This is a genomic window from Streptomyces lanatus (assembly GCF_014655715.1).
Lineage (GTDB): Bacteria > Actinomycetota > Actinomycetes > Streptomycetales > Streptomycetaceae > Streptomyces > Streptomyces lanatus.
Map to the genome: position 1 here is coordinate 1 of NZ_BNBM01000028.1, position 89,852 is coordinate 89,852.

Sequence of the window (89,852 nt, forward strand, 5' to 3'; positions counted from 1 at the left end):
AAAAGCAACGAGCAACCGGGCCGACAGTCACATGATCAACAGCTTCTGTTAGGACCTCTTACAGAAAGGGGAACACAAGTGGTACCGGCAAAGGAGCATGCCGTGTTGGCGGGCGGATGCTTCTGGGGCATGCAGGAGCTGTACCGCAGATTTCCGGGTGTCGTGGGCACCCGTGTCGGCTACACCGGCGGCGAGGTGGTGGCACCCACCTACCGAAACCACGGGAACCACGCGGAGGCGGTCGAGGTCACCTACGCCCCGTCCAGGACGGACTACCGCAGCATCCTGGAGTTCTTCTTTCAGATCCACGACCCCACCACATTGAACCGGCAGGGCAACGACGTCGGCGTAACCTTCAGGTCCGCCATCTTCTACCTGGACGAGGAGCAGCGACGCATCGCTGAGGCGGTGATGACGGACTCCGACGCGTCCGGACTATGGCCAGGAAAGCTGGTCACCGAGGTTGTTCCGTCCGGCACATTCTGGGAAGCCGAACCCGAGCACCAGAACTACCTCCAGCGTCATCCTGACGCACACATGAGTCAGTACGTCCGGAAAGACTGGAAGCTACCCCGAACACCGGCCTGACCGCCCATGCCTGCCGCGGCGTGTCATGACGAGCGCGGCGGCAGGTGGGTGCGCCTATCCAGACCTGGTTACCTCAGGAACTCCCGCAGGTCCTGCTCCAGGGCCGACTTCGGCTTGGCCCCGATGACCGTCTTGACGACCTTGCCGTTCCGGTAGACGTTGAGGGTCGGGATGGACCTCACGTCGTACGCTTCAGCGGTGCGGGGGCTCTCGTCGACGTTCAGCTGGACGATCGTGATCTTGTCACTGTGCTCGGCAGCCAGCGCTTCGAGGACTGGTGCGACCAAACGGCAGGGCCCGCACCATTCGGCCCAGAAGTCCACGAGCACAGGCTTGCGGCTCTGGAGCACCTCGTCCGCGAAGGTCTCGTCGGTCACGCTTCTCAGATTGCCTGCCATACCGGCTCCTTCGGGTGCGGGCGGCTTGGATCGACGCCTCTGGGCTGCCCCGCCCGGAGCAGGTGTCAGGTGGCAGCCCCGGGCGGGGTGTGAGAGGTACGTCTAGTTGCGGCCCGCCATGACTCCGCCGTCGACGTTGAGGATGGCCCCCGTGGTCCAGCTCGAGGCCGACGACAGGAGGAAGACGATCGCGGAGGCCACGTCCTGCGGAGTGCCGACCCGGCCAAGCGGGTGCAGGCCGCCCAGCTGCTCCATCGCGCCGTCCAACTGGTCAGCGGGGAACACCTTCTCGAACAGGGGCGTCCTGGTGACGGCGGGAGCCACGGCGTTCACACGGATGCCCTCGCCGGCGAGTTCCATGGCGAGGTTGTGCGTGAGAGCGTGCAGGCCCGCCTTGGCCATCGAGTAGGCCGACGACGGTGTCACGGCGAGGGCTTGGTGGGCCCACATGCTGCCCACGTTCACGATGGCGCCGCCCTGACCGCCGGCGACCATGCCCCGGACGACGGTCTGGGTCAGGAAGAAGGTCGCCCTGTTCAGGTCGTGATAGGAGTCATAGTCCGCAACCTCGTAATCGAGGAAGAGCTTGGGCAGGAAGAATCCGGCCGAGTTGACGAGAAGGGTGGCGTCGGGGTGGTCCTCCGCCAACTGCTTCTGCGCCTCGACGACTTGGTCCCGGTCCGCCAGGTCGGCTTCGATCGACCATACGCTGCCGGAGCGCGACAGGCTCGCTACGGCATCGTCTAGTTTCTGACCCGAGCGGCCGACGATGACCGCACTGCCGCCCTCCGCGATCACGTCCTCGGCGGCTTTGAAGCCCATACCGCTGGCGCCGCCGATCACGACGAGTTTCTTGCCTTCGAAGTCCGTGGCCATGCGAATCACTCCTCATTGAGCAGCGGACACTTCTTGTCTGTTACACACTCGACACTGCCACGGCAGCCTCTACGACAGCTCTACAAGGCCTCTACGGCGCCAATGGCATGGCCCAGCCCACCAAAGCGGAGCGGCAGGACACCGTGGTGTCCTGCCGCTCCTGCGGAACCCTGGGGGCAGCCCCTCAGGCGTCCCGGTCGACTGCGCCCGCCTGCTGGTCGGAAGAGAGCAGCTCCCGTTCCCGGACTTCGGGGTGGTGCAGGTCGAAGACCGGGGCATCCGAGCGGATCCTGGGCAGCACTACGAAGTTGTGGCGCGGAGGAGGGCAGGCCGTGGCCCACTCCAGGGACCGGCCGTAGCCCCATGGGTCGTCCTCGGTCACCCTCGGCGCGTAGTGAGCCGTCTTCCACACGTTGTACAGAAACGGAAGCATCGAGAGGCCCAGTACGAAGGCGCCGATCGTCGACACGGTGTTGAGCGCTGTGAATCCGTCCGTCGCCAGGTAATCCGCGTAACGCCGGGGCATGCCCTCGGCGCCCAGCCAGTGCTGCACCAGGAACGTGCACTGGAATCCGACGAACAGCGTCCAGAAGTGCATCTTCCCCAGCCTTTCGTCGAGCATCTTTCCCGTGAGCTTCGGCCACCAGAAGTAGAAGCCCGCGAACATGGCGAAGACGATCGTGCCGAACAGGGTGTAGTGGAAGTGCGCCACGACGAAGTAGCTGTCGGACACGTGGAAGTCGAGGGGCGGCGAAGCCAACAGCACCCCGGTGAGGCCCCCGAGGAGGAACGTGACGAGGAAGCCCACCGAGAACAGCATGGGCGTCTCGAACGAGAGCGACCCGTTCCACATCGTGCCGATCCAGTTGAAGAACTTCACCCCGGTCGGCACCGCGATCAGGAACGACATGAAGGAGAAGAAGGGAAGCAGGACCCCGCCGGTGACGAACATGTGGTGTGCCCACACGGTCACGGAGAGGCCGGCGATGGCGATCGTGGCCGCGACGAGACCCATGTACCCGAAGATCGGCTTCCGGCTGAACACCGGCAGGATCTCGGAGACGATGCCGAAGAACGGCAACGCGATGATGTACACCTCAGGATGGCCGAAGAACCAGAACAGGTGCTGCCACAGGAGCGCGCCCCCGTTGGCCGGGTCGAATATGTGCGAGCCCAGCTTCCGGTCCGCCTCCAGCGCGAGGAGGGCGGCAGCCAGCGTCGGGAAGGCGAGAAGCACCAGCACGGCGGTGAGCAGCACGTTCCAGGTGAAGATCGGCATGCGGAACATGGTCATGCCCGGTGCCCGCATGCAGACGATCGTGGTGATGAAGTTGACCGACCCGAGGATGGTCCCGAATCCTGACAGCGCGAGCCCCGTGATCCACAGATCGCCGCCGATGCCAGGTGACCGCAGGGGGCCGGACAAGGGCGTATAGCCGGTCCAGCCCCATGCCGCCGAACCGCCGGGCGTGAGGAAGCCGGAGAGCACGATCAGCGAGCCGAACAGGTAGAACCAGTAGGCGAGCATGTTCAGCCGCGGGAAGGCGACGTCCGGCGCCCCGATCTGTAGCGGCATGATCCAGTTCGCGAACCCCGCGAACAGCGGTGTCGCGAAGAGCAGCAGCATGATGGTGCCGTGCGCGGTGAACGCCTGGTTGTACTGCTCGTTCGAGATGAACTGGAGGCCCGGCCGGGCCAGTTCCGCCCGCATGACGAGCGCGAAGGCACCCCCCACAAGGAAGAAGGCGAAGGACGTACCCAGGTAGAGGGAGCCGATCTTCTTGTGGTCGGTCGTCGTCAGCCAAGCAACTACGGCAGCGGTTCTGGCCGTTGATCGCGGACGCCCGCTGAGCGGCTCGATCTCTTGGATTGCTGTCACGTCTACCTCTATGCGCCGTGTGCCATCGCCGGCAACCCGTCGCATGCCTCGCGCAATTGACGGGTGTTCGGACTGCTTCGTGCCTCTCGAGTTTTCTGGTGCGGGTCTGCTTCCAGTCGACCAGCGCTCGATCTACAGGCCGTCTACGTCCCATGCAGAAGCGACGCTGATCCCTGACTCCCCTACCGACAGGCCGGTTTTCCCTGGTCGAGGAGCCCCTGCCCTGCCTGCTCCGCCGCGTATGCGGCTACGAGTCGGTTCCAGCTGTACCGGCCCGGGCCGACCTCCGAGATGAGATGCGCCCGGATGAGGCGTGACAGGATCTGGCGGACCCGGCTCTCGGGCCGTCCGGCCAAGTCGGCGACCTGCGATGCCGCGAACATGGGGTCCGGGCATGCGCTCAGGTCGCGGAAAAGCGCGGCCGTCTCCGTGTCGAGCAGGCGGTAGGAGCGGGTGATGGACGCGCGTACATCGAGCGCCTGGTCCTCGTCGCTCGCGAAGGCGTCCAAGGTGCCGCGCTCCGGCGCCTCGTACTCGTCGGCCAGGCTCGTCAGGCGCAGCTGCGGTCGATAGGCCGCGCGTGCGGCGACGTTGGCCAGGGCCAAGGGGAGCTGTCCGGCCAGCCGGATGATGCGGTCGACGGCCTCGGGTTCAGCCGCGGTCCTTGCCGCACCGAGCCGACGCGCGAGGAGACTGCGTGCGTCCGTCTGGCTCAGAGGCATGAGCGTCAGGGGAAGCGCCTGGAACTCGGCGACGAGCGCGTGCAGTTGCATGCGACTCGTGACAAGGGCCATGGAGCCGGTGCCTCCGGGGAGGAGATGCTTCAGCTGGTCCGTACTCCATGCGTTGTCGAGCACGACGAGCACCCGGCGGTTGGCCAGCAGGCCGCGGAACATGAGCCCTCGTGCTCGCGTGGTCTCAGGTATGTCCTTGGGGTGAACCCCAAAGGATTGCAGGAAGCCTTCGAGCACATCCGCGGGATCTCGCGGCGCAGCCTCTGGTCCGGCTCCCTGGAGGTCCGCAAAGAGCTGGCCGTCCGGGAAGCGGTCTGCCAGACGGTGGGCCACGGTGGTGGCGAAAGCCGTCTTGCCGACGCCAGCCAGTCCGCCGACGGTGCAGATGGCCACGGATGACGACGCCTCCGCATCGGCGACCAGGCGCTCCACCTGTTCCTGCTCTCTCTCGCGGCCGACAAGACTCGGCAGAGCGGCTGGGAGCTGGGCCGGGGCGTTGGGCGGCGGGGGTGTTTGCGGCGCGATCTTCGGGCGGTCGGCGCTTCGCGGAAGCTGGAATCGCCCGGAGAGAATGCGCTCGTGGACTTGCTGAAGCTCCGGCGACGGGTTGACGCCGAGGCGCTGGCGCAGCAGGTGACTGGTCGTGTGGTAGATCGTCAGGGCCTCGGACTGGCGACCGGCACCGTAGAGCGCGGTCATGAGGAGACCGCACACGCGCTCTCGAAGCGGGTGCTCGACGAGTAGTGCCGACAGTTCCGCGGCGGCCTCGGCGTAGCGCCCTCTCTCCACCTCGCAGGCGAGTTGCTCCTCGGCGCAGGCCAGGCGCAGCTCGCCCAGGACGCTGCGCTGCTGGCCGGCGAACGGCCCCGGGACCCCAGCGAGGGCCACCCCTTTCCACATCTCGAGGCCCTCGGACAGCAGACCCGCCGCGGCCGCCAGGTCACCGGTGCTGCGCGCCTCCCGCGCCTTTGCCGCCGTTTCCTTGAACCTGTTCAGGTCCAGAGCGTCCGGTTGGATGTGCAGCAGATAGCCCCCGTCGACCAGACGTACGGAGCTGTCACACTGACTCCCGAGCGCCTGTCTGAGCCTGTACACGTAGGTGCGCACGGAGCCCACGGCCGACGGTGGGGCCTCATCGCCCCACACGTCCTCCACCAGCTTCGAGAGGCTCACCGGCCTGCCTGCCCTGAGCAACAGAGAGGCAAGCACAGCGCACTGCCTCGGCTGACCAGCTCCAGCCTCGACCCCCTGTCGATGTAGCCGGACTGGGCCGAGCACTGAGAACTGGATGCCCGCATACATGGTGCCTACCGCCTTTGGGGATCCCTGTGAGGCTTGGCTGCCTCGCTGTCCGCAAGGGACCGCTTATCCCAAACGTACCTCAGATCGGCCCAATTTTCTGGACCAAATAGTCCCCTCTTTGTTGGCCAGGCTCGCTGAACCTCGCACCGCAGGGCTGCCGGAGCGCTTCGCCGCCCCCTGTCAGCATCGATGCGTGTCCACACGGGCACGGATGGTGACGATGGGCCAACCACTCCGCATCCCTCGGGTGTGGATCAGGGCACCCAGCGGCGATCAGGCGCAGTTCCTGGGCCCATCCGGCCCAAGAGGTCGACGGAGAGCGACCTTCATTTTGCGGAGGCCGCCTACCGAGAGGACGGTGAAGGCCAGCCGACAGCGGGACCCTGAGGCAACCGCCTACGGCGCCGCAGCTGACTTCTCGGCGCGGCCTCGCCCCGGACGGCCTTAGCGCCCGCTCGCGCCCTCTTCAGCTGGATTGCCGTCCTCCGAGGGCACGGCATAGGCCTTCACGTGGCCGATCGCCATGTCGAGGGCGATCCTCATGGGTTTGACGTCCCGGGCCGTCTGCGCAAGGAGGTAGCCGCCTTGAAGGGCGGCCATGAGACCGGTGGCGAGCTCTGCCGCGTCCGCGTCGGCACGGAGGACTCCCGAGTCCCTCATCCGCGAGAGCCCGGCCTCGAGCAGCCCTTCCCAGGTGCCGAAGTGCCGGGCGATGGTCTGGCGCGCCTCTTCGTCCTGATCAGCCAGCTCGCTCGCAAGCGAGCCGAGCGGGCAGCCATACGCTCCGTTTCGGAGAGCATTGTTCTCGATCACCGCGTTCCGCCAGCGCTCCAGCCCGCGGAGGGAGCTGAGCCGCCGCAGTAGCTGGTACTGGCGTTCGAGCAGCTCCGCAGCCTGCAACGCGACAACGTCCCGCACCAGCGCATCCTTGTCGGGGTAGTGGCGGTAGAGCTGCGATTTGCTTGTGCCGCTGACCGCCCTGACCTCGTCGAGAGTCGTGAGAGACACGCCCTTGACGTACATCATGTCGGCCGCAGCTCTCAAAATGCGCTCTTGAGTCGCCCGCCCCCGCTCAGTCAACCGGGAGCCGTTCTTGTCGCGCGCCTGTTCCGCCACAGTGACCAGATTACAGGCGCGAACGCTAGCAGGATTTAGAGTGGACCTCAAGGTCCTTTTCTGACCCATCCGGGCTCTCTCCACATCCGACGCGGAGCCATCGCCTGGGCCTCGCCGCCTTGTGCTTCTGAGAGAACGCTGCGGTGGTCAGACACAACGATTCAGCTCCCTCGTCAGTCCACTCACCACGGCACGAACACGTCTCGCCCACGCCTCGGAGAGGCGCACGACCGTCAGGGTGCTTGACCTTCATTCCCGTATTGAGAGAGCAGGCTGCGCAGTTGCTTCCGGCCCCGGTGGATGCGGGACATGACGGTGCCCAAGGGAGTCCCCATGAAGTCTGCGATCTCCTTGTAGCTGAATCCCTCGACGTCTGCCAGGTACACAGCCGTACGGCGGACCGAGGGGACGACGCGGAGGGCCGCCTTGAGGTCTGGGCTGGACAAGTGGAGCAGAGCGGTGGATTCAGCGGACTCGAACGCCAAGTCAGCGTATGCGCCCAGTCGTGGTGGTTGATGTTCTTCGGCGTCTGCCACGAGGTATTGGCGGGGCCGTCGCTGCTCTTTTCGATAGGTGTTGATGTATTGGTTCACGAGTATTCTTCGCATCCAGGCACCGAAATTCGTCCCAGGACGGTACTGATCGAACGACGCGTACGCGCTGGCGTACGCGTCCTGCAAGAGGTCCTCTGCGTCGGCCGGGTTACGCGCCATTCTCCGAGCGGCGGCGAGCAGGGATCGCCGATGCGCCTGCGCTTCCTGCTCAAACCGAGCACGACGTTCGGCACAGCTCTCGTTCGACCCCGCCGCTACGGCACGTCGAGGCGGAGGCGTCGCCACCGGTCCCCTCCTCTCTGCCGCGGTCTGACACGCGGGACCGCCGTCGCAGATTGGTCACCGATGGCGGTTGTTTCTACTGGGTTGGCGACCCCGTGCAGTCCGGTTCTTACTCGCCAGGCCAGCTAGTACTGCAGCAGGATTTCGCTCCAGGGCGGCCCGCTAGAGCTGCTGCTTGCCGCCGAAGGTCGCGTTGCGGATGAGTCGGCTGTTGCGGGTCCAGTAGCAGAGTTGTGCAGCGGTGGGCACTGGCCCGACGAAGTATCAACAGGCCAGACGAGGTCGCCTACTACCTTGCCTACGCACCCCTGGAAACCACGGTCCGAGAGCTTCCCGCTCGCGGTGTCGCTGACCGGCAGCAATCGCAATGACGTCACCCAACTCCTGCCCCTGCTCGACAAGATCCCCCTGCCTGACGGCTCCTGCCACACCCGCATCGGCAGCCTCTCTCTGCGAGTGATCGAGGCCAAGGTCCCTGGCGGTTCTCTGTCCGGCCGGCGGTCCCGGAGTATTGCCGCTGGACGCCAGTCGTCGGAAGCCGTGCAGCCAGGCGTTCGTTCTCTCGACGACGTACCGGAAGATGCCCAGGCCGGAGCCGTGGGGCTGGCCGCGAGCGGCGATGACCGGGCGGTGCGCGGTCGACCGGGCTGGGACCGCTTTGGGCACCTGCGAGCCGCCCGGACATGGGAGGAGTCGATCACCGCCCCCACGGCCAGACCAACGACCATCCAAGCGTAAAGTCACATGATCAACAGCTTCTGTTAGGACGCCCGGAGGTGGAAGATCATGATGCGCGCTGTGTGGCACGCGGACGGCTGGTGGCCCGCCCCGCATCAAGTGAACCGTTCCGACGTCTTTGCCGCTCCGTTGTGGGCCAGCAGAGAGGATGGGACACGTTCCCAAGAAGATTGACGCAGCCCTTCGTAGCCAGGCCGCGCGGTAGGTGACAGAGCACCGTTCGGAGTATTCCTCCGAGCGTGCGCTGCATGTCCAGGTTGCCGAGTCGCTCGGTGTCTCCCGGGAGTCCGTGCGGCGCTGGGTGATGCAGCACGAGATCGACGCTGGCCAGGTTGCTGGTGTGAGCACGTCTCCAAGGAAGTCGGCGGCGCCGTGGCGCAGGTACAGACAAGGCCCAACAACTGGTCAGCGGTCAACTTCATAGGCAGTTCCGGGACGACGGTGCCCCGACCGGCATCGAGGTCTCCACCGTCCGCCCGCGACAGGTGCTCGTGATCGGAAGCCTCAACGAGTTCACCGACGGCGGCGCGGCGAACCCCGAGAAGATGACTTCCTTCGAGCAGCACAGGCGATCCATCCAGGACGTCGAAGTCATCACGTTCGACGAGCTCTACGAACGAGCCTGCTTCATCGTGCAGGACAGATGAAGCACGCCCGAACCGAGCCGGAGACTCCCGAGCTGAGAGCAGCCAGTCCGAACATCCCGGCTGGCTGCTCTCCCCTCGCCAGCCGTCAGCGAGCGTCTCGGGCAATCCGCCGACCGACCGCGGCCCACGTCGGCTCAGTGCTTCTCTCGGGCACGGCTCCCGTCAGGCCATCGAGATGATCAACGGCCTCCCCAGTGATATAGCGAGCGGGATGACCTGCACGATCACCCGCAACCCGGACTTTGGAAACGACCCTGCCTCATGCCTCCCGCGTCGGGCGCGAGAAGACACCGCGGGAGAAGAACCACCTGCTCGTCCTGCCCGGCACGGAAGGCATGAGTGAGTACCGGGACCGGCGCTTCCATCTCATCGCCGCGCTCAAGGGCAGCCCTCTGATCATCTTCGTCGGCCTCGCCACGGGATGCCTCGCCGCCCTCCTCGCCTAAAGCGTGTTGCACACGGCCGTGAGCTGGGCATCTCCCTTGTATGGCTGCGGTTTAACGTGCCGAGCGGGTGTGGGTGGAGACTTCACGGGGCTGCGGGTGACGCAGTTTTCGGGACTGTTGAGGGTAGTGCGGGAGCGCGGCGGCAACGGCACCTTGCGGGGCCGGCCGTGGTCGCTGCCGCTGGCCGAGCGGGTGCTGATGGTGGCCGTGTACTAACGCACGAACCTGACCATGCGGCAGCTGGGCCCGTTGTTCGGCGTTTCTTCCTCCACCGTGTGCCGGGTCATCCAGCGGCTGGGACCGCTGCTTGCGCTCGAGCCCATAGCCCGTCCAGCTGATGCAGCCGACCGGTTGTGGATCGTGGACGGCACGCTGGTCCCGGTCCGCGACAGGCAGGTGGCTGCCTCCAGCCGCAACTACCGCTTCTCCGCGAACGTGCAGGTCATCGTGGACGCCTACACGCGTCTGGTGATCGCGGCAGCACGACCGGTGCCGGGCACCACCGCGGATGCGCATGCCTGGCGGACGTCCGGGCTGAGCGAACACTGCCAGGGCGTGACCATGCTCGGCGACGGCGCCTACCTCAACTGCGGCATGGCGGTCCCGCACCGCAAACGCCCGGGCCGGGCCCTGCTCCCGGGCGAGGAGGAGGACAATGCCGAGCATCGCAAGGTCCGTGCCCGCGTGGAGCATGTGATCGGCCGGATGAAGAACTACAAGATCCTTCGCGACTGCCGCCAGCACGGCGACGGCCTCCATCACGCGGTCCAGGCCGTCGCCCACATGCACAACCTCGCCCTCGCATCATGACCACAAGACCGCCATCACCGGCCCTGACCTGCTCGAATACGGCCTTGTGCAACGCGCTTTAGGCACTGTCCCGCGCGTCATGGGCGGAGCCATAGCCCGGCGGCCCTTGCTGCCGCGCACCTTACGGTGGGCCCCGGAAGCACGCCGGTCCTGGAAGCGGAGGTGGTGATCCACTACGCGACGGTGCAACGTACATTTGCGCCTCGGGCAGCACCGTGAAGTCTCATTTGACGAGGAATCAAGTCATCCCGTGAGCGCTGCGAAGTCACCCACGGGACGTGCTCACCTGGTGAACCGAGAGGCGGGATGCCGTGGCGTGGTTCGGGTGCCGGTCATGGTGTTGTGATCAGGCGCCATAGGGACGTGGTCTCGGCGCTTCGTGCCGTGTGGAGTGGGTCGGTGGCATCCTTGGAGCGTGGGTGCCGAGGCTTGGTGTCGATCTTGTCCACGACACGGAGCCGCGCTGCCTGGATGGCGTCGAGTAGCTGCTGACGTGTCCGGAGGCCGAGGCGCTCTGCCAAATCGGACAGGATGAGCCAGCCTTGCCCGCCCGGCCGGAGGTGGGCGGACAGTCCGGCGAGGAAGCTGTGGAGCATGGTGCTGTCCGGGTCGTAGACGCCTTGTTCGATGGGGCTGGTCGGGCGGGCGGGGAGCCAGGGCGGGTTGCATACGATCAGGTCGGCGCGGCCTTCGGGGAACAGGCCGGGGCCCGACACCTCGATACGGTCGGTCAGCGCGAGCCGGTGGGTGTTCTCCTTGGCGCAGGCCAGGGCGCGTGGGTTGATGTCGGTGGCCACGACGCGCTCGATACCGCGGTGGGCCAGGACCGCGGCGAGGACGCCGGTTCCCGTGCCGAGGTCGAATGCCGTACTGGTGGCGGGGCTGTGCCGCATCGCCGATGGCAGTGACGTGTGGGCGACCAGGTCGACGTACTCGCCTCTGACGGGTGCGAACACGCCGTAGTGGGGGTGGATTCGAGTGCCGAGCGCCGGCACGTCGATCCCTTTCAGACGCCACTGATGAGCGCCGACCACTCCCAGCAGCTCCCGCAGAGCGACGGCCATGGGCCCCTTGGAGGGGCCATAGGCTTCCCGGCACGCCTGGCGGACGTCGGGAGCCCGGCGCAACGTCAAGGTGTGGTCATCGTCCAGCAGCACCAGGAGCTTTCCGAGGACACTGGCGCGGTGACTGCTGCTACGCCGGTGCAGGTGGAAGTTCTCGCTCGGGGACGTGCTGGACCTGGGAGGCCTGCGGTCGATGCGGCGGCTCATCGCCTGCAGGAGTTGCCGGGCGTTGTGGAAGTCGCCTTGCCAGAGCAGAGCCGTTCCTTCGCAGGCCTGTCGGTAGGCGTCGTCGGCCTTCATCCGGTCGTCGGCGACGACGGTGCGCCGGGGAACGGGGGCGGCGTTCACGGAATGCCAACGGGCCGACTGGTGGGTGTGGTTCTCGGTCCAGTGGATGGTGGACACCACGTACTCCTCGTGGTCGAACGTGCGGGGACACGAAGAGCACTTCGACGAGGAGCAGGCTGAATCCACGCCTGTCCATGTGACAGGCGTGTGCGTTGAGGCAGGTGGCCGTTACCGCTCTCGCGTCGAAGCGCAGGAGCGGACGTCCCAGACAACCATGCCGAGCATCAGGGTGAGCCCTTTCGGAGGAGTAGCAGCAGGCTCGCACAGGTGCTGCCTGGCTGCCAAAGACACCCGTCAGGTCGTGATGAGGGCTCAGTGCGGGTGGGCTTCCGGGTACTCAGGCCGACGTTTTCCTTAACCGTTGGTGGAAGGAACGGCACGGCACCGCGTCCCTCGGCGCTCAGACGACTCCCTGAGCCGTCATCGCCTCGGCGACGCGGAGGAAGCCGGTGGCGTTGGCGCCGAAAACGTAGTCGTCGGCATCTCCCCCGTAGGTCTCGGCGGTGGCACGGCAATCGGCATGGACCTGACGCATGATGGCCGCGAGCCGGTCCTCCGTCCGCTCGAAGGTCCAGCTGTCGCGGGACGCGTTCTGCTGCATCTCCAGCGCGGAAGTGGCGACGCCGCCCGCGTTGGCCGCCTTGCCCGGGCCGAAGAGGGTCCTGGCGTCACGGAACACTTCGACCGCGTCCGGGGTGCAAGGCATGTTCGCGCCCTCGGCCACGGCGAGCACGCCGTTCTTCACCAGCGCCACGGCGTCCTGCCGGCTCAGTTCGTTCTGGGTCGCGCAGGGCAGCGCGACCTCGCAGGGCACGTCGAAGACCGAGCCCCGGGCGGAGAACCGCGCGGTCGGCCGGGTCTCCGCGTAGGCGGAGATCCGGGCGCGGCGGACCTCCTTGATCTCCTTGAGCAGCTCCAGATCGAGACCGTCCTCGTCGACCACGTAGCCGGAGGAGTCCGAACAGGCCACCACGAGGCCGCCCAGCGCGTGCACCTTCTCCGCGGCGTACACAGCCACGTTGCCCGAGCCTGAGATCACCACTCGGCGCCCGTCCAGCTGCTGCCCTCGGGTGGCGAGCATCTCCTGGGCGAAGTACACGGCGCCGTAGCCGGTGGCCTCCTTGCGGGCGTGCGAGCCGCCCCACCCGACCGGCTTGCCGGTCAGGACGCCGGCGTCGTACCGGTTGGTGATCCTCTTGTACTGGCCGAAGAGGTAGCCGATCTCGCGGGCACCGACTCCGATGTCCCCGGCCGGCACGTCGGTGTGCTCGCCCAGGTGCCGGTACAGCTCCGTCATGAACGCCTGGCAGAAGCGCATGACCTCGCCGTCCGAGCGGCCCTTGGGGTCGAAGTCCGCGCCGCCCTTGCCGCCGCCGATCGCCATGCCGGTGAGCGCGTTCTTGAAGATCTGCTCGAAGCCGAGGAACTTGACGATGCCGAGGTTGACGCTGGGATGAAAGCGCAGACCGCCCTTGTACGGCCCGAGGGCGCTGTTGAACTCCACCCGGAAACCGCGGTTGACCCGCACCGTGCCCTGGTCGTCCACCCACGGGACCCGGAACATCAGCTGCCGTTCGGGCTCGCACAGTCGCTCCACCAGGCGGGCCTGTACGTACTCGGGGTGCGCCTGGAGCACCGGGCCCATCGTGTGCAGGACTTCCTGTGCCGCCTGGTGGAACTCCGTCTCGCCGGGGTCCCGTCGGCAAAGGTTGTCGTAGACGGCCTCGATGTGGGCGCTGACGTCCATGTGCGTGGTCTCTCTTCACTCAGGTGCGGGCCGGACGTATGCCGTCCGGATGCTCGGTTGATCGCGATGGCGGCGGACACCCACCACCACGCGTGAGCGCACCGAATTACTCACCGAGGCAGCGCTCCACAGCGCGGCCCGGACGCGAGGCGCGTGACGGTCTCGTCCACCGTGCGTCCGTTCTGGGTGATGTCGACGGTGGTGACGCTCACCATCAGCGCCAGGCCGTGATCGTCGATCCACCAGTTCGCCGTCGGATTGCGGATGCTCAGCAGGTTCAATATGCGCATGGACAACGTGTTGTGGAACAGATTGTCGGCCGAGGCTCAGCTGGAGATTGACAGCCTTGTTTCCGCTGGTCGCAATGTGCAGGCCATCGCGGCGATGCGGGAACACGTCGGTGTGCCGCAGCCTGAACTGCGTGAGTGCGTTGATCTTCTGTCGCAGCGGTCCGCCGCGCTGCGGGAGTAGATGATGAGGCCGTACGCCGTGCGGTTGATCATCTATTGCACCAGTTTGGGTTGAGTCGCGGGGCGGCACCGGCTCATGAGGTCGATTGAGTTGGCCGAAGAGCCCGTCCTTCCACCAGGCGGTCACCGCTCCCGTCGCGGCGGCCCAGAGTCACTAGCCGACTCCGCTCGTCAACCTGTCGAATCTCCAGCAGGGCATGTCCGGTCACCACGCGAGCCCGGATTCGGTTCAGCAGGGCACCCTCGTCAATGACAGCGCGGGTGCGGTTCTCGTCGATGCCGAGAACGTACGGCAGGGCATCCCCCTGGTGCTCCTCAGCCCGCATAACGTCAACCGTGACCACTTCATCAACCGTGGCTAGGCGCATACCGGCTGGGCACGGACGGGCGCCGTGTGGCGTCGACCGCGCCGCTGGCGAACGCCCAATGCGTGGGGCAGGGCGCTGCGGTCGTGTTGTTCGAACACGACGCGCAGTACGCCGACCGCAGGTCACCGGATCGAAGGCTTGGCGACTGGAGGTGGCATCGCCGCATCCGCAGCAGCGCAGCAGGGACTGATGCCTCAGCCGGTGGTCGCGGACAGCAGTAGGCGGGCAATCCGACCAGGATCGTCGGACATGGGTGAGTGCCCGCAGCCGTTCAGCCGGACATGGCGGGCTCCGGGCAGGAGCGAAGCCGCGCGGCGGGCCTGGTACCGGGGTGTCAGGAAGTCCCGGGTGCCCCAGGCGACCGTGACGGGGACGCCGGGGGTGAAGCCGGTCAGCCGGTAGGCGCGGGCTGCCCGGCGTGTGGCTTCGAAGCCGGGTGAGCGGGTCAGGGTGCGCAGGGCGCCGTCGGCTGCCTGCGACGTCATCTGCCAGGGACGCGCGACGAGTTGCCAGAAGGCGAGTGTGCGGCCCAGCGGGCTGCCGGTCACCCGCGCCGTGCGGTGGCCGAGGGTCTGCGCGATCGTGCGCGCCATCCGGAGCGATCCGAGAGCGTAGGCGGCCTCGGGGCCGGTCCACAGGCCGATCGGCGACAGGGCAACGGCGCTGCCGACCGCCCCGGCCCGGGCGAGTTCGAGTGCGACGGCCCCGCCGAGTGAGTTGCCAACGGTGGACGGGCGCGTCAGGCCGGCCGTGGAGAACCACTCGGCGATCTCGGCGGCCAGTGCCTGGACGGTGGGCGTGGTGCCGCCCGGTAGCGGTGGGCTGTCGCCGAATCCCGGCAGGTCGACGGCCACCACCTCGCGTTCATGGGTCAGCAGGTCGATGACGGGCGCCCAGCCCTCCCGGTCCAGCTGCCGGATCACCACTAGGGTCGGCCCCGTGCCGCGGCGGCTGCTGGCGAGCTGGATATCCGGCATATGCGAACTATATGGTCATATCCAGTGGTCGCACGAGACTGATCGGGTCCTCCGCGCGGCGGCGAGACGCGGGCCCGCGGGTGCGGAGGTGCGCCGGGCGCCTTTTTGTGTCAACGCGGGATCTCCACCCGAGCGCAGCCATGTTTCAGCAGGTCAGCGAATTCCGTCGGTTCCTCGTACCGACGGAGCGGTGCTCCTGGATCTGAGCAGGTCGTTCCGGGAGCTACGGCCACCGCGCTCGGCTCGGGCCAGAAGTTCACTCAGGTCTTCCGGTAGTCGTGGCCATGTCCTGGCGGAACGGATCGCCGGAGAGTGCCCGCCGGGATCAGGACGGTACCGAGATCCGTCTCGGTACCGTCTCCGCGACGACGCTCACCCTTTGACCCGCCCCACGGGCACGGAAGACAGCGGACGGCTGGCCGAGAAGGCCATCCAGCCGTGCGATCCGCCAGGCGGTAGGTTGCCCGTCATGACCGAACTCGGGCCCACCGCCTGGCCACCTGCCCCGATAAGGACCGACCGGCTCGTGCTCCGCGAGTCCGAGGCCCGCGACCGCGCGGCGTTCATCGAACTCTTCGCCTCGCCGGAAGTGGGCACCTACGTCGGTGGCCCTCGACCCCGCGATGAGCTTGAGCGCTCGGTGCCCGAGCTGCCTGGGCGGCGCCCCGGCCTCTTCGTGATCGATCTTGCCGGAGCGATGATCGGCATGATCACGTTCGATCAGCGCGACGCAGAGCGGCCGGGTCGTGTCCGTCCGGATGCCGGGGAGGCCGAGCTCGGCTACCTGTTCCTGCCGGAGGCGTGGGGATTCGGGTACGCCGCCGAGGCGTGCACGGCAGCACTCGGCTGGTTCGCCGACGCACGTCCCGGCGAGCCGGTGGTGCTCTGCACCCAGACCGCCAACGACCGCGCGATGCGCCTCGCCGCGAAACTGGGCTTCACCGAGGTGGAGCGATTCGAGGAGTACGGCGCCGAGCAGTGGTTCGGCGTGTGGTCCTCGGCCACGCCGACGGTGTAGCTGTTGATGATCAGGCCGGTGCAGTTGGCGCCGTTGTATCCGAAGCACAGCCGGGCCTTCGCGCCCGAGTGCTGGTTGTTGAAGACCCACTTCTTGCCGTACTGGTTGTTCAGGTTGTGGGCGCCGTACTCGTAACAGCGGTGGCTGGGCTTGCCGGCGTTCCAGTCGGCCTCGTTCTGGTACATACAGACGTAGCCGAGCTTGCAGCCCGCGTAGTCCCCCTGCGGCGCTGCCTGTACACCGGCCTGCGCGGTCGCGGCGGTGGCGGCGAGAGTCCCGGTGGCCAGCGCCAGGGCCACGGCGGTCCGCTTGATCTTCTTGAGCATCGTTTCCCCCTTTCGGTCCCGTGTGGCGTGAACCTCGCAGGTGCGAGGTTGACTCGTCGGCTCCCTGACGGCTCAGTGACGAGGGCGCACACCGTTGTTGAACCCTTGCAACTCCCCACCTAGCCGGGCTGTTGGGCCGCGAGGCGTCGGCTGTGCCGGTGGAAGAGGACAGCCTTGGTGATCGCCTGGAGGAAATTGGCGCAGATCAAGGCGGACCACAGGCCGGTGAGCCCAGCCGCGTCGGCCACCGGGACAGCGCTCAGGCAGAGCAGGCCGAAGAAGACGGCGGTCGAGACCAGGCTGGGGAAGGTCCGCTTCAGTCCGAGCATGCCGAAGCCGGCGATCGCTTGAAGGGCGTCCGTGAGCACGACGGCGAACACCAGCGGGAGCTGTTCCTCCAACTGCGGCCTGAGTGATGGGTCGTTACTGAAGAGGGGGACGATCCAGTGGCCGAAGACCACGAGGACCAGGCCAAGGGTGCCGACGCCGCACAGAGCGACGCCACCGCCGGCGAGGACGCTGCGGCGCGCCTCGGCACCATCGGCGTCGCGTGCCGCGCCCGCCACGACGGGGACGGTCGCCTGTCCGATCGCCACTGCGAGGGTGTAGATCAGGTTGACCAGGGTCTCGGACACGCCGTGCACGGCGGCCTGTTCCGTGCCCAGTCGGGCTGCGGCGAACGTCAGCACGCCGAGGACCACGAACTTGATCAACACGGTTCCGGCGAGCGGGATACCGACCCGGGCCAGCCGGAACACCTGCGGGAGGTCGGGACGGCCAGGGCGCAGGGACCGGCCGGCCAGCACGGGCAGCCGGTGCAGGGCCAGTTGGGCCCGGCAGGTGGTGACGAGGCTGGACACCAGCAATGGCGATGCCCGCGCCGTTCAGGCCCATGGCCGGTAGCGGGCCGGTGCCCGCGATGAGCCCGACGGACAGCAGCACTGCGACCGCGGTGCCGACGAGTCCGGCCCGCATGACGAGCTTGCCCTGGCCCAGGGCGACCAAGACGGAGACCGCGGAGGCACCCACCGACGTCGACAGCACGGCAATGGCCAACAGGTAGGGGAACAGCCTGAGTTGATCGAGCGTGGACTCGGAGACGCCGGTTGCCCGTCCGATCACCGGGACCCCGGCCACAGCGAGGGCGCCGAGCACACCGACGATGAAGCCCAACCACATGCCGTTGCGGACCAGGGGTGCCATGCCGTCGGGGTCGCCCTCGTATCGGCTGACGTACGGCATGACGCCGCGCAGAGCGCCGGTGACCGCGGCAGTGGCCGGGCTGTAGACCGCGATGGTCACGGCGAACGCGGCGAGCGAGGACGTCGCGTGTCTGCCGAGCAGAGCGGTGTCCACCAGGGCTCCGGCGGACGAGGCGACCATGGTGAGGTAGAGGGGCAGTGCGTTTGTGCCGATGCGGATGAAGGGGGTCTTTCGCCGCTCGGTCGTGGTGGTTTCGGTCGTGGGACTTCCTGTGGGCTCGGCCCCAGGGGCTGGCGTCTGCTGCGCATGCTGCGGTGCAGCGCCACCCGTATCACCACGCTTGCTCAGGCCGTCCTCGCCTCTGTTGACGGTCAACTCGTCCCCCGCCCCTCCGTGTTCAGCTAATCCCCCAGTGTGGCGTTCCTTCTGTCGCACCTGACTTCACCCCTGAGGCGACAGCGTCGAAGGTGAAGCCGCCATCGACGTCAGCCGCATGGCATGGGCGCCAATCGCAGGGACCAGACCGTGCATTCGACTCATCATCCTGTCGAGGAGGTCATCGAGGTCGGGGCGCGTCAGGTCCTGTGGGCCGTCGCGCCGGGGGACGGCATTCACCTATGCCGAGGACCCCGTGTCGCACAACGCCTATGCCGTGCTGGTGAGCGAGAACCGGGATAGGTTCGAGCAGGTACTGGAGATCGTCCTCGACGAAATCATGCCGTGGCAGCGCAGTGCACTTTTGTCGTCGATCGAGTAAGCCGGTGACGAACTTGCTCGTGCCAGGGAGGCCACCCTGCATGGCGACCCGGAGGAGAAGTTGCGCAGCGACGCGGTCGCGGTTCTGGCCGGCTTTGACTCGAAGGGTGTGCAAGGCCCGTAATACAAGGCCCATGACAGCAGCAGCACGCCCGGGAGCACAGCCTAGTCGCTGCCATTGTGCCTACGTCCTCTGAAAATCATTGAGCAGGTCGCGGGCGGATTGCCGTACGCGTTCGTCGGGGTCCTGGGAGGCCAACTCCCGCAGGAGGTCGAGCGATTGCGGCCACTCCAGGTAGGTGGTCGACCAGGCGGTGGCATTCCTGACGAAGGGATCGGGATCTTGCGCCGTCTCGGTCAGGATGCGGAAGAGCCCGGCGTCGAATTCGGGCCCGGCCGCGAGTGCGACACGTAGGATCGCGGGAATTCTCCCCTGGGGGTCCTCGGCCATGTCGGGGCCGGCCAGCACCTCTTCTCTCGACATGACCGGTACGAAGACGGACATCCGGTGCGCGAGGTCCGCGACCTGTTCGCCGTCGGCGCCGAACGCGATCAGGACGCACGCCTTTGTGGTCATGTCCTCCACCAGACTCAGCCAGAGGGCCGACGCCGGCGACCAGGTTCTGAACACCATGTAGGCGGCGGACTCCTCGCCCTCGTTGGTCTCGACGAGGCGCCATTCACCGGCGCTCGTCACCATTTCCACGGATTCCCGCCCCGCGGGAGGGCGTACCACCATCCGGACGTCGTGCTGGTCAGCCATGCCTCAACCTCACCTTGAGAGCCGCTCGTCGGCGGTGTGCTTGCGGCCATTCTGAACCCGCCAGGCGGCCACCCTGAGGCGGTCGGGTCGGGCAACTGCTTCAGGATCGGCGGCGGTTGAGAACGCCGATGAGAGTGGCCAGGTCGGCCGCGCCCACGGGGTCGTCCGCATAGCGGGTGGTCTGGAGGGGGCCGACCTCCGGAAGGACGATGTCCTCGCGGGCCAGGACGTGGACCAGGGTCAGCAGGGCCGCGCGGGCGTTGCCGTCGGCGAAGGGGTGGAAGAACGCCACGTCGAGGTACACACGGGCCGCACGGGCTGCCAGCGGGACCTCTGGGCCGGTCGCCTCACCCAGGCAGGCGGTGAAGTCGGCCCGGGTGCGGGGAGTCAGGCCGTAGCGCTCACGGCCGCCCTTCGCGTAGGCGTCGTTCGCGCGGAAAGGCACCTCGGCCTCGCCGAGAATCTCTCGCTGCCAAGCGGCCAGCCGGGCGAAGTCCAGCGGGGCTCTGCGTGCGGCATCGGCGCGGGACAGGGTGTGGGCGGCAAGCAGACGCTTCGCTCGGACGGGGTCGCGTCGGTGCACCGGCCCTTCGCACCAGGCCCGGAAGCCGTCGCTCGCAGGTGGAACGCGCTGCAGGACTGGTGCTCGGTGCCAGTCGATGTCTCGGCGCACGCGCAGCCATATCGAAAGGCTGTCAGCAGCGGTCATGGAAATCCTCCAGGGCCTCACGCTCACGGTGGCCCCGATAAGGGGGATGACCGGTGAGGCCGACGGCAAGGTCGTCACCCACGGATTCGATCACTGTCCGTTCTGGGGTGACCCAGCTCTCGAACCGGCCCCCGATCGCGTTCTCCACCGCCTCCTCGGCGTCCTCCAGGCCCATGCCGGTGCTGGTGAGGAACCAGCGCAGGACCTGCGTGGCCAGTCCGTGCCAGCCACCCTCGGCTCCGGAGTCCAGGACAACGGTCACGAGCCGGACGCAGGCCCGCTCCAGATGCCAGCTGCGATCTTCGGGAGATGCTTCGGGTGGCGGCGCCAACTCGGCGAATCGCCAGGCCATTTCCTCCAGCCACTGGCGCCATTCCAGCAGCGCGGCCACGGCGCGGGCCGCAGTCTCATCAGGGGTGGTCACGGAGCTTGGCCCGGTGACCCAGCTGCCGATGGGCCCGCCGTACCGGTAGCACCAGTTCCATCCTTGGGCCCAGTTCCCATAGCGATCCCGGATGATCGCGTCCACCTGGTGCTCACACCAGCGTTCGCCCTCCCACCAGCCCTCCATGCCTGAGAGCACGGGTGGCACCCACTCGCGAACCAGCGAGCCGAGATGGGCTTCCTCGTCCGCGTCCCAGGGGAACGGGTGGCGGGCCGGGTCGAGATCGTCCCAACTCCGAAGTTGCCTGGCAGGCGGCACGAGGTTCTCGGGGAAGGGCAGGGAGTCTCGGTTGTATGTCAGCGCTGGCCTGCTCTTTCTGTCCGCTGCGATCTGCGGTCCCAGTTTCGGTCCGCGGGCCCCTGGGGGCGAATGGTTTTCACGCCGGAAACATGTGCACCCGCCGAGGTGGTTGATGTGGTGGAACCACAGCGGGGACAGTCGGCGACGGGATCCGCCGTAAAGTACGGCCCTATACGATCTTGGCCGGACGTGAAAGACCGCGCCGGGCACACATCATCGAGGAACTCATGACTGACTATCTGGCTGCCGCGATGGCGATGCTCGGCCCGGCTCAGAACCGCTATGCGGATCCGACTGCTTGGGACCGTCTCCAGGCAGAGCTCGGCATACAACTGCCTTCCGACTACAGATTTCTCGTGGACGCGTTCGCCCCCATTCAGATCAACGGGCATCTTTACCTCTCCCACCCCGCGACCGAGTGGTGGAACCTGGGCCGAGACATCCGTAGCGGGATCAAGGCGTGGTCCGAGGTGCCATGGGACGACCTCGACCTCGACGCGGATGAGGACCCCCGCCAGCTCTTCGGACTCGCCGAGCTGAGCTTCGGTACCCGAAACGGGTTGTGGCCGATCGCCAGTACCGACCGTGGAGAGACCGTCTTCCTGCTCGCTGCGACCGATGCCGAAGCCGATACCCCGAGATTCCTGGTGAACTTTGACGAAACCTGGGTAGAGCACCGCATCAGCTTCGCGGAATGGCTCTACCGCTACCTCATCGGCGAAGACATGACCGGGCCCAACAGCGCGGCCTTTTATCCTGGCCCTGTGCAGTTGCAGCATCTTCCGATGTCCGCTGATGAACGCCCCGAGCCTTGGTACGGCCCAGACCGCGGCATGTGAGACGCCACACCTCTGCCGCATCGCCCCACGCGGCCACCGACTGTGCTGCTCAACCCGTTGGGTGATGCTTCACCGGCGCCCGAGCACACGGAACTTGTTGCCGTCAGGATCTGCCAGCAGCACTGCGCCGTCCCCACCGTCGGCGGAGTCAAGGCGCTTCGCCCCGAGGGAGAGCAGGCGCTCGACCTCCGCTTGCTGATCGTCGTCCGGCACGAGGTCGAGGTGCATGTCCCTGCCGGGATCCGGCATGAGCGGCGGACCACCCCACGTGATCTTCGTACCACCGTTCGGTGACTGGATGGCGGTCTCCTCGTCCTGGTCCCAGACCAGCGGCCAGCCCAGCGCCTCGCTCCAGAAGTAGCCCACGGTCTGCGAACCATCGCAGGCGAGCGCTCCGATGAAGCCGCAGCCCGCGAGGAAGGCGTTGCCCGGCTCAAGGACGCAGAACTCGTTGTCCTCGGGGTCGGCGAGCACCACATGGGACGCGTCCGGTCCCTGGCCGACGTCAGCGTGCCGCGCACCGAGGTCGAGTGCCCTGGCCACGGTCTCCTGCTGGTCCTCCAGGGAGGAGCTGGTCAGGTCGAAGTGCCGCCGGTTCGGGGCGACCCTCTGCACCTGGGAGGTGCGGAAGCCGAGATGGTAACCGGCGTCGTTCCCGGACAGCAGGGCTACGCCGTCGTAAGAATCGTCGGTTCTCTCCAAACCCAGGACGCCGGACCAGAAATGCGCCAGGTGCTCAGGCTGGTGCGCGTCAAAGGAGATTGCGAAGAGTCGGCTGCTCATTGCGCCACGCATCCTCGGTCCGCTGAATGCCAGCTGTCGGCAGGGCGCCCTGCCGGCGCCTCGAACGAGGATCCTATGGGCAAGTCGGCCTTATCGTCAGCCGAGTATTCGCGGCCCCAGAGCCGGAGCCGCGCCCTTCGGGGTTCGGGCTGCGTCGAGTTGATGACGTTGACGGCAGTGGCGGGGCTGCGTATTGGAGGCGGACCCTTGGGCAGGCCGCGGTAACGGGCCCAGCGCAGGCCGGTTCGGTGCGGGCCAGCTGGACGACGATGACATCGCGGCCGTGCTGTCGGACGCGGATCCAGCGGACTCTGTGTGTGGGCGGGCCCATTGGCAGCGGAGGCAGGTCCATCCCAATGGGCGCCGGCAGGGCCGGGACAGGACCAGTCACGACACAGTGGACTGACTGACTGGCCGGACCGAAGAGAGACGCGATGGGAAGCCAGGTGATTTCCGTTCAGTCGCCCATCGAATTTGGGCCGTCAGTGGCTTCTGTAGCCTGCTGACAGCTGTGTGTCGGGGGGAGCTGACGTGGAGAATATCGAGCGCATCAAGGGCCCCGACTTCCCGACGGGCGCCCTTGTGGTGGGCCGCTACCTGTTGTGCGGCGACGACACCGTCGATCTCGCCGCCGCTCTCGCGCGTCGGTCTGGAGTTCCCGGCCCAGCGAGGGCAGGGACGATCTCAGGGCCGAGCACAGGGAAACGGAGGATCTGCTGCGCCGCTTCACCCATAAGCTGCGGCAGGAGATCGCCAGGACGTAGTCCCAGTTCCGGGCCTGTATCGAGCGGCGGCGCACGGGACCATCAGCCCGCCCGGACCAGGAAACGCTGATCCGCCGCGCCGGTGCAGCGTTCCTCGATCGCCTCGGCGCCCGCGGTGGTGTCGTTGTCGACGATGCCGATGCATCCGCTGCTGGTGGTCGGACGCAGACGGAACGCCCGGGCAATGGGTTCCAGACGGAAGGCGGTGCCCTGCGCACAGTTCCGGCGGGGTTCGAGCATGCCCTTGATCTGGTCCTCCCCCATCACCGTCAGGCATCCCTTTCCCATCCGGGGATGGTGCCACTGGATGCGGTAGAGCCCCGCACCCATCGGTTCGAGATAGGTGCGCGGCACGGGGGCCTGCGCACAGGGGAGTTGGACGGCTACGGCGCTGTCGTAGGCACCTTCGCGATCGCGTCCGTCGGTCAGGCAGAGGTCGGGCGTACGGGCGGGGCGGATGGTGACCCAGCCGTCGGCGGGAGCGTGTGAGGAGAGGTCAGGAGATGTCGGTGTCTCTGGTTCGTCGGAGTCGCCGGGGAGCAGTCCCCAAGCGGCCAGGGCCAGCAGTGGGAGCGTGAGCGCGGTCGCGGCGGCTGTGCGGGTTCTGGTCCGGTGGGGCCGCGCGATCGTAGCCGCCCCGGTCTGTGGCTGCGCAACGGTTTCGAAGTCGCGCGGCGAGACGGGCGCGGCAGTCGTGTGTACGGCGGCGAGGCGGTCCCTGGCGTCCAGCCAGGCGTCGACCCGGTCACCGTCGCCGCAGGCGCGTACGAACGCGGCCAAGACCTCGGGACGCGGCAGGCCCGTCCGGCGCAGTACGTCGGCGAGCGTGCTGCGCGCCAGGACGTCACCGTTGCGGGCGGCTCGCTCCTCCAACTCGCGATACGTCAGTCCGGAACGTTCCTTGAGCCGTTGCATCGACGCGATGAAACCGGCGGCGTCCCGGATTTCGTGCGGCGACACGTCTTCATACGATGGTGGTAACTCCCCCAGGTCCCCCATGAGCTGACATCCTGCCCCGGCCGTACCGGGCAGACAACGGCGTATTCCGCCAAGGCAGACGGCAGACCGGGGTGCCGCTTCGCTCGCTCCTCCTGCCCGAGGGCGGCACCCCTGCTACCAGGGAGTGCCGCCCTCGGTCGTACGCGGAATGGTGGGCTGTCAGGCGGACGGCGGGCGGGGACCGCCGATGGCCCGGGGCCGGAACACGTCAGAGAACGCTGCAGGACTTGCTCTGCCAGCGGTTGCCGTAGCGGTCGCCCCAGCTTCGGATGCACCTCTCGACCGAGAACGTGTGCTTCACGCTCGCGGCCTCCACCGTGCCGGCCAGGTTGAACTTTTCGACGCCGATGGCGTATTTGTTGTTCCACACCGTCCGGCCGACCGTGGAGTGGGACTTCTTACTGAAGATCACCGTGCCGGGGCCGACGTTCTGCACATAGGCGTTCATGACGGCCATGCGCCACAACGTGCCATTGTTGTCGCACCACTTCCCGGTGTAGCCGAAAGCGGCGAACTCGAATTCGCCGGGGAACGGCCAGTTGGTGACCGAAAGCGAGTCATTGAACTGCGCGCTCCAGCACTTGGGCGCGGCGGCACCCGCTGCCGGCTTGGTGGAGGGGGAGCCGCCCGAATTCACGTACTCATCGACCGAGATCGGCCGCGGAGTGGTGTGGCTGCTGCCGGTCAACTTGACCACCGGCTTCGGTGCGGGCTGTGCTGCCGACGCGGTTGCCGTGGGCAGTCCCGTGGCGACGGTCGCCGCCAGGAGGGACACGATCGCTGCCGTGGAGCGGGTCATTTTCATGAGAACCCCAGTCGTTGTCTGCGGAGCTTTCGAACGGTTGCCGTCCGACGCAAATGCTGGGGTGATCCGGAGATCCCGGAAAAGGGAAAACGCCTGTCCCGGACGTGTCCGGACGTGTCCGGGACAGCCGGGACAGACAGGACGAGGCTCGCGAGGAAAGTCGGCGGCGGCGACGGCGCATTCGCGGCGATCTCCGTGGGTGAGCCGTACTCCACTGGTATCAGGACTACTGTTCAGCGCTCTTCGTCGGGGAATCGTCCCTCGTCGAGGTCCGCCATGAACGTTCCGAGACGCCTTGCCGCGTCGACTGCATCGTGCTTGGCCGCGGCGGTGATGACCAGCAGTTTCCGGGTCAGCGCCATCCGTACGGACTCCGGGACCTGGAGTGCGCGCACCCTGGCGTGCGCTTCCTTGAGTAGCACCGCGACCAACGCGAAGTGCTGGTGCTGACTGTCCCGTTCGACCTCAGGAGACGGGGAGCCGAGCAGGTCGACGATTCGTGTGATCGAGTCCAGAACCGATTGTCCCGCAGCCCCGACTCGCGATGCGACCGCGGCCACCGCGAGCAGGGCTGGGCGTATGTCCTGGGATGCGGTGGCGGCTGTGAGGGCCGGCAGGTGTTCGTCGAGGACTAGAGCGGTGTCCGGTGGGACCAGGTCACGCAGTTCCGAGATCAAGTGGTGTAGTTCCTGGAGTGTCACGATCAGGTCGGCGGACGCCGGTGCCGAGCCGACAGCGCCGGCTTGGTGCTTGACGATGCCCGTGTTCGCGTGACCGCTGCGCATGGCTACACGGTCGCCGTAGAAGTAGTTGCCCGCGCCCGCGCGTTCACTGCCACTCACGTGGAGGGGCAAGGTCGAACGGCGCCGGTAGTCCGCCTGGACTTGACTCTGCCACCGGGTCATGGACTCTTCGAACGCGCGACGTGCTGCCTTCGCCTGAGGGTGACGGGCTCCAAGAAGGGTGGCGGAACGTTGTGCTGCCACGGCAAGGACGTCGGTGAGCCGTCCGGCCGTCTCCTCATCACCACGCGCACGCGCCTGTTCATGCCGCGCCTCGGTCATGATCACCAGGGCTTCCAGTGCTCGGGGGTGATCGCCGCCCCAGCGGTCGATCTGCCGGCCGCACACTTCCTCGAGCTCCCTCACCAGGCCTTCGATACGACTCCGAGCTGCCGACCCGTGCCTGAGTTCGGAGTGGAACAGCAGGTGAGCCGCACGCATCCGTATCTCCAGCCATACGGCCGAACCGTCGGCCTCTGTTGCGAGACGCGCGGCATCCTGGGCGCATCCCCGGGCCGACTCCCCATACCCCAACATACCGGTCACCATGCCGAGTTGGACGAGCGTGTACGCCCGCTCCGCGAGGGTTGACGGGTCGGCGGTGTTCAGGGCCAGAAAGGCCTCGGCGGGCTTACCGCTCTCGGCCAGGACGCTGGCGATCCGATTGTGCACCGCACATCGGTACGCTTCGGGGACCCTGCGACTCCCCATCCACCGCTGGACGACCTTCACGGTTCCGGCGAATTCAATCTCGGCGGATCCCTCCAGCTCACGGAGCAGGGCAAGGAAGTAGGACATGTCGCTCGCGTCCTGCCAGGTGCCCAGCAGGCCCCTGTCCTGATCCATCGTGAGGACCACGTCCGGCAGTGACGCGAGGGCCTCGTCCGAGCCCCTCACGGCCTGCTCGGCGACCTCGATCCGTTGCTGCCACAGCGGTGTGCTCTCAGGGCTCATCCGGATCGTCTCCCAGAGCGCTGATGCCGAACTGCCTTAGGGTCCGCGTGCGTTGCTCCTGTGCGTCCCGCGCCGTGATGAGACCCGCTTCCTCCCACTGCCGCAGCGACGCCAGCACGTCCTCGGTCCTGCCCCGCACGCTCCGCCCGGCCGCCCGCCTCGGCGGAACGGCCCCGTCGCTTCGGAGATGGTCGACGGCGAAGTGCGGGAACAGCTCCATGGCGTGCCGGACCGAGGCGGCGATGAGGACATTGCTCCCCCGGGCCGGGTCTTCCCGGCTGGTCAGCTGTTCCATGAGGATTCCCACCACAGGGCGCTCGTCGCTGTGCTTGACCGGGTCGGTGTCCACGGGACTGCCCGAGTACCCGGAGAAATCGTCGACATCCTGTTCGGCGGTCAGCTGGATTCCGGTGAATTCGCCCTGCTCGGCACTGCGGTAGGTGATCGGGGCGTGGGTGACGATGCCGCTGAGCTGCAGGTGCTCGCCCGGTGGACAGTACGATCCGCGCCATCGCACCCGTGGTCGCGGCCAGTCGGTCGGCGGTGCGAGCGGCAGTTGCTGGGAGCGGGCGCCCTCAATGGATATGAGGGCGAGGTCCACCTCCTCGACCGAGTCGCACAACCGGCCCTTGAGGGTCCGCCTGTCGGGCAGTTCGAGTTCCAGGGAAGCGTCTTCCGAGGACATCTGCTTGAGACAGTGCAGGGCCGTCAAGACGTAGACCCGCGTCAACAGGAAGCCGGCGCCCAGCGGCGTACCGCCCTCCTTGATCCGCACCCAGTAGTGACCACCGGTCATGGTGAGTCGGCGACCCGTTCCACCGTGAGCGTCACCTCGAACGATGCCTCCGCCGACGCCTTCGAGAGGATCACGCCAGCCTCGGCGGCCAGGGTGATGCCGAAGGTCACCTCCATGGTCTTGACGGACCAGCCGTTGCGCTGCGGCACCTGGGCGAGCGAATCCTGCGCGATTGCCGACGCCTGGACGATGGCCGCCTGCAGTTCCTCGGAGCGGTCGGACAGGTTCGCCGCTTGTCTGACCCGGCTGCTGATCTGTCGACCACCGTGCCCGTTCAGCTCCACGGTCTCCACCCGCACCACCGCGGCCCCGGTCTCAGACTCATCTGCCACGGAGAGCTCCTTCAACGGTTTGGGACGCCGGCTTCTGCGGGCCCGTCGCTCCCGGTCGGCACGAATCGGCTGGACCTGTTGTCAACTGCCCTACCTCCAGGGGGTGTTCCATCTGACGACGCGGCATCTATTGTCGCCTACCCGGGCGTTCCAGATGAAGCCGGAGTCGTCGACCGCGCCCTGCGGCTGGTGGACGAAGCGATCGCCTAGGCGGCCCCGCAGAAGACGGCCCCGCACACCCAGGGCGGCTGCCCTCCGAAGCTGTCGTACATCAGGACGACACCCTCGCGCCGGTTCTTGCCGACTACGGTCCCGGCGGCCACGTCGGCCCGTCACTGCCGCCGGACCCATCGACTCAGCAGCAGCGTGGGCAGGGTGCGCCAAGCCGGCCGACCGGACAGTTCGGCCGTCAGGGCCTGCACGCGCACTGAGTGCTGGGTGACCGCGAGGGCGTCGGTGGTCTCGGTGGGCAGGTCGCCGGCGAGGACGTCCTGGTAGTGCTCAGGGAGGATGCGCAACTCCGGCTCGACCTCGTGTTCTGTGGCGATGGTGGTGTCCGGGCCCATCCTGGCGCCGGGGAAGCAGGAGGCGTTCTCCAGGCAGCTCTCACCCTCGTCGGGCTGGAAGGCGGCCCCGTAGACCAGGGCCCCGACATTCGACGCCTCGCGGGCGGGGCGGGTGACGACCGCGCCGGCGTAGGAGTGGCCGACCAGGATCGCCGGGCCGTCCACGGGCTTGGCGACGGTGGCCGCGTACTGAGCGTCGGACTCCAGGCCGCGCAGGGGGTTCGACACCGCGAGGGTGGTGTGGCCCTGCCCCGGAGCTTGGCGATGAGGCCCCTCCACATGCCCAAGTCTCCGAAGGCGTCGTGGACGAGAACGATGGTGGGAGTGGTGCTCATGGATTCCATACCTCTCAGGGAGAACGATCGGAGGGCATCCAGGCCGTGGGCATCGACTGTCTGGTCACCGAGGCCAAGGTCACCCGCGCCACCTTCTACCGGCCCCACCCCAGCAAGGATGACCTCGTCTCCGCCTACCTCACGGCCACCGCCGAGCAGATCCGGCACGCGGTCGGACGGGCTCGGCGGGGAAGGCAGCCACGCGAGGCACTCCGTGCGGTCATGGCCGTACTCGGCGACGCGACCCTCGAAGACGGCTTCCGCGGCTGCCAGTTCCTCAACGCCGCCGCCGAATACTCCAACCGTGCCCATCCGGTGCGCACGGTCATCGACGACCAGCACACCTGGCTGTTCGGCGTGCTGCGCGACCTCTCGGCCGACATGGGACACCCCGACCCCGACCACGCCGCACGTGTCCTCGTCCTGCAAGCGCCGAGCCGTCGACGGTGTGCTTCCCGCCCAGGAGCACTGACGACGGTCTGCCCGTCACTCCGACGTCCCCGCGCGGCGGGAGGCCGGGGGGAAGCCAGTGGACAGAGACGAAGACGTAGCCAGCCCCCCGGCCTCACCGACCGAGCAACGCCTCCGAGATACCGAGCGCCGAAGGGGCCAGGGCGTGCTCGCCGTCCTCCACGTCCCACAGCGCGTTCTGCAGGAGCCGCCCGAGGGTCCAGCCGGTCGCGCGGGCTCGGTCCAGGGCGAGGGTCGAGGTGAGGATGTCGAAGCGGCGGCGCACCACGCGCAGTGCGTCGCCGTTCGCGGCCAGGTCGTCCCACCCGCTGTTGAGGGCGGGCCACAGGTCGAAGCCGGGGTCCCCGGCGAGGGGTTCGGGGTCGATGACGAGCCAGGGCTCACGGTGGGCGGCGAGCACGTTGTCGTAGTGGAGGTCCCAGTGCAGCATGCGGTCTCCGGGCTCGTGGACGAGTTCGGCCACCGTCGCCGCCCAGCGCAGCAGGAGCGTGCGTTGCGCGGGGTCGGGCAGGGCGGTGACCGCCTCGGGGACCTGCGTCAGCATCTCGGTGGCGATGTCGCCGAGGCCGCGCAGCCCCTGTGGTGCGGGTACGACGCCCAGGCGGGTCTGCAGGTCCGCGAGGATGCCCATCGCCACGTCGTCGTCCTCGACGGAGGCCAGGGTGCGGACGGCGTCCAGCCGCTCCAGGAGCATGCTGCCGGTGTCGGGATCATGGTCGAGCAGCCGCACCGTCGCATCGCCGTTCCAGGTGCGCAGCCCGATGAGGGCGGCGGTGACCTCTTCCCTGGGCAGCTGGAGTTTGAGGGCCGCGGGTGTGCCGTTGCGGCGCAGCACCGGAAGCACCAGGGAGGCTTCGCCGTACCGGGCCGTGCCGTCCCGCCTCAGTTCCCAGCGGTCCAGGATCTGCGCGGCGAGAGCGGGCAGTCCGGCGATCCAGGCCCGTCCTTCGTCGCCGAAGGCTCTGGCGTAGGAGATCGCCAGTGGGTGCGGGACCTCGATGGATGGCAAAGGGCGCATTGCGGGGTTCCTTCGACGGGGATCTCGTATTTCATCGCGACCGGGCGGACCGGCGCGGAGGGCTGTGCGGGCGTCGGCCAGCCCAGGTCCCTGGCGCAGGAGTCGGTCGATTCCATCCTGGAGCGGATCACCGGCTCGGCCGTCGAGCTGGTCGAGGGGTGCGACGCGGCGGGCATCCTGGTTCCGCAGCACCGCAAGCAGGTCCAGACGCTGGCACCCGCGGACGAACTGGTCGTCGAGAGCGACCGGCTCCAGGAGCGGCTGGGTGAGGTCCGTGCTTCGATGCCGCCCGCACGAAACAGGGCGAGCGGGTGTTCCGCATCCCGGATTTCGACCGGGAACAGCCGCGCTGGCCCTCCTTTCGCGCCCCTCGCCCGTCGGCTCGGTGTGATGCCGTCGTCGCCTTCTCCGGCGCCCGCGCCCATGCTCAGATGGAACACGCCGTCGCCACCCTCCCCGTGATCGGCGGGGCCATGGGCAGCCCTGACCTCACCGAGGAGCAGGCATTCGAGGTGCTGCGCCGCTACTCGCAGGAGCACAACGTCACGCTTCGCGAGGTCGCCCGCCTGGTCTGTGAGCAGGGCAGCCACTCGTAGGGGTGGGGGCGGCTCCCCCGGCACGTGGTCTGAACCAGAGGAGCCTGGCCGGGCCAGCCCCCTGGGGAACGCCGCCGAACCCGGCCTTGTAGGCCAAGTCCCCCGCACCATCCGTTTCACTCGGGCCGACGGCCACGGCGTCCTCCGGTCCACCTGAAGGGCACTCGTCTGCTCGCCCACCTGCTCGAACAGATGCCGGTGGGCGCGGCTCCACGACAGCCTGTCGGCGAGTTCCCGCAGAGGCCCACCGGCTGCCGTCCCCGCCGGATCACCTTCCACGGACCGAAGTCACCGTGACAGATGACGTGATCGTCGACTGAAATCGGCGACACCGTCCGCCGGCCGGTCCACCGGCAACACGCTCTCGCTCGTCACCGCACGAGGCTATCCACCGCGCCGATGGGGCGGCACGCGGATTTCGCGGCCCCAGCGGGAGGTGGGGGCGAGGTGCGATAAACGAGTAGAGACGAGACGGACCGTTTTGCTAACGTAGAGACGTGGCTTTCTACTACTTCCCCTGAGTCCGGGCACGGCGCCTGCCGCCGTCTCCGCCGCCCGTAGACCCTTCGCATCCCCAAGGGGAAGTCACATGCGCGAACGCGCCCATACCGTCATGCCCGCTGCCATGGCGCAGCTCTCCGTCAAGGACGTCACCAAGTCCTACGGCACCCGGACCGTCCTCGACCAGGTCTCCTTCACCGTCCGCCCGGGCGAGAAGGCCGCCGTCATCGGCGAGAACGGGTCCGGCAAGTCCACCCTGCTGCGGCTCCTCGCGGCCGTGGAGGCGCCGGACGCCGGGGAGCTCACCGTCGCCTTCCCCGGCGGCATCGGCCATCTCGCCCAGACCCTGGACCTCGACCCGGACCGCACGGTACGGGACGCGGTCGACCTCGCCCTCGCCGAACTGCGGGACATGGAGCGGCGTTTGCGTGCCGCGGAGGAGCGGCTCGGTGAGGCGTCGCCGGACGAGCTTGCGGCGTACGGCGAGCTACTGATCGCGTACGAGGAGCGCGGCGGGTACGAGGCCGACGTCCGCGTCGATGCCGCGCTGCACGGGCTCGGGCTCGCCCATATCACCCGCGACCGCGCGCTCGGCTCGCTCTCCGGCGGCGAGCAGTCGAGGCTGGCGCTGGCCTGCGTACTGGCCGCCGCCCCCGAGCTGCTGCTGCTCGACGAGCCGACGAACCACCTCGACGCGGCGGCGGTGCACTGGTTGACCGAGCATTTGTGCGCGCATCGCGGGACCGTCGTGGCGGTAACCCATGACCGGGGATTTCTGGAGCGGATCGCCACCACGATCCTGGAGGTGGACCGGGACACGCGGGCCGTGCACCGCCATGGCGACGGCTGGGCCGGCTATCGCGCCGCGAAGGCCGCCGCCCGGCGCCGCGCGGAGCAGGAGCACGTCGAGTGGCTGCAGGAGGTGGCCCGGACCGAGGAACTGGTCGCGGCCGCCGGGAAGCGGCTGGCCGGCACCGGCAAGGACCCGCGGCAGGGCTTCGGCAAGCACCGCCGTTCGCACGAGGCGAAGCTCGGCGGGCAGGTCCGCGCGGCCCGCGAGCGCCTCGCTCAGCTGCTCCGCGCTCCGGTTCCGGCGCCGCCGCGGCCGCTGCGGTTCACGGCGGCACTCTCGACCTCCGGCGACGGGCATCACGGCGACGCCGGCCCGCTCGCCGCGCTCGACGGGGTGTCGGTCGGCGAGCGGCTGCGGCTGGAGGGGCGGCTCACCCTCGCGCCCGGTCAGCGGCTGCTGGTCACGGGTGAGAACGGGGCGGGCAAGACGACACTGCTGCGCGTCCTGGCCGGCGACCTGGAGCCGGACGCCGGCACGGTGCGCCGCCCCGCCCGGATCGGGTACCTCGCGCAGGAGCTCCCCGCGCGCTCGACGCGGCTCCCGCTGCTCGCCGCGTTCGCGGCCGGGCGGCCGGGGCTGCCGTACGAGTACGCCGAACAGCTGCTGGCGTTGGGCCTGTTCCGCGAGGACGACCTGCATGTCCCGGTCGCGGCGCTGTCCGCGGGGCAGCAGCGTCGGCTCCAGATCGCCGGTCTGGTGACCCGGCCCGCCGACCTCCTCGTCCTCGACGAGCCGACGAACCATCTGGCGCTCGACCTTGTCGAGGACCTGGAGGCAGCGCTCGCCGTCTATCCGGGAGCGGTGGTGGCGGTCTCGCACGACCGCGCCTTCCGCGAGCAGTTCCCGGGAGAGCGGCTGGAGTTGCGGGCCGGTCGCCGATGCGCGGTGACGCCGCGGGGCTGATGTGATCGGGGCGGGGCCGGGCGTCGTTCACGTCCGGATGTGGGGGTTTTGCACCGCCGTTGGGTGAGTGCTGCAGGGAATCCGTGGGGTGGTGTGGGCGGGGTTGGGCGGCCGGGGACAGTGTGAGGGTGCGGATCCGGTCGGGTTGAGGCCTGCGGGCGGTGTGCGGGGTCGGTGATCCGAGTGCGGGAACCGGCAGTTGGAGCCCGCGCGCCCTGGGCTCCGTGAGGTGCCGGACAACGGAAGGTACGGGGTGAATCGGCCCTTCCGGTCATGTCGTTGGTGGCGTGGGCATGTCATGCGTGACACGGTCGACGCATCGGCCGGCGCGCTTCTGCGTCGGCCACTCCGCATTCAGGGGGAACGACATGTTCGCACGTCACGGACACACGACAGGCGGCACCCGGCGCGGCCGCGCCACGCTGCGCGCCCTCGCCGTCGTCTGCGTCTTAGCCGCGACCGGGGCACTGTCCACGGCCGCGCACGCGGCAGGCTCGGTCGACGGGGACGAGCTGCGCTACGAGGACAACACCAAGTACGACGGGGAGCTCCAGCACGCCGCCGACGCGTGGAACGAGGTCGGGGACATCAACGTCGCGCCCGACGACTTCTGGAACAACCAGGACGTCGACGTCTACGACGTGGACCGGGACGTCTCGTGGGACGGCCGCTGGATCGACGACTGGTTCGGGGACGACGACATCGAGCTCAACTCGCGCTACCTCGACGGCTACGACTCCTTCGACCGCAACGGCGTCGTCACCCACGAGTTCGGTCACGCCCTGGGCCTCGATCACATCGACGGACAGGGCGCGGTGATGGAGTCCGTCACCACGAGCCGTCTCACCGACGTCCCGGCCCAGGCGGACATCGACGCCTACAACGCCATCTACAGCAGGAGCGGCGGCAGCTCCGCCGAGCGGTCCACCCCGTCGAGCGACGGGCCACGGATGCACGCCGGCATGGTGACGGACTTCGCCGACGACGCCAAGCTGGCCGGCTTCGCCGACGATGTCTTCGTCGGCACCGTCGTCGCCGAGCAGGGCCGGCGGACGATCTCCGGGCTGCCGGAGACCCAGTACAGCGTCCGGGTCGACAAGAGCTTCAAGGGTGACACCGCCGGCACCACGACCGTCAACCAGCAGGGCGGCCGTCTCGACGGCGCCGCCGAGCCGCTGCTCTTCGAGGGCGACCAGCTGCTCCGGCCGGGCCGGACCTATCTGTTCGCGACCACCGACGAGGCGGCCTTCGGGTGGCAGACGCTGGTCCCGGTGTACGGCGACCGGCAGCTGAACGCCGATGGGTCGGCCGTACCGGACGCCGTCGGCGAGCGCTGGAGCGACGCCGTGCGCGACCAGGTCCGCTTCTCCGGGCGCTGACCGCGGCCCGCGCCACACCTTGCCGGATCACCCTGACCCCTCGCAGCGGGGCAGGGTGTCCGGCTCGGCCGCGTACGGCCGCAGCTGCGACAGCAGCCTTGTCCCCTGCTCGCCCGGGTAGACGGAGGCATCCGCACGGTCCGGGTAGACCACCACCGCCGCCTCGATGCCCGCGCGCAGTTCGGCACGGCCCTGCGTTGTCACCTCCAGCCGCCCGCCGGGATCCTTGCGCGGCTTGAGGTACTCCCCCACCGTCATCCGCAGTTCGACCCGGCCACCGCTCACCGCCTCGACCTCGTCGACCTGCCCCTGCGCGACGACCTCGGCACAGGCCAGCAGTCCGCGGCCGCTCAGACTGGCGGTTCCCTGCTCACTCCCCCCGTCGTCCCCCGACCAGGGCTGAAGGCCTACGGCGGCCGCGCCGAGGCCCACCACCACGGCCGCCGCCACGACCAGCGCCGCCCGACGCCACCGCCGCGCGGCTCCCGCCGCCGGCGCACCGGCATCGCCGTGCACGGTCTCCGTGTCCATGTCCGTCTTCTGGGTCTCCTGCATCCGTGCCTCCTCCGCGAGCAGTCCGAGCCCCTGTCGCAGGCGGGACTCCACCTGCCGTGCCTCGTCCCACTGCGCCCGTATCTCCGGGTCGCCGCGCAGCCGGCGCGCCGACGGCGCCTGTCCGGTCACCACGGCGTCCCAGGCGTCGCCCTCGTCGTGAGCACGCCTCGCCCTCACTCACACCACCTCCGTCTCCCGCAGCCGCTCCCGCAGCGACCGCATCGCCGCATGGAGCCGGCTCTTGACCGTGCCCTCCGGGACACCGAGCTGCTCGGCGATCTGCCGTACCGACAGGTCCGCGTAGAACCGCAGCACCACGAGGCGTCGTACGTCCTGGTCCAGGCTCTGGAGCGCCTGTTCCACCACCAGGGCAAGTTCGCGTTCCTCGGCGGTACGGCCGCGGTCGCTGACCTGGGGTGGGTCACGGTGCCGTATCCGCTCGGCGAGCCCTCTCTCGTGCCGGCGCGCCCGGTGCGTGTCGAGGGCGACGCGGCCGGCGACGGTGGCCAGCCAGGCCCCGCGGTGGCGTGGCCTCCCCCGCGTGCGCAGCTGCTCCAGCAGCTTGACCCGCACCTGCTGCACCCCGTCCTCCAGCGCATCCGTGCGCATGCCTCCGAGGTACAGCACCGCCCGCACCCGATCGTGCTCGTCCGGCGACAGCGGATCGCCCGTGGCTGCCACCCACCTCACCCCCTGCCTGTTGGCCGACTGTCTCCACCGACCGTCCACCGCGGCGGTCCCGCCCGGCAGACGCGACACCCCTGTGACGGAGAAGCCGCCCGCGGCGTTCGCCCGTTCACGATTCCTCCGGCACCCGGGCACCCGTCCTTCGCAGCCCGCGCCACGGTCGCCGACGGCACCGGCCGTCCGTTGCACACGTACGGCGCTCAGCCACGCGCGCCCCTGGTCAGCGGCTCGTAGCCTTGGTTCATGGCGGGAGCCACATCCGACAGCGGGCCGGACGACAGCCACAAAAGGGGTGACGGCGCCGGAGCCATCGAGCTCCCCGCATGGGCCAAAGCCCTCGGCTGGTGCGGTGTCGCCGGCCTGATCTACCTGTTGATCTGTGCCGTGAGCATCATCAGTCGCGGCTTCGCGGGGCTGGGCAGCGACGCGGCGCACACCATGTTCGCCTTCGCCTCGCACCCGTGGGTCGGGCTGAGCGTCGGCGTTCTCGGTACGGTCCTGATCCAGTCGTCGACCACGACGACGGCCATCGCCGTCACCGCCGTGGGGTCGGGCGCGTTGCCCATCGAGGGCGCGATCCCCATCATTCTGGGCGCGAACGTCGGCACCACCGTGACGACGAGCCTGGTGGCGCTGACCTTCATCGGCAACCGCACGGAGTTCCGCAGGGCGCTGGGCGCCTCGACCGTCCATGATTTCTACAACTGGCTCGCGCTGCTGATCTTCTTCCCGATCGAGCTGATCTGGCATCCGCTGGAACACATCAGCGGGTCGTTGACCGATGCGCTGTACGGCACGGACTGGCTGCCGAACCCGGCCCACTTCAACTTCATCCGGGCGGCCACCAGGCCGGTGGAACACGGCGTGATCCACGCGACGTCGCACGTCAGCAGCACGCTCGGTCCGCTGTTCACCATCGTGATCGGTGCCGCGCTGATCCTGGTCGCCGTCCGCTACCTGGGAAAGCTGCTCAAACTGCTCATGGTCGGCAGGGCCCGCGACATTCTGATCAAGGCCGTCGGCCGCAATCCCTATCTCGCCATGGCGTCAGGCATGGGGGTAACCGTCGTCACCCAGTCCTCCACCATCACCACGTCCGTGCTGGTCCCCTTCGCCGGAACGGGCATCCTGAAACCGGCGCAGGTGTATCCCGTCGTCGTCGGCTCCAACCTCGGCACGACGTTCACGGTGGTCTTCGCGGCGTTCGCGGGCGTCGGACCGGACGCGAAGATCGGCCTTCAGGCAGCCTTCGTCCATCTGATCTACAACCTCTTCGCGATCATCGTGATCTACGTGATCCCGCTCCTGCGCCCCGTGCCCCTGTACTGCGCCGAGAACCTCGCCCGCATCGCCTCCGAGCACCGCTGGGTCCTCGCCGTCTACCTCGGCACCGTCTTCATCGCCGTGCCTGCCCTGGTCATCGTGCTGGTGGGGGTGCTCTGAGTGGTAGTCGTCCCCGTCGTGGCACCGCAGCGACTCACGGAGATCCGCAGGCAGCGAGAACCCCAAGCCTTCGGCGCGTAGTGGGACAACCAGGCGTCGATACGGCGCCAGGACGTCACGACCAGGGGCACAACAGGCGCTATGCCTCGTCGAGGAAGTTTGCACCATACGGAGAATCATCCACATCCGCCGCCGGCCAGCAGAAGGCCTAGTCCCGATACCCGGCACCCTCCACCACATCCCTCGCGAACAGCTGCGACTTGGCCAGTGCCTCGTCCACCGACTGTCGGCCGGCGATCGCTGCGGAGATCTCGGCGGAGACGCGGTTTCCCAGGGCCGCGTATTCGGGGATGCCCACGTACGAGACGCCGGTCCACGGCTGGGGGTGGGTGCCGGGGCGTCTGGGGTTCACCGCCGCGAGTGCGTCCAGTGTCGGGGCGACGAAGGCGTGGCCGGCTTTGCGGTACTCGGGCAGTTCGTAGGTGGACAGGCGGCTGCCTGGCGGCACGCGGACCCAGCCGAGCCGTTCGCCGTAGAGCCGGAGGTAGTCCTTGGAGGTCGCCCAGGAGACGAACTCCCATGCGGCGTCGCGGTCCTTGGCGGTGACGGGGATGGCGAGCGACCACGCCCATAGCCACCCGGCGCTGTCTGTTCGCCGCACCGGCGCGGGGGCGTAGCCGATCCTGCCGGCGACCCTGCTGTGCTGTGTGTCCTCGAGTCGGCCGGCCAGGGCTGTGCTGTCGTACCACATGGCCGCCCTGCCCTGGCTCATCGTGCGCAGGCAGTCGGCGGGAACGGCTTCGGAGGCCCGGGGCTGGCCGTAGCGGCGGACCAGGTCGACGTAGAACCGCACCGCCCGTCTGGTCTCGGGCGAGGTGAGGCGGGGGTTCCAGTTCTCGTCGTACCAGCGGCCGCCGAAGGTCAGGATCACCATGTTGAGCGGCATCAGGAGGTTTCCCCAGCCCGCTCCGCCGCGCAGGCAGATCCCGGCGACGTCGTGGCCGGGGTCGTGGAGCCGGGCCGCCAGCCGGGCGATCTGCTGCCAGGTCGGGTGCTCGGGCATGGTGAGGCCGGCCTGCGCGAACAGGTCCTCGCGGTACATCAGGAAGGACGACTCGGCGTAGTACGGCATCGCGTACTGGCCGCCGTTGTACGACAGCGACTCGCGCACCGTCGGGATGAAGTCCTGTCGGTCGTAGTCGCCCCGGGCCGCGTAGGGGTCGAGGCGGGTCAGCCAGCCCCGTGATGCCCAGATCGGTGCCTCGTAGGGGCCGATGGCGACGATGTCGTAGTGGCTGGCCTCGGAGGCGATGTCCTTGGGCACGCGGGCCCTGAGTGAGTTCTCGGGCAGGAACACCAGATTGACCTTGATGTGCGGGTGGTCCTTCTCGAAGTCGTCGACGAGGGCCTCGATGCCGTGCATGAAGTCGACGGCCGCGACAGTGACCGTCACGGGGTCGGCCGAGTTGTCGGCGCAGGCCGCCGGGCCCAGGGCGAGTGAGGCGAGCAGGGCTGCCGCCAGGACAAGACGGGTCAGCCGCCCGCGGCGCGTGTGCGGGGGTTCGCTCACTCCGGGAGTTTCTCCGAGCTCGCGAACGACACGTAGTCGGAGACGTTCAGCAGACAGCCCGGGACCCGGTCCGCCGTCGACTCCCCGAAATAGGTGGACACCTGCTCCTGACCCTCGCCGGGAACCCCCATGCCCTTGGTGAGTGCCACCTGCCACGGCTTCGGAGGAATCGAGTTGCTGTCCTGGAGGGGATAGTCCAGCGCGACTATGAGCGACAGGAACACGCCGATGAAGAGCGACAGGAAGCCGGTGATGGCCATGTGGTCGACGAGTCTGACGCCGACCAGTCCCCATGTCGCGGCGATGGTGACGGCCGCGCCGAGAAAGAGGACCGTGTAGAGAACCGGCAGCAGTCCGATCTCCACCTCGCCCTGCCGTTCGCGGCGAAGGTTGTTGTAGTCGTTGAAGGCTTCGAGGGTCACGGCCTGGGCATTCGATTCCTGTGCGTTCTGCGGTTTGTAGAACATCAGCGACTCGAAGACGGCGTCGAGCCTGCCCCGGTCCTCCTCGATATCGCCCTGCTTCTGCTTCGGCCACACGTCGTCGATCACGTTCTCCGCGTAATTGCGTACCTGCGACTGGATTCGGCATCGACGGCTGTTGGGAAACGACTGGGCGGCGCGATAGACGGTGGTGAGCTGCGAGGCCTCCTGATTGACGAGCCGTTTCACCTCCACGTAGTGGTCGTACGCGCCGACGGCGACCAGGCCCACCAACAGGGCGTAGAACACGCCCACGACCTCGACGAGAAAGGTGACCCGGTCGTCGTGCTCGGTGTCTCCCTCGAAGCGCCGGCGCACAACGGGGCGCATGAGCATTCCGCAGAGTCCGAAAGCTATGAATCCCCCGGCCAATACCACGGCCTGCAGCCAGGCCGGCACATGCAAGAATCCACCGGACATTCGCCGAAGCCGTCCCTCGCGTGTCGTGGTGCGATGAGGCAGAGATGCCCAAGCGCTGCTACGGCTACTCCGCGAACTGATTTACGGGACGCGAACCGCGTGTGCGACACCGACCTGAAGTCCGGTCATGGCGGAGGACAGATGCTCTCCCCCTGCTTCTGATACGTGCGGTAGAGCAGCGACTTGCTGGGCGACTTCTGCGGGAAGGTCACCACGGGGACCGGTTTGCACACCGGCCACTGCCCGGTCACCGCCTCGCCCCTGGTGCCGCCTTCCGCCATCTGCTGCTCGTCCGCGAAGGTGAACACGCCGCTCGCGCCCTGTACGCATCCCGCGGAACAGCCCGCGTCGAGGTTGAAGCGGCGCAGCGCGTTGTAGACATCGTCGTGGCTCACCGAGACGGTCTTCTGGTGGCTCCGGGCCGCGATCACGGCGGTGCTCACAGCGGTCAGGGCGTCGTGGTACATCGTGGCGTAGCCGTCGTTGAGGCCGGTCCGCTCCTCGTCGAAGTCCCGGTCGTAGGACTCGGCGAAGCGCCCGAAGTACCGGGGCACCTGCTGATCGCTGCCGCGGTCGGCACGCCAGCGGGGTGCGTCCACGGCGGCCGCGGTCACGATCTCGATGTGTCTGCTGCCGGCGATACGGCCCATCGTGCCGCTCTCGGTCTCCGGGTCACGGCCCGTACTGACGCGCAGGATGCGCAACGGCTGGTCGGCGGTGCCCTGGTCACAGGACGCGGTGTGGTCGATGCTGTCCAGGAAGGGCGGCAGGTCGGCGTCGCGGCCCGCCAGGAAGACCGTCTTGGCCTTGACCCCGCACATCGCGCTCACTGCCGCGTCGAAGTCCAGCGGCTGCCCCCGGTTCGGTCCCTTGCTGCCTTGGTACTTCCCGATCCGCGGGTGCACGATGTCCGGGCTGATGCCGTACTCCTCGCCGAACTCCCGGCCGAAGACCTGGCTCAGGTTCTCCACGTAGTTGTCGTGCCGTTCGTCGGCGATCAGGAACGTGTCCTCGCGGTTCAGCTCGTTCGCGGACACGTACTGCTTGAGGGCGCCGACGAGTTGGTCGGTGGAGGGCGAGACCTTGAAGAGGTAGTCGTCCTCCATCTCACGTGAGCTGAGCACTGCGCTGACGGCCGGGATCCGTAGCTTCGCCAGCTCCTTCACCGATGCGAGGGTCCTGGTGTCGCTGTTGGGAAAGCCGATGGCCGCGACGACGGGGGCCTCGCTGTTGACGCGGTCCTTCAGTTGGTCGGCCACGGTCTGCCAGTGGTCCAGATTCCTGCCGACGTTGGCGAAGAGGAGCTGGATGGTGGTGTCGTGGCGGGCGAGGCCCTGGTTGTGGCGGTGCTGGGCGATGTAGGCGCCTTGGAGGGAGTGCCGGATCAGCGCTTCCGACATGGCCGCGCCCGTACCGGAGGTGTACGGCATGACGGCGGCGACGCTCACCATCTGCTTGCCCGAGTCGCGTGCCTCCTTGCGCGCCCACTCGTTCTCACGCGCGATCCTGCCGAGCACGTCCGTGAGGTTCGGCGCGAAGTCATACGGCGCGGCCGTGACCCCCACGCACTCGTCGTCGATACGCCGCAGCTGCAGATCCGCGGTGCAGTAGTCGCGGTGCTTCCAGTAGGTGTCCAGCCCCCACCAGGTACCGGTCCCCAGCAGCGCGGCGACCACGAACCACAGGGCCACCACATCGACCAGGCCGAGCACCCTGAAGCGCAGTCGGCTCGGCAGCCAGACCCAGTTCCGGCGGTCCATCCGGTTCATCGCCTCCCTCCCGTTCCCGGCTGGTCCCCCTGCCAGCTGCGTTCCAGGGGCCAGTCCTCGCCGTCCCGCACGGCGCGTGGCCAGCGGATGGAGGCCTGGGCCAGGACCGCCCGGCCGGTCAGATGCTGGGCGGAGAGGAACGACAGGTCCTGGCCGATCCGGTCGGCGAGGGTCCGGTCCGCCTCGGCCAGTTCGTCCGCCGCGTACCACAAGGCGTGCAGGAGCCGGTTGACGGCCTGCTTCTCCAGGCCCACTCCCGGGTCCGCCTGGAGCTGCTGCCGGTCCCGTCGGCCCTTGCCGACCTCCTGGCAGTGCTCGAACCAGGCATCGCCAGGCGGGCGTGGCGCATGGGCCACGGTGCGCAGGATGTGCAGCCAGTCGACCGCGTCGCCGTCGTCCCTGAGGAACTCCGTGTGCAGCCAGTCGACGACTTCCTGTGCCTCTCCCGCGGCGAGCCGGTGCCACAGGAAGCGGGACCGCTCGGCTCGCCCGGCCTGGCCCGAGCGGCCCTCGGCCCGCTGCCGGTGGTGCTCGGCGAGCAGGGCGTGCGCGCTGGACCAGTCCACCCCGCTGCCGCCGCGCCCGCTGCGCATCTGATGCACGAGCAGGGCGCGCAGAAAGCGATCCGTGATGAACGGCCGGCTGCCGGGGCCCCGCGACCAGCGCTCCCGTTCCAGCTGGGCGGCGGCGCCGTCGGCCGCGGCCAGGCCGTCGATCCGGCGCGGCACCCACCGCTCGGCGAGTTGCTCGGCCGCCTCCCGGTCCCAGGCCAGCGAGAACAGGCACAGCTCGTCGTGGTTCTCGCTGCCGACCAGGGTGTTGAGCAGGCGCCAGATGACGGATTCGCCGGCGCCGCCGGGGTGGGTCAGATCGAGGAGTTCCTCGGCCGCCACCCATTCCTCGGTGCGCGCCTTGTGCACCACGGCATCGCACAGCCGACGGGCTCCCATGGGGTGACCGCGGGTGAGATCGTGTACAGCGGTGGCGATGTACGGGTCGAAGGAGGCCCGGTCGTCCCGCTTCAGCATCCTCTCCAGGTGCTCCGTGTCCAGCGGCGGGAGCGGCAGGACCAGCACGCCCGCCGAGGGTGCGGTGCTCCCGCGGGTCCAGCCCGAGTGGGTGCCGACGTCGTGCAGCGACCGGTAGGTGGCCTCCGGGTAGGGGTCGCTCTCCTCGTCGGCGACGTCGTCCCGGGTGAGCGTGCTGCTGTCGCCGCGCAGTTCGGTGGCGATCACGACGAGCAGGTCACGGTCGCCGCGGCCCTGCCGCGCCCGTTGTTCCAGGAGCAGTTCGAGGAAGTCGCCGCCGGGGTCGGTGTGCACGTTGTCGAGGAGGACGAGTGGACGCGGGGCTCGGTTCGCCCGTCTGAGGAGGCCGTAGCGCACATCGGCGAGGAAGGCGGCCATCAGCATGCGTTCGACGCCACGCCGGAAGCCGCGGCCCTGGTGGAACTCCCGGCAGAGCCGGGCCACGGCCTGCGCGCGCTCCGCCGCCGGTACGGGCCGCGGGTGGGCGGCCGCGCCCGGCGGCATGCCGCGCAGCCGGTTGTCGACCTCGCTGCGGTAGCTCTCGTACCAGCCGATCAGATGGCGGGAGGCGAGTCGGCGCGAGCGCCATCGGCGCTGTCTGCCCAGATAGGTACGCACGGCCGCCTCGGGGAGCGCCGCGGGGTCGGCTGTGGCACCGTCCCCGGGAGCGGGCAGCGCCGGGCGGAAGAGCGTGTCCCAGGTGGGCGCCGGGTCCTCGCCCGGCGGGGATCCCATCAGGGCGGCCGCGTGCCGGTCGGCCACCCGCAGTTCGTCGTCGTTGCCGGGCCGCCGGGCGGACACCACGGCGAGCAGCCCGGCGGTGGTCCGGGGAAAGCGAAGCCTCCCGAACCCCGCGACGGGTCGGGAGAGCTGGGCGACGAGTTCGGCCAGGACCTCCACCGTGTAGGAGTTGTTGGAGATCTCCGGCCCCACCCTGGCCCGCTCCTGGACGGCCGCGCAGTTGATCCGCGCGAACGGCACGCGCGGCCCCGGCCAGGAGCCCCCGTCGGGCGCGTAGGCCTGCTGGAGGTCGCCCAGCAGGGCGCTCTTGCCGGTGCCATGCCGCCCGCTGAGCAGCACCACCGGCAGATCCTCGGCGAACTCGTGGTGCCGCCGTCGGCGGTGCCGGTCGCGTTCGAGGCCGACCAGGCGGGGCACCAGCTGCCGCAGCAGGGGCTGGCGCGCGTACGCCTCCGGTATCTGGTCCTCCGGCCGGGGCGCGGAGTTCACGGCCGCGCTCACCCCAGTCCCAGCATCGAGCTGATGATGTCCGTGACGACGCCGGTCCCCATGTCCCGGCTCGCCCTGGACCCGGCCTGCGCCAGCTCGCCGCTGCGCTGCAGGAACTGCCGCAGCGCGCTCTCGTCCGGCCCGGCACCGTTGCGTGAGGCATCGGTCAGCGCCGCGGCGAGATCACGCACCCGCCGCACCTCGTCGTCCCCCTCCGGCAGGTCGGGGCGGGACGCCTGCACAAGCCGCGCCACCTGCTCGAAGGACAGCACCAGTCCGGCTCCGTCCTGGGCGACGCTGATGTGCAACGGGGTGGGCAGGTTCAGGTGGTCCTTGGCGTACTCGAGGTCCTCCAAGGCAAGCTGTCGACCGCAGTAGAAAGCCTCGCGCGCCCAGAGGAAGTCCTCGGCGTTCGGCTCGCCGCTCTGCTGCTGCTCCGTCCGGTCGGCCCAGACGAACAGGGCCGCCTTGGCATACCGGCGGCGGGCTTCCCGATCGTCGTACGCCTCGTCCCAGGCCCGCACCTCCGCGAGCCCGGGGTCGGTCGGGCTGACCAGCGGCGGGATGGCACCGGAGTCGTTGTGCACGGCGATCCAGCCGAGTGCGGCCAGGCGTTCCACGACACCCTCGACCAACTCCAGGCTGCACCGCTCATGGGGTGCGTATGCGGCGCTGGGCACGCGGCTCCCGGCGATACCGCCGGTCTCGTCGGCCAGCCACCGCAGGAAACGCGCGGACGCGGCACCTGTCTCGTCGTACACGGGAGAGAGACCTGTGGTGGGCACTGCCCAGGATCTGATCATCGTCCGCCCCCAACTGCCGTGACCACCATGCGCGTTCGCCTTCCCCGAGGAGCGATCTCAAACATGTGGCACCCGAGGTTCCTTCAGAGCTCCGCGCATCGTGTTCGCCCTAAGGGACTGTTAGGACTTCGTTCGCGATGTTGAACGGCCCCGGCGTGCCGTCGACTCTGTGTGCCTCCGGGCCGCTGACAAGGGAGTTCTCGATGGCCACACAGACCACGACGCCGGACGCGCGGGACGCGCGTCGCGGTGAGCGCAGAGTCGTCAGCAACATCGTGCGCGGCTCGATCGGCAATCTGATCGAGTGGTACGACTGGTACGCGTACACCGCGTTCAGCGTGTACTTCGCCGCCGCGTTCTTTCCGTCCGGCGACCAGACCGCCCAACTACTGAACACCGCCGCCGTGTTCGCGGTCGGGTTCCTGATGCGTCCGATCGGCGGCTGGCTGCTGGGGCGGTACGCCGACCGCCGGGGCCGGCGCGCGGCGCTGACGCTGTCGGTGACGCTGATGGCGGCCGGTTCGCTGATCGTGGCGCTGACGCCGTCGTACGGGGCGATCGGTGTCGTCGCGCCGGTGCTGCTGGTGACCGCGCGGCTGCTGCAAGGGCTGTCGGTGGGCGGGGAGTACTCGACATCGGCCACCTACATGTCCGAGGTGGCCTCGCCCGGCCGGCGCGGCTACTACTCCAGCTTCCAGTACGTCACCCTCATCGCCGGTCAGCTGACGGCGCTCGGACTGCAGATCATTCTGCAGCAGGTGCTCAGCGGCACGCAGATGGAGGCGTGGGGCTGGCGGATCGCGTTCGTCGTCGGTGCGGCCGGGGCGATCGTGGTGCTGTGGCTGCGCCGCGGCATGGACGAGTCGGAGAGCTTCGAGCGGGCGGCCGCCGAGGGCGAGAAGGGCTCCGGTCCTGCTCGCGGCAGCCTGCGTATGCTCCTGTCGTACCCCCGGCAGTGCCTGATCGTCGTCGGCCTGACCATGGGCGGCACGCTGTTCTTCTACACGTACACGACCTACCTGCAGAAGTTCATGGTCAACACCAGCGGCATCGCCAAGCCGACGGCGGCCTGGATCAACTTCTTCGCGCTGCTGGTGTTCGTGCTGCTCCAGCCGGTCATGGGGCTGCTGTCCGACCGGGTGGGCCGGCGTCCGATGCTGATCGGGTTCGGGGTGCTGGGTGCCGTGGTCGTGGTGCCGTCCCTGACGCTGCTGTCCCGCACGAGTGATCCCGTGTACGCGTTCCTGCTCATGGTGGGTCCGCTGGCGGTCAGTTCGCTGTACACCTCGATCAGCGCGGTGGTGAAGGCCGAGCTGTTCCCGACGTCGATCCGGGCGCTGGGCGTCGGCCTGCCGTACGCGCTGACGGTGGCCGTGTTCGGCGGGACCGCGGAATACGTCGCCCTGTGGTTCAAGAACGCCGGGCACGAGAGCTGGTACTTCTACTACGTCACCGCCTGTGTCCTGGTCTCGCTGCTCGTCTACATTCGGATGCGCGAGACGTCGGACGGATCGCCGCTGGAGAGCGAGGCGAAGTAGAGGAGGGGGGCGGGCGTGCGCGTGCTGCTGGCCGAGGACGATGACGGGGTGGCGGGTGCGCTGACCGAGGTTCTGTACGAGCACGGTCATCTGCCGACCCGGGTACGGCGGGGCGGGGATGTCCTCGCCCGGCACCGCCAGGCAGACCTGCTCCTCCTCGACCTCGGCCTGCCCGACCTCGACGGGCTGGAGGTGCTGCGCAAGCTGCGTGCGGTGAGTGGTCTTCCGGTGGTGGTGCTCACCGCGCGGGGCGACGAGCGGTCGGTGGTGCGCGGGCTGCGGCTCGGCGCCGACGACTATCTCGTCAAGCCGGTACGGCTGGCCGAGCTGCTGGCCCGTATCGAGGCCGTCACGCGCCGCGCCACGACACCGGCCGCTCCGGCGTCGCGTACGGTCGTCGCCGGGGATGTCGAGGTCGATCTCGACGCCCGCCGGGTGGCCGTGGGCGGCGTCGAGGTGCGGCTGACCACCAAGGAGTTCGCGGTGCTGGCCGCGCTGGCGGCCCGGGCGGGCACGGCGGTGAGCCGGCAGCAGCTGATGGACGAGGTGTGGGGCGACGCGTATCTGGCGGTGTCCCGCTCGCTCGACGTACATCTGACCCAGCTGCGGGCCAAGCTCGGCCGGCCCGGGGCGCTGACCACGATCCGCGGCTTCGGCTACCGGTTCGGCGACTGAACCCGGCCCATGCGTACGCGGGTACTGACCGTCGTCCTGGCCTTCGCCGTGCTCGCGGTGGCCGGGTTCGCCGTGCCGCTGCTCGGTGTCACCGCCACACAGCGCACCGAGCAGCTGGTGGCGGCCCGCACCGGTGACCTCGACCGCTTCGCGGCACTGGCCGAGCAGGCCGCCCAGAGCGGCGACGCCGGGGCGCTGACCGACGAGGTGACCCGGTACGCCGAGCTGTACGGGGAGGCGGTGGTGGTGGTCGACGCCCGCCGTGCCCCGGTGGCGCAGACCGGCGGCCTGCGCGCCGCGGATCCGGTGGTGGCCCGCCTGGTCGACGCGGCACTGCGCAATCAGCGGCTCTCGCCCGGCGGGACGCTGCGCCCCTGGTCCCGGGGCGACAGGCTGTTCGCCCGCCCGGTGGGCACCGGCACCCGGGTGTCCGGTGCCGTGGTGCTGCGGGCCTCGGTACGGAGCGCCGCCGACGACATCGCACTGCGCTGGGCGCTGGTCCTAGCCGGGGCGGGGCTGTTCGCGGTGGCCTGTGTGTTGCTGGCCCGCGCCGCCACACGGTGGGTCGTACGTCCGCTGCACCATCTGGACCGGGCGGTCGGGGCGCTCGCGGCCGGGCTGCCCGCGGAGCACGCACGGGCCGGCGGTCCGCCCGAGCTGCGGCAACTGGCCACCGGCTTCAACCGTATGGCCGACACGGTGACGGTCGCGCTGGAGCAGCAGCGTCGGCTGGTGGCCGACACCTCGCACCAACTGCGCAACCCCCTCGCCGCGCTACGGCTGCGCATCGACTCCCTCCAGCTCCGCCTCCCCGACTCCGCGACACGCACCTACACAGGCGTCACCGCCGAACTGGAACGCATGGAGCACCTCCTCGACGACCTCCTCGCCCTCGCCAACGCCGAGCATCGCGCCGGTGAGCTGGCCGTGACGGACACGCCGGCGGCCTGCTGCGACGCGTCGGCCGTCGCCGCCGCCCAGGTGCAGCTGTGGCATCCGGTGGCCGAGGAGTCCCGTGTCCGGCTGCACTGCCTGCCCGGCCCGACCGTCCTGATGGGCTGCACGGAGGGCGAACTGGCCCAGGTCGCCGACATCCTGCTCGACAACGCGATCAAGTACGCCGGGAACGGTGCCCGCGTGGAGACGCGCTGCTTCTCGGAGGGTCCGGACGCGGTACTGGAGGTCCGCGACGACGGCCCGGGCCTGGCCGCCGGCGAGCTCGACCAGGCGGGCACCCGCTTCTGGCGCTCGGAACGTCACCGCGATGTGCGGGGCAGCGGTCTGGGTCTGGCGATCGCGGAGCGGTTGGTGGGCGGGCGGGGTGGCCGGATCGAGTTCGGGCCGGCGGGGCCGCGGGGGTTGCGGGTCAGGGTTGTGCTTCCGGGTGCTGGGGACGGGGGTGCGGCGGTGAAAGGGGTGCGGGCCGAGGACCGGGCACCCACGCGCACGGGTCTGCGGGCCGAGGCCGAACACGCCGACACCAAACCCCAGCCACCCACGGAGAAGGGCCGTACACCATGACCGGCCCAACCCCTTCCCGCCGTACCGCCCTGCGCGCAGCCCTCACCGTCGCGTGCACCGGGCTGCTCGCGGCCGCCGGGACGGCCGATGCCCGGCACACGGACCGTGGCCCGCAGGGCAGGCTGCGCATCGCGACCGGCGAGCCGGGCAACTTCTACGCCGCCTTCGGCAAGCTCCTCGCCGACCAGGTGCGGCTGGCCTACCCCCGGCTCTCCTGCCAGGTGGTCAACAGCGAGGCCAGTGTGGCCAACATACGGATGCTGCAGGCGCGGCGGGCCGAGGTGGCGCTGGCGCTGGCGGACATCGCCTGGGCCGCGTACGGCGGTTCGGCACCCTTCGGCGACCGGGTCCCGTTGCGGGCAATCGGCCGGATCTACGAGAACTACCTCCAGCTTGCGGTACGCGCCGACGCACCGATCCGTACCGTCGCCGATCTGGCGGGGCGCACCGTCTCGCTGGGCGCGCCGGCCTCCGGCGGCGCCGTCCTCGGTGAACGCCTGCTGCGGGCGGCGGGCCTGACCCCGGGCGCCGACGTCCGGGTCCGGCACCTGCTGCTGCCGCAGGCGGCACGCGCGATGCGCGAGGGCGCGATCGACGCCCTGCTGGTGTCAGGCGGCATCCCCATGCCCGCGCTCTCCGCCCTGGACACCCGGCGTCCCGTACGCCTCCTGCCGCTGGCCGACCTCCTCCCCCGGCTGCGTGCCGGTACGCGGCGCTCCGGATCGGGCCTGGAGGCGGTGACGGTGCCGGCCGGGGCGTACCGCGGAACCCCCGAGGTCACCACCATCGGCGTGGCCAACCTCCTCCTGTGCCGCCCCGACCTGCCGTCCCCCGTCGCCGCCGCCCTCACCGACGTACTCGTCCGCCACGCCACCCGCCTCGTCCCGACGACGGCCCTGGGCACCCAGTTCCTGGACGCCCGCAGTCTGATCTCGACGGGAGTGGTGCCGCTACACCCCGGGGCGGTTGTGGCGTACCGCGAGTTGCACGGTTAGCGAAGCGGGGTGCGCGCTGCGCCCGGCCGGGCGGCGTCGACGATCCACACGCCCCGCCCTCGGTCCGCCGTCACGGCCGAGAGCGCGAGCAGGAGCGCGGCGGCGGCGACGGCCAGGGCCACGAGCAGCGGGCCGTCGAGGCCGTGGGTCTGCACGAGGACGCCGGCGGCGGCCTGACCCGCGGCCGTGCCGAGGGGGCCACCGGCGCACAGGACCGTCATGGCCACGGCGGCGCGTTCGGGCGGGGTGAGCCGTTCGGTCAGGGCGTACAGGCTGATCATGTAAGGCGCGACGGCGCAGCCCGCCACGGCGACGGCGACGGGCATCGACACCAGGCGGGCACCGGCGAAGAGCACCAGCACGCCCGCGAACAGCACCGCGGCGAACGTGACATAGCGGTCGCGCGGCGAGAACCGTGCCGGCAACCAGGCGCAGGCGCCCCGGTCAGGGCGCTTCCGATGCCGAACGCGGCGTAGAGGAGCCCCGACGCTCCGGGCTTCCCCAGGGTGTCGGCGTACAGGGTGACGGCCGTCTGGACCGCGCCGAAGACGGCGCCCATGGCTGCCATCGCCAGAAACATGACGGCCAGCGGACGTCGCGGCAGACGCGGCCCGGGGCGATCCGTCAAGTGCGGCCGGGGGATGTTCCGGTGGGAGTGGAGCAGCGTGAAGGGCAGGGTGGCGGCCGCGATCAGGACCATGGTCAGCGCGGCGGGCGCGAAGGGGGCGACGGCTGCGAGGAGTCCGACGACCGCCGGTCCGGCGACGAAGCCGGCCTCGTCGGCGGACGCCTCGTACGCCAGCGCCGTGGGCAGCAGCCGCTGTTCACCGCGCTCGCGCAGAAGTCGTGACCAGTGCACCCGTACCAGGGGGCCGACCTGGGGCTGGGTGAGTCCCACGAGGGTCGCCGCGGCCAGGATGGTCGCCCTGGTGCCGTGGCTCGCGGCGAGCAGGGCCGCCCAGGCGGCGAGGTTGGCGATCGCGGCGAGTGCGGCGACGGTCCGGTGCCCGTGCCGGTCGGCGAGGGTGCCGATGACGGGGCCGCCGATCGCGATGGCGATGCTCTGCGCGGCGGCGGCGAGGCCGGCGAAGGCGTAGCTGTGGGTCGATGCCTGGAGCAGGATGAGTGTGGACAGGGCTGAGGACGCGTACGGCAGTCGGGCCAGGAATCCCAGAGGGAAGAAGCCGACGCCTGCCGCGCGCAGCAGGGAACGGTAGGACACCGAGGTCTCCATCGGGCATGTCGAGGAGACGCGCTACCCAGCCACCAGCGCGCCGACGGGCCCGATTCCAGCCGCACCGTAATGCGGCGGGCGGACCGCTGTACAGGTCCCCTCCTGCACTCCCCACCCCCGCCCCTGACCTATCTTGGCCTGCATGCAGGCATACACGATCGGCCAGGCCGCACGGCTGCTCGGCGTGAGTCCGGACACCGCGCGGCGGTGGGCGGACGCGGGGCGAGTGGTCACCCATCGCGACGAGGGCGGCAGGCGGCTCATCGACGGGAAGGATCTGGCCGCCTTCTCCGTGGAACTCGCGAAGGTCGGGGGCGGGGAGGAGGACGTGTCGCACACGTCGGTGCGCAACGCGTTCCCCGGCATCGTCACCGCGATCAAGCTGGGCGATGTGGCGGCCCAGGTGGAGATCCAGGCGGGGCCGCACCGGCTGGTGTCGTTGCTGACGCGGGAGGCCGTGGAGGAGTTGGGGCTGGAGGTGGGCATGGAGGCCACCGCCCGGGTGAAGTCGACGAACGTGCACATCGACCGCGTGTGATCGAGCACCTGGTCGGCCCTACGGTGAGCCCACGGCACCCCCAAAGGGGGCAAACCCCTCACACCTTGCGAGGCGTACGACCATGAGCCTGAGCATCCGCAACCAGATCCCCGGCACCGTCACCTCCGTCACCCCGGGCGAGGCCATGGCGGCGGTCAGGATCCGCCTCGACGGTGGCCAGGACGTCACCGCCGCCATCACCCTGGACGCCGTGAGGGACCTGGCCCTGGTGGAGGGTTCCGCCGTGCACGCCCTGGTCAAGGCCACGGAGGTCTCGCTGGCCACCGGCCCGGTCGAGGGATTGTCCATCCGCAACCGGCTGCCCGGCACGGTGCGCGAGGTCGCGGCGGGTGCCGCCATGGCCTCGGTGCGGGTCTCGGTCGACGGCGGCGAGGTGACGGCCGCGATCACCAAGGACGCGGTCGGCGAACTCGGCCTGGCGGCGGGCTCGGCCGTCACCGTCCTGTTCAAGTCGACCGAGGTGTCGCTCGCCACCGTGTGACCACGAGGGTCAGCTGCCCGGTGCCTGCTGAAGCCTGGCGAGGGTCAGGACTTCACCGCCGATGCCCCACCCTCCGTCGGGGACCTCCTCCACGAGCACCAGGGTGGTGGCGCGGGCCCGCTCGCCGTAGATGTCGACGTACAGCTCGGTGGCGGTGGTGACGATCTGCTCCATCTGCTCGGTGGTGAGAGTTCCGGCGGGGACCTTGAAGTTCGCGAACGGCATGGTGGGCTCTCTCGGCTCGGGTTCGGGAATCAGCGCTTACGGGCTCCACCCTCGGCCGGGGTCACGCCGCTGACCAGGGCTGCGCTCACCCTGGGGTTGCCATCCCCTGGGTGAGCGGGACCGTCGAGGGCAGGATGGGGAGCGTGGATCTCTTCGAACTCGCCGCGTTCCTCAAGTCCCGGCGCGCCCGCGTCCGTCCGCGTGACGTCGGGCTGACGGCAGGCCCCCGGCGACGCGTGCCCGGTCTGCGCCGCGAGGAGGTGGCGCAGCTGGCCGGACTGTCCGCCGACTACTACACCGAGTTGGAGCGGGGCCGCGGTGCCCAGCCCTCCGACCAGACGCTGGCGGCGCTGGCCCGTGCGCTGCGACTGGGCAGGGACGAGCGCGATCACCTGTTCCATCTGGCGGACCGGCGCGTCCCTCCGGCCGCGCACGGCTCGGCGGCCCATGTCGAACCCGGTCTGCTCAGCCTCCTCGACCGGCTGACCACGACGCCCGCCATGGTCATCACCGCGCTGCACGAGACCTTGGCGCAGAACCCTCCGGCCAAGGCCCTGTTCAGCGCCCATGCGGCGAACGGTGTTTCGGCGACGGGCGGGCCCACGACCGGGTTCCTCTACCGCTGGTTCACCGAACCGGCCTCGCGCGCCATCTATCCACTGGAGGACCACCCCCACCACTCCGCGGTGTTCGCCGCCGACCTGCGGGCGGTGGCCGCCCGGCGCGGCCACGACACCGAGATCACCCGGCTGGTGGCCCGACTGCGGCGCGCCAGCGACGAGTTCGCCGCGCTGTGGGACACGGGTGACGTGGCCGTGCGCCGCGCGGACCACAAGCGGATCGTGCATCCCGCGCTCGGCGTGATCGAGGTGGACTGCCACAGCCTGTTGAGCGAGGACGGCCACCAGCGGCTACTGTGGTTCACCGCCCCGCCAGGCACGGAGGGCGCCGCCCGGCTGGAACTGCTCTGTGTCATCGGCGGCCAGGACATGTCGACGGCGAATGAGGGCCGCCCCGCCTGAGGAGCAATCTGCGCGGCGAGGGGTGCTCGACGAGCGGGCGCCGGTCCACGCCCGCGGGGTGGCCGGAGCGTAGCGTCGGGGCGTGGCAGACCGGCACGGAAAGGAATCCCGATGGAGCCCACCGGTATCACGCCCAACCTCCACGTCCCCGACATCACCGCCGCCCGCGACTTCTACACCGGCTACCTCGGCCTGAGCGTCGAGGACTTCGACATGGGCTGGGTCGCCCGCTACCGGTCACCCGACGGGCGGGCGCAGATCCAGCTCGTGACCCGTGACGCGACCGCGCCCGAACTCGCCGCCGTATCCGTCCGTGTCGGCGCGGGCGTCGACGAGGCCTACGCCGAGGCGCTGCGGCGCGGATACGAGATCGTGCACCCGCTCACCAAGGAGCCCTGGGGTCTGCGCAGGTTCCTCGTGCGGGCGCCCGATGGCAATGTCCTCAATATCGTCAGCCATCAGGACGACTGACCGCACGTCAGGTGCGCGGCTTGTGCTCCTGTGCGAACGCGTCGGCGGCGGCGAGGTCGAAGTCCCCGTGGTCGCTGCCGAGCCCCTGCGCCACCAGGGCCGCCGCGGCGCAGCCGAGGACGGCGGCGTCATACGGTGTGCGGCCCAGGCCCATGCCGCGCACGAAGCCTGCCGAGAACGCGTCGCCGCAGCCGGTGGTGTCCACGACGTCGATCGCGAATGCGGGCACCTGCTCGGTGCCGTCCGGGGTCACCAGCAGTGCGCCGTCGCCGCCCCGGGTGACCGCCACGAGCCCGGCTCCGGCGGCAAGGAGCTTCCGCGTACCCGCGTCCAGGTCCTGCTCGCCGGTGAAGCCGAGGACCTGGTCCTCGTTGGGCAGCATGTGGTCGACGTACGGCAGCGCGGCCTCGATCTGCTCGAAGCTGCCGAGCACTCCGGGGGCCAGAAGGTCCACCGAGGTCGTCACGCCGTGTTCCTTGGCGTGGGCCAGGATGCGCGTGGCGGTGTCGACGCCGATGAGTTCGGGGCCGCCGAGGTGGAGGTGGTCGGCGTCGGCGATGGCGTCCCAGGGCACGTCGTCGGGGCCGTAGGTGATGTTGGCGCCGAGGAGGTGCAGGGAGGGGCGGTCGCCGTTGGGGCGGATGGGCAGGACGCTCGCGGAGGTGGCGATGTCGGTGCGGCGGACGAGGTGGCGGGTGTCGATGCCGGCGGCGCCGAGGAGCTGGACCAGCATGTCCCCGGTGGGGTCCGACCCGATCGCTCCGGCGCTCCGCACCGTGGCGCCCAGTTTGGCGAGGGTGAGCGCGGTGCCGCCGGCCGTCCCGGCGGCGGTCATCCTGATGTCCTCAACCAGTGTGGCGCCCTGGCCCTCGGGTATGGCCTCGACCGGCCGCACCAGCACGTCCAGTACATGCACGCCCAGCGTGACGACCTTCATCGGTTTCCCTCCTGTACGGGGTGGGTGGAGCCGTAGTTCCGGGCGAGCGCGGCCTCGATGACCGCGAGTTGCTGCCGCTCGTCGAGGACGCGGGGCGTGCCGAGGGCGGCCGCGTGCTGGTAGACACCGCACGCCCACTCCAGCAGCAGCGCGTGCTCGACGGCCTTGTGCAGGGTCGGGGCGTGGGTGAGCGCGCCATGGCTGGCCATCAGGGCGGCACTGCGTCCGTCCAGTGCGGTCAGGACCGACTCGGCGAGTTCGGGGGTGCCGAAGGTGGCGTAGGGGGCGACGCGGATCGAGCCGCCGAGGGTCAGCAACTGGTAGTGGATGCAGGGCAGTTCGTCGAGTACGCAGGACAGTGCGGTCGCCATCGGCGCGTGGGTGTGGACGACCGCGCCGGTGCCGTAGCGGCGGTAGACGCCCAGGTGGAGGTCGAGTTCGGAGGTGGGTTCGAGTGTCCCGGCGACGACGGTTCCGTCGAGGTCGACCACGGTCACCTGGTCCGCGGTGAGTTCGGCGAGCACCGCGCCGGTCGCCGTGATCGCGACCCGGTCGTCCAGCCGTGTGCTGACGTTGCCTGCCGTGCCGATGAGCAGGCCCTCCGCCCCCAGCCGACGGCATGCCTCGGCCACGGCGGCGCGTTCCTGACCCAGCACCGAGCTTGAGCCTGTCATGTGCGCGACGCTAGCCTAAACATGAAACAAAGTCACGTTCAGATTCGGAGGCCGCACATGGGTGATCCCACCCCGGATCCCGGCGGCACCTGGCAGGTCCCGCTGCGCCGTACTCCGCAGCAGGCGCGCAGCAGAGCGAGGCTGGCCAGGGTCCTTCAGGCCGCGGAGCGTGTCCTGATCCGTGAAGGGGTGCAGGCGCTGACGACGACCCGTATCGCGGCCGAGGCCAAGGTCTCGGTCGGTTCGCTGTACCAGTACCTGCCCGACCGGGACGCCGTCATCGACGCCCTCGCGGCCGGCTACTTCGCCCGACTCGAAGGCGTCATGGACGACCTGGTGCGCGCGGCCACGGCCGAGCGGTGGGAGGACCCGGTCGGCGTCCTCATCGACGCGTACGCCGCGATCTACCGCACCGAACACGGCTTCAGGGCCCTGTGGTTCGGCAGCACCCTGACGGAGCAGACCCGCGCGGCGGACCGTGAGCACAAGCGCCGTATGGCCGAGGGCATCCGGCGCGTCCTGCTGGCCCTCGGCCTGGTCCACGACGACGAGTCACTCGCCCGCGCCTGCCATGCGGCGGTCCTCGCCGCCGACGCCCTCGCCCAGGAGGCGTTCCGCCGCGACCCCGAGGGCGATCCGGGTCTCCTCGACGAGGCGAAGCTGATGCTGCGCGGCTACCTCATGTCCATTGCCGAACGCCGTCGTTGAGTGCCGGTGTTCCCACTGACGTGGGGGACAATTGCGATGTGCCCCTCACCAGATCACTCGCGACCGCTGATGAAATACGTGTCTATCTCGTCGACCGGCTGAACCTCGCGCTGCGCCGTCCTGGGATGTTCGGGAAGGAGACGGCGCTGCGGATGTTGATGGACCATCTGCTGTTCTTGGAGAAAGAGCCGGAGGCATGGACCGAGCAGCAGCGAATCTGGAATGACCGCGGGGCTTGGACCAGTACCGGTGTGGCGGGCGCGTTCCGGGACCTGGTCCCAGGCCATTACGACGACCATTGCACGGCCTCGGTCTACGCCGAATTCGCCCACCGTCGCGACTGGCTCGTACCCGACCGTGTTCTTGATGCGGGCGAGTTCCACGCGCTGCGGAACAGCGCACGCCAGTGGGCGGGTGTGGACCGTGTGTGGCCGGACGTCACGGCTGAATTCGGCGCCCCGTCCCTGCTGATTGGCGGCACCAATCCCTACTACGGCAAGACACTCGGCTTCCTTAGTGAAGACCCGGAGGATCCGATCGTGTTCTTCCACCTGTGGAACGGCAGTGCTCCGGACGATGAGGCACGGTGGCCCGAGCTTGAGGAACCCCTTCTGCTTGCCGTGCGCTTCGGGAACGGGAACTTCCGTGAGACCGTCACCTTCACTCCCGAGGGGCGGCGCAGACGCCCGGAAGCCGACGCACCCTGTCGCTGACATCCGGCCAGGGGCCCGCTTCAGGCCGTCCGGATCCTCGATTCGATGAGCGCACGAAGGGCGGCGGCTTCCTTGCTCCCGGTCAGCTCGTACAGGTTGAGTGCCTCGCGCCAGCATGCCTTTGCCCGGTCGGCTTGACCGAGTTCCGCGAGCGCCTTTCCCAGGATGGTCAGAACGTTGCCTCGCATCGGGTCACCGCCGATGGAGCCGAGTACGAGGGCCTGTTCGGCATGCTGGGCTGCTTGCGCGGGCCGGTGCGCGGCGAGGTGGGTCTCGGCAATCCGGAAGTGCGTGGTTCCCTGCCAGAGCCGTTGTCGGTGGTCGCCGAAGATTTCCAAGGCGTCGTGGAACTGTTCCAGCGCCTCGAAATACTGGCCGTCTTTGGTGAGGGCGATGCCCACGACATAGTGGCCGTTGGCCAGGCGCACCGTCCGGCCGAATTCGGCGTGTACGGCGAGGCTGCGCTTCGCGATGTCGACGGCTTGGGTGATATCGCCCAACCCCAGATGGGTTTGTGAGAGGTTGCCGAGGCCGACCGCTTCGACGGGACGATTGCCGAGTGCACGGAACCCACTGATGGCCTGGTCGAAGAAGACCTTGGCCTCCGCGTACCGGCCTTGCCGCAGACGGATGAGGCCTCGGGTGTTCGCCACCCAGCTGACGGCGGTGTCAGCCGACGCGGAAGCGACGAGTTCGGCGGCGAGCCGTGCCTGATACTCCGCCCCCTCGATGTCGCCGGAGTCGAGGAGCACATCCGCCAGGATCGTGCGTGCCCTGCCCTCCGATCGGCGGTCACCCCGGCTGTGGGCGGCGTCACACATGGCCCTTGTGGTCGTTTCGTACTGGTGGGAGTTGGCCCCGGATTCGCTGAGGTCCTTGGCCGCCCAGAGCAGATCCACCGCCCTGCGCAGCCGGTCCGTGCCGGCCGCCTGCCGTACGCAGGCCAGCAGGCAGGCTCCCTCGGAGTACAGCCAGTCCAGGGCTGCGGACTCTCCTGCGAAACTCAGCCCGGGGCAGCCGGTCGGCTCCAGGTCGTCCACGAGCCGATCCCCGGGCCGCTCGAGCGCGTACACAGCGGCAGCGGTGGCCAGGTAGAAGTCCAGCAGCCGCGACAGTGCCGCGTCCCGCTCACCCGGCGGCTGTTCGTCCCGCTCCGCACAAGCGCGCGCGTAGAGCCGCACCAGATCGTGGTACCGATACCGCCCCGGCGCCGCCGACTCAAGCAGCGACGTGTCGACGAGCGACTCCAGCAGATCCTCCGTCTCGTCCACCGGCAGATCCAGCAGTGCGGCGGCCGCGGCCAGCGAGACGTCCGGTCCGTCGGCGAGCCCCAACAGTCGGAAGGCGCGGGCCTGGCCCGAGTCCAGAGCGCCATAGCCCAGCTCATAGGTGGCCTTCACGGCGAGGTCCCCGGCCTGGAGTTCGTCCAGCCGCCGCCGCTCGTCCGCGAGCTTCGCCGCCAGTACCGACACCGTCCAGGTGCGGCGGGCCGCGAGGCGGGACGCGGCGATGCGGATGGCCAGCGGCAGGAAGCCGCACGCCGCGACCACGTCCAGGGCGGCCTCCCGCTCGGACGCCACCCGCTCCTCGCCCACGATCTTCGTGAACAGCGACAGCGCCTCGTCGGGGGACATCACATCCAGGTCCACCAGATGGGCCCCGGCGAGATCCACCATCCGCACCCGGGACGTCACCAGCGCCGCACAGCCCTCCATGCCCGGCAGCAACGGCCGTACCTGCGCCGCGTCCTTGGCATTGTCCAGGAGGACCAGGACCCGCCGCCCGTCGAGGATCGAGCGGTACAGCGCGGTGCGCTCCTCCAGCGAGTCGGGGATCGCCGAGTCCGCCGTCCCCAGGGCGCGCAGGAACGAGCCCAGCACCGTCTCCGGCTCCGCCGCGCGCAGGCCCGCGCCTTGCAGGTCGACGTAGAGCTGCCCGTCGGGGAAAGCCGAGCGCGCCTGGTGGGCGACATGAACCGCGAGCGTCGTCTTGCCCACCCCGCCGATGCCCGCCAGCGCCGATACCGCCATCACCCGACCCTCGCCCTCGGCTGCGGCGAGGACCTCGCTGAGCTCCGAGACGAAGGAGGCACGGCCCGTGAAGTCCGGGACGGTGGCGGGGAGTTGGGAGGGACGCACCGGGTGCTGGGGCGGCTCGGCCACCGGCGAGGAGGGCTCCGCGAGACCGGGGTCGGCCTGGAGGATCCGCTGCTGGAGCTCACGCAGGTCCGGACTCGGGTCCAAGCCCAGTTCGTCGGCGAGCAGGCGCCGCGTGTCGGCGTACACGGCCAGCGCTTCCGCCTGCCGCCCGCTGCGGTACAGGGCGAGCATCAGCAGCTCTCGCAGCCGCTCGCGCAGCGGATGCTCGGCCGTCAGGGCCGTCAGCTCCGAGACCGCCTCCGCGTGGCAGCCCTGCTCAAGGTCCATGTCGAGCCGGGATTCCAGGAGTTGGAGCCGCCACTCCCCCAGACGGTCCCGTTGGGCCTCCCCGTACGGCCCGGGAATGCCGGCCAGCGTCTCGCCGCCCCACAGCCCCAGGGCCTTGTCCAGCAGTTGCCGCGCATGGGTCAGATCGCCGGACCTCCTCGCCCTCTCTGCTTCCGCCTCCAGGTTCTGCGCTACGGCGAGGTCCAGTGCGTCGTCGGCCAGCCCCCGCACCGCATAGCCGCCGGACTCGCTCACCAGCACGCCGGGGCTCAGCACCCGGCGCAGCCGGGAGGCATACGTCCGCACTGCGGCCAGCGCCTGCTCGGGCGGCTCCTCGCCCCACAGGGCGTCGATGAGCTCCGCCGCGGTCGCCGTACGGCCCTCGCGCAGCAGCAGGGCCACGAGCAAAGCGCGCTGCTGGGGGGAGCCGGTCGGGAGCTGCTCCTCGCCCCGCCACGCGCGCACCGGACCGAGCACACTGAACCGCAAGGGCACAGCCTCTGGTTCGGCCGAACTCCGACTGGCGCCCGGTCGTCTCTGCTCCGGGGTCCGGGGCCCTTGCTCCAGCCTCACGACCTGCCGTGTCGCCTCGGGACGTAGGCCCGGAGCAGCGTCCACGGCCGGCGCTTCGTCGAGACCGCGCTCATCGCGCAGGGCCCACGCGGGGAACTCCATGCTGGCGAGGCTCATCAGAGATGCGCGGGACAGAGGGTGACGCGGCCCGAGCGTCACGGTCGCCTTCTGCGCGGCGATCGCCAGCACCTCGGCGGCCCGCTTCCACTGCTCGCGGTCACCGGCCGCGAGGGCCGAGGTCAACTTGGCCAAGGCCAACGTGATCAGCGCTGAGAGCGACAGCGGATGGTCACTCCCGAGAAGCCGCACCAATTGCCGTGCCGTTTGCGCGATGGTGTCGATGCGCTGATCTGCTGCGACGTGGCGCTCCTGCTGGCGGGCGGTCCCTGCCAGCACCGAGTGGGCAAGCAGCTGGATTTCCAGTCGCCCGCGGCGGGATTCCATACGGGTGCTGAGGTTCAACGCCTCTTCGGCCGCCTTTGCGGCTCCGGCGACATCGCCCAGACGTAGCCTGATCGCTGCCAGATTGGCCCGACTTCGCACGACGCCTTCGCCCTGGTCGTGTTGTCCCTCCAGAGCGATGACCGGAGACAGAACAGTGACTGCGGCAGGAATCAGGTCGCGGTCGGCGAAGGTGACCGCCAACTCGTTTCTGATGTCGGCCGGCAGTGAGAGAGCATCGGGGTCCGAGTGGAGGAGCGAGTTCACATGCTCCCGAAGAGCTGTCGTCTCCTTGCCCAGGCCGAGCTCATCGAGCAAGGAGGTCAGATAGCCAAGGTCCGTGCCCAGAGTCGGATGCCGGAGCACATGAGGGTCGTTGCACAGTTCGGCTGCTGCCCTTGCAGCGCTCACGCGATCCGCGTCATTGCCGTTGCTGCCGAGGGCGCGTTCGGCGTTGGCGATGGCCTGCTGCCAGAGGTCTGTCACTTTCCCTCACCGCGCAGTTGCCGTTCCAGGACCGTTTTCGCGATCGTGAAGTTGAGTTCGGCCACTTGTGACGGGTCGAGATAGCCACGCTGGGTCCACTCTCGGATGCGCTCGAACCACGACTCGGCTTCGGCGACGGCTGCGGTTTCGGTCAGCTCTTCACTTTTCTCGGCGCCCTCCGGGTGGAGCACATCGATGAGATGCTCCACATGGAATTGGTCGAAGCGGCGCAAGGCCTCACCGATGGTGGCGGCGAACAGGACGTTGGCGGCGCGGCCAGTGTCCTTGCGATGGGGTACTTGTTCCAGAAGGATGCCCACGACAACGGGGTCGCGCTTTTCCGGAACGCCGGTGACCACCGGCCCGCCGGAATAACCTGAGTAGTCCCCCGTGTGTTGGTCCACCGTCAGTTGCAGCGCCTCGATGACCGCACCCCCCTCGCAGGAATAGTCCGCCGTGCCGTCGTCCACCTTCCCTCCGAGTGCCGCTTCGGTCGCTTCGGGGCGATAGGGGGAGTGCCAGTCGTCGCCGCGTTGAGCGATGCCGGCGCGGGGGATCGCCAGCCGCACTTCATAGTCGGAGGCGATCATGATGAGAGCCAGGTCGGCGTCCACATCGCGGCGACAGATCTGACCTGCGAGTCGGCTGCCGTCCGTCAGGACCACGTCCACGCGCTCGTCCGACGAGGTGAGGCCGCCTAGACAGTGGAGTGCGGTCACCACAAAACGGCGCGTCAGGAAGAAGCCGCCACCGAGACGCTGTTCGGACCTGAAGAGCTCGACCCAGTAGCCCGTGGTGGTCATGGTGTCTCCGGGGCCCGCTCCACGGTGAGAGTGACCTCGAACGACGCCTCGGCCGACGCCTTGGACAGGATGACCCCCGCCTCCGCCGCCAGTGTCAGCCCGAAGGTGACGGCCATGCTGGAGACCTGCCAGCCGTTGCGGTCAGGCACCTGGGCCAGGGACTGCTGTGCGATGTCCGAGGCCTGGACGATGGCCTCCTCCAGCTCCGCGGCTCGATCACCGAGTGCGGCACTGGTCCGCGTACGGCTGGAGATCTGGCGACTGCCCGTCGAGTCCAGCGCCACGGTCTCGACCCGAACTTCAGCCATACATCCCCCTGTTGGTGAGGCGCGGGTCGCACGAAGTACCAGCTCTCAGGGAAGCGTAGCCAGCGCAATCTTGGTCCGCGACCGGTTCGACGCGCAAGATCCGGCCGAGCGGGCTGACGCGCGGGCCCCCGGAGCCGCCGCGGATCACTGCTCTGCCATCCTGACGTCGTGCCGAATCCCACTCCCGTCACCCCGGACGCGCCCACCCGGATACCGACCCCGCTCCTCACCCAGGAGTGGCTCGACCTCGCCTTCATCCACTGGGCCGTCGAACCGGACGTCGTGGCAGGGCTGTTGCCGAGGGGGACCGTCCCGGACACGCATGACGGGATGACGTACGTCGGCCTGGTCGCCTTCCGGATGCATCGGGTGGGCTGGCTGCGGCTGCCCGGGGTGCCGTATCTGGGGACGTTCCCCGAGACCAATGTGCGGCTGTACTCCGTGGACGAGCACGGGCGGCGCGGTGTCGTGTTCCGGTCGATGGACGCCGCGCGGTTGATCCCGGTGGTGATGGGGCGCCTCGGGTTCCGGCTGCCGTACCTGTGGTCGCGGATGAGTGTCCGCGCGGCCGGTGACACCGTGACCTACGCCAGTTCGCGTCGGTGGCCCGGTCCGCGCGGTGCGTCCAGCCTGATCACCGTACGCACCGGTGAGCGCATCGAGCAGCCCACCGAGCTGGAGCATTTCCTCACCGCCCGCTGGGGCATGCACAACGCCTTCTTCGGCGGGGCGCAGTCGACGGCATATCTGCCCAACCACCACCCTCGGTGGCCGCTGTACCGTGCCGAGCTGCTCACCTGCGAGGAGAACCTCGTCACCGCGGCCGGGCTGCCCGCCCCGGGCACGGACCCCGTCAGCGTCCTGTACTCCCCCGGCGTCCCGGTCCGGCTCGGCCGTCCGGCGCGTCCGGCGGGCATTCCCACGCCTTGATCGGCGTGCGCGTGTCGAATTCCCGGGCTCGGTGCCGACGTATCGGATGAGACGGCTGGGGCCGCACCACGCGGTCGGCCAGTCGGCAGCCGGTCGGAACGGAGATCGAACATGTTGCTCAAGGACAAGGTCACGGTGGTCTACGGCGCGGGTGGCGCCATCGGCGGTGCGGCGGCCCGCGCCTTCGCCCGCGAGGGGGCGCGGGTCTTCCTCGCCGGGCGCGGCGCGGCCCCGCTGGACAGGCTCGCCGAGGATATTCGTGCCGCGGGCGGCGAGGCGGAGACCTCCGTGGTCGACGCACGGGAGGAAGCGGCTGTGGACGCCTTCGTCGACGGTGTCGCCGCCCGGGCGGGGCGGGTCGACGTCTCGTTCAACGCCATCGGTTACGGGGATGTCCAGAAACCGCTGATGGAGATCTCGGAGGAGGATTTCCTGCAGCCCATCGTGACCGCGATGCGCTCGCAGTTCCTGACGACCCGGGCGGCGGCCCGGCACATGATCGCCCGTGGTTCGGGGGTGATCCTCGCCTTCGGTGGCGGTGGCCCGCAGACGCTGCCCGGCCTCGGCGGTTTCAAGGTCGCGCTGGACGCGCTGGAGGGGTTGCGCCGCCAGTGGGCGATCGAGCTGGGCCCGCACGGCATCCGGGTCGTGACCCTGAAGTCCGGCGGTGTGCCGGAATCGCTGCCGTCCGGGTTCCCCGGTGCGGAGGCCATCGCCGACAGCCTGGTCGGCGCTACGCAGCTCGGCCGGGCCGCGACCCTCGCGGACGTCGGCGACGTGGCCGCCTTCGTCGCCTCCGACCGGGCCCGCACGCTCACCGCGACGGATGTGAACATCTCCTGCGGCGCGATCGTGGACTGAGCCGCGGCGGCTCCTCGGCAGGGGTTCGGTGGACGTGCGAGGGCCCGGACCGGGAAGTCCGGTCCGGGCCCTTGCGCGACGTCAGCGCCTCAGGCGCCGTTCATCGGCGGGCGCTGCGCCTGCCGCGGATCAGCAGCAGGAGGCCGCCCATGAGGAGGACGGCGCCGGCCATGGCCGGCCACAGGGTGGTACCCGTCTCGGCCAGGTTGCCGCCCTGGGCCTGCGGCTTCGTCCCCAGGCTGTCCTCGGTGTCGTCGCCGACACCGGCGGGCTGGGTCTGCTGGGCGTTGCCCGACGTGTTCGCGTCGTCGTCGCCGGAGCCGCCCTGTGCCTGACCGTTGTCGGCGTCGGCCGACGGGGTGCCGTACGACTTGGGCGCCACCGTGCTCGACACGGTGGGCTTGTCGTCGTCAGCCGGGTCGGTGGCGGGTGCCTCGTCACCGGGCTCGTCGTTCGCGGGGGCCTCGGTGGCCGGGTCCTCGGTGGCCGGGTCCTCGGTCGCGGGAGCCTCGGTCGCCGGGTCGTCGTTGGCCGGCGGGTCCGTCTGCTCGTCGCCTCCGTTGCCCGGTTCCGGCTTGTCGTCACCGGCCGGCGGGGTGGTGGGCGCCTCCGTCGGCTCCTCGGTCGGCTCCTCCTGGCCCGGGTCGCCGCCCTGGTCGGCACCCGCGCCGCACTTGCGGCCGTCGTTGATGCAGTCGACCATCTCGCCCATCAGGTCCTCGCTGAAGACGTTGATGAAGTCGCCGTGGTCGGTGACCGGCTTGTGCAGCTGCTCCGGGAAGGAGTCCACCGCGAACAGCGGGGTCGTCTTGCCGCCGTCCTGGAGGCTCGGCGCGTCGACGTCGTACACGATCCGCTGCACCAGCTGCGGAATGGCCTTGAAGCCGTTGGCGCAGCTGCCGTCCGCCGCGGCGAACGCCACGTGGGCGCGGTGGTTGGCGCTGTCGATGTTCGTACCGTCCCAGCAGCTCTGGAACTTGAAGGTGCGCACCACGTCGCTGCCCTGCGGGCACAGCGGGTACTTGTCCTTCAGCTGCCGGTCCTCGAAGCCGGTGCAGCTCCAGGAGGCGTTGGCGTTGGCGGTGCCGTTGATGAACGCCTTGGCGTCACCGGTGATGATGCGCAGCAGCCGCGGCATCTCGGTGACCTTGCTCTTTGGGTTGCCGACGAAGTTCAGGGTCACTTCCTTGGGAGTGACGATCTTGCCGGCGTTGCCCTCGACGCCGCCGCCGGGCTTGTTGGCGTCCTGTTCCTGCGTTCCGTTCTGGAGACGGATCACCGGCCAGTAGTACGTGGACTTGTCGCCCTGGTTCACACAGCTCGTCTCGGCGTTCGCCAGGTCCTCGTCGCTCGCGAAGGCGTCGTTGGACTGGTTGCCGATGTAGTCGTGGAAGTGGTGGGCGCCGTTGGAGACGCCGGGGGCCACGATGACGTTGTCCGAGTTGAACAGGCCGTTCTCGTTGACGCCGCAGCTGGTGGCGAAGGTGCCGCGGGAGGCGTCCGAGGACTGGGCGGGCTGCTGGACGTTGGGCTGTACGGACTTGATGTCCTGGTAGTCCGCCGCGACGGGGCCGTTGCCGGCCTGGCCGCCGTTGCCGTTCTGGCCGCCGTTGTCCTGCTGCTGGCCGTCATTGTCCTGCTGTTGGCCGCCCTGGTCGGCGCCGTTCTGGGCGTCGCCGCCGTCGGCCTGGTCACCGGTGTCGGCCTCGGGGGCGCGCAGGGTGCAGGTGGCGAGGGCGTCCAGGCCCTCGGGCCGGTCTCCCACGCGGTCCACGGCGATGGCGATCCGCTCGATCGTCGCGCCGCGCTTCTCCTTCAGCGGATTCATGATCGCGTTGTCGGCGAAGCCGGCGTCCTGCTGGATCGCCTGTGCCGATTCAAGCAGCCGCTGGTAGGCGTCGGCGATCTGCTGGTCCAGGAGGGCGAGTTCCTTCGCGACGTCCTCCTTGGCCCCGTCCGGCACATCCGTCAGCTTGTCGCCGACGTCCGGGCAGTCGATGGTGCCGGCCGGGGAGGACAGCGTCTCGGCGGAGCCCGCTCCGCCGTCCTCGGTCGCCGAGGCGTAGACGTTGGCGCCGACAAGGCCGCCGCCGCCCAACATGAGCGCGACCGCTGCAAAGGTCGCGCGCCGTGCGCCCGTTGGGCGTCTTCGCGTGCTGCGTGCCAAGGAAGTACTCCTACGCCTCGTGGTCGGTCAGGGCATGAAAATCCCCCGGTCTCATACGGAGGCCGACCCCGTGGTGTTCAACCGCCTCGGAAATTCACAGAACTTTCTTATGAGCTCAGGCGCTGTCGTATGAGCGGGGCGCCGAAGTCCCTGTTCAGTCCATGAGTCCGGCGGCGAGTGTCGCCCCCAGTTCCCAGCACGCCTCGATGTCGGACTTGCCGGGCTCGCCCGTCACGGTCACGGGCTGCGCGGCGCGGCGCCAGGCGAGGCCGGTCGTGATGGAGTCGATCGCCCGCACGGCGCCGGTCACGTCGCTGCCGCCGTGCACGTAGTAGCCGAAGGGCCGGCCCTGGGTGTCGTCCAGGCACGGGTAGTAGATCTGGTCGAGGAAATGCTTCAGGGCGCCCGAGATGTAGCCGAGGTTCGCCGGGGTGCCCAGGAGGTAGGCGTCGGCGTTCAGCACATCGGTCGCCGTGGCGGACAGCGCGGCCCGCCGTACGACCTCGACGTTCTCGATCTCGGGCGCGGTCGCGCCGGAGACGACGGCTTCCAGCATCGCCTGGCAGTTGGGCGAGGGGGTGTGATGAACGATCAGCAAGGTAGGCACACCCGAACCCTGCCGCCGCGCCACGGATCGACGCAACCTCGACCCACCCCCGACGCCCGGCGGCTCAGCACAGCACGCGCAGCGCCCCCGGCAGCACCCTCACCGTGACCGGAAGGGTCGCCTCGACCTCGCCGTCGGCGCCGTAGGGCACCTCGCGGTCGGCGGTGATGCGGATCTCCTTGCCGCGCAGGATCCGTACCTGGGGGCGGCGGACATGGGCGCCGGTCTTGAGCTCGTTCATCAGGGTGAAGAACAGCCGGCGCGGCGCCTCGCGGATCATCACCACTTCCAGCAGGCCGTCGTCCACGCGGGCGTCCGGCGCGATGATCCGGCCCGAGCCGTAGTAGCCGGAGTTGGCGGCGACGACCGTGTAGCCGGTGTGGAGGTGTTCCTGGCCGTCGACGGTGACCCGGTAGCGCGCGGCGCGCCAAGTCGTGACGGCGCGCAGGCCGCCGGCGTAGTACGACGCGGCGCCGCGCAGCAGGGTGGCGTTGTTGGCGTGCCGGTTGGCCAGCGCGTCGACTCCGGCGTACACGCTGCCGAGGACCACTGTGCGGTGGTGGACGGCCGACTCGACCTCGATGGTGTCGACCTTGCGGGGCTCGTGGTGGAGCAACACTTCGGCGAGTGCGGTGGGTTCGGTCGGCAGGTCGAGCGCGCGGGCGAAGTCGTTGCCGCGGCCGGCCGGGACCAGGCCCAGCGTGACGTCGGTGCCGCTGAGGGCGCCGCCGATGCCGCCGGCCATGCCGTCGCCGCCGACGGCGAGCACCACGCGGCCGCGCTCTCCGGCGTCCCGCGCCAGTTCCTGGGCGTGGGCGAGGCTGCGGCTGTACTGGGTCTCCAGGTCGGCCCCGGCCTCCCGCAGCGGCCGGGCCACCTCAAGGAGCGCGGCGGCCGCGGCGGATCCGCCCGCCGTGGGGTTGACGATGGCGGTGAACTGTCTCATCGGGGTGCCTTTCGGGGGCCGACGGGAGGGCGCTACCAGCGAAGCGGGGGCGGGTCAGTCGAGGGGCAGCAGGACGCCCGGGTTGAGCACCCCCGCCGGGTCCAGTCGGCGCTTGACGGCGCGCAGTGCCTCGATGCCAAGGGGCCCGGCCTCGCGGACGTACCAGTCCCGGTGATCGGTGCCCACGCCGTGGTGGTGGGAGATCGTGCCGCCCGCGGCGAGGATCGCCTCGTTGGCGGCGTGCTTGGCCTTCTCCCAGTGTGCGACCGCGTCGTCGCCCTGGGCGGAGACGACGGTGAAGTACAGGGAGGCGCCGTTCTCGTAGACGTGGGAGATGTGGCACATGACCAGGGGCGGGGTGCCGGATCCGGTGAGGGTGCTGGTGAGGGCGTCGCGGACGGCGGCGTACAGCTCGGGGATCCGTGCCCAGAAGGTCGCCGTCTCCAGCGTCTCGGCGAAGGCGCCGGCGTCGAGGAGGGAGTCCCGGAGGTAGGGGGCGGAGTAGCGGCCGTGCGCCCAGCGTCCGCCGGGTTCGTCGCCCAGCGGGGTGCCGCCGCATTCGCGCAGGACGGCCGCGGCCTTCTCCCTGCGGTACGAGGTGTCCTCGTCCGTGCCTTCGTAGCCGGCGATCGCCATGCAGCCCGCGGGCTCCAGACCTGCGCCGATGGCGTCGGGCTGGGCCAGGCCGATCAGCGTCTCGGTCTCGTCGGACAGCCGCAGCACCGTCGGACGGGGGCCGTCCTGGGCGAGGCGGCGCAGCGCGGCGGCCCCCGCCTCGAAGGACTCGAAGCGCCAGCCCTCGTACATACGCCGGAGAGGGACGGGCCGGATCCGGACGGTCACGGATGTGATGACGCCGAACGCGCCCTCCGAGCCGAGCAGGAGCTGGCGCAGGTCGGGGCCGGCCGCCGAGCGCGGCGCGCGGCCGGTGTCGATGGTGCCCTCGGGGGTGGCGAGGGTGAGGCCCAGGACCATCTCGTCGAAGCGGCCGTAGCCCGCGGACGCCTGGCCGCTGGAGCGGGCGGCGGCGAATCCGCCGATGGTCGCCCACTCGAAGGACTGGGGGAAGTGGCCGAGGGTGAAGCCCTGTTCGGCGAGGAGCGCCTCGGCCTGCGGGCCGCGCAGTCCGGGCTGGAGCGTGGCGGTGCGGGAGACCGGGTCGAGGGCGAGGAGCTGGTCCATGCGGCGCAGGTCGAGGGCGACGAAGGCGCCGCGCCGGGCGGGCGCGAGGCCGCCGACGACGGACGTACCGCCGCCGAACGGGACCACGGGCAGGGCGTGTTCGGCGCAGGCGCGCAGCACGGCGAGTACGTCGTCGTGGGTGGCGGGGAGGACGACGGCCGCGGGGATGTCGTCCACCTCACCGTCGCGGATCCGCAGCAGGTCGGGGGTGGACTTGCCGCGAGTGTGCCGGATGCGGGTCTGCGCGTCGGTGCGGAGGTGCTCCGCGCCGCCGACCGCGTCCACCAGGGCCTGGAGTGCGGCGGGTTCGAGCCCCGGCTCGGGCACGGCTATGTCCTCCAGGGCGACCGGTCCCGCGGTGCGCGGCTTGACTCCGAGCAGATCGCGCAGCAGGCCGATCACGCTCTCGGGCAGCGGTGCCGCCTTGGCGGGGTCGCCCCAGCCGCTCCACAGCATGTCCATGGATCTCGTCCTCACCGGTCGATTCGAGCGATGCCGTGTTCCCGTCGGCCCCGCAGGCGTTACACTGTGACACATGACGCCTATTCGTCACAACCACTCGGACGGCGACGCGGTACTGGACGCGGTGCGCGACTGTGTCCTGGCCGTCGGGGTCCGCCGTACGACACTCACCGACGTGGCCCGCCGCGCGGGTGTCTCCCGGATGACGCTGTACCGGCGCTGGCCCGATGTGCGCTCCCTGGTCGGGGACCTGATGACCCGGGAGTGGGTCGCGGTCGCCACTGGGGCGATGCCCGAGCGTCGCCCAGGGACGGACACGCGCGGCCTGATCGTCGAGGGTCTGGTGGCCGGGGTGGCGGCATTCCGTGCCCACCCGCTCTTCCAGAAGATCGTGGACGTCGATCCGGAACTGCTCCTCCCTTACGTCCTCGACCGCCGCGGCGCGAGCCAGCAGGCTCTCCTCGTGCTGCTCGCGGACGCCCTGCGGGAAGGCCACGCCGACGGATCCGTACGCGACGGCCATGTCGAACGGCAGGCGCGGGCCCTGCTGCTGATCGTGCAGTCCTTCACGCTCTCCCTGCGCACGATGACCGACGAGGACGACACCGACCTGAGCAGCGAGGCCTTCCTCGCGGAACTGCGCAGCATCCTGGAGAGGACCCTCACGCCATGACCTCCCCCACCGCCCTGCCCGGGTCCTCGCTGTCCGCCGCCCGACGCTCGCGCGAACTGGCCGGGACCGTCGGCGGTCCGGCCGTGGACGTCCTGGTCGTCGGTCTTGGCGCGACGGGTGCCGGGGCCGCGCTGGACGCCGCCGCCCGGGGTCTGACGGTGGCCGCTGTCGACGCCCATGACCTGGCCTTCGGCACCTCGCGCTTCAGCAGCAAGCTCATCCACGGCGGGCTGCGTTATCTGGCCTCGGCGCAGCTCGACGTGGCGCACGAGTCCGCGGTCGAGCGCGGCGTGCTGATGGAGCGGACGGCACCGCATCTGGTGCGGGCGCAGCCGTTCGTGCTGCCGTTGACGCCGCTGGTCTCCCGCGCCCAGTCCACCCTGGCCTGGGCGGGTTTCCGGGCCGGTGACGCCCTGCGTCTGGCGGCCCGCACGGCCCGCGCCACGCTGCCGGCCCCGCGCCGCCTCTCCACGGTCGAGACCCGGCATCTCGCCCCCGCCCTGCGCGCCCAGGGCCTGCGCGGCGGCCTGCTGTCCTGGGACGGCCGGCTCACCGACGACGCCCGTCTGGTGACGGCCCTCGCCCGCACCGCCGCCGACCGGGGCGCCCGGATCCTCACCCGGGTCAGGGCCCTGGAGCTCACCGCGTCCGGCGCCCGGATACGGGACGAACTCACCGGCGAGGAGGGCGAGATCAGGGCCCGCGCCGTCATCAACGCGTCCGGCGTCTGGGCCGGCGGCCTGGTCGACGGCATCCGGATCCGCCCCTCACGCGGCACCCACCTGGTCCTGCGCTCCGAGCACCTCGGCCCGCTGCCCGCGGGCCTGCACGTCCCGGTCCCCGGCGAGACCAACCGCTTCGTCCTTGTCCTCCCCCAGGGCGACGGCCGGGTCTACGTCGGCCTCACCGACGAGCCGGTCGAGGGCGACATCCCCGACGTCCCCGAGGTGCCCGAGACCGACATCGGCTTCCTGCTCGACGTCCTCGGTTCGGTGCTGGACGTCCCGGTCGGACGTGAGGACGTCGTCGGCGCGTTCGCGGGCCTACGTCCGCTGCTGGACACCACGCCGACGGCGAGCTCGGGCGGGGCGCCACGGACCTCCGACATCTCCCGTCGGCACGCAGTCCTCACCTCCTCGGAGGGCGTGATCACGGTGGTCGGCGGCAAGCTCACCACCTACCGGCGGATGGCAGAGGACGCCGTGGACGCCGCCGTCGCTGCTCACCGACTCCCGGCCGGCCCCTCCCCCACCGCCTCCCTCCCCCTCGTCGGCGCCGCGTCGCCCGAGGCCCTCGGAGCCGTCCGGGCACCACGCCGCCTCGTCCAGCGGTACGGCACGGAGGCAGCGGCCGTGCAGGAGCTCGCCGCGCACGATCCCCGGTTGGGTGAACCCGTGCTGCCGGGCCATCCCGTCACTGGCGCCGAACTGCTGTGGGCCGTACGGCACGAGGGCGCGCTGGACGAGTCCGACGTGCTTGACCGGCGCACGCGCATCGGGCTTGTGCCGGCGGACCGGGGGGCGGCGCTGGAGGCCGTACGCGGGGTATTCCGGCAGCACCTTTCCGACCTCCGCTTTTGCTAGCCGTATCGTTCCGGACAGCGCCCAGGCCCTTGCAGTCGTTGCGGTTGCCGGGCAGAGGTCGGCCAGCGGCGACGACCAGCCGTGTATCAGCGTCGATGACGCTCTGGTGATTGGTGAGTACCGATAGTTCTTCGGCTGCTCGGCCACCGTATGGTCTCGTGTAGGCACCAAGGTGCCGTCCACGATGAGCACGGCGTCCTTGCGGAACCGTCGGCGCGGCCGCAGAGCGAGCAGCGGCCCAAGGCGGTTGATAAGGCGGTCGGCCGCGGAATTCGAGATGCCGAACAGCGGAGCAAGCCGGCGCACCGTCAAGTTGGTGCGCCAGTAGGCCGTGACCAGCAGGACACGGTCCTCCAGGGGCAGACTCCACGGCCGACGTCGGCGGACCAAGTCCGCGCCCTCCCGGCGCAGGGCGCTCACGAGCTTGGCGAAGCAGCGCGAGCTCAGCACGGTGAACGGGCCTGTCCAGGACGGCTGCGGCGCCGTGATCACACCAGCCACGTGGTGATCATTTCACCAATACATCGATGCCAGGGCTGGGCTCCTCACCCAGCTTCCCGGCCGCCGGCCAGACGTCGATGCCACCAGAGGTCAGAACGCCACTGCCGATGAGCGGCGAACGGATCCGGCAGCGTGCGCGCCAGGTACCTGGCGTCCAACACCCTGACTTGCTGTTCCAACTCGGAGCGGGGCCGGGTCGGCAATTGCCGCAAGACCTCATCAAGCACGTCGCGGGCGTGCCGCACGTCATCGAAGGAACAACCGCGGCACGAACACTCCGAATCCTGCGGATAGAGCGGCCGACGTCCCGGTGCTTGCAGAAAGGCTCGATACCGTCGTAGCGCGCGGTCGGTAGCGCCGGGGTAGACGTAGTAGTCGCCCGAGAATCTCTCAACTCGATCTACCGCGACGCTGGTCCGGGCAGAGAGGCCGTGGATGCGGCGTGGAGGCAAGCTCCACGCGACACGAGGAGACTGTTCAGCGCGCAGCGCGCCGGGCCGTCTACGCGGCATCGGCCTTTCGGTACGTGGTCATGAGCATCATCATGCCAGATACCCATGGTCCGATGACGGCCAGGACACCGCATCCGATCTCGGTCCACCACCCCAGCGCTCAACTCCGTAGGCACGGGGCACGGAGTAGCCGGACTGTCCTTAGGGAGAGCTTATGGACCACCACGGCTATTTGGTCACCCACCACAGCGTCCGCCACTACATCAGATATGCGCGATCTCGAACGGCCTCAGCTCGAGCAGACTCGTTGGCATCCAACATAGTAGGCCGAGGTCAGCGGGCTGTACACGTCTGACCTCGCTGCCCAAGGACACGAACTTGTGTCCTGTGACAGTGAATGCTGAGCACACACCATTGAACCTTCAGCCGCGCCCGTCCGCCTCACGCGACCTTCCGCAAGATGATCCCTCGGATGGTTTCCTCGAACGCACAGATAAGAGGTTGCGCAGGTAGGCGGTGTGGATGATGCGGGCGGTCTCCACCGGGCCGTCGCACAGCGTCGGGTGCTGAGTGGTCGCATCGCCGAGGAAGTCGGTGAGCGGAGCACGTGAAGAAGCGGCCGTGAAATCCGTTGGGCACGCGTTCGACCCGGACCTACCATCGCGCGCATGACGACTCATCACGAGATACTCGTGCGGGCGATCTGGCCGTACAGCCTCCGATTGCCAAGCACGGTACGGGACTTGGTGGAGTCGTAGCCGGCATCCAGGTGCACGGTGTGTGCTGGTGAAGGTCACCGAAGGCTTTCGCCAGTGTGGCCACGGCCTGGTCCTGCTTGGCCTCTCGACGGGCCTGGCGGGCATCTTCCAACGCCTTGTTCTGTGCCTGGCGGGTGCCGCCGTACGTAGCCGCCGCGCCGACCAAGGCGCCGACGAGCCCCGAAACGGGAGAGATCCAATCCACAGCCTCAGCCCTTCTTGGTCTGCTTGTAGAAGAAGAATGCGGGCTGTTCGGCGGTCGGGAGCACCCACGACCGGCCCAGCAGATCGGGCAGCGGCTGGCCGTCCGGGAGAACGGTGAAGCCATGCCGGGTGTAGAACTCGCGGAGCCGCGCGGTTTCAAGATCGCGGGTGACGTTGCCGAACCAGATTCGTACACCCCGCTCCCTCAGCCGGCCCTATTGCACGGACCAGCGCGCTCCCGATACCCCGTCCCCGGAAGGCCGGAGCCACGGCCATGAGGTCCAGCTCGCTGTGCCGGTGCATGACAGGCGCGTACTCCGGCCGTCGCATCATCGTCATGCCGACAGCAACCTGTGACCGGCAGGTCAGTGCGGCGCCCGCAAGTTGGCCGGTCTCAATGTCGTGGTGATGCAGCACCAGCGGCGCGTACAGGTGATCGTCTTTCACGGCCGGGATGGCGTTGGGCGCGATGCCCCGGATGGTCCTGCTGAACAGCTCCTGCACCTCGGCCCTTTGGGCGTCGGTGTTGGCCTCTGATATCGCCACATCCGTGCTCATGCTGCACAACAGTAGGGCACCCTCGGCCCCTCCCCGGCCCGGCCCGGCCCGGCCAGCAATCGAGGCGCCCAGGCGCAGCTCTACGTGTGCGCTGCTGCGCCTTCGGCCGTGTCCCTTCACTGGCGGAGCACCGGGCCAGGGCGCGGTAAAACGTGGGCGGGGGTGCTGGCCGGCGCGCTTCCCGGTGGGGATGATCAGCTTGCGGCGGATGTCGTCCAATAGAACGTGCCGCGCGTACAGATCCCGGGCCATGGCCACCAGGCCGGCGTCCAGGGCCTCCGGTCGCCGGCCGTGCTCCGACTGAGCCCCTGCGAGAACGAGCTCGGAAACCGGCTGCCCCTCACCCCGTAGGCCAATAGGGTGCGGCAATAGCTACCAGCGAGGAGCATGACGCGGTACGTGGCGCAGCCCGAGGTGGCATCACGGAGTGGGCAAGAGTTCAGAACTCGCAGCGTCGATTGCACCGGGCTCGAAGGGCCGCACGCCGGACCGTCACGCACCCAGTAGTAGGCGGGACCAGCGGGACCATTCCCGCAAAACACCGGAAGATTTACTGACGGCCGGTCAGGGCATCACGTAAGAGCAGGTCAGAGGCACAGCAGACACGCCCTCGCCAGGCGCCTTCTAAGCGCTTGGCCGCAGGTTCGAGTCCTGCCGGGGGCACTCACAAGATCACCATTAGCCATTTTTGTTGCAACTTAGCCTGCGGTGATGTGCGACTCAGTGACCGCAGGGCGCACTATGTTCGTCACGCGCCCCCTGGAAGCTCCGGCAGGGACGTCACTCTCCGTCGCCACCTTCATGATCGTGTGACTTCCGTCGCCGGGCAAGCTCGGCCAGGGCACGGCTGATCGCCCGGCGCTGACGTTGTTTCAGAGCTGCGCCGTCGGGCCCAGTCAATGAGGACGTACTCGATCCCGACCGCGAGTTCCGGACCGGGCTTCCAGCCATGGGGCGCTGCCGGCCCGCCTGGGTTCGCCATGTGCACCAAAATCTCGTCCCGGGGTGGACAATCCGGCCCCTCCGGCGAAGTCCTGTCGGGCGTCAAGATGCAGGTATCGTTGGGAAGTTGGGCAGGCACCCGCAGGCGATCGGCATCCCCGATCTTTGAGAGGTCCCGCTCGTCCTCCTTGTCGGGCCGCAGCCGAGCCAGTGCGTCGAGGGCGTCGACGTTCATGCACAGCCGCTCCGGCGAGGAGGCGTCGAGGGTGGAAGCCGCGGTGAATCCGGGCAATCGTATGCCCTCGGATGGGCCCAGGAGGGTGCCGCGGTCATGCGACCGGCCCTGGTCCACGGCTTTGTTCTGGTGGGCGCGAGCGTCGCCGATCCGAAGGGCAGCGTCGTGGCGGGGAGTTCCGTAGGAAACAGCCGTGCCTGCCGGTCGCGCCCCGGCATGTGGCGCGGTCAGGACGGGGGGACGCTGCCCATCTCCGCCATGAAGGCGACCGGGCCGCTGTCGTAGCCGCGGACCATCTTGTGCAGCTGCCACTGCCCGGAGCCGTTCCGGACGAACTCCGCGATCGTCGCAGCCGTCGATCCGGCGACCTGTGTGAAGTCGTCCTTGAGCAGTTCCGAGTACTTCTCGACGACGAGCACGCCGGCGTTGCGCAGGTCGCCGAAGATGCGCCGGCCGCCGTCCTGGTGGATGGCCACGCCGACCACCACCCTGCCGTAGGTGGGGGCCATCCGGTCGAACTCCAGGACCATCGTCTCAACGAAGCCGAAGCCCTGCCCGGTCTGGCTGTGCCGGGGCATGGTGATGGTGCCGTCCGGGGAGCGGCTGTCGTAGTGGACGACGTACTCGGGCCGGCCGTGGGGGTCGGACTCGGAGTACGTCGCGGCGATGATGTCGAGGTGACGCGGCGCCTCCCCCAACGGGCTGGGGTCCCACTTGAGTTTCACCTCGATCTTCCCGAGCCCCTTGCTGACGCTACTCACCGGACGTCTCCTCCCCGCATCGGGCCATCGCGGAGCCGATCCGGCCCTCGCCACCATCAAGTATGGCCTGTGACCAGCTCTTTGATGCTTCGATAACTGCGTGGGTGCCGATCAGGTAACACGGGATGATGAATCGCCCGTGTCGATCGGGGAGGGGAAGGAGCACCTGTTTGTACCCGCTCGGATGAGGCTGGTTGAACTGGCGTGGACCGCGTCTGCCTGGAGCTGTCCGTCGGATGCTCGCGAGAGGTGTCACTGGGAGGGCTGGTGGGCGCCGCCAGCGTGGAAGCGGGTGATCAGGGACGGATCAGACCGCGAAGACCCAGGCCGGCGTCGGGGCGGCGATGACGACGGTGCCGAGGACGTCGTGCGGGTAACGATCGCCGGCGTCACCCTTCAGGTGCGGCGCCTTCGCAAACGTCGAGGACACCGACCAGACCCAGCCGGTCGAGGGTGCCGCGGGCCTGGGCGCCGGCGTGGGTGACGATCATCCTCGTGCCGCCCACCCGCGCCGCCCGGAGCACGGTGAGGAGAGCCCGTCCGCCGCCGCTACCGAGGTAGGTGACACGCTGGAGATCGATCTCCACGACACGCGGATGCGAACGGAGGGCATTCCTCAGATCGTCGCCAATGCGTGCGGCATTGTGCGCCGTGATCTCACCGGAGAGCCGCACGACGCCATACCGGGTCAGGGGGCCAGGCCGTCCAGAGCGCCGAGCCAGAACCCGGCACCGTCATGCCAGCGGGCCACCACGGCGATGGCCATGGTCAACCGCGCCAGGGCAACAATCTGTCCGGCGGCCGGGGGCGCATCCCGCCGGCTTCCCCGAGCCTGTCCGGTCGCCCCCATGGGTCACTCCCCCATGGCGCGCCGGTCCACCGAGGCTTCGCCGGCCCGCTCGGAGGCGTATCAGGGCGGTATCAGGGCGGCTCACGTCCGGCGTAGCAGCACGGCAAGGGCACCGCGGCCGCTTCTCACAATGCCTTGCCCTGCCTGACGTCGGCGTAGCAGGCGCAAGCGCCTTCGTGCGGGTCGAGGTGGGCGAGGTGGTCCCGGCAGCCGCAGACCGGCTCCGACTCCCGGACAGCCACGCGGCGGCTCTCGCCAAGCTCGTCGACCAGCTTCGTCACCGGGCCGGAGGCGTCGGCTGCGACGTATCCGCCCGCAGCGATCACAACCACGGTCTCCAATCCCGCCATCGGTCCTTGTTCCCGTCCCCGTTGGCCGCTGCGAGATCATTCTTCATCCGGACAGGCCCACAGTCCGAGGCGATCGCCAGTTAGTCCCTTGGCATGACACGCCATCGGAAAGACGACGGCGCGCCAAGCCCACGGGGATCCGTGCCGCCCTCACCTCGAGGATGCATCGTCCGACGCGGGCCGGTCGGGTGCCCCGGAAAGGGATGGCCGCCCGACCGGCCGACGGCGACTACGCCGCCTGCGAGTGCAGGAGGCGAGCCAGCAGGTCGTCGAGGGTGACCATGCCGGTGAGGCGGCCGGCCTCGTCGCGGACGACGGCGAGGGAAGCGCGTCGCTGGCGGAGCTGCTCGATGGCGTGACTGATCGTGTCCTGTCCGGTCAGCTCCGGTACGGGGCGGGCCAGATCGTGGGCGGAGGCGGTACGGCCCCGGCTACGGGCGATGAGGGCGTCCCGGGCGTGGACCGAGCCGATGACACGGTCCCCGTCGCGGACCAGGAGGCGATTGCGGCCGTGCTCGGCCGCGGTGGCCAAGATGGCGTCCAGGTCTGCTTCCACACCCACCGTGGTGATCCGCGCGGCGGGCACCTGAAGGTCCCTGACGGGATTATGAGGCTCGGTGAGCGAGCTGGTGAGCAGCCCGGAGTCCTCCTTGCTGATCAGACCGAGCCGCTCCGACTCCTCGACCAGATGGGTGAGTTCCTCGCGATTGTGGACCGCGGCGAGTTCGTCGCGGGGGGTGACCCGGCACAGCCGTACCAGGGCGTTGCTCACCTTGTTGAGCACCCAGATCAGCGGACGCACCAGCTTGACCACGCCCCGGAAGGGCGGGAGAGCAGCATGGCGGAGCGTTCGGGGTGGGCGATGGCCCAGGACTTGAGGGCCATCTCGCCGACCACCATGTGCAGGAACACGACCACGATCACGGCGAGCGCCCCGAGTACGGCGGCGCCTCCTGCCCCGCCCATCACCGGCAGGCCGGAGGCTACCGCCGCCGCCCGTGGTTGACGGCGGCCCGGCCGTCGGCGGTGATCTCCGCGAGACGGCGCACCTGGACGACGTACTGGCGCAGCAGCCAGATCCGCCCGAGGGCCGCCGTAAGCCAACGCGAGCGCGAACGCGCACCACGACAGCGCCGAGTCCGGCCGCGCCTCCCCCGTTGACGCGAGGCTCGTGTGGCCGTATCTGTGGCTGGCCTCCGTGCCCGCACGGCCCGGGCTTCATCCGCACGCGCCCCTGAGCCGACCCTGAGACTTCCCCCATGCCTCCCCCATCTGTCCCCCATCCACCCCGGATATGTGTCAGGAATCTTTGACAGGTGCCCGCGGGTCCTGTCAGCCTTTTCTGACAGGTACGACGGAAAGGGGCCGCGATGCCCGAGGTCCCGCCTCCGGCACCGACGGGCGACGAGTTGCTGAGGGTGCTCTCCGCTCTCGGCAATCCGCACCGCATGCGGATCGTCGCGGCGCTGCTGGAGAGCCGGAACTACGTCAGCGCGCTGGCTCGCGAGATCGGCATGAGCCGGCCGCTGCTGCACATGCACCTCCAGCGGCTGGAGGCGGCGGGACTGGTCGTCGGCACGCTCGAACTCGCGGAGGACGGCAAGGCGATGAAGTACTTCGATGTCACGCCGTTCTTCTACGAGTTGACACCCGGCGTCATCGCCCGAGCGGCCGCCACGCTCACCGAGGCCGAGAAGACCGAGGCCGAGAAAGAGGAAGCGAAGTGAATGAGGAACAGGTGACGCTCGCCGACAGCGGCGACGTGGTGGGCGCGCTGGTCGGAGCCGTGGGCGCGGCCGGGGTCTTCACCCTGCTGATCGTGATCGTCTGGCAGGCGGCTGCCACCTGGCGGGCCCGGATGCTGGCCGCGCGCGAGCAGCAGTACAAGGACCTCGCGGCCAAGTACGCCGAACTCCTTGAGGACACCGTGGAGTTGCAGCGCCGGATGGTCGACGAACAGCGGCAGACCCTCGACGAGCTGACGCAGACCCGGCTCGCGGTGTCCTCGATGGAGAAGATGATGCGCGAGATCGAATAGACGCCGACGGCGTGCGTACGGCCGGGAGCGGCAACTCCCGGCCGTACCGAGGAAGAACACACCCCGGACACACCCACCCGTACATCACGGCAGGTCGTCACACCTGCAAGCGCCGTGGTGCGGGCCCCGTGCGCCCTGACGTCGGCCATCGAGATGGACCGGCGGCGCGCTCCCTACGTAAAGGAGACTACTCATGCGTGCGCTGCTCCAGCGCGTCGCCCGCGCGCCCGGCGGGCGCCGCGGCAAGTGGCTGGTCCTGGCCGTCTGGCTGATCCTGGCCGTCGCCCTCGGCCCGCTTGCCGGCAAGCTCGGCGACGTCGAGGAATCCGGACCCAACGCCTTCCTGCCGCGCGGCGCCGAGTCCGCGCAGGTCAACACGGAGCTGGAGAAGTTCCGTACGGACACGGTGATGCCTGCCGTCGTCGTCTACACCGGCGACGGCGCGAAGGCTCAGTCGAAGGCCACCGCCGATCGTGACGCCTTCGCTCGGTACGTCCCCGCAGGCCAGGAGGTCTCGCAACCGGTCTCGTCCGAGGACGGCAAGGCCCTGATGACGATCGTCCCGCTGGACAGCGAGGACGACATCACCGACAAGGTCGATGAACTGCGTGACGTGGCCGGCGCCAACGCGCCGCCCGGCGTGGACGTCGAGGTCGGCGGTCCGGCCGGGTCCCTCACCGACTCGGTGGCGGTCTTCGACGGCCTCGACACGACACTGTTGCTGGCCACCGGTCTGGTGGTGGCGGTCCTGCTGCTGCTCACCTACCGCAGCCCGGTCCTGTGGCTGCTGCCGTTGATGTCGGTGGGCTTCGCGGCCGTCCTCACCCAGGTCACCACGTATCTGCTGGCCAAGCACGCCGGACTGCCGGTCGACCCGCAGAGCGCGGGTGTGCTCATGGTCCTCGTCTTCGGCGTCGGCACGGACTACGCCCTTCTCCTCATCGCCCGCTACCGCGAGGAACTGCACCGCCACCAGGACCGCCACGAGGCGATGCGCATCGCGCTGCGCCGATCCGGCCCGGCGATCCTGGCCTCCGCCGCCACTATCGCCGTCGGCCTGTCCTGCCTGGCGTTCGCCGACATCAACTCCTCCCGCTCGCTGGGACTGGTGGGCTCGGTGGGCGTGGTCTGCGGCTTGCTCGCGATGGTCACGGTGCTTCCCGCGCTGCTGGTCATCGCCGGCCGCTGGGTGTTCTGGCCGTTCGTCCCGCACGAGGGCACGCCCGCCCGCAAGCCGCGCACGATCTGGTCCCGTGTCGGGGCCGCCGTCGCCCTGCGCCCCCGCTGGTCGTGGCTGATGTCGGTCGCCGTCACCGGTGTGCTCGCGCTCAGCGCGGTCGGCATCAACATGGGCCTCACTCAGGCGGAGATGTTCCAGGACAAGCCCGAGTCGGTCGTGGCGCAGGAGAGGATCTCGGCACACTACCCGTCGGGCGCCTCCGACCCGGCGGACATCATCACCCGTACCGGCCGGACCGCCGAGGTCAGGGCGGCCGCGTCCGCGGTGGACGGGGTGGCCCGCGTCGAAGACGACACTGACCGCACGCCGGACGGCGAATTCACCTCCCTCACCGTGGTGCTGAAGGACGCACCCGACAGCCAGTCGGCCAAGGACACGATCGACGACCTCCGCGAGGCCGTGCACCCGATGGACGCCCTCGTCGGCGGCACCACCGCCGAAACTCTCGACACTCAGCGAGCGGCCGACCGCGACCTGACGACGGTCGTCCCGATCGTGCTCCTCGTCGTCCTGGCCGTCCTGATCCTCCTGCTACGAGCCCTGGTCGCCCCGCTCCTGCTCCTGGCCACGGTCGTGCTGTCGTACTTCGCGGCCCTCGGCACCTCGAACCTGCTCTTCGAGCACGTCCTGGACTTCGCGGGCATCGACTGGTCGATCCCGCTGATGGGCTTCGTCTTCCTGGTGGCCCTCGGCATCGACTACAACATCTTCCTCATGCACCGGGTGCGGGAAGAGACCGGGCGACTGGGCCACCAGCGCGGCGTCCTGGAGGGTCTGACCAGTACTGGAGGCGTCATCACCTCGGCCGGTGTCGTCCTGGCCGCGACCTTCGCGATCTTCGCGGGCCTGCCCCTGGTGACGATGGCCCAGATGGGCGTCCTCGTCGGCATCGGCGTCCTCCTGGACACCTTCCTCGTCCGTACGGTCCTCGTCCCCGCCCTCGCCCTCGACCTGGGCCGCTGGTTCTGGTGGCCGGGCAGCCTGTTCCGCGTCCTGCCCCGTACCGGACAAGGCGCGCCGGCAGATGTCGCCTCGGCCACCACACGGGACCCGGCCCACGAGGTTGCGTGAGCCGACGTATCAGGCACGTATCTGGCCGGTGGCTCCTCCGCGCGCAGGGTAGGAGGAGCCACTTGCCTGCCGATCACGGCGCACTCGGGGGGCGGCTCGCTCGAACCCCGGAATGCCGTTGCCTGGCTCCCCCCACTCGGCCCCGTGATCATGCAAGGAGGTAGGTGAGGACGGCGAGGACGCGGCGGTGTCCCTCGCCGTCAGTGGGCAGGTCCAGCTTCTGCAGCATGTTGCTGACGTGTTTGTTCACCGCCGCCTCGGTGACGTACAGCTCGCGGGCGATCTCGTTGTCGGTACGGCCCTCGGTCATCAGAGCAAGCACCTCGCGCTCACTCCGCGCTGGACGCTCGGCGCGGCATACCGTACGGCGACGGTGGTGGAGAGTGGCGCTACGACTGCCGCCCCAAGCTCCACCGATCCTTTTCCTGGTCCAACTCGCCTCATTCCTGGGCCTGCTGATGAACCGCTCCGGAACCCCTGCCCAGACCGCCAACGCCTGGCCCGCCCCGTCATCTTCGCGGGCGCCGGCGCCCTCGCCTCCACCGCTGTCGTCACCGCACGGGCCCTCGCTCTGCTTCGGCACCGCCACGGCAGGGGGACTGTCAAAGTTCCTGATCGACGCCGGGTCGGTCAACTCGGACACACTGCTGCGGATCGGCGAGCCGGGCGCGTCCGCCGACCACTCCGCCAACCCCACCACCATGCAGGACGTGTTCGTCCGCATCGGCGGCGCGGCACAGGGGGCTCGCCACCAACTCTGTCGTCGTCAACCGCGACGACGTACTCATCGACCACACCTGGATCTGGCGCGCCGACCACGGCGAGGGCGTCGGCTGGGACACCAACCGGGCCGACTACGGGCTGCGCGTCAACGGCGACGACGTCCTCACCACCGGCCTGTTCGTGGAGCACTTCAACAAGTACGACGTGCTCTGGAGCGGGGAGCGCGGGCGCACGGTCTTCTTCCAGAACGAGAAGGCCTACGACGCCCCGAACGAGGCCGCCATCACCCATGACGGCATCGTCGGATACGCGGCCTACAAGGTCGCCGACACGGTGAACGAGCACGAGGCGTGGGCGCTGGGCAGCTACTGCAACTACACCTCCGACGACACGATCGTCCAGCACCACGGCTTCCGGGTGCCGGTCAAGCCCGGCATCAGGATGCACCGTCTGATGGTGATCTCCCTCGGCGGCAAGGGTCAGTACCGCCACGTCATCACCGACGCGGGAGCCCCCACGTCAGGGACGGACACCGTGCCCTCCAAGGTCACGCAGTTCCCCTGATCCACGTCCGATCCCCTATCGACGGCAGGCCCCGGGAGCGGGTCCATCGCCCCCGCGGCCTGCCGGTGTGTTGCTCTGCTCGGGTGACGCCGCATCGGACGGGCGCCGACCCCCGGCTGAAGTCGGGTCTGCACAGGAGCGGCGGCGATAATTGGCCATGTGAGCGGCCAATACCCCAGCGAGACGAATCAGACGCTGTCCAGCCAGACCCGGGCCCACTGGCGGACCTTCGTGCAGACCGAGACGGGCAGCGCCGCTCTGTTGCTGGCGGCCGTGGCCGCGGCCCTGCTGTGGGCCAACATCGACGCGCACTCCTACGAAGAGGTCTGGGGCGCGCACTTCACCATCGGCTTCGACGCCCACCATCTCTCGCTGGACCTGCACGAGTGGATCAACGCGGGTCTGATGAGCCTGTTCTTCTTCGTGGTCGGCCTGGAGGCGCGTCGCGAGTTCGACATGGGGGAACTGCGGGACCGCCGCTGGGTGCTGCTCAGCGCCGTGGCCGGGCTCGGCAGCATGGTCGTACCCGCGGCGATCTACATCGCGGTCAACGCCGGTCGTGACTCGGTGCACGGGTGGGGCACGGCGATGTCGACCGACACCGCCTTCGCCCTGGGCATTCTGGCCGTGTTCGGCTCACGGCTGCCGGCGTCCCTGCGCGCCTTCATGCTGTCGATCTCCGTCGTCGACGATCTGCTCGCGTTGCTGGTGATCGTCGTCTTCTACAGCGAGGGCATCGACGTTCCGGCGCTGCTGGTGGCGCTGGGCGGGCTGCTGCTGATCGCGGCGCTGCGGTTGGTCGGCCTCCGCAAGGGCGCCTATTGCGCTGTGCTGTCCGTGGTGGTGTGGGTCGCGCTGTACGAGGCCGGGGTCGATCCCGTGGTGACGGGTCTGGCCATCGGCGCCCTGGTCGTCGCCTATCCGGCGCCGCGGGGCGATCTGGAGCGGGCGAGCCATCTGTTCCGGCTCTTCCGCGAGCAGCCCACCGCGGAGTTGCAGCGCTCCGCGGTACAGGGCCTCGCCGCGGCGATCTCGCCCAACGAGCGGCTGGAGCAGAAGTTCCTGCCCTGGGTGAGCTACGGCATCGTGCCACTGTTCGCGCTCGCCAACGCGGGCATCGAGCTGAGCGGCGCCAAGCTGGCGGAGGCGTTCACCTCGCCCATCACCTTGGGCATTCTGTGCGGCTGCGTTGCGGGCAAGGTGATCGGGATCGTGGGTTCCATGGCGGGCGCGCGGGTGTTGACGGGTGGCCGCCTGCGGCCCAATGTGGGCTGGGGTTCGGTCACCGCCGGTGGGGCCATCGCCGGGGCGGCCTTCACCGTGTCGTTGCTGATCGCGTCCCACGCCTTCGAGGGCGAGGAACTGGATCAGGCCCGCATCGGCGTCCTCGCCACCCTGGTCGCCGCGTTCGTGCTCAGCTGGGCGGTCTCCGGCGTCATCAGCCTGCTGCCGGAGGCCCGCCGGGCCCGGGCCCTGCTGGGCACGACCGACACGCTGACCGATCTGGCGGTGGCCGTCGACGTTCGCCATGACCGGATCCGCGGGCCCGAGAAGGCGGCCGTCACGGTGGTGGAGTACGGCGACTTCGAGTGCCCGTACTGCGGGCAGGCCGAGTCGGTCGTACGGGAACTGCTGGGCGCCGACTCCAACGTCCGCTACGTCTGGCGGCATCTTCCCCTGCCGGATGTGCACCCCAACGCGGAACTGGCGGCGGAGGCGGCGGAGGCGGCCGCGCGGCAGGGGAAGTTCTGGGAGATGCACGACCTGCTGCTCGAACGGCAGGACGCCCTCGGTGGCGAGGACCTGCTGCGGTACGCGCGGGAACTCGGTCTGGACGTGGCACGGTTCCGGGACGACCTGGAGCAGCGCCGGGGCGCGCTGCGTGTCGCGGAGGACGTCGATTCCGCGGACCTGAGCGGGGTGTCGGGCACACCCACGTTCTTCATCAACGGCCGGCGCCATCAGGGCGCCTACGACATCGCGGCCCTGACGCGGGCGGTGGAGCAGGCCCGCCAGCGCACGATGGCCGCGCAGCTCGGGTTGTCGGAGCCGGCCGGATGAGCGCGCCCCGATCCCAGCCGGCACGCCCGCACCATTGACGACCCGTCATCCCGTCATTACCTTCCGAGAGCGCTCTCTTTCACTCGCAGCACGTCCCCGGACTGTCGCCTTCGCCGGTGTTCGCAGGCCGCCCTTGGCGAAGCCGGGGCGTTGCCCTGACGGGGAGGCCCCATGGCTCCCGTACGAAGACTCCGCAGACCAACTCCCCCCACCCTCGGACGGCCGGCCGCAGCGCTCGCCCTCGCGCTTCTCGCGAGTGTCGCCCCGCCGTCGGCGTCCGCCGCAGGCACAGCCACGACGGCGGCGGCCATCTGCAACAAGTACTGCGATGCCCGTGACCCCGCCCTGTCCCCCGGCGACCGCGCCCCGGTGACGGCCACCGTCCACGGTCGCTCGATCGGCCTGCACTTCGACGACGCCGACGCGATGGGCTGGGCGGCCATCGCCGACGGCAACCAGGGCGACGAGGTCTGGCTCGACCGCTCCTTCGACGGCGGCCGCACGTGGAGCTCCGGAAGCAAGCTCGGCGACACCACCGTGCCCGCGGGTCAACGGGGCCGGCGCACGCTCATGTACAACGTGGACGACTGGAGCAGCCACGGCGTCGGGGCGCTGCGTGCCTGCGGCAAGGCCGGCGATCGCGCCGAGATCGCCTGCACCGCATGGGCCCGCACCACCTGGAACGCCGGCGACCGACGCACCGCGGCCGCCACCGGGCTGATGACCTTCTACAACAACGCGACCGGCCTCTTCGACACCACCGGCTGGTGGAACTCCGCCAACGCCCTCACCGCGGTCATCGACAACATCCGCGTGTCGGGCATGGGCAGTTACTCGTACGCGATCGGCCGCACCTACGACCTGAACCTCAACGCGCCGGACGGGCGGTTCCGCAACGACTACATCGACGACACCGGATGGTGGGGCCTGGCCTGGGTCGCCGCGTACGACCTGACCGGCGACGCCCGCTACCTCGACACCGCCCGGATCGACGCCGACCACATGGCGGCGTACTGGGACGGCACGTGCGGCGGCGGCGTGTGGTGGAGCACGGCGAGGACGTACAAGAACGCCATCGCCAACTCCCTCTACATCCACCTCAACGCGGCCCTGCACAACCGGATCGGGGGCGACACGACGTATCTGGCGCGGGCCCGTGCAGGGTGGTCCTGGTTCCAGGGCACTGGCATGATCAACGGCTCGAATCTGGTCAACGACGGTATCGACCTGGGCACTTGCCGCAACAACGGCCAGCCGGTGTGGTCGTACAACCAAGGGGTCCTGCTCGGCGCCCTCACCGAGCTGCACCGGGCCACCGGTGACGGCCCGCTGCTCACCCGGGCACGGCAGATCGCCGACGCGGCGACCACGACAGCCTTACTGCACACCGCGGAGGGCATCCTGCGCGACCCGTGCGAGGGCGGTGACTGCGGCGCCGACGGGCCGTCCTTCAAGGGCGCGCACGCGCGTGGCCTGGGCAAGCTCAACGCCGCGCTGCCGGACCACCCCTACACCGCCTATCTGCGCCGCCAGGCGGACCGCGCCCACACCAGCGACCGCAACGCCCTAGACCAGTACGGACTGCGCTGGTCCGGCCCGCTCGACAAGGTGGACGCGGCACGGCAGCACAGCGCGCTCGACCTGCTCAACGCGGCGCCGTAGCAGGCGCGTTCCCACAGCGGGTGCATTCACGACTCGGGAAGGGCCGGTACGCCGTCATGCCCGCACGAAGACTTCGCACCATCTGGACCGGGCTCCTGGTCCTGGCACTCGCCCTGGCCGGAGTGGTCGCCCTGCCCGGCCCGGCACATGCGGCGCCGGCAATCTGCGCGCTGGCGTGCGACACGCTGGACCTGGCCAGGGCGAAGCAGGACACGTTTCCGGTGCCGGACAGGAACATCAAGGTCGGGTCCTGCGACTGCACGTCTCCGACCCCGACAACATGGCCTGGGCGAGCATCGACAACGGTGTGCGCGGTGACTCGGTCTGGCTCGACCGGTCCTGGGACCGCGGCGCCACCTGGGAGCCGCTGCTCGGCAAGGCGAGCATCCCCGCCGCTTGGACCGGCACCCGCACGCTGATGTACAACGTCTCCGATCCGGTCGGTCACCGGCGCGGCTGGATCCGTGCCTGCGGCGACGCCGGCGCGGTCGACTGCACCGACTGGGTGTATCCGCGGGTCTGCGACGGAACGTCCTGCGACGGCGCCGATCCGGCGAGCGCCTCCGGCGACGACACCCCGGTCCCCTCGACCACCCTCTTCGGCCGCACCATCAGCCTGCACGTCGATCAACGCGGCGGCATGGCCTGGGGCGTGATCGAGCGCGGCGGCGCGGGCCGGTTCCCTGTTCGGTTCCTACTCGGACCCCGGTAGCGATGGGCTGAGCGCCTCTGCTCCCGCGGCGCGACTGATCTGTCAGCCGCTCAGACGACACCCGACGACTTGGGCCCACTAGGGCGTGTCTCTTTGATGGGCTGAGCAGTTGATCGGATATGTCTGTCCGGTTGGTGATCAGTGATGCGATGTGGGACCGGATCGAGCCGTTGATGCCGGCCGATCCGGTTCGCGGGCGCCGATGGGCCGACCATCGCCGCACGATCGAGGCCATCGCATGGAAGTACCGCACCTGTTCGCCCTGGCGCGATCTGCCCGAAGAGCTCGGCTCCTTCAAGACCGCGCACAAACGGCTGCTGCGGTGGGCTGTCGACGGGACGTGGGAGAAGATCTTCACCGCCGTCCTGGCAACGGCGGACGCCGCCGACGACATCGGCTGGACCGCCTCGGTGGACTCCACCGTCTGCCGGGCCCACCAGCACGCCGCCGGAGCCCGCAAAGGGTGAGTCAGTCCGCGGTGAGCCCGCCGACCACGCGTTGGGCCGTTCCCGAGGCGGCCTGAGCATCAAGGTCCACTTGGCCAGCGACACCCATGCCCGTCCTCTGGCGATCACGGTCACCGCCGGACAGACAGGTGACGCCCCCTCGTTCACCGCCGTGATGGCCGCGCTCCGCGTTCCTCGCACCGGGCGCGGACGCCCTCGCACCAGACCGGACGTCGTGATCGCGGACCGGGCGTACTCTTCCCGGGCGATCCGGTTCCACTTGCGCGAGCGGCACATCCGGGCGGTCATCCCGCAGCCCGTGGACCAAGCCCGCAACCGGCGCCGACGAGGCTCACGGGGCGGCCGCCACCAGGCTTCGACGCTGATGCCTACAAGCAGAGGAACGCCGTCGAGCGGTGTATCAACCGTCTCAAGCAGTGGCGCGGCCTGGCCATGCGTACCGACAAACTCGCCATCGCCTACCAGGCCGCGCTCCACCTCGCGGCCATTCTCATCTGGGCCCGTAGATGACCAAGGAGACAGAACCTAGCCCGGTTGCTCACGACTGTCCTCAACTTCGCTGACCGCAGCAGTCCTGGCATAGCGTCCGCGGCTTGCGGAGTGGGAGGGGCAATTGCCATAGGTGCAGGCACGGCGGCCGCGAATTATGCTGCGTTAAATGCGGGACCAAAGAACTCGAACACCTCCTCCTTTGCGATCAATACCGCGACCGGTGCGGGGCTCGGCTACCTTGGGGGTACTAGCGCTGCCGGTCAGTCGATAGCCAGTAGAATGCCCTTCTCTCGAATGGATCGAATCCTGAATCGCATTGAGAAGTTGATCCAACGGATGATGGATGGTCAATGACAAGATTGCGGCGAGAAGTACTCAAAAGTATCATTCCGCCGGCGATTCTTACGGTGATCGTCGCTGTGGCCTCAAAGGCGATAGGGGGATGGGTCCAAGTCGTTGGCCCACCGGTGATCGTGATAGGAGCCGGGATGGTCTGGGGGAGAGTGTTGAGGGCGAAGCTGAAGCGCGAGACCGGTGAAGAAGGACAGCATGAGTGAGTAGCGGCGCAGGGCGCACCCGCTGGAAGCTCCTTGCTGGCATGGTCGTAGTCGTAGAGGTTTTCATTGCCTGCCCGTGGCTCCGGAACCCTTCAATATTGTCATCCCTGCCATCGTCGCGGTGGGGCTTGGCATTGCGGTCGGAACATTCCGATTGCGGCGATGAAGCAGGCTGGCCAGCTCCGTAAGGCGTGCCAATTCTTCGGGGTGGGGAGGAGCATCTCTCCTCACCTCGAACTGACAGGGAGTAACAACGACGGCATCGGAATAGGATTTCGAGAAACCGAATGACTTGCAGGCCATCTTGCTTGGCGACTCCCTTCCGGTGAGCTGTGCTCCGAGGAGACCGAGGCCATCCCCGGAACGCGCGGGTTCGTGGGCGGCACCGCCGACCCCACGGGACTGGTCCACCTCGGAGCCCGCGAATATGACCCCACCCTCGGGCGGTTCCTCTCCGTCGACCCGGTCATCGACATCAATGCTCCGGCCCAGATGAACGCCTACTCCTATGCCCACAACAACCCGGTCACCAAGTCCGACCCCTCGGGCCTGTGTCCGGCCGACCTGTGCGGCATCGGCTACCCCATCGGCGGCACCGGCACCGGCACCAGCAAGAAGAACCCCGTCCGCTATATCCAGGACGGCCCGGTTGACCCCGGCGGCCTCAACACCTCCACCTGCCACCGCGGTTGCTGCTGCGACGGCATGCCCTCCCACCATTCGAGCGCCTTCACAGGGGACGATGGCCGGACGCTCACCCGGTTCATCGTGGAAGCTGCGGCCGGTGAGCGGATCCCGTTCCAGCCGGGCGGCCACCACGGTTGACTCCCCGCACAACAGTGGCAGCAGTACCTTGAGGCGAACGGGCCTGCCCTCGACGACAAGGAGCGCCAGCCATCCGTACGACAGAGGGCCAGCGCGACCGGGGCATCTGACCAGCAGAACCTCCGCCCTCAGCGTCGACTGCTCTCAGAGCCCCGTCGATACCTGCCACCTCAGAAGAGCCTGACCCGCCCAACAGGTCGCCTGACACCCCATCAGAACGAGCGTCAAGATATCGCTTGTAACGCCCACACGGCACATAACGCGCACACACAAAACCGCAGGTCAAGAGCCCTTAGCGGCAGGTTCAAGGATCGCAACGCACTCAACCTGGTGGGTCATCGGAAGACGTCAGCAGTGGGGCGTTCCGACATAACCACAGGTCAGAGGCCCTTTTCGGCCATGGCGAAGGGTCCTTTGGGCGCTCAGGGCGTCAAACGGGCGTCACGGCCGAGGCACATGCCGGCCTCCGTTGCTGAGACCCATCAGCCGCCACCACCAGGACCATGCGTCCAGTGCCGTCCACCCTCTGCATCGACCAGGACGGACAAGCCGGCCGTGGGGACTGTGGACGAAGGGAGAATCGGGCACTCCTCGCCGGGCTGGAGTCGGCGGTTCGGTCTCTTAAAGGTCGTATCGCCGGTATCCCCGTACCCTCGTATGTCTACGGCGTCACATAGCGGGCGCCAAACCACTGGAGGCAACACCTCGTGCTGATCGCTCAGCGTCCGTCCCTGACCGAAGAGGTCGTCGACGAGTTCCGCTCCCGGTTCGTGATCGAGCCGCTGGAGCCGGGCTTCGGTTACACCCTCGGCAACTCTCTTCGCCGCACCCTGCTGTCCTCCATCCCCGGCGCTGCCGTCACCAGCATCCGCGTCGACGGTGTCCTGCACGAGTTCACCACCGTGCCGGGCGTCAAGGAGGACGTCACCGACCTGATCCTCAACATCAAGCAGCTGGTCGTGTCGTCCGAGCACGATGAGCCTGTCGTGATGTACCTGCGCAAGCAGGGCCCGGGTCTGGTCACCGCCGCCGACATCGCGCCCCCGGCCGGTGTCGAGGTGCACAACCCCGACCTCGTCCTCGCCACGCTCAACGGCAAGG

78 protein-coding genes and 8 pseudogenes are annotated in these 89,852 nt (G+C 69.4%); 36 read left to right on the top strand and 50 right to left on the bottom strand.

Annotated elements, in window-relative coordinates; translation table 11 throughout:
- The first annotated feature begins 78 nt into the window (after positions 1-78).
- Positions 79-588: a peptide-methionine (S)-S-oxide reductase MsrA gene (msrA, locus tag IE325_RS43465; protein WP_190075744.1), complete on the top strand. Its 510-nt coding sequence runs from the start codon at positions 79-81 to the stop codon at positions 586-588.
- A gap of 68 nt (positions 589-656) precedes the next feature.
- Here the strand turns inward: msrA and trxA are convergent, their stop codons facing one another.
- The 7 genes and pseudogenes from trxA to IE325_RS43500 all read right to left on the bottom strand — a co-directional run.
- Positions 657-986 carry a thioredoxin gene (trxA, locus tag IE325_RS43470; RefSeq protein ID WP_229912482.1) on the bottom strand — a complete coding sequence of 110 codons (330 nt, stop codon included), beginning with the start codon at positions 984-986 and terminating at the stop codon, positions 657-659.
- Between the two features lie 102 nt (positions 987-1,088).
- Positions 1,089-1,862 carry an SDR family NAD(P)-dependent oxidoreductase gene (locus IE325_RS43475; protein ID WP_190075745.1) on the bottom strand — a complete coding sequence of 258 codons (774 nt, stop codon included), beginning with the start codon at positions 1,860-1,862 and terminating at the stop codon, positions 1,089-1,091.
- A 184-nt stretch (positions 1,863-2,046) separates the two neighbouring features.
- Positions 2,047-3,786, bottom strand: coding sequence for an aa3-type cytochrome oxidase subunit I (gene ctaD / locus IE325_RS43480; RefSeq protein ID WP_190075746.1), 1,740 nt, complete (start codon positions 3,784-3,786; stop codon positions 2,047-2,049).
- 137 nt (positions 3,787-3,923) lie between these two features.
- Entirely contained in the window at positions 3,924-5,777 is a 1,854-nt protein-coding gene (locus IE325_RS43485) for an AfsR/SARP family transcriptional regulator (protein ID WP_190075747.1), read from the bottom strand.
- 444 nt (positions 5,778-6,221) lie between these two features.
- Positions 6,222-6,893 carry a TetR/AcrR family transcriptional regulator gene (locus tag IE325_RS43490; RefSeq protein ID WP_229912484.1) on the bottom strand — a complete coding sequence of 224 codons (672 nt, stop codon included), beginning with the start codon at positions 6,891-6,893 and terminating at the stop codon, positions 6,222-6,224.
- 233 nt (positions 6,894-7,126) lie between these two features.
- Complete coding sequence (locus IE325_RS43495) at positions 7,127-7,732, bottom strand: sigma-70 family RNA polymerase sigma factor (RefSeq protein ID WP_190075749.1); 606 nt, start codon at positions 7,730-7,732, stop codon at positions 7,127-7,129.
- A 522-nt stretch (positions 7,733-8,254) separates the two neighbouring features.
- A pseudogene (locus IE325_RS43500) lies at positions 8,255-8,356 on the bottom strand (IS5/IS1182 family transposase); the annotation flags it as partial.
- Positions 8,357-8,922: 566 nt separating this feature from the next.
- Between IE325_RS43500 and IE325_RS46505 the strand changes: the two are divergent.
- Positions 8,923-9,114, top strand: coding sequence for a Shedu anti-phage system protein SduA domain-containing protein (locus IE325_RS46505; protein ID WP_373315350.1), 192 nt, complete (start codon positions 8,923-8,925; stop codon positions 9,112-9,114).
- 513 nt (positions 9,115-9,627) lie between these two features.
- A pseudogene (locus IE325_RS43510) lies at positions 9,628-10,370 on the top strand (transposase family protein).
- A gap of 332 nt (positions 10,371-10,702) precedes the next feature.
- On the opposite strand, the gene IE325_RS43515 reads toward IE325_RS43510, so the two are convergent.
- From IE325_RS43515 to IE325_RS43525, 3 genes are all read right to left on the bottom strand, one after another.
- Entirely contained in the window at positions 10,703-11,839 is a 1,137-nt protein-coding gene (locus IE325_RS43515) for a methyltransferase (RefSeq protein WP_190075750.1), read from the bottom strand.
- Between the two features lie 343 nt (positions 11,840-12,182).
- The gene (gene gdhA / locus IE325_RS43520) at positions 12,183-13,529 is read right to left on the bottom strand and encodes an NADP-specific glutamate dehydrogenase (protein WP_190075751.1); all 1,347 of its coding nucleotides are present in this window, start codon (positions 13,527-13,529) and stop codon (positions 12,183-12,185) included.
- 110 nt (positions 13,530-13,639) lie between these two features.
- Positions 13,640-13,819 (bottom strand): hypothetical protein, encoded by a 180-nt coding sequence (locus IE325_RS43525; protein ID WP_190075752.1) that lies wholly within the window; start codon positions 13,817-13,819, stop codon positions 13,640-13,642.
- On the opposite strand from IE325_RS43525, the gene IE325_RS43530 reads away from it, so the two are divergent.
- Together IE325_RS43530 and IE325_RS43535 are read left to right on the top strand one after the other, a co-directional pair.
- Positions 13,818-14,000, top strand: a complete 183-nt coding sequence (locus IE325_RS43530) for a hypothetical protein (RefSeq protein WP_190075753.1) — start codon at positions 13,818-13,820, stop codon at positions 13,998-14,000. The two genes, IE325_RS43525 and IE325_RS43530, sit on opposite strands and share 2 nt — an antisense overlap.
- Before the next feature lie 196 nt (positions 14,001-14,196).
- Complete coding sequence (locus IE325_RS43535) at positions 14,197-14,361, top strand: hypothetical protein (RefSeq protein WP_190075754.1); 165 nt, start codon at positions 14,197-14,199, stop codon at positions 14,359-14,361.
- Between the two features lie 200 nt (positions 14,362-14,561).
- Here the strand turns inward: IE325_RS43535 and IE325_RS43540 are convergent, their stop codons facing one another.
- On the bottom strand, positions 14,562-15,344 hold the full coding sequence (locus tag IE325_RS43540; protein ID WP_229912487.1) for an alpha/beta fold hydrolase: 783 nt from the start codon (positions 15,342-15,344) through the stop codon (positions 14,562-14,564).
- Positions 15,345-15,813: 469 nt separating this feature from the next.
- Between IE325_RS43540 and IE325_RS43545 the strand changes: the two genes are divergently transcribed.
- Positions 15,814-16,362: a GNAT family N-acetyltransferase gene (locus tag IE325_RS43545; RefSeq protein WP_190075755.1), complete on the top strand. Its 549-nt coding sequence runs from the start codon at positions 15,814-15,816 to the stop codon at positions 16,360-16,362.
- 445 nt (positions 16,363-16,807) lie between these two features.
- Here IE325_RS43545 and IE325_RS46510 read toward each other — a convergent pair whose 3' ends face one another.
- The gene (locus tag IE325_RS46510; protein ID WP_229912488.1) at positions 16,808-17,548 is read right to left on the bottom strand and encodes an MATE family efflux transporter; all 741 of its coding nucleotides are present in this window, start codon (positions 17,546-17,548) and stop codon (positions 16,808-16,810) included.
- Positions 17,549-17,681: 133 nt separating this feature from the next.
- Positions 17,682-18,071, bottom strand: a pseudogene (locus IE325_RS46515) (MATE family efflux transporter); the annotation flags it as partial.
- A 451-nt stretch (positions 18,072-18,522) separates the two neighbouring features.
- On the opposite strand from IE325_RS46515, the gene IE325_RS46795 reads away from it, so the two are divergent.
- A complete protein-coding gene (locus tag IE325_RS46795) occupies positions 18,523-18,648 on the top strand; it encodes a hypothetical protein (protein ID WP_268256401.1) in 126 nt (41 codons plus the stop codon).
- A 183-nt stretch (positions 18,649-18,831) separates the two neighbouring features.
- Here IE325_RS46795 and IE325_RS43555 read toward each other — a convergent pair whose 3' ends face one another.
- The 3 genes from IE325_RS43555 to IE325_RS43565 all read right to left on the bottom strand — a co-directional run bounded on the left by IE325_RS43555 (position 18,832) and on the right by IE325_RS43565 (position 20,822).
- Entirely contained in the window at positions 18,832-19,347 is a 516-nt protein-coding gene (locus tag IE325_RS43555; RefSeq protein WP_190075756.1) for a HEAT repeat domain-containing protein, read from the bottom strand.
- A 163-nt stretch (positions 19,348-19,510) separates the two neighbouring features.
- Positions 19,511-20,119, bottom strand: a complete 609-nt coding sequence (locus tag IE325_RS43560) for a Fic family protein (protein WP_190075757.1) — start codon at positions 20,117-20,119, stop codon at positions 19,511-19,513.
- Complete coding sequence (locus IE325_RS43565) at positions 20,106-20,822, bottom strand: hypothetical protein (protein WP_190075758.1); 717 nt, start codon at positions 20,820-20,822, stop codon at positions 20,106-20,108. The genes IE325_RS43560 and IE325_RS43565 overlap by 14 nt, the downstream gene beginning before the upstream one ends.
- A 269-nt stretch (positions 20,823-21,091) precedes the next feature.
- On the opposite strand from IE325_RS43565, the gene IE325_RS43570 reads away from it, so the two are divergent.
- Positions 21,092-21,703: an SMI1/KNR4 family protein gene (locus IE325_RS43570; RefSeq protein WP_190075759.1), complete on the top strand. Its 612-nt coding sequence runs from the start codon at positions 21,092-21,094 to the stop codon at positions 21,701-21,703.
- A gap of 69 nt (positions 21,704-21,772) precedes the next feature.
- On the opposite strand, the gene IE325_RS43575 is transcribed toward IE325_RS43570, so the two are convergent.
- The 8 genes from IE325_RS43575 to IE325_RS43615 all read right to left on the bottom strand — a co-directional run bounded on the left by IE325_RS43575 (position 21,773) and on the right by IE325_RS43615 (position 30,308).
- Positions 21,773-22,486 (bottom strand): VOC family protein, encoded by a 714-nt coding sequence (locus IE325_RS43575; protein ID WP_190075760.1) that lies wholly within the window; start codon positions 22,484-22,486, stop codon positions 21,773-21,775.
- A gap of 806 nt (positions 22,487-23,292) precedes the next feature.
- Entirely contained in the window at positions 23,293-24,210 is a 918-nt protein-coding gene (locus IE325_RS43580; RefSeq protein WP_190075761.1) for a helix-turn-helix domain-containing protein, read from the bottom strand.
- Between the two features lie 247 nt (positions 24,211-24,457).
- A complete protein-coding gene (locus IE325_RS43585) occupies positions 24,458-25,048 on the bottom strand; it encodes a hypothetical protein (RefSeq protein ID WP_190075762.1) in 591 nt (196 codons plus the stop codon).
- A 239-nt stretch (positions 25,049-25,287) separates the two neighbouring features.
- Positions 25,288-25,542 (bottom strand): SCO5555 family protein, encoded by a 255-nt coding sequence (locus IE325_RS43590; protein WP_190075806.1) that lies wholly within the window; start codon positions 25,540-25,542, stop codon positions 25,288-25,290.
- A gap of 1,237 nt (positions 25,543-26,779) precedes the next feature.
- Complete coding sequence (locus IE325_RS43595; protein ID WP_190075763.1) at positions 26,780-27,586, bottom strand: S1 family peptidase; 807 nt, start codon at positions 27,584-27,586, stop codon at positions 26,780-26,782.
- The gene (locus tag IE325_RS43600; protein ID WP_229912489.1) at positions 27,583-27,918 is read right to left on the bottom strand and encodes a CU044_2847 family protein; all 336 of its coding nucleotides are present in this window, start codon (positions 27,916-27,918) and stop codon (positions 27,583-27,585) included. Before IE325_RS43600 ends, IE325_RS43595 begins: the two co-directional genes overlap by 4 nt.
- A gap of 332 nt (positions 27,919-28,250) precedes the next feature.
- Complete coding sequence (locus IE325_RS43605) at positions 28,251-28,763, bottom strand: alpha/beta fold hydrolase (RefSeq protein ID WP_190075764.1); 513 nt, start codon at positions 28,761-28,763, stop codon at positions 28,251-28,253.
- A gap of 621 nt (positions 28,764-29,384) precedes the next feature.
- Positions 29,385-30,308: an aminoglycoside phosphotransferase family protein gene (locus tag IE325_RS43615; protein WP_190075765.1), complete on the bottom strand. Its 924-nt coding sequence runs from the start codon at positions 30,306-30,308 to the stop codon at positions 29,385-29,387.
- Positions 30,309-30,341: 33 nt separating this feature from the next.
- On the opposite strand from IE325_RS43615, the pseudogene IE325_RS43620 reads away from it, so the two are divergent.
- The 3 genes and pseudogenes from IE325_RS43620 to IE325_RS43630 all read left to right on the top strand — a co-directional run bounded on the left by IE325_RS43620 (position 30,342) and on the right by IE325_RS43630 (position 34,540).
- A pseudogene (locus tag IE325_RS43620) lies at positions 30,342-30,904 on the top strand (GAF and ANTAR domain-containing protein).
- Between the two features lie 613 nt (positions 30,905-31,517).
- A complete protein-coding gene (gene abc-f, locus IE325_RS43625; RefSeq protein ID WP_373315351.1) occupies positions 31,518-33,161 on the top strand; it encodes a ribosomal protection-like ABC-F family protein in 1,644 nt (547 codons plus the stop codon).
- Positions 33,162-33,529: 368 nt separating this feature from the next.
- Positions 33,530-34,540, top strand: coding sequence for a matrixin family metalloprotease (locus IE325_RS43630; protein ID WP_190075767.1), 1,011 nt, complete (start codon positions 33,530-33,532; stop codon positions 34,538-34,540).
- A gap of 27 nt (positions 34,541-34,567) precedes the next feature.
- Here IE325_RS43630 and IE325_RS43635 read toward each other — a convergent pair whose 3' ends face one another.
- Entirely contained in the window at positions 34,568-35,272 is a 705-nt protein-coding gene (locus IE325_RS43635; protein WP_190075768.1) for a hypothetical protein, read from the bottom strand.
- On the bottom strand, positions 35,273-35,776 hold the full coding sequence (locus IE325_RS43640; RefSeq protein WP_229912490.1) for an RNA polymerase sigma factor: 504 nt from the start codon (positions 35,774-35,776) through the stop codon (positions 35,273-35,275). It lies immediately after the preceding gene.
- 249 nt (positions 35,777-36,025) lie between these two features.
- Between IE325_RS43640 and IE325_RS43645 the strand changes: the two genes are divergently transcribed.
- Positions 36,026-37,225 carry a Na/Pi symporter gene (locus tag IE325_RS43645; protein ID WP_229912492.1) on the top strand — a complete coding sequence of 400 codons (1,200 nt, stop codon included), beginning with the start codon at positions 36,026-36,028 and terminating at the stop codon, positions 37,223-37,225.
- Between the two features lie 208 nt (positions 37,226-37,433).
- On the opposite strand, the gene IE325_RS43650 is transcribed toward IE325_RS43645, so the two are convergent.
- The 5 genes from IE325_RS43650 to IE325_RS43665 form a co-directional block, all read right to left on the bottom strand.
- Positions 37,434-38,795: an ABC transporter substrate-binding protein gene (locus IE325_RS43650; protein WP_229912494.1), complete on the bottom strand. Its 1,362-nt coding sequence runs from the start codon at positions 38,793-38,795 to the stop codon at positions 37,434-37,436.
- Complete coding sequence (locus IE325_RS46520) at positions 38,792-39,607, bottom strand: bestrophin-like domain (RefSeq protein WP_229912496.1); 816 nt, start codon at positions 39,605-39,607, stop codon at positions 38,792-38,794. Before IE325_RS46520 ends, IE325_RS43650 begins: the two co-directional genes overlap by 4 nt.
- A gap of 215 nt (positions 39,608-39,822) precedes the next feature.
- Positions 39,823-41,466: an ABC transporter substrate-binding protein gene (locus tag IE325_RS43655; protein ID WP_190075770.1), complete on the bottom strand. Its 1,644-nt coding sequence runs from the start codon at positions 41,464-41,466 to the stop codon at positions 39,823-39,825.
- A complete protein-coding gene (locus tag IE325_RS43660; protein WP_190075771.1) occupies positions 41,463-43,724 on the bottom strand; it encodes a hypothetical protein in 2,262 nt (753 codons plus the stop codon). The genes IE325_RS43655 and IE325_RS43660 overlap by 4 nt, the downstream gene beginning before the upstream one ends.
- 8 nt (positions 43,725-43,732) lie before the next feature.
- Complete coding sequence (locus IE325_RS43665) at positions 43,733-44,485, bottom strand: hypothetical protein (RefSeq protein WP_190075772.1); 753 nt, start codon at positions 44,483-44,485, stop codon at positions 43,733-43,735.
- Positions 44,486-44,730: 245 nt separating this feature from the next.
- Here IE325_RS43665 and IE325_RS43670 point away from each other — a divergent pair, with 245 nt between their 5' ends.
- The 4 genes from IE325_RS43670 to IE325_RS43685 are packed head-to-tail and all read left to right on the top strand — an operon-like array spanning position 44,731 to position 49,256.
- Positions 44,731-46,065: an MFS transporter gene (locus tag IE325_RS43670; RefSeq protein ID WP_190075773.1), complete on the top strand. Its 1,335-nt coding sequence runs from the start codon at positions 44,731-44,733 to the stop codon at positions 46,063-46,065.
- 15 nt (positions 46,066-46,080) lie between these two features.
- On the top strand, positions 46,081-46,740 hold the full coding sequence (locus IE325_RS43675; protein ID WP_190075774.1) for a response regulator transcription factor: 660 nt from the start codon (positions 46,081-46,083) through the stop codon (positions 46,738-46,740).
- A 9-nt stretch (positions 46,741-46,749) separates the two neighbouring features.
- On the top strand, positions 46,750-48,261 hold the full coding sequence (locus IE325_RS43680; RefSeq protein ID WP_190075775.1) for a sensor histidine kinase: 1,512 nt from the start codon (positions 46,750-46,752) through the stop codon (positions 48,259-48,261).
- A complete protein-coding gene (locus IE325_RS43685; protein WP_190075776.1) occupies positions 48,258-49,256 on the top strand; it encodes a TAXI family TRAP transporter solute-binding subunit in 999 nt (332 codons plus the stop codon). Before IE325_RS43680 ends, IE325_RS43685 begins: the two co-directional genes overlap by 4 nt.
- On the opposite strand, the gene IE325_RS46525 is transcribed toward IE325_RS43685, so the two are convergent.
- On the bottom strand, positions 49,253-49,582 hold the full coding sequence (locus tag IE325_RS46525) for a hypothetical protein (RefSeq protein ID WP_229912498.1): 330 nt from the start codon (positions 49,580-49,582) through the stop codon (positions 49,253-49,255). The genes IE325_RS43685 and IE325_RS46525 overlap by 4 nt on opposite strands.
- Entirely contained in the window at positions 49,534-50,478 is a 945-nt protein-coding gene (locus IE325_RS43690) for an MFS transporter (RefSeq protein WP_229912501.1), read from the bottom strand. The genes IE325_RS46525 and IE325_RS43690 overlap by 49 nt, the downstream gene beginning before the upstream one ends.
- A 154-nt stretch (positions 50,479-50,632) precedes the next feature.
- Here IE325_RS43690 and IE325_RS43695 point away from each other — a divergent pair, with 154 nt between their 5' ends.
- Together IE325_RS43695 and IE325_RS43700 are read left to right on the top strand one after the other, a co-directional pair.
- A complete protein-coding gene (locus IE325_RS43695; protein WP_190075777.1) occupies positions 50,633-51,028 on the top strand; it encodes a TOBE domain-containing protein in 396 nt (131 codons plus the stop codon).
- An 82-nt stretch (positions 51,029-51,110) separates the two neighbouring features.
- The gene (locus tag IE325_RS43700; protein WP_190075778.1) at positions 51,111-51,530 is read left to right on the top strand and encodes a TOBE domain-containing protein; all 420 of its coding nucleotides are present in this window, start codon (positions 51,111-51,113) and stop codon (positions 51,528-51,530) included.
- A gap of 9 nt (positions 51,531-51,539) precedes the next feature.
- Here IE325_RS43700 and IE325_RS43705 read toward each other — a convergent pair whose 3' ends face one another.
- On the bottom strand, positions 51,540-51,755 hold the full coding sequence (locus tag IE325_RS43705; protein WP_190075779.1) for a tautomerase family protein: 216 nt from the start codon (positions 51,753-51,755) through the stop codon (positions 51,540-51,542).
- 143 nt (positions 51,756-51,898) lie between these two features.
- Between IE325_RS43705 and IE325_RS43710 the strand changes: the two genes are divergently transcribed.
- Positions 51,899-52,777, top strand: coding sequence for a helix-turn-helix transcriptional regulator (locus tag IE325_RS43710; RefSeq protein WP_190075810.1), 879 nt, complete (start codon positions 51,899-51,901; stop codon positions 52,775-52,777).
- 111 nt (positions 52,778-52,888) lie between these two features.
- A complete protein-coding gene (locus IE325_RS43715; RefSeq protein WP_190075780.1) occupies positions 52,889-53,248 on the top strand; it encodes a VOC family protein in 360 nt (119 codons plus the stop codon).
- 7 nt (positions 53,249-53,255) lie between these two features.
- On the opposite strand, the gene IE325_RS43720 is transcribed toward IE325_RS43715, so the two are convergent.
- Together IE325_RS43720 and IE325_RS43725 are read right to left on the bottom strand one after the other, a co-directional pair.
- Positions 53,256-54,185 carry a carbohydrate kinase family protein gene (locus IE325_RS43720; protein WP_190075781.1) on the bottom strand — a complete coding sequence of 310 codons (930 nt, stop codon included), beginning with the start codon at positions 54,183-54,185 and terminating at the stop codon, positions 53,256-53,258.
- Complete coding sequence (locus IE325_RS43725; RefSeq protein WP_190075782.1) at positions 54,182-54,859, bottom strand: class II aldolase/adducin family protein; 678 nt, start codon at positions 54,857-54,859, stop codon at positions 54,182-54,184. The genes IE325_RS43720 and IE325_RS43725 overlap by 4 nt, the downstream gene beginning before the upstream one ends.
- A 57-nt stretch (positions 54,860-54,916) precedes the next feature.
- Here IE325_RS43725 and IE325_RS43730 point away from each other — a divergent pair, with 57 nt between their 5' ends.
- Both IE325_RS43730 and IE325_RS43735 read left to right on the top strand, forming a co-directional pair.
- Positions 54,917-55,567 carry a TetR/AcrR family transcriptional regulator gene (locus IE325_RS43730; protein ID WP_190075783.1) on the top strand — a complete coding sequence of 217 codons (651 nt, stop codon included), beginning with the start codon at positions 54,917-54,919 and terminating at the stop codon, positions 55,565-55,567.
- Positions 55,568-55,605: 38 nt separating this feature from the next.
- Entirely contained in the window at positions 55,606-56,280 is a 675-nt protein-coding gene (locus tag IE325_RS43735; RefSeq protein ID WP_190075784.1) for a hypothetical protein, read from the top strand.
- Positions 56,281-56,300: 20 nt separating this feature from the next.
- On the opposite strand, the gene afsR is transcribed toward IE325_RS43735, so the two are convergent.
- The 3 genes from afsR to IE325_RS43750 form a co-directional block, all read right to left on the bottom strand.
- Positions 56,301-59,273, bottom strand: a complete 2,973-nt coding sequence (afsR, locus tag IE325_RS43740) for an SARP-family global regulator AfsR (RefSeq protein ID WP_190075811.1) — start codon at positions 59,271-59,273, stop codon at positions 56,301-56,303.
- A gap of 929 nt (positions 59,274-60,202) precedes the next feature.
- Complete coding sequence (locus IE325_RS43745) at positions 60,203-61,009, bottom strand: trypsin-like peptidase domain-containing protein (RefSeq protein WP_190075785.1); 807 nt, start codon at positions 61,007-61,009, stop codon at positions 60,203-60,205.
- The gene (locus IE325_RS43750; RefSeq protein ID WP_190075786.1) at positions 61,006-61,317 is read right to left on the bottom strand and encodes a CU044_2847 family protein; all 312 of its coding nucleotides are present in this window, start codon (positions 61,315-61,317) and stop codon (positions 61,006-61,008) included. The genes IE325_RS43745 and IE325_RS43750 overlap by 4 nt, the downstream gene beginning before the upstream one ends.
- A 168-nt stretch (positions 61,318-61,485) precedes the next feature.
- On the opposite strand from IE325_RS43750, the gene IE325_RS43755 reads away from it, so the two are divergent.
- Together IE325_RS43755 and IE325_RS43760 are read left to right on the top strand one after the other, a co-directional pair.
- Entirely contained in the window at positions 61,486-62,247 is a 762-nt protein-coding gene (locus tag IE325_RS43755; protein ID WP_190075787.1) for a YqjF family protein, read from the top strand.
- Positions 62,248-62,358: 111 nt separating this feature from the next.
- Positions 62,359-63,108, top strand: coding sequence for an SDR family NAD(P)-dependent oxidoreductase (locus IE325_RS43760; RefSeq protein WP_190075788.1), 750 nt, complete (start codon positions 62,359-62,361; stop codon positions 63,106-63,108).
- A 100-nt stretch (positions 63,109-63,208) separates the two neighbouring features.
- Here the strand turns inward: IE325_RS43760 and IE325_RS43765 are convergent, their stop codons facing one another.
- The 4 genes from IE325_RS43765 to IE325_RS43780 all read right to left on the bottom strand — a co-directional run bounded on the left by IE325_RS43765 (position 63,209) and on the right by IE325_RS43780 (position 68,472).
- Positions 63,209-65,209, bottom strand: a complete 2,001-nt coding sequence (locus IE325_RS43765) for a DUF1996 domain-containing protein (RefSeq protein WP_190075789.1) — start codon at positions 65,207-65,209, stop codon at positions 63,209-63,211.
- A 220-nt stretch (positions 65,210-65,429) separates the two neighbouring features.
- Positions 65,430-65,882, bottom strand: coding sequence for a flavodoxin family protein (locus tag IE325_RS43770; protein ID WP_190075790.1), 453 nt, complete (start codon positions 65,880-65,882; stop codon positions 65,430-65,432).
- Positions 65,883-65,946: 64 nt separating this feature from the next.
- Positions 65,947-66,828, bottom strand: a complete 882-nt coding sequence (locus tag IE325_RS43775; RefSeq protein WP_190075791.1) for a YegS/Rv2252/BmrU family lipid kinase — start codon at positions 66,826-66,828, stop codon at positions 65,947-65,949.
- Positions 66,829-66,882: 54 nt separating this feature from the next.
- A complete protein-coding gene (locus IE325_RS43780; RefSeq protein ID WP_190075792.1) occupies positions 66,883-68,472 on the bottom strand; it encodes an FAD-binding oxidoreductase in 1,590 nt (529 codons plus the stop codon).
- 73 nt (positions 68,473-68,545) lie between these two features.
- Between IE325_RS43780 and IE325_RS43785 the strand changes: the two genes are divergently transcribed.
- Both IE325_RS43785 and IE325_RS43790 read left to right on the top strand, forming a co-directional pair.
- A complete protein-coding gene (locus IE325_RS43785; protein WP_190075793.1) occupies positions 68,546-69,145 on the top strand; it encodes a TetR/AcrR family transcriptional regulator in 600 nt (199 codons plus the stop codon).
- Entirely contained in the window at positions 69,142-70,728 is a 1,587-nt protein-coding gene (locus IE325_RS43790) for a glycerol-3-phosphate dehydrogenase/oxidase (protein WP_190075794.1), read from the top strand. The genes IE325_RS43785 and IE325_RS43790 overlap by 4 nt, the downstream gene beginning before the upstream one ends.
- On the opposite strand, the pseudogene IE325_RS43795 reads toward IE325_RS43790, so the two are convergent.
- The 6 genes and pseudogenes from IE325_RS43795 to IE325_RS43820 form a co-directional block, all read right to left on the bottom strand.
- Positions 70,699-71,229 (bottom strand): annotated as a pseudogene (locus tag IE325_RS43795) (transposase family protein); the annotation flags it as partial. The gene IE325_RS43790 and the pseudogene IE325_RS43795 overlap by 30 nt on opposite strands.
- Positions 71,230-72,799: 1,570 nt before the next feature.
- The gene (locus IE325_RS43800) at positions 72,800-73,201 is read right to left on the bottom strand and encodes a GNAT family N-acetyltransferase (protein ID WP_190075795.1); all 402 of its coding nucleotides are present in this window, start codon (positions 73,199-73,201) and stop codon (positions 72,800-72,802) included.
- A gap of 1,404 nt (positions 73,202-74,605) precedes the next feature.
- A complete protein-coding gene (locus IE325_RS43805; RefSeq protein WP_350897169.1) occupies positions 74,606-75,196 on the bottom strand; it encodes a TerD family protein in 591 nt (196 codons plus the stop codon).
- A 332-nt stretch (positions 75,197-75,528) separates the two neighbouring features.
- Entirely contained in the window at positions 75,529-75,813 is a 285-nt protein-coding gene (locus tag IE325_RS43810) for an STAS domain-containing protein (RefSeq protein WP_229912502.1), read from the bottom strand.
- Between the two features lie 301 nt (positions 75,814-76,114).
- Complete coding sequence (locus IE325_RS43815; protein ID WP_190075797.1) at positions 76,115-76,339, bottom strand: hypothetical protein; 225 nt, start codon at positions 76,337-76,339, stop codon at positions 76,115-76,117.
- Between the two features lie 229 nt (positions 76,340-76,568).
- Positions 76,569-77,317: pseudogene (locus IE325_RS43820) on the bottom strand (CNNM domain-containing protein); the annotation flags it as partial.
- Positions 77,318-77,709: 392 nt separating this feature from the next.
- Here IE325_RS43820 and IE325_RS43825 point away from each other — a divergent pair.
- The 3 genes from IE325_RS43825 (at position 77,710) to IE325_RS43835 (ending at position 80,688) form a co-directional block, all read left to right on the top strand.
- Positions 77,710-78,066 (top strand): ArsR/SmtB family transcription factor, encoded by a 357-nt coding sequence (locus tag IE325_RS43825; RefSeq protein WP_190075798.1) that lies wholly within the window; start codon positions 77,710-77,712, stop codon positions 78,064-78,066.
- Complete coding sequence (locus tag IE325_RS43830; RefSeq protein ID WP_190075799.1) at positions 78,063-78,377, top strand: hypothetical protein; 315 nt, start codon at positions 78,063-78,065, stop codon at positions 78,375-78,377. Before IE325_RS43825 ends, IE325_RS43830 begins: the two co-directional genes overlap by 4 nt.
- 193 nt (positions 78,378-78,570) lie before the next feature.
- A complete protein-coding gene (locus IE325_RS43835; protein ID WP_190075800.1) occupies positions 78,571-80,688 on the top strand; it encodes an MMPL family transporter in 2,118 nt (705 codons plus the stop codon).
- A 148-nt stretch (positions 80,689-80,836) separates the two neighbouring features.
- Here IE325_RS43835 and IE325_RS43840 read toward each other — a convergent pair whose 3' ends face one another.
- Positions 80,837-80,998, bottom strand: a complete 162-nt coding sequence (locus IE325_RS43840) for a LuxR C-terminal-related transcriptional regulator (protein WP_190075801.1) — start codon at positions 80,996-80,998, stop codon at positions 80,837-80,839.
- 289 nt (positions 80,999-81,287) lie between these two features.
- On the opposite strand from IE325_RS43840, the pseudogene IE325_RS43845 reads away from it, so the two are divergent.
- The 7 genes and pseudogenes from IE325_RS43845 to IE325_RS43875 form a co-directional block, all read left to right on the top strand.
- Positions 81,288-81,975: pseudogene (locus IE325_RS43845) on the top strand (pectate lyase-like domain-containing protein); the annotation flags it as partial.
- Between the two features lie 159 nt (positions 81,976-82,134).
- Complete coding sequence (locus IE325_RS43850) at positions 82,135-84,036, top strand: Na+/H+ antiporter NhaA (RefSeq protein WP_190075802.1); 1,902 nt, start codon at positions 82,135-82,137, stop codon at positions 84,034-84,036.
- A gap of 171 nt (positions 84,037-84,207) precedes the next feature.
- The gene (locus tag IE325_RS43855; protein WP_190075803.1) at positions 84,208-85,698 is read left to right on the top strand and encodes a glycoside hydrolase family 76 protein; all 1,491 of its coding nucleotides are present in this window, start codon (positions 84,208-84,210) and stop codon (positions 85,696-85,698) included.
- A 280-nt stretch (positions 85,699-85,978) separates the two neighbouring features.
- Positions 85,979-86,410: a hypothetical protein gene (locus IE325_RS46530; RefSeq protein WP_229912503.1), complete on the top strand. Its 432-nt coding sequence runs from the start codon at positions 85,979-85,981 to the stop codon at positions 86,408-86,410.
- A gap of 119 nt (positions 86,411-86,529) precedes the next feature.
- Positions 86,530-87,387 (top strand): annotated as a pseudogene (locus IE325_RS43865) (IS5 family transposase).
- A gap of 893 nt (positions 87,388-88,280) precedes the next feature.
- Complete coding sequence (locus IE325_RS43870; protein ID WP_268256402.1) at positions 88,281-88,751, top strand: RHS repeat-associated core domain-containing protein; 471 nt, start codon at positions 88,281-88,283, stop codon at positions 88,749-88,751.
- 707 nt (positions 88,752-89,458) lie between these two features.
- Positions 89,459-89,852 (top strand): DNA-directed RNA polymerase subunit alpha (locus IE325_RS43875; protein WP_506005363.1); only part of this gene is annotated, 394 nt, incomplete at its 3' end.

Excerpts from the sequence above, each read along its gene's own strand:
- IE325_RS43645 (WP_229912492.1), top strand. The coding sequence starts at position 36,026 with ATGGCGGGAGCCACATCCGACAGCGGGCCGGACGACAGCCACAAAAGG.
- IE325_RS43760 (WP_190075788.1), top strand. The coding sequence starts at position 62,359 with ATGTTGCTCAAGGACAAGGTCACGGTGGTCTACGGCGCGGGTGGCGCC.
- IE325_RS43670 (WP_190075773.1), top strand. The coding sequence starts at position 44,731 with ATGGCCACACAGACCACGACGCCGGACGCGCGGGACGCGCGTCGCGGT.
- IE325_RS43685 (WP_190075776.1), top strand. The coding sequence starts at position 48,258 with ATGACCGGCCCAACCCCTTCCCGCCGTACCGCCCTGCGCGCAGCCCTC.
- IE325_RS43805 (WP_350897169.1), bottom strand. The coding sequence starts at position 75,196 with ATGGTGGCGAGGGCCGGATCGGCTCCGCGATGGCCCGATGCGGGGAGG.
- IE325_RS43630 (WP_190075767.1), top strand. The coding sequence starts at position 33,530 with ATGTTCGCACGTCACGGACACACGACAGGCGGCACCCGGCGCGGCCGC.
- IE325_RS43815 (WP_190075797.1), bottom strand. The coding sequence starts at position 76,339 with ATGGCGGGATTGGAGACCGTGGTTGTGATCGCTGCGGGCGGATACGTC.
- IE325_RS46525 (WP_229912498.1), bottom strand. The coding sequence starts at position 49,582 with ATGCCCGTCGCCGTCGCCGTGGCGGGCTGCGCCGTCGCGCCTTACATG.
- IE325_RS43525 (WP_190075752.1), bottom strand. The coding sequence starts at position 13,819 with ATGCGCATATTGAACCTGCTGAGCATCCGCAATCCGACGGCGAACTGG.
- IE325_RS43730 (WP_190075783.1), top strand. The coding sequence starts at position 54,917 with ATGGGTGATCCCACCCCGGATCCCGGCGGCACCTGGCAGGTCCCGCTG.
- IE325_RS43575 (WP_190075760.1), bottom strand. The coding sequence starts at position 22,486 with ATGAGCAGCCGACTCTTCGCAATCTCCTTTGACGCGCACCAGCCTGAG.
- IE325_RS43775 (WP_190075791.1), bottom strand. The coding sequence starts at position 66,828 with ATGAGACAGTTCACCGCCATCGTCAACCCCACGGCGGGCGGATCCGCC.
- IE325_RS43485 (WP_190075747.1), bottom strand. The coding sequence starts at position 5,777 with ATGTATGCGGGCATCCAGTTCTCAGTGCTCGGCCCAGTCCGGCTACAT.
- IE325_RS43475 (WP_190075745.1), bottom strand. The coding sequence starts at position 1,862 with ATGGCCACGGACTTCGAAGGCAAGAAACTCGTCGTGATCGGCGGCGCC.
- IE325_RS43765 (WP_190075789.1), bottom strand. The coding sequence starts at position 65,209 with ATGTTGGGCGGCGGCGGCCTTGTCGGCGCCAACGTCTACGCCTCGGCG.
- IE325_RS43785 (WP_190075793.1), top strand. The coding sequence starts at position 68,546 with ATGACGCCTATTCGTCACAACCACTCGGACGGCGACGCGGTACTGGAC.
- IE325_RS43555 (WP_190075756.1), bottom strand. The coding sequence starts at position 19,347 with ATGGTGACGAGCGCCGGTGAATGGCGCCTCGTCGAGACCAACGAGGGC.
- IE325_RS43530 (WP_190075753.1), top strand. The coding sequence starts at position 13,818 with ATGGACAACGTGTTGTGGAACAGATTGTCGGCCGAGGCTCAGCTGGAG.
- trxA (WP_229912482.1), bottom strand. The coding sequence starts at position 986 with ATGGCAGGCAATCTGAGAAGCGTGACCGACGAGACCTTCGCGGACGAG.
- IE325_RS43680 (WP_190075775.1), top strand. The coding sequence starts at position 46,750 with ATGCGTACGCGGGTACTGACCGTCGTCCTGGCCTTCGCCGTGCTCGCG.
- IE325_RS46520 (WP_229912496.1), bottom strand. The coding sequence starts at position 39,607 with ATGCGCCCCGTTGTGCGCCGGCGCTTCGAGGGAGACACCGAGCACGAC.
- IE325_RS43700 (WP_190075778.1), top strand. The coding sequence starts at position 51,111 with ATGAGCCTGAGCATCCGCAACCAGATCCCCGGCACCGTCACCTCCGTC.
- gdhA (WP_190075751.1), bottom strand. The coding sequence starts at position 13,529 with ATGGACGTCAGCGCCCACATCGAGGCCGTCTACGACAACCTTTGCCGA.
- IE325_RS43790 (WP_190075794.1), top strand. The coding sequence starts at position 69,142 with ATGACCTCCCCCACCGCCCTGCCCGGGTCCTCGCTGTCCGCCGCCCGA.
- IE325_RS43745 (WP_190075785.1), bottom strand. The coding sequence starts at position 61,009 with ATGACCACCACGGGCTACTGGGTCGAGCTCTTCAGGTCCGAACAGCGT.
- IE325_RS43535 (WP_190075754.1), top strand. The coding sequence starts at position 14,197 with ATGTCCGGTCACCACGCGAGCCCGGATTCGGTTCAGCAGGGCACCCTC.
- IE325_RS43855 (WP_190075803.1), top strand. The coding sequence starts at position 84,208 with ATGGCTCCCGTACGAAGACTCCGCAGACCAACTCCCCCCACCCTCGGA.
- IE325_RS43800 (WP_190075795.1), bottom strand. The coding sequence starts at position 73,201 with ATGAGCACGGATGTGGCGATATCAGAGGCCAACACCGACGCCCAAAGG.
- IE325_RS43595 (WP_190075763.1), bottom strand. The coding sequence starts at position 27,586 with ATGACCGGTGGTCACTACTGGGTGCGGATCAAGGAGGGCGGTACGCCG.
- IE325_RS43545 (WP_190075755.1), top strand. The coding sequence starts at position 15,814 with ATGACCGAACTCGGGCCCACCGCCTGGCCACCTGCCCCGATAAGGACC.
- IE325_RS43840 (WP_190075801.1), bottom strand. The coding sequence starts at position 80,998 with ATGACCGAGGGCCGTACCGACAACGAGATCGCCCGCGAGCTGTACGTC.
- ctaD (WP_190075746.1), bottom strand. The coding sequence starts at position 3,786 with ATGCGACGGGTTGCCGGCGATGGCACACGGCGCATAGAGGTAGACGTG.
- IE325_RS43705 (WP_190075779.1), bottom strand. The coding sequence starts at position 51,755 with ATGCCGTTCGCGAACTTCAAGGTCCCCGCCGGAACTCTCACCACCGAG.
- IE325_RS43825 (WP_190075798.1), top strand. The coding sequence starts at position 77,710 with ATGCCCGAGGTCCCGCCTCCGGCACCGACGGGCGACGAGTTGCTGAGG.
- IE325_RS43750 (WP_190075786.1), bottom strand. The coding sequence starts at position 61,317 with ATGGCTGAAGTTCGGGTCGAGACCGTGGCGCTGGACTCGACGGGCAGT.
- IE325_RS43835 (WP_190075800.1), top strand. The coding sequence starts at position 78,571 with ATGCGTGCGCTGCTCCAGCGCGTCGCCCGCGCGCCCGGCGGGCGCCGC.
- IE325_RS43715 (WP_190075780.1), top strand. The coding sequence starts at position 52,889 with ATGGAGCCCACCGGTATCACGCCCAACCTCCACGTCCCCGACATCACC.
- IE325_RS43695 (WP_190075777.1), top strand. The coding sequence starts at position 50,633 with ATGCAGGCATACACGATCGGCCAGGCCGCACGGCTGCTCGGCGTGAGT.
- IE325_RS43720 (WP_190075781.1), bottom strand. The coding sequence starts at position 54,185 with ATGAAGGTCGTCACGCTGGGCGTGCATGTACTGGACGTGCTGGTGCGG.
- IE325_RS43570 (WP_190075759.1), top strand. The coding sequence starts at position 21,092 with ATGACTGACTATCTGGCTGCCGCGATGGCGATGCTCGGCCCGGCTCAG.
- IE325_RS43615 (WP_190075765.1), bottom strand. The coding sequence starts at position 30,308 with ATGCGCCCTTTGCCATCCATCGAGGTCCCGCACCCACTGGCGATCTCC.
- IE325_RS43655 (WP_190075770.1), bottom strand. The coding sequence starts at position 41,466 with ATGAACCGGATGGACCGCCGGAACTGGGTCTGGCTGCCGAGCCGACTG.
- IE325_RS43725 (WP_190075782.1), bottom strand. The coding sequence starts at position 54,859 with ATGACAGGCTCAAGCTCGGTGCTGGGTCAGGAACGCGCCGCCGTGGCC.
- IE325_RS43780 (WP_190075792.1), bottom strand. The coding sequence starts at position 68,472 with ATGGACATGCTGTGGAGCGGCTGGGGCGACCCCGCCAAGGCGGCACCG.
- IE325_RS46530 (WP_229912503.1), top strand. The coding sequence starts at position 85,979 with ATGGCCTGGGCGAGCATCGACAACGGTGTGCGCGGTGACTCGGTCTGG.
- abc-f (WP_373315351.1), top strand. The coding sequence starts at position 31,518 with ATGCCCGCTGCCATGGCGCAGCTCTCCGTCAAGGACGTCACCAAGTCC.
- IE325_RS43560 (WP_190075757.1), bottom strand. The coding sequence starts at position 20,119 with ATGACCGCTGCTGACAGCCTTTCGATATGGCTGCGCGTGCGCCGAGAC.
- IE325_RS43540 (WP_229912487.1), bottom strand. The coding sequence starts at position 15,344 with ATGCCGGATATCCAGCTCGCCAGCAGCCGCCGCGGCACGGGGCCGACC.
- IE325_RS43585 (WP_190075762.1), bottom strand. The coding sequence starts at position 25,048 with ATGACCCGCTCCACGGCAGCGATCGTGTCCCTCCTGGCGGCGACCGTC.